The organism is Agromyces capsici (assembly GCF_058349965.1).
This window is the reverse complement of sequence record NZ_JBYRET010000002.1, coordinates 282,610-397,444: the sequence shown is the minus strand read 5'-3', so window position 1 is coordinate 397,444 and position 114,835 is coordinate 282,610. Positions and strand designations below refer to the sequence as shown.

Genomic DNA, 114,835 nt, shown 5'->3' with positions numbered 1-114,835 from the left:
GTAGAGCAGGAAGACGCCGAAGATGTAGAAGATCCAGCTGAAGTTCGCGATGAGCTGCGCGCCGAGCAGGATGAAGATCCCGCGCAGGACGAGCGCGAGGATGATGCCCACCATGAGCACCTCCTGCTGGTACTTCCTCGGCACCGCGAACCTGGCCATGATGATGACGAACACGAACAGGTTGTCGATCGACAAGCTGTACTCGGTGAGCCATCCGGCGAGGAACTGCGCACCGTGCTCGGCGTCGCCGATCACGAACATCAGGCCCGCGAAGATGAGCGCGAGCACGATGTAGAAGACCACCCAGAGGGTGGATTCGCGGAACGAGGGCACGTGCGGTCGCTTGATCACGAGGAGCAGGTCGGCGACGAGGATGAGCGTCAGCACGACGAGCGAGCCGACCTCGAACCAGACGGGGAGTGCGGTCACAGGGTGCCTTTCGGACGGTGGGCAGGGATGACGGAGTCCGAAAGTCTCTCCCGGCTGCACGTGCGTGCGCCGCCACGACCGGAGCGGCATCGACGGCGCTCGTACTGACGATCGTGGCCCGAGGCGCGAACCCCGGCGGGATACTCCCCTTCGCTCGGACGAGTCTAGCGGGCGATCCGCGTCGCGGGGAAAACGACGAACGCCCCCGGCACACAGGTGCCGAGGGCGTTTCAGTCGGTTGGTGACCCCAGCGGGATTTGAACCCGCGCTACCGCCGTGAGAGGGCGGCGTCCTAGGCCGCTAAACGATGGGGCCTCGTTGCAACGTGTTCGAGTATGGCATAGGGATCCGGCGCATTCCAAATCGAGCCGAACCGGGCGCGCGTTCGCACGTCGCGCCGCGTCACGCGAACACGGCGAGCGCTCCCGGCACCACCTCGACCTCGACGGGAAGCGCCCCGATCCGCTCGCCGTCGGCATACGCGACGATGTCGTCGGCCTCGATGCGGACGCGGCGCGCCTGCGCGAACTCGACCGCGGGGTGGTCGACGTGCTCGCCCGCGAACACGCGCGGGAACACCGCGAGCAGCCCGATCCGGGAGAGCGGGTGCACGATGAACACGTCGAGCACGCCGTCGGACAGGTCGGCGTGCGGCACGATGCGCATGCCGCCGCCGAGCGAGGGCGTGTTCGCGATGGAGACGAGCATGGCCGACTGCTCGCGCCGCGACCCGTCGAGCGTGATCGCGTACCGGCGCGGTCGGAACGTGGCGAGCTCGCGGATGAGGGCGAGCGTGTACCGGCTCGGACCGCGCGGTCGCACCATCCGGTTCGCCCGCTCGTTGACCACTGCGTCGAACCCGGCCGACAGCACGCACGCGAACCACGTGTCGAGCTCGCCGTGGTGCGCGAGCCCGAGGTCGATGACCTGCGGCGGGCGGCGGAGGGCCTCGACGAGCGCGTCGATCGCGGCCTGCGGATTCTCGTGCGGCAGGCCGAGGGCGCGCGCGAGGTCGTTGCCCGTCCCGGCGGCGACGACCCCGAGCGGGATCCCCGTGCGCGCGAGGATGTTCACCCCGAGCGAGACCATGCCATCGCCGCCGACGACCACGAGCCCGTCGGTGCCCTGCTCGAAGGCCGATTGGGTCTCGCGTCGGAGCAGCTCGAAGTTCGCCTCGCGCACCAGCGCGACCTCGTACCCCTCGGTGACGAGCCGCTCGGCGACCGCCGGCCCGACCCAGCGGTTGCGCCCGAACGAGGCGTACGGGTTCACCGCGAGGAGGAGTCGGCGGGGGCCACGCGTCATGCTGCGATTGTGGCAGGCAACCCCGTTGCGCAGCCCGCGGACACGGTGTTGGCTCTGAGCATGCGCGTCACGAAGCTCGAGCACGCCGCCCTCGTCGTAGAGCACTCCGGCGACCGGCTGTTCATCGATCCCGGCAAGTTCACGACCCCGATCACCGAGGCCGCGGGCGCGCTCGCGGTGGTCGTGACGCACCAGCACGACGACCACTGGACGCCGGAGCAGCTGGGCCGGATCCGCGACCGCAGTCCCGGGGTGCGCTTCTTCGGCCCCGAGGGCATGGCCGCCGCGGCCGCCGAGGCCGGCATCGACGTCGAGCGCGTGGCGCCGGGCGACGAGCTCGAGATCGGCCCCTTCCGGCTGCGGTTCTTCGGCGGTCGGCACGCGGTGATCCACTCCTCGATCCCCGTGATCGACAATGTCGGCGTGCTCGTCAACGACGCCCTGTACTACGCCGGCGACTCGTTCGCCCTGCCCGAGGGCGTCGCGGTCGACGTGCTCGCGGCGCCGGCGGGCGCGCCGTGGATGAAGATCGCCGAGTCGATGGACTACGTCATGGCCGTCAAGCCGAAGCGGGCCTTCCCGACGCACGAGATGGTACTCTCGCGCGCCGGCAAGGACCTGTCGAACGCGCGCCTGGGCTGGGCGACCGAGCAGGGCGGCGGCGAGTACCTGCCGCTTGAACCGGGCGACTCGTTCGACGTGTAGGTCCGACGGATGTCGCTCGACGACGCGCCGCGCATCCGGCCCGCGAATGCCGCCGAGTGGCGCGCGTGGCTCGAGGCGAACCACGACGCGGCGAGCGGCGTCTGGGTCGTCACGCGTCGCTCCCCCGAGCCTGGCGGGCGGCCGTTCGCGTACGAGGACCAGGTGCTCGAGGCGCTCGCCTTCGGCTGGATCGACGCGACCACGCGCCGGCTCGACGACGACCACCGCATGCAGTACTTCGCGCCGAGGAAGCGCGGGAGCGGGTGGGCTCGCTCGAACAAGGCGCGCGTCGAGCGGCTCCGGGCCGAGGGCCGGATGGCTCCGGCCGGCGAGGCCGCGATCGCGCGTGCGATCGCGGACGGCAGCTGGAGCCTCCTCGACGACGTCGAGGCGCTCGTGGTGCCCGACGACCTCGGCGCGGCGTTCGATCGCCACCCGGGTTCGCGCGCGACGTGGGAGGCGTTCCCGCCGTCCTCCCGGCAGATGAGCCTCTGGTGGATCCGGCAGGCCAAGCGCCCCGAGACCCGTGCCAGGCGCATCGAGGAGACCGCGCGTCTCGCCGCCGAGGGCATCCGTGCGAACGAGCCGAGGCCGCGCCCCGGCGAGGGCTGATCCGATCGAGCGGATGCCGCGGCATCCGCTGTCGATGAACCACAAGGCGCCACCGACCCATCCTCACGACGCTTGGTGGAATCCGCCGAACTTCTCCCCCATCCGTTGACGAGTCCACAGGCGCTCCGTCAGATTCATGCCACTTTCCGGCGCGACGGGGCGCCGAGGGCCGGATGTCTCGGCCATCCGCCCCGGCTTGCCTCGAGTGGCGGCGCCTCCCGCACCCGTCGGCGCCGTCGTCCTGCACCCCCCGACCCGGGTTCCTTCGGCGTGCCCGGACCACAGGAGACTCAATGACGAGCATCGACCCCAGCACGCACCGGCACGGCGTCGGCGTGCGGATCACCGCCATCGCCGTCACGATCGGGCTCATCGCCCTCGCGGCGTTCTTCCTCCTCACGACCAGCACGATCTCGGCCGGGGCGAAGAGCCTCTCGGACGGCGCCGGACTCGCCGGCGCCGGCTCCGCCGAGCTCGCCGACGGCGCCGAGACCCTCGCCGGCGGTGCCGGCGACCTCAGCGACGGAGCCGCGACCGCGGCCGAGGGTGCGGACGACGTCGCCGCAGGTGCCGCCTCGGCGGCCGCCGGTGCGGCCCGGGTCGAGGCGGGTGCGGCGAAGGCCCAGGACGGCGCGGCGAAGGCTGCCGCCGGCGCGAGCGACCTGGCCGACGGAGCCGGCCGCAGCGCCACGGGCGCGAGCGACGTCTCCGCGGGGGCGAGCCGCGCCGCGAACGGCTCGGCGGCGCTCGCCGACGGCATCAGCCGGGCCGACGACGGCGCGGCGCGGCTCGCCGACGGCGCGGCGCGCACGTCGGCGGGGGCCGGCACGGTCGCCGGTGGCGCCGGGGCCGCGAGCGAGGCGGCCGGCACGGTCGCGGGCGGCGCGGCATCCCTCGATGCGGGCGTGCGCACGCTCGCCGACGGCGCGGCGACGCTCGAGGCCGGCGCGGCCGCGCTCGCCGGCGGCCTCGTGCAGGCCGACGCGGGCGCCGCGGCGCTCGCCGCCGGTGCGGGTCCGCTCGCCGCGGGCGCCGTCGGCGTGCGCGACGGCGCATCGAGCGTCGCCGCGGGGAGCACGAAGCTCGCCGACGGGCTCGGCGCGTTCCACGCCGCCCTGGTGGCGTCGGGTGCGAACGCCGAGCTGGTCGCCCAGGCCGCGGCGCTCCGCGATTCCGCGACCGGGCTCTCGACCGCCGCCGGGGCGGTCTCCGCCGGGTCGACCACGGTCGCCGCGGGCGCGGAGGCCACGCGGGCCGGCCTCGCCGTGCTGGCTCCGGGCGTCCGCGCCGCCCGCGAGGGCGCCGCGATCGTGCACGGGGGCGCCGGGACGCTCTCGGCGGGTGCGGCCGACGCCGCCGCCGGTTCGGGGCGGCTCGCCTCGGGCACGGCCGAGCTCGCGGCCGGCACGAAGCGCGTCGCGGACGGCGCGGCATCCGTCGCCGCGGGAGCGGCGGAGGTCAGCAGCGGCGCCGCGAACCTGCGCGGCGGGACGTCCACGCTCGACGTGAAGGTCGACGAGCTCGTCGCCGGCACGCAGAAGCTCGCGAGCGGCTCGGCCGAGCTGGCGGCCGGCGCCGAGCGGCTCTCGTCCGGCGCGGAGCGGCTCTCGTCCGGGGCCGACGAGCTCGCGATCGGCACCGGGACGCTCTCCGCCGGTGCTCGCGGCCTCTCCGACGGGCTCGACGAGCTCGCCGCGGGATCCTCCGACCTGGCGGTGGGCACGCAGACGCTGGCCGACGGCAGCATCGTCCTGGCCTCCGGCGCGACCGAGCTCTCGGACGGCGCCGCCGACCTCAGCGACGGCAACGGGCAGCTCGCCGCAGGCTCCGCGGAACTGGCTGCGGGAGCGCAGGGCGTCTCCCCCGGCGCACTGCTGCCGTGGATGCTCGTCTTCGGCGCGCTCGTCCTCGCTGCGCTGGCCGCGTGGGCGGCGCACCGCGTCCGGCACAGCCGGGTCGCGACGGCGACCGCCTGAGCGCCGCCGCTCGACGCCGACGACGCGATGGCGCGTCGCTCACCAGAGCGGCGCGCCATCCGAGTCGGTCATCGAACCGGGTCAGCCGCCGGGTCCGCCGTTCCCGTTCCCGTTCCCGTTGCCGTTGCCCGGTCCGCCGCCGTCGGTCGCCCCGCCATCGGTGCCGGTGCCCGCATCCTGCGGAGGCTCGGCCGGGCCGACGTCGGCCGGCGGCGACTGGTCGACGCCCTGATCGCCGTCGTCAGCCCCGCTGCCGTCGGGCGTGGCGCCCGGCCCGCTCACCGGCCCCATGCCGGCCTGGGTGAAGGCGGCCCCGCCGTACTTGGCCGCGGCGACCGACATCACCTCGGGCCACATCCGGTGACGTGCTGTCGCCGCTTGGCCCGTCTGGAAGCGCAGCCCGCGCTGATTGGCCTCGCCGTTCACGCTGACGACCGCGACCGCTGTCGCGACCCTGGAGCTCGCGCCGACCATCCAGGTGTCCTTGGCGCCGTCGGTGGTGCCGGTCTTGCCGATGAGCGGCACGCGCGGCACGGTGGCGGCGTTGGACGCCTGTGCGGTTCCGCTGGTCATGACCGCGCCGAGCGCCGTGTGCATCGCCGCGGCGACCTCGGGGCTCACCGCCTGCGTACAGGTCGTCTTCGGCGGCGTGACGTCCTCGCCGTCGCGGCCCACGATCCGGTCGATCGCGACCGGAGTGCAGGCCAGCCCGTTGTTGGCGATGCCGGCGAACGCGACCGCCATGCTGAGCGGCGCGACCTCGTTCGTGCCGATCACCGACGAGGGCCCCTGCACGAGCGGGTTCCCGTCGGCGCGGTGCACGCCGAACGCCTCGGCGCGCTTGCGGATGTTGCAGAGGTCGAGCTGCTTGGCCATGCCGATGAAGCCGGTGTTGATCGAGCCGATCGTGGACTCCATCGCACTGTAGTTGCCGCCCGACTCGTTCGCGTCGTTCCGCGGATTCCAGTTGCCGGCGAAGTGCGGTCCGAGGCAGCTGTCCTGGAAGACGCCCCAGTTGCTCTTCGGGCTGGAGTCCGCGCGGTCGCCGAGTCCGCGCCCCGAGCTCAGCCATTCGGCAAGGGTGAAGACCTTGTACGACGATCCGGGCTGGAATCCGCGGGAGCCGCCGTAGTCGAAGTCGGTGTTGTAGTTGATGCTCGTGAACTGCGGACCCTGCGCGAGCACGGCCGGGTCCTGGCTGTAGGTGCGGTTCTGCGCCATCGCGAGCACGCGCCCCGTGCCGACCTCGACGCTCGAGATCACGCCGCCCACGTCCCATCCGGGGAAGGTCTGCGGCACGTGCCGGGCGATCGCGTTCTCCGCGGTGTTCTGCAGGTCGAGATCGAGCGTCGTGTACACGTCGTACCCGCCCCGGCGGAAGTTCAGCAGCCGGGTCGCCTCGTCCTCGCCGAAGATCGGGTCGTTCTGCAGGATGTTCTTGACGTAGTCGCAGAAGTACGCGCTGCCGGCCGCGGTCTGGCATCCGGTGCTGGGTTCGGTGATCACCGGCTGCACGGGCGTGGCGATCGCCGCATCGAACTCCTCCTGCGTGATCTTCCGCTCCTCGAGCATGCTGCGCAGGATGTAGTCGCGCCGGCCGGTGTTCGCGGCATAGCCGTTCGCCGCGCCGTTCGACTCGCTGTTCGGCTGGTCGAGCCGGAACTTGCCCGGGTTGTTGACGATCGCCATGAGCGAGGCCGCCTGCGGCAGCGTCAGGTTCGCCGCCGACGTGTTGTAGTAGTAGTTCGCCGCCGCCTCGATGCCGTACACGGTTCCGCCGAAGCCGGCGATGTTGAGGTAGCCGAGCAGGATCTCGCTCTTCGTGTAGCGCTTCTCGATGCCGATCGCGAGCCGCATCTCCTTCAGCTTGCGGTCGATGGTGGTCTCGGTCACCGCGTCGTAGCAGCCGTCGCGCTCCTCGATGCTCGTCGCGTCGCGCTCGCACTCCTGCACCCGAACGTTCTTCACGTACTGCTGGGCGATCGACGAACCGCCCTGCGTCTCACGGCCGGTCGCCGTGGTCGCCGCGGCGCGGACGGTGCCCTGCAGGTCGACCCCGCTGTGCTCGTAGAACCGCGGATCCTCGCCGGCGATGGCCGCGTCCTTGACGTACTGGTTGATCTGGTCCCAGCCGACCTCGACGCGGTTCTGGTCGTAGAACGACGCCAGCAGCACGACCGAGCCGTCGGAACGCGTCGCGTAGATGTTGCTCTTCTCGGAGAGCTCGCCGATCTCGAGGTAGCTGGGCAGGTTCTCGAACATCGAGATCGTGCTGGAGGTCGCGACGCCGACGGCGGCGATCGCCGGGGTGATCGCGACGGTCAACAGGGTGGCCGCCGCCGCGCTCGCGGCGACGAGGCCGACGAGCCCGCCGACGACGCCCACGGGCGTCCGCGTCTCCTGGAAGTCGCGACTGCGCTTGTTCCGGAACTGGGGCTCCATCGACCACCTCCGACCAACCTGCGATCCGCCCCCTCGGCACCTGATCGGAGGGGTTCGGCCCGTGTCCCTCGCACTCCATGCAACATCAGCGACGGGCCGTTGTCCAGCCGGTCCCCGGCCCGCCGCGGGAACGGCGCGCAGCGCGTGGAAGTCCCCACGGCGACCTCCGACCGCGTCGTCGGCGACGAGACCCCGGGCCCTCGTGGCCGGACTCGGCGATTGAGGTTTGATCCCTGCGCTGCCAGTGATTGGATGAACCTCATGGATGCCAGTCGTGCCGCGCAGCCGGATCTCCACGCGCGCAATGACCACGGTGCGGCGGGGCGGGTGACGCCGTGAACACCGCCGCACTGAAGGAGACGTGGGCGCTCGCACAGAGCCTCGGCGACGAGGTGCCCCTGTTCTTCTATTCGCACCTGTTCCTGTCCCACCCGGAGTTGCGGAGCATGTTCCCGGTGTCGATGGCGACGCAGCGCGATCGGCTCGTCGGTGCGCTCGGCCGGATCGTGTCGAGCGTCGACGAGCTCGACGAGGTGGTCGACTTCATCCAGCAGCTCGGTCGCGATCACCGGCGCTTCGAGGTCGTGGCGGCGCACTACAACGCGGTCGGCGCGTCCCTGCTCGCGACGCTGAAGCACTTCCTGGGCGAGCGTTGGACGGACGAGGTCGCGGCGGACTGGGCCGAGGCCTACGGCATCATCGCCACGGTCATGGTCCAGGCGGCTGAGGCATCCGAGGAGACCAGTCCGGCATCGTGGGCCGGCGAGGTGATCGCCGTGGAGCGGCGAGGGATGGAGATCGCCGTCCTCCAGGTACGCCCGCAGCCCGAGCTGCCCTTCCTTCCGGGCCAGTCCATTGCCGTGGAAGTGCCGGCCCGGCCGCGGCTGTGGCGCTACCTCAGCCCGGCCAACGCGCCGCGGGCCGATGGCACGATCGAGTTCCACGTCCAGATGGTCGCCGGCGGTCAGGTCAGCAGCACGATCGTCCGCTCCCTCCAGGTCGGCGAGACGATCCGGCTCGGTGCCCCCGTGGGTCAGGAGCTGACCTTGAACGAGGAGGAGCGGCATCGCGACCTGATCATGGTCGCCGGCGGCACCGGCCTGGCTCCGCTTCGATCCCATTTGGAGCGGATCGACCAGGAGTGGCAGTCGACCGGCCGGGCTCCCCGGGTCCGGCTGTTCCACGGGGCGCGGTTGCCGTGGAACCTGTACGAGCATCGGCTGCTCCAGAACCTCTCGGGCCGGCCGTGGTTCACCTACACTCCGGTGGTCTCCGACGACCCCAGCTACCCCGGCCGGAAGGGCCTGGTCGGCGATGCCGCCGCCGAGGGCGGGCCGTTGCACGGGCTGCTCGCGCTCGTCTGCGGTTCACCCGAGATGGTGCGGCACACGGTCTCCCGTCTCCGGGCCGGCGGGATCGCGCACACGGACGTCCGCTTCGAGCAGTTCGCGACCCTCGACGAGGACAGTCACGACCTGCACCACCACACCCATGAATCGCAGCAGTCTGGGCTGCCGCAGAGCGAATAGGGGACCACGCATGGAGCAGAACGGGACCGCCCCCGACCACGTTGCCGACACGCCCGGCGGCACCGCACCTGAGGATGCGCTGGCCGACGCGGTGAGCCGCCTGCCCGACCCCCGCACGGTGGACTTCACGATGAAGATGCGGGGCGGCGCATACGACCGACTCGAGATCGACACGTTCATGGGTCGGCTCTCGCAGGCCATCGGCGAGATCCAGACCGCCGCGTCGCGGGTCCGAGACGAGCTCTCCGCACTCCGGGCCGAGAACGCCAAGGTCGGCACATCGGGCCCCGAGTCCGAGGACGAGATCACGGCAGGTGCGGTCGGCCTGCTCACGCAGGCCCAGCTGATCGCCGACAAGGCGGTCGCCGACGCCGAGCAGTACGCCCGTGACCTGGTGCTGACCGCTCGCAACCAGTATCGCGAGATCCTGGAGCGCGCCGAGAGCAGTGCCAGCCAGGCGACCGCGACGATGCCGGCGCAGCCTGGTCCGCCCGTGCCCGAGATCGAGTACGTGCGAACCTACGCCCAGGTCGCGCAGATCCAGTTGCGATCGGTGCTGGACGCCCTCACCGAGCAGGTCGACCGCCTCGGCAACCTCCCCCAGCCCACAGGCGAACCCGCGCCGCAGGCCGGCGCGCAAGCGGACTCCGACGAGGGCCCCACCGGCGAACCGGACTGGACGCCCTCGACGGCGAGCTCCGACGGCGATCAGTCGGACCGGACGCCCTCGACATCGACCCCGCCCGGCGGGCAGTCGGGCTGATCGGCGCTTCCGGCCGGGATGGCGTCGAGCTCCGCCTCGCGGTGCTCGACGCCATCCCGGCCCGGATTCACGCGGCGACGGTGGGCGGGTTCTGCGCCCAGAGATCCGGGCCGAACACCTCGTAGTTGATCCGCTCGCTCGGGATGCCGCGATGGATGAGGGTCTCGCGCATGCTCCGCATGAACGGCAGCGGGCCGCACATGAAGACGGTCGCGTTGCTGGGCAACTCGACGGCGCTCAGATCCATGAAGCCCGAGTGCGCGGGGTGCAGTGTCGGTGCCTCCGACGCAGCCTCCTCGTACCAGTTCTGCGCCTTGGCATCGCTCATCGCGAGCACCTGGCGACGGAGTGACGAGTAGAGCGCGTGCGTGTCGTGGCTGCGGTCGGCGTGGAACAGGCGCACCGTCCGCTGCGGCTGGCGACGCGAGAGGTCCTCGAGGATCGCGGCGACCGGGGTGATGCCGATGCCGGCCGAGACGAGCACGAGCGGGGCATCGGATTCGTCGAGCAGGACGTCGCCCGCCGGCTGCGAGACGTCCAGGATGGCTCCGGGCTGCGCGTTCTCGTAGAGCCAGTTCGACACCTGGCCGTCGGGGGCCCCGTCCACGCCGCGCACCCGCTTGATCGTCACGCGCAGCGAGTCACCGCGCGGGCCCGACGAGATCGTGTACTGGCGCGGCTGGCGGGATCCATCGGGAAGGTCGACCGCGATCGCGACGTACTGCCCCGTGTGGTGCGAGGGCACCACGCCGTCGACGGGAACCATGAGCAGCGAGAAGACGTCGTCGGCCTCCTCGAACCGTTCGACGACCCGATACCGCCGCCACGGCTGCTCGGGATCCGTGCCACCGAGTGCGTAGAGCTTGGCCTCCTCGGCGACGAGTGAGACGCCGAACAGCCAGTACACCTCATCCCAGGCGTTGTGCACCTCCGGGGTGACCGCGTCGCCGAGGACGGTGCCGACGGCCTCCAGCAGGTACTTTCCGACGATCGTGTAGTCCCGCGCCTTGATGCCGAGCGACACGTGCTTGTGCGCGATGCGCTGCATCACCGGGGTGAAGTCGGGTGCGTCGGGATCGATCAGGTGCACCGCGAACGCGACGACGGAGGCCGCAAGCGCCTTCGGCTGCTCGCCGATCGCCTGGTTCGCTCGGTTGAAGACCCGCAGGAGTTCCGGGTGCGCGGCGAACATCGCCGGGTAGAACTCACGGGTGATCGCCTCGGCGTGCTCGGCGACGACCCCGGCGGTGGCGCGGACGATCGCTTCAGACTCCTCTGAGAGCTGCATGGTGTTCCTTTCCGTTCGCGGACGCGTCGCTTCGAGTCTGGCGCCGCGGTCACCCGACGCGCCAGTCCGTTGCACCGGAGAAAATCGCCGCGGTCGACCTCGGGTCGGGCAGGCGCCTGTGCTGGATCGACCCCTCGGCACCTGCCGGTCGTCCTCGCCTAGGATCGCCATGTGCCTCGTCGTGTCGGAGATTTCCGCGGCCTCTCGCAGCCGAGTCGCATGCGGCTCCTTCGCGCCATCCAGCGTGAGCCGGGCCGCCGCGCGAACGAGCTGGCAGACGAATGCGCGATGCCGGTGAACACCGCCCGCGATCACCTGCGCGTGCTCGAAGTCGAGGGCCTCATCCGCGGCGAGCCTCGGCCGACCGGCGGGCGCGGGCGTCCGCCACTGGTCTTCCATCCGGTGCGAGACGCGGCGTCGAACAGCGCCGCGCGCGAACGCGTCGCTGCCGCACGACGTCGCGGCACGCTCCTGCGCTCGGCGACCGGAGTCCCCGACGCCGACGACGACGCCGACGCACAGCTCGACGTGCTCTACGAACACCTCGATGACGTCGGCCTCGAACCCGTCATCGACGAAGAAGCCCTGACGATCGACCTGACGCCATGCCGTTTCCACGACCTCATCGACGCCGATCGAACGAACGTGTGCGCCATGCACGCCGGTCTCGTTCGCGATGTGCTGCGCCAGGTCGACGGGCCGCTCGCGCTTCATCGACTCGATCCATTCGTCTCCCCGCACCGGTGCCGGATCGCGCTGGAACGACGGGAACCGGGCGTCGATTCCGGCGCACCTGCTCCCACCGGCTCCACGCTCGCCATCACCGCCCGAGGGTCGGGGTGACGTCGCCCGAGCCCTCCTCCATGGTGTGGCGCAGTTCCACCGGTCACCCGTCGGTATCGAACACGATCGAATCGAAGACCGCTCGCGCCTCAGCGGTCAGGTCGGGATCGACCGGCCTGAATTCGCCCACCGCGATCAGTGCGAGCTCTCCGTTCACGTCGAGGACGCGCTCAGTCTCCCGCTCGGTCTCGTGCTCGTACACTCGGCCGCATTGGGGAATGTCCGAGTGGAGGCAGAGGCGCTCATGATCGCACTCGGTGAAGTCCACGCCGCTCTCGACGGCGTAGTCGAACTCGAGCCCGGAGAAGTCGCCCATCGTGACCTCGACGGCGGGCGTGGTCACCGTCGAAGTCTGCGCCGCCATCGCCTCGACGAAGGCTCCAGGGGTCGGTTCGATCTCGACGAGCGTGCCCTCCCACGTGCAGCCGTCCGGTGGCACGTAGAGCGGCCTGAGAAAATTGACGAAAACGGCCCATTCACCCGCTTCCTCCTTCAGGACTCCCCAGCCGAACGACTGCCAGCCATCCGGGACGGTGATCTCGAAGGGCACCGTGAACCCGGTGACGAGGTAGGTGCCGGCGTCGAGCTCGCCGCTGTCGGGCAGCGGTGCGACCACCGGAGCCGCAGCGCTCGATACGGGGGGCGGCGCCGAGGCGGCGGTACAGGCCGACAGGCCCATGCACGCCAGCACGACGACGACGAGACCCGCCCGACGCGCGTGCGCGGCGGAGCTGCGGTGGGAACCGCGAGTAGAGGTCCACATGTCACGTCCTTTCGTTCGATACCTGCAGCGGATGACTGCTCGCTCAGTGAAGGACGCACTGGTATCAACAGGGTACCGACGCGGGTCGAATCGGTATCAGTGCGGTACCAGGCGTCTTGACGGATCTCCGCGTCGGGGTGACAGTGGCGTCATGGAGGTGCGCGTTCTCGGAACGCTGACACTCGACGACGGTCGGATTTCGCTGGCTCCGCGTGATCGTGCGGTGATGGGTGCGCTCACGGTCCGACTGGGTGAACCACTGCCGGCCGAGTCCATCGCGGCAGCGCTCTGGGGTGACGAACTGCCGGCTTCGTGGCCGAAGGTCGTTCAGGGATGCATCATGCGATTGCGTCGGCTCGTCGCCCCCGTTCAGATCGAGACGACTCCCCTCGGCTACCGATTGGACGAGAAGTCCGTGGAGGTCGATGCCGAGCGGTTCGAGGAGCTCGTCAGGCGCGGAACGCAGCAGCTCGAGCTCGGTGAGCCCGAGCGCGCGGCACACACGTTCTCGGAAGCGCTCGCCCTGTGGCGAGGCGAGGCCTTCGTCGACCTGCTCGATTGGCACCCTGCGCGGATCGCGTCGGGTCGTCTCGCGGAGATGCGTCTCGGGGTCGAGGACCAGATCCTGGACGCGCGGCTCCAGTCGGGCGAGGTTCGCGAGGTTGCCGCAATGGCGCGCGCCCGCGTTGCTGAGGCGCCGTTGCGGGAGCGGCGCTGGGTGGTCCTGAGCTTGGCGCAGTATCGCCAAGGTCGACAAGCCGAGGCGATCGAGACCGTGCGCACGGCGCGGGGCCTCCTCGCTTCCGAGCTCGGACTGGACCCGTGCGTGGAACTTGCCGAACTGGAGCAGGCGATCCTGCGACAAGATCCCGCCCTCCTGTCCGATCGGACATTCCGCGCCGCGAGCCGTGAGTGCCCGTACTTCGGCCTGCCGCCCGCGGGCGTCGGGGATGCCGAACGGTACTTCGGCCGCGAGAGGGAAACGTCCGAGGCGCTGGCGGCGCTCGAGGAGCACGGCGTGCTGCTCGTCGCGGGCTCCTCCGGAGTCGGCAAGTCCTCGTTCGTGAGTGCCGGCATCGGTGCCCACTTCATCGCGCAGGGCAGGAAGGTCACGATCGTGACACCGGGCGAGCATCCCATCGACGCGCTTCGGGATCTCGATCTCGTGGCCGGGGAGTCGCTCCTCATCGTCGACCAATGCGAGCAGGCGCTCGCCGCCGGAGATCCCGTCGAAACCCGGGAATTCTTCTCCGTCCTCTCGCAGGCGGTCTCGCGCTGCACGATCATCATCGCGATCCGCGCCGACCGTCTCGGAGACCTCGCAGAGCATGAAGGCTTCCCAGGACTCATCCAATCGCACCTGCTCATGCTCACCGCGCTCGGGCAAGACGGACTCCGCGCCGTGATCGAGAAGCCCGCGGAGCAGGCGGGGCTCATTCTGGAACCGGGCCTCGTCGAGATCCTCGTGCGCGACGCCGACGGCCGAACGCTCCCATTGCTCTCTCACGCCCTGCGTCAGGTGTGGTCGCGTCGTGAGGGGCGCGTCATGACCGTCGACGGCTACCGGGAATCCGGTGAGATCGACGGTGCCGTCGCGAAGACCGCGGAAGAGGTGTTCGCCACCCTCCCGGCCGACGGCGCCCGCCGACTGCGCGACATCCTCCTTCGGCTCGTGGAAGCCTCCGCCGACGGCGCCGTCGTCGCTCGCCGCGTGGAACGCTCCCGCGTCGCGATCGACGATGCCCATGCGGAGATCATCGATCGGCTGGTCGATGCACGCCTCCTCACGACCGATGCGGACTCGGTGCAGCTCTCCCACGAGGCGCTCGCGCGAGAGTGGCCACGGCTCAAGGAATGGCTCGCCGACGACGTGGAGGGCCAGCGCATCATGCGGCACCTGGCGGCTTCGGCCAGCGCTTGGGATGCGATGGGACGACCGGAGAGTGAGCTCTATCGCGGTGCCCGACTGACCGCGTCCCAGCACTGGCGGGACGCGGTGGGGCCGGCACTCACGGCGATCGAGCGGGACTTCCTCGAGGCCTCCGCCGCGCATGAGACAGCAGGGCTCGCGGCCGCCCAGGATCAGCTGCACAAGGAGCGACGCATGGTGCGCCGACTCACTTGGGTGTCCGCCGGCGCTGTCGGTCTGGCGATCGTCGCGGTCGCATCCGGTCTCGTCGCGGGCTTCCAGGCGAACCTCGCAGACGAGCGCGCGACGGTTGCGGAGGCTCGCCGGGTCGCAGCGCTCGCGCTCGAGGAGCCGGACCTCGATCGAGCGCTGCTGCTGGCCGTCGAGGCCATCCAGCTCTGGGACAGTTCCGAAACGCGGGTGAACCTCGTGCGCGTCTACTCGCGCGCCCCCCGCGCCACGAGCGTCGTTCGCATCCCGGACGCTGGAGTGGGAGTCGTGAGCATGTCGCTCGGGGAGGACGGGACGCTGGCCTCGGTGATCGACGGCGACGAGGATCTGCGGCTGTTCGATCTCGGCCGGCGATCACAGGTCGGTGAGTACTCGCCGTTCGCCGCGACGGTGCTGACCGCGGCGGTCGAACCGCTCTCGGGCGCCGTCGCATTCAGCGAGATCGCCTGCGCCGGTACCCAATGCGGTCGCCCGCGATTGGGAATGCTCGACATCGCGAACTCGGGTCGGTCCGGGTTGACGACGTATGAGGGCATGGTCGGATCGGCGATCGACGTCGAGTACTCGGTCGACGGATCCCTGTTCGCGGCGGTCGCGACGACACCGTGGTCCGATTCGTCGCCGGACGTCGCCATCTGGCGTGTCGGCGCTCAGGACCTGACCGCCCCGATACTCCTCGATCTGGACGTGAGGAGTTCCGATCCGAGCACCCCGTCCGTGCTCGGCGAGCGTCTCGGTGCGGTGAAGTTCTCTCCGGATGGATCGCGGCTCTACGTCAGCGGCTTCGGACCGACCGTCGTGTTCGAGACTTCCTCGGGCAGGGAGCTCGGTCGATTCGGCGGCGACGGGCTTCTCGCCGCCAGCCCGGACGGCCGACGGATCGCGGTCCGAGATGGCCTGCTCGCGGTGCGGATCATCGACACGTCCACCTCGACATCCGTCCCCGTCCCGCTGGCGTTCCTTCCCACCGCAGCCGACTTCAGTCCGGACGGTGTCCAGCTCGCCATCGCCGCCGGCACTGCCATCGTGGTGGCTGAGACCGACACGGGCGACATCGTGGAGATGCTCCGCGAACATGACGGTGCGGTCACCGCAGTCGAGTTCGGGCCCACCGGCGAGCTGGTGACTGCCGGAGCGGATGGCGCGATCATCACCTGGGACCTGGGCGACTGGTCGGCGGATTTCCGCATCGAACGGCTCGTACGGCTGGGCGCGTTCAATGAGTTCACCGAACGCACCGTCGCGGTCGAACGCTTCGACGGCAGCACGCAGGTGGTCGTCGCCGAACCCGCGGTCTGGGAGGAACGAGCGTGCCGGGTAGCGGGGCGAGTACTCACCGTGCAGGAGTGGGCGGAACTGTTGGGCGCCCGGCCGTACGCTCCGGCATGCAGAGAGTGAGCTCGGCCGCGCATGACCGTCGGCCGGGCGCGAGGAGCCGACCACGCCGGCGAGGAACGCCGGTATCACGCACAGAGCGCCCGACCAGCGGTGTACCGGGACCCCGTGGCGAGCGGGTCCCGGTGATCCGGTCGTCGACCTGACCGCGGGCCGCCGATCGCTTCTCACCCTCGGCGCCGCCACCACCGGGAGCGGGACGTCTGCGCATCCGGACGCTCTCGCGCTTCCTCGGCCCCGCGCCGTCGATCGTCGCGGCGCTCACGCCATGCACGGACCTCGCCGTCGACATCCCGGGTCGGTGTCACGACGGGCGGCCCGCCCAGCAGCTGTCGGCGCGCCTCGATCACGCGCCGGTTGAAGTCCTCGACCGCCTCGCGGACCTCGGATTCGCGCTGCATCCGGTCCAGTCGCGCCTCGAACTCGGCGTGCTCGACGCGCAGGGTGAGCGCTGGCGGCCCCAGTCCGGTCAGCTGCTCGCGCTCGATCTTGCGACGGATCCACCAATCCGCGTCGTACCGACCCGTCAGCCCCTCGAGCGGCTTTCCCGCGCCGGGGAGGTCGTCGAACTCGCCGCGCCGGATGGCCTGCTGGATCACGTTCTCGACGTACGCCGCCCGCTCGGCCGCCGTGGACCAGCGGGCTGCATCGGGCGGGATCTCGGCTGCGTCGGGTTCCTCGCCGCGGGCGAGCGCCTCCTCACGGGCGAGACGGTCGTGCCGATACTGCCACGCCGCGCGCTGGGGATCCTCGCTCATCCTCGACCTCCTCGCGGCGACGGGCATCCGTCTTCCACGATACGTCGCCGGGCATCGGCGGGCGGGCTCCGGAACGAGTGGGCTCGGCGACGTGAGTGGACCCGCCGCGGCGCTCCTCTTCGCGTTTCGAGAATGCCGCGGCGCGGATCGCTTCGTCCGACCTCAGGCCCGTGCCGAGTGCACCGCCGTGTGACGCGGATGGACCCCGCTAGGACCCGTAGGCCCGCGCCAGTCGGTCCAATCGTTCCGCGCGCCGCCGACGCGGCAGGTCTCGTCGATCACGACGTTCAGCTTCCTGAGCCGGTCCGGCGTGCTCTCCCTCGCACGCTGTTTCAACGACGCGGCGCGAGCCGCGTCCGGTACGAAGAAGGCGCGGACGGCGCAAGGGGTTGAGTTCGGCCTACGACCCATGGGTATGTTCGGGCCATGTCATCGCCGACGGAGCAGCTGGCGCCCGCACTCGCGATCGACGCCCGGCTCACCGAGATCGAGCGCCGCGTGAACCTGCTCGTCAACGTCACGCCACTCAACGCGGCGGAGGCGTGGGCGGACTTCGAACGCGGTGACTTCGGCACGACTCCCACATTGCGGTTGCGGCCGTTGGACTTCGACCCGGACCTGGCCCAGCGTGACCTGTACGACCTCGAGATCGAGAACGTGGACGACCCGGCGCTGCACACGCTCTTCCGGGCGAAGCGGGACGAGATCGCCCGGCAGATCACCGCGTTGGAGGACCGCGATACTTCACGGTTCCTGTACGGGTCACTCCAGCTCTACGGAACGGTGGCCGCTCCGCTGGCGGCGGCCGCGGAGGAGCTGCTCGAGACGATCCCTTGGCAGGCGCCCAGCACTCAGACCGTCACGGCCGGGGCGTTCGCCGACGCGGCCCGTGCGGAGTTCGAGCGCTACCGCGCCGTGTACCCGGACTTCCCGGTCCGCGTCGAGGTACGGGACGACATCTCCGAGCTGATGGTCTCCTTCGGCCGCCTGCTCATCCCGGAGTCTGCCGCCTTCCGTGCCGACCGGGTCGAGCCGTTGCTGCACCACGAGGTCGGCACCCACGTGGTCACGTACCAGAACGGCGCCCGGCAACCACTGACGTTGCTGACCATCGGCCTGCCCGGCTACGACGAGACCCAGGAGGGCCTCGCCGTGCTCGCCGAGTACCTGACGGGCGGGTTGGACCCGCGGCGGTTGCGCGTGCTCGCGGCGCGAGTGGTCGCGGTCGGCAAGATGCTCGACGGCGCCGGCTTCCGGGACATCTTCGAGTCGCTGCGGGCCGACCACCGCATACCGGCACGGACTGCGTGGTCGATCGCCATCCGGGTCGTCGTCGGGGGCGGTTCGGTGAAGGACGCGATCTACTTGCGTGGAATCACGCGGATCCTCGACGCCCTCGCCGAGGGCAGCCGCCTCGACGTCCTGCTCGTCGGCAAGCTGGCGTTGGACCACATCCCCCTGGTGCAGGACCTGCTCGACCGCGAGGTGCTCCATCCGCCATGGGTTCGGCCACGCTGGCTGGACGTGCCCGGCGCACAGGAGCGCCTGGCGCGGCTGCGCGAGGGCGCGACGGTCACCGATCTCTACGAGGGAGGAGTGGCGGCATAAGGCTCGCATTCCTGGTCAACGACGTCGAGACCGAGATCGACGAATACGCGACCACCCGACTCGCCAGGGCCGCGGCCAGGCGCGGGCACCAGACCTGGTATGTCGGCGTCGGGGACCTCGAGTTCGGCAGCAGCGACGGCCTGTTCGCGGCCAGGGCTCGCGCCGCGAGGTGGAAGAGCGACGACACCCTCGCGAGCTTCATGGAGCGCATCAAGGCGCGCGACGCCGAACGGATCGTCATGGACGACCTCGATGCGCTCGTCCTGCGCAACGAGTCGATCGACGACCTGCAGGAGCGCCCGTGGGCCAGCCCGATGGGCATCGTCTTCGGACGCATGCTCGCGGACCGAGGCGTGACGGTGGTCAACGACCCGAACACCCTTCATCGGGCGACCAGCAAGCTCTACCTCGAGGAGTTCCCCGAGAAGGTCCGACCTCGGTCGCTGGTGACACGGCATCCGGAGGCGATCGAGCGGTTCGTCGATGAGGTCGGCCACTGCGTCCTCAAGCCGCTGTACGGGGCCAAGGGCCGCAACGTCTTCATGATCGAGGGCCCGGAAGAGACCAACCTCGCCCAGATGACTGAGGCGGTCCTGCAGGACGGCTACGCGATCATCCAGGAGTTCATCGACGGAGCCAGGGACGGCGACGCCCGGATCTTCCTGCTGGAGGGGCGCCTCCTCGAGCGCGACGGCAGAGTGGCCGCCTTCCGACGCGTGCCCACCGGCAACGACCCGCGCGCCAACATCAGCGCCGGCGGTCGGTCCGTGCCCCTCGAGGTCGGTGAGGCCGAGCTCGGCATCATCGAGGCGATCGGCGACAAGCTCGTCGCCGACGGCATGTTCCTCGTGGGCATCGACGTGATCGGCAGCAAGGTGGTGGAGATCAACGCGGAGAGCCCCGGCGGGTTCCAGAGCGTCGAGCGGCTCTACGACATCGACATCGCCGAGACCGTCATCGAAGCCCTCGAGCGCCGCGCGAACCCGGGATCCTGAGCCGTCCCGACCGCCGGCCCAGAAACACCGTTCATCGGGCAGACCCATTCCCGGTGTTGAGGAAATGGGTGAGTTGATCGCGGGTGGCGTCGAGGCGGCGGGCCTTGGTATCCATCTCGTCCCGTATCTCGGCGACCCGCTGCATCAGTGCGCCGCATTCGTCAGCGATGGGGCCTGCTTCTCCGGTGCAGGGAAGCACGCGGGCGACGAGTTCGGAGGGGAAGCCGAGGTCGAACAGGGTGCGGATCGTGGTGACCGTCTGGATGGCGGAATCGTCGAACTCGCGGTACCCGTTCGCCTGTCGCTGGGACGTCAGGAGGCCGGTCTGTTCGTAGTAGCGGATGGCGCGCGCACTCGCACCGGTCTGGTTGCTCAACTCGCCGATCCTCATGGTGTCCTCGATCTCGGGTTGACCTTGACGTTGGCGTGAGAGTTTACCGTCGATCCTGCGCGGGCACGGTGCCCGCGTAGATGGGATGGAAATGAGGATCTTCCTCACGGGTGGTACAGGCTATGTGGGCTCGGTACTCCTTGAGCGGCTTCTCGCCGAAGGGCACGCGGTCGAAGCGCTGTCCAGGACAGCGGCCGGTGCGGAGCAGCTTGCTCACGCCGGCGCGACCGCTGTGACCGGTTCGCTGACGGACACCGATGGGCTGCGAGCAGCGGCGGAGAGGGTGGATGCCGTGGTGCATGCGGCGTTCGACGGCACAACGTCCGACCAGGCCGCGGAGGCGGAGCTCGCTGGATGGACGTTCGATTGGGCACCGTCCCGCGGTTCGCTCCTCGACGACGTTCGACACGGCAGCTACCGGCGGGATGCCGTGTCGCTTGAGGGGGTCGGCGCATGATGACCAAGCCGGAACCGTTCCACCCTGACTTGCGCGCGGCACGTTGGATTCCTCGCGGCGGTGTCTCTCGTCGCACTCTGCGCCTGTTCCGCAGGCCGCCGCGCGCCATGACCCCACCGCCGGATGTCGACGTCTCGACAGTGCTCGTGCAGACAGCGGCGGGCGAACTTCCATACCGCGTCTACAGGCCGGACGCTGCACCCGGATCGGCGCCTGCCTTCTTCTGGATTCACGGCGGTGGGCTCGTGATGGGTACTCCGCAACAGGACGACGCGTTCAGCGCCGGCCTTGCCAGCCGTCTCGGCATCGTCGTCATCGCCGCCTCCTACCGGCTCGCGCCAGAGCATCCCGCCCCCGCCGCACTCGACGACCTCTACAGCGGCTGGCACGAGATTCACAGGCGAGCCGGCGAGTTCGGCATCGATGCGCACCGGGTCGCCATCGGTGGCGCAAGCGCCGGAGGCGGTCTGGCCGCAGCGCTCACCCAGCGACTCCACGACGCTCACGCACCCGAACCCGTGTTCCAGGTGCTCGAATATCCGATGCTCGACGACCGGACGGCGCTGCGCACCGACATCGACACCCGGCACCTGCGCATCTGGCCCCCTTCCAGCAACCGTTTCGGCTGGGAGTCCTATCTCCGCGCACCCGCGGGCAGTGCCACCGTCGCGCCCTACTTGGTTCCCGCACGCCGCACCGACCTCACCGGGCTGCCACCGGCGTGGATCGGAGTCGGAACCCTCGACCTGTTCCACGACGAAGACCTCGCCTATGCCGCCCGCCTCCGCGACGCGGGCGTGGCCGTCGACGTCCTCGAAGTGCCCGGCGCGTTCCACGCCTTCGACGCCATCTTCCGCCGCGCCGGAATCACCCGGCAATTCCACCAGGCGATCGCAGATGCGCTTCGCCCCGCACTCTGGCCGCACGGGCGGCCGGCCCGAGTGCGGTCAGCGCATGCCCCGACGTGGGACGGGTGAACTCGACGCCCGCATCGCGAAAGGATGGACGACGACAGCAGTGTTCCGTGCCCTGAAACGGGCCGTAGCAAGCGAGATCTTCCATGCACTCGCCGGGCACTGCGCTGTTCCCGACTACAGCGACCTCCGCCCCGCGCGCCGATCCAGACGCAGGCGCCTGCTGCGGTACCGGCGACACCACACGGGCGGGCGCGGACTCCGTGGTGACTTTCTTAGTCAAGTGTCGAAACTGCGGCGGTTCATCCCAGTCGCGTGACAACTAACCTGGCAGGGGCAGACTAATGCTCATCACTGTGCTGTGGCGACTGGCGGGCGATCGGAAGGTCGACATGGATTGTGGGCTTGGCTCTTACGCTGGCAACCTCGAGCACCGGGACGTTAGACGAACTACAGCGGGAGAGTTGAGCGCACGATCCGCGCATATTGGAAGCCCTACGACCGTTCCTCACTGGTGACGGCGGTCTGCGAGGCAACAGAGTCCGGCGGCGAGATCAATGCGGTCGGGCGGGGCTGGGCGTACGAAGATCTCGCTGTCTCCTGGGACAACGTCATCTCGCTGGTATCCCGCCGGCAGCGGCCGCGGTCTGTCCCGTCTTCGCGTATCCCTCGTGGCCCGGTGCCTGGCTGAGTGGGCTCCGTCGCACTTCAGACTTTGTGGAAGGGCTGTTTGTTGAGTCCAGATCAGAGAATTGAACATAGGTAGACTTCCATCGATCCCGGCGGAGAAGAATCTGCGGATCGTGCTCTCGGTGCTCGCCGGCAACTGTCGATCGCTGAGGCGGCGCACCGGGAGAAGGATTCCGAGCAGTCGATGAGGGTCGTCCGCCTCACTTTTCCAATCGTCTTGCGTTTCATTCGCGAGCGTCGTCGACAACTGCGGACTCAACTGCCGACACCGGATCTTCAATTGAAACTGAAATGTCATTCCCCGGTATGGCCGCTGCTGTAAGCGCACGCTGATCGCCGTTCTGGCGTTCCGCCCCTGCGACGCGCCGTGGTGCTCGACTTAGCCGCATCGAGTTCAGCCTGGCTTACGGACGCGCTCCGCCGCGCGCGCTCCAGCGGTCGATATCGCGCGTCCATGCGGGATCCTGCGCCATCGTCGGTCTCCGTCCACGCTATGGCGGAGCGTATTCGGCAGGTGGCCCCCTGCGGGCGGTTCTTCTCCGAGCAGGTTCCTGTTAGCGAGCATCCACGGTCGGCCGACTGAAACCGGAACCGACTCTGGGTCAGTCCGTCAAAGAGCGGACTGCGCGCGAACCAGATTGCGAGTAGACCCGGGGTAGCGACTGCCGTGAAGAGTGGCGATCTAGCCTGGACACTGGGGACGTAGTGGCTAACGGGTCAGCGCCCGGCTTGAGAATGCCTGGCCGTAGCGTTGCCAGCGTCCATCGCTGCTTCCATCACTGCTCAGGGGAAGCAGGTATGAGCCATGGACATCCATCACCAACCAGAGCTGCACGCGCAGGTGGCGATTGATGACGAGGGCAAGGTCCGTCATGTCCTTCACATCGATGAGCACTGGCACCCGACCGAGGGAAGTCCACGTAACGCGGCCATCGAATACCTCCGCGCACGGATAGGCGGCCTGGAGACGGCCGACGCCTCGCTGGACCACCTAGAAGAACCGGTGTCGTACACCGAACCGCATGAGGAGGGAAGCTCCTACCGGTTGGTCGAGGAGAAGCGGCAGTTCGACAGCTCCACCATCGCGTTCGCACAGACGCACCTGGGCGTGCCGGTCTGGCGGACCGGCATCACCGTCACCGTGAAAGGCGACCGCCCTGCCCAAGTGGTCGAGAGCACGAGCACGAGCATCGCCGATATCAGCGCGGAGCTGCCCTCGGCAGAGGCGGTCGACCGCCACCGTGAGCTGTCCGAGGTGGCTCAGCGGCGCAGCGATGATGCCGATGCCGAGGCGGCGCCGACTTCGTCCGACGACCTGGTCCGTGCCGCGCTCGGGCTCACGGATGAGCAGGCGGGAGAGGACGACAGTTCGACCCCAGATGCGTCTCGCCTCCGGGTGAATCAGAGCCGGTTCTACGTCTACCGGTATGACCCGGCGGCGCGGCAGCCGAAGGCCCCTTCGGACTACGAGGGCACGCAGGTCGACCTCGAGACCGACGACGTCGAACTCACCATCCCATTGCCGCCGGTGCCGGACACGATCCAACCCGGAGGCGACTACCTCGTCAGCGAGGTCGTGTTCACGCTCCCCTACGGCGGCCTCGACATGCTGAACTGGCGCGCGCTCATCGAGGTGGAGACGAACACGGTGCTCTGGCTCCGGGCCCTGATTGCCGGGATCAATGGGCTGGTGTTCACCCTCGATCCCATTACGTCGACCGGCGACCTCACGAACACTGCCGATCAGCCGAATGGCACGTTGGATGCGCTCCGCGACGACGTGCCCCTCGATCACCTTGGTGGGCCAGTTGCGGGGGTTCAGTCACTCGTGGGTGCCCACGTGATGGTGTCAGACGACGACGCGCCAGCGATCGCTCCGCCGACCGAGGCGACGGGCACTGATTTCGACTACCACGCCCGGACCGACGATTTCGCGGCGGTGAGCGCTTACTATCACGCGAGCGGTTTCTTCGCGACGGTGGTGAGCCTTGGCTTCGACCGGAACAGCTATTTCAACGGGACGACGTTCCCCGTTCACGTTGATCACCGGGCCAGCGCCGGCGACCCCAACGGGATCGAGATCAACGCCTTCTGCGCCGGCGACGCGCAGGGAGACGGGATCGGACTTGTGGGCTATTGCCTTGCCAGCTTGGGTGACCTGGCGAACCCGCTAGGCCGGGCAGTCGACAAGTATGTCCACTGGCACGAGATCGGCGGCCACGGGATCCTCTGGGATCACGTCGACTCGCCCAACTTCGGCTTCTCCCACAGCGCGGGCGACGGGTTGGCGGGGGTGCAGAGCGACCCGGAATCGCTGCTGCGCGAGCTCGGCATGGTGGAGCGCTTCCGCTACAAACCGTTCCGCCCGATTCGATGGATGAACCGCGCCGTCGCTGACGACTGGGGCTGGGGTGGCCCGAACGACAACGGTGGCTACGACAGTGAGCAGATTCTCGCCACGTGCCACTTCCGGATCTACCGCTCCATCGGGGGCGACTCGGCCGACCTCGATCGGCGCCGTCTCGCCTCTCGGGTGGTCACCTATCTTGTCTTGCGTGCCGTCGGTGACCTCACGCCGATGACCAATCCCGCGTCGCCGGACGACTGGTGTGACCGGCTGATGGCGACGGACGCGTTCGACTGGACGACAGAGGGCCTGCACGGCGGCGCGTATCACAAGGTGATCCGGTGGTCGTTCGAGCAGCAGGGACTGTTCCGGCCCGTCGGCGCGTCGACAACCGACCCGGGCGCCCCGCCTGCCGTGGATGTCTATATCGACGACGGCCGCGCCGGCACGTACCTGCCACACCTGTCCGACGCCAAGTTCGCCGCGACCGCGGACATCTGGAACCGTCACTTCCCCGACAGCGGCACCAGCCACGAGGACCCGCTCGCCGGCTTCCCGTCCTATTGCTACGTCCGTGTCCACAACCGTGGCACTAGCACGGCAGTCGACCCCACTGTCAAGCTGTTCACCGCCCAAACGGCGGGCGGCCTCGAATGGCCGACCGACTGGATGCCCGCGACGACGGCTCAGCTGGCAGCCAGCGGACCGATCGCGTCGGGCGGCGACACCGTGATCGGGCCGTTCTCATGGTCGCCTGCGGCAGCCGGCCAGGTCTCGCTCCTGGCGAGTGCAGCGGCCACCGGCGACTCCAGCAACGCCGACACCATCACCGGGTCGATCGCGCACTGGCGCCTCGTCCCGAACGACAATAACATCGCGCAGCGGGACGTCACCGCGCTGCAGGCCGATGCCTGCGAGCATCTCGGCGCGCTCGCGGATTACGTCACCACGCTCAACCTCCAGCAGGGACTCGAGAACAGCCTCACCACCAAGCTCAGAGGTGCCGAACGCGATTGCAGGCGCGGCCACACCCAGGCTGCGTGCGGCAAGCTCGGTGCGTTCGACAACGAAGTCCGCGCAAAGACCGGCCAAGGCATCACCGCGGCCCAGGCCGCTGTGATGAACGCCCACAGCAACGCCATCCAAGGCGTGCTCGGCTGCAACTGAACACGGGCTCACCCAACGGGGACTTACGTGTCCGGCCGGCGCGTCGCCGAGGCAACCTAAGGGAGGCAACGTCGAAGGCGGCATCAGCCGATGTTCCGATCCTGCGCACATCGCCGCGAATGCACCTTCACGGTCGAACGGAGAATGATGGGCCGTCCTTCGCTCAACCTCGTGCCAGTCGTCCGCGCGGCGGTGACCGTCTTCGTCGCACTGGTGATCTTCATACTCATGCTCGCGGTCGAAGCGGGCGCGAGCGACCGAGAGTCGACCGGCGGAGCCTTCGCAGTCTGGGCAACGTCAGCGACGATCGGACTGCTGGCCTGGGCGTTCGTATTCATCGACGGCGTCGGCCGACTGAAGCGCCTTGACGTGCCTTGGCGACCCGGCGTGTGGTGGGTCATCGGTGCAGTGATCCTTCTCCTTTCACTCGCGGCCGCCGCGACGACCTTCCTGCTTCTCCTCACCGCAGAGATGGGCAGGAACGTCGGAAATCCGGCTGTGATCACGATCGTGCGCATTCTCACCGTCCTCGGCTGGATCGCCGCGGCACCCTGGCTGCTCTTGCTATGGATCACCGATGAGCGGGTGCGATCGCTGCGGTCCGACCTCCTCTCGAGCGAGGGCACGGACAGTGTTCTCGCGCCGATCCGCGAACTCGATGCCGTGTGGCAGGCGACAGAACGCGCGAGTCTCGCCCTCGGGCTGATCCTCTCGACACTGGTCATCAACACGGCCTTCATGCGAAACGTCTCGATCGAGGCGGGAGTTCCCCCGGAATCCTTCACCCAATGGGAGGTGGTCGGCTATGGGGTGTTCTTCATGGTCATCCTCGCCGCGATCTTGATCCCCGTGCTGGTCGGATGGCGTGACGCGGGATTCGAACTCGTGAGCCGCGCGGTACCGGACACCGCCTCAGGTATTCCTGATGAGCCGGGCGCGGCCGCACGAGAGCGGCTCATCGTGCGCGTCGGTATAGACCGCTCATACGTCAGACGCCCGATCGCCATTCTCGGGGTACTCTCCCCGTTGCTGACCTCATTCTTGACAGCCCTCGTTCCGACAGCGTCGTGAGGCGCCGCCGAGACGCCCCGAGGTCAATGCTGGTGCTGGCGCGCGACGCACGTGGTGGTCACCCAGCGCGAACTCGTCTCGAAGGTCCACCCGACACATCCGTCGCGCACGCTACGAAATGAAGTTCCCGCCGTTCGACATGGAGGACTACCTGCGGGGTTTCTAGTCGAACCAGGAACAATCCGTCCTGAATCATGTCCTCCCAGACTTCGCGACCGCGATCGTGCTGAGAACCCTGGAATTCCGGGCGAGAGTCCTCACCACCGATATCGAAAGCCGGGACTAGCGGGAATCAGACACGCGCATCCCAAACCGCGAAAACACGAAAACCCCCGGCTGACCGGGGGTTTCTCACTGCTGGGGTACCTGGACTCGAACCAAGAACAACTGAACCAGAATCAGCCGTGTTGCCAATTACACCATACCCCAATGGCCCTGAACCGAGGTTCCCGGGCCGACATGTAACTCTAGCCTACGGGCCGACGCTCGCCAAAACGGCGTGGGGGCCCGGGCGCGCCGTCGCCGGCGCGCCCGCAGGCGGTCACCCGAGGAGCCCCGCGAGGCGGTCGATGCGGTCGAGCGAGTCGACGCGGCCGAGGATCTGCATGGACTCGAACAGCGGCGGCGAGACGCGCCGCCCCGAGATCGCGACGCGCACCGGACCGAAGGCGACGCGCGGCTTGAGCCCGAGCCCGTCGACGATCGCGTCGCGCAGCGCCTCCTCGATCTCGGTGTGCGTCCACGACTCGCCGGGGATTCGCTCGAGCGCCTCGCGCGCCGCCGCGAGCACGGCGGGCGCGTCGGCGGGCAGGGATCCGACCGCGGCTTCGTCGAACTCGAGGCCCGCGGCATCCGTGAACAGGAAGCCCAGCATGCCGGGCGCCTCGCCGAGCAGGCCGATGCGCTCCTGTACGAGCGGTGCGGCCTCGGCGAGCACGGCCTCCTGCGCGGGCGAGATGGGCGTGTCTACGATACCGGCCGCCTGGAGGTACGGCACCGTGCGGTGCGCGAAGTCGGCGACGCCGAGCTGGCGCAGGTGGTCGCCGTTGATCGCTTCGGCCTTCTTGAGGTCGAAGCGGGCGGGGTTCGGGTTGACGTTCTCGACGTCGAACGCGGCGACGAACTCGTCGCGGCTGAAGACGTCGCGGTCGGCCGAGAAGCCCCAGCCGAGCAGCGCCAGGTAGTTCACGAGGCCCTCGGGGATGAACCCGCGGTCGCGGTGGTGGAACAGGTTCGACTCGGGGTCGCGCTTGGAGAGCTTCTTGTTGCCCTCGCCCATGACGTACGGCAGGTGCCCGAAGCGCGGCACGAACGTGGTGAGCCCGATGTCGATGAGCGCGTGGTAGAGCGCGATCTGGCGGGGCGTCGAGCTCAGCAGGTCTTCGCCGCGGAGCACATGCGTGATGCCCATGAGCGCGTCGTCGACCGGGTTCACGAGCGTATAGAGCGGGGCACCGTTCGGCCGCACGACGACGAAGTCGGTCGTCGAGCCCGCCGGGAAGTCGATGCGGCCGCGCACGAGGTCGTCGAAGCCGAAGTCGACGTCGTCGGGCACGCGCAGGCGCAGCGCCGGCTGGCGGCCCTCGGCCCGGAACGCCGCCCGCTGCTCGTCGGTGAGGTCGCGGTCGAAGTTGTCGTAGCCGAACTGCTTCGGACGGCCCGCCGCCTCGTTGCGCGCGTCGATCTCCTCGGCGGTCGAGAAGCTCTCGTACACGTGACCGGAGGCCTTCAGGCGCTCGACGACGGTGGTGTAGATCTCGCCGCGGAGCGACTGGCGGTACGGAGTGTGCGGCCCGCCGACGTCGATGCCCTCGTCCCAGTCGAGGCCGAGCCAGGTGAGCGCGTCGATGATCAGCTCGTAGCTCTCCTCGCTGTCGCGAGCCGCGTCGGTATCCTCGATGCGGAAGACGAACGTGCCGCCGGTGTGGCGTGCGTACGCCCAGTTGAACAGGGCGGTGCGCACGAGGCCGACGTGCGGGGTGCCGGTGGGCGACGGGCAGAAGCGCACGCGGACGTCGCTGCCGGTGGCGGTGGTCGTGGGGTGGGTCGTGTCAGGCATCGCTGTCAATGTTAAGGCCCGTCGATCGGGGCCGCCGATCGCGCTTCGCGCCGGGCGACCAGGCGTGCGAGCAGGTCGGCAGCGACGGCCACGGCCGGAACGCCGGTGCCGCCCCTCGCCGTGACGAGGTGCAGGGTGCGACGGTCGGCGTTCGCGGTCGCCCGCACGGCCACTCCGGGCCGCGCCCCGGCGGACTGCACCGCGAGCGACGGGAGCACCGCGACGCCGAGTCCACTCGCGACGAGCTCCTCGACGGCGACGAAGTTGTCGGTCTCGACGGCGATCCGCGGCGTGAAGCCGGCGACGTCGCAGAGCTCGAGCAGGTGCCCGCGGCAGCGCGGGCACCCCGCGATCCACCGCTCCCCCGCCAGGTCGGCGAGGTCGACCGTCTCGCGTGAGGCGAGCGGATGGCGCGCCGGCAGCACCACGTGCATCGCATCGGTGCCGATCGTGGTGACCTCGAGGCCCCGTGCACTCTCGCGGTGTGGATCGCCGCGGTCGCCCGGGTAGCTGAAGGTCAGGGCGAGGTCGGCGCGATCCTCGCGGACTGCGGCCACCGCCTCGGGCGGCTCGGCCTCGATGAAGCTCACGTGCACTCCCGGATGCCGCGCCGACATCTCCGCCATGAGCTCGGGCACGATCGTCGGCGACGCCGACGGGAACGCCATGAGCCGCACGCGCCCGGAGCGGAGCCCACGCAGCGCGGCGAGCTCGCCGCGCGCGGCTTCGAGCATCGTGGCGATCGCGGTGCCGTGGCGCGCGAGCATGCGGCCCGCCGCGGTGAGCCGGATGCCGCGCCCGGTCCGCTCCACGAGGGCCATGCCGGCGCGCGCCTCGGCACGCCGTACCTGCTGGCTGAGCGCCGGTTGGCTGAAGCCGAGCGCGGCGGCCGCCGCCGTGATCGTGCCGTGGTCGGAGACCGCCCGCAGCACGAGCAGGCTGGTCGCATCGAGGTCGGCGACGCCGGGCGGGTCGAGGTCGGTCATGCTCGAATGATAAGCCCTGCTTATGCTCGCGATCCAACACTGGTTCTCGACGAATTGGATCAGGCAGCGCAGGCTGTCGGCATGCACACCGAGAGCCTCGCCGCCCCGACGGCCGCGCCGACCGCGCTGCCCGACGCCCGCTTCCCCGCCGGCCGCGGGTACCTCGCGGCCTGCACCCTCGGCATCCCCGCCACGTCGACCATCACCGCGCTCGAACGAGACCTCGGGCGATGGCGCGACGGGCGCGCCTCCGCGGCCGACTACACCGCGGTCGTCGAGCGCGCTCGCGGGCACGCCGCGACGCTGCTCGGTGCCAGCCCGGAACGGATCGCCGTGGGCTCGCAGGTCTCGCCGTTCGTCGCGCTCGCCGCGGCATCCGCCCCCGCCGGGGCCGAGGTCGTCTGCGTCGAGGGCGACTTCAGCTCGGTCATCGCCCCGTTCCTCGCCCGCGGCGACCTGCACGTGCGCCACGCGCCGCTCGATCGGCTCGCCGACGCGATCAGCCCGCGCACCTGGCTCGTGGCGTTCTCGCTCGTGCAGTCCGCGACGGGCGAGGTCGCCGACGCGGCATCCGTCACCACCGCCGCCCGCGCGGCCGGCGCGCTCGTGCTCGTCGACACGACGCAGGCGACCGGATGGCTGCCCACCGACGACCTCGACGCCGACCTGGTCGTCTGCCACGCCTACAAGTGGCTGTCGGCGCCGCGCGGCGCGGCGTTCATGGCCGTGAGCGACCGCGCGCTCGAGGAGCTCGTGCCGCTCATGGCCGGGTGGTACTCGGGCGAGGATCCGTGGGCCTCGTGCTACGGGCCCGACCTGCACCTCGCGGCGGGCGCACGGCGCTTCGACGTCTCCCCCGCGTGGCACGCCTGGGCGGGCGCCGAAGCCGCCCTCGAACTCGCCGCCGGCCTCGACCTCGACGCGGTGCACCGCCACGACCTCGCACTCGCCGACGCGTTCCGCACACGTCTCGGCCTGGCACCCGCACCGAGCGCGATCGTGAGCTGGCCGGATCCCGAGGGAGCCGATCTCGCGGCCCTCACCGCGGCCGGCCTCACGGCGTCGGGTCGAGCCGGCCGCGCCCGCGTGGCGTTCCACCTCTGGAACGACGAGGACGACGTGGAACTCGCCGCGCGCGCGCTCGGTCGCTGACGTCTGACGAGCGAGCCGATCGTCCACCCACCGGTTGACCGTACGGTCAGTCGGGAATACCGTCGAATCGACCCCCGATCGGGAGCCATCCGTCACAGGAGGGGAGAGAGTCGATGAAGAAGTGGACACGCTGGGAGGACTGGGTCGCCATCGCGGTCGGCGTCGTCGCCGCCGGGTCGACGTTCTTCATGGAGCAGTCCGGCGCTTCGATGGTCTGGATGCTCGTGCTCGGTGTCGCACTGATCGCCTCCGGTCTCGTGAACCTCGCGATGCCCGGACTGGTCGCGACCGAATACGTGCAGCTCGGCCTCGGCGCGCTGTTGTTCATCGCTCCGTGGATCGGCGGCTACGCGAGCGCCACCGAGTTCGGGCCCGCCTGGATCTCCTGGATCTGCGGAGCGGTCGCGGTGATCGTCGCGGCCCTCGCCATCCGGCCGGCCATGCAGACGCACGACCGGGCCATCCCGCACTGACGTGCGGCTTCAGACGGGGGCGACGGATGCGACCGGCGCCCCCGCTCCTCGCCCGGAGACGCGGAAGACGCGGGACACGGCCATGACACGAGACACCCAGACCCGCACGCTCATCCTCGATGCCGCGGAGCGCCTCTTCGCCGAACGCGGCTACGACGCGACGCCCACGGCCGCGATCGCCCGCGCCGCCGGGGTGCCGAAGGGGCTCCTCTTCTACTACTTCCCCACGAAGGCCGACCTGCTCCGCGCCCTCATCGGCGAGCGGCTCGACCTCGACCCCGTCGACACGACGGCGCTCGTCGCAGTCGGCGACCCCGCGCGCACGCTGCTCAACGTCACGCGCCGGCTCCACGAGCTGCAGGACGAGTCGCAGGTGCGTCGCGTGATCGTCTGGCGCGAGCAGCGCACGCACCCCGAGGTGCGCGAGCGGCTCCGCGACTACCGTCGGCAGCTGCAGGGCCTCGTCGAGCACGTGCTCGGCGCGAGCATCCTGCACCCGATCGCCGCGCGCCGGGTCCGCACCGCTGCCGCGGCCTGGGTCGCGATCATCACCACCCCGTCGCCGTTCGACGCCGGCGCACCCGAACCGCTTGATGAGGGCACCCAGTCGGATGCCGCCTCGTGCCCGGCAGGCGGCAACGCCGACCTGCCCGAGCTCGCCGAGCTCATCTGCGCTGGGCTGAACGCCCCCGCCGGGTGACCGCTCAGGCCGCCACCCGCACCGGGTTCGCGAGCGTGCCGAGCCCCGAGACCGTCACCTCGACGCGGTCGCCGTCGACGATCGGGCCGACGCCCGCGGGCGTGCCCGTGAGGATCACGTCGCCGGGCAGCAGGGTGAACACGTTCGAGGCGTACGCCACGATCGCGGGCACCGAGTGCACCATGTCGGCGAAGCGACCGTGCTGGCGCCGCTCGCCGTTGACGCTCGTCTCGATGACGCCGCGCTCGAGGTCGAGCTCGGTCGCGATCACGGGGCCGAGCGGGCAGAACGTGTCGAATCCCTTCGCACGCGTCCACTGGCCGTCGCGCCGCTGCAGGTCGCGGGCGGTCACGTCGTTCGCGATCGTGTAGCCGAAGATCACGGATGCCGCGTCGGCCTCGCTCACTCGGCGGGCCACCCGGCCGATCACGACCGCGAGCTCGCCCTCGTGCTCGACCTGCGCGCTCTCGGGCGGCAGCACGATCGCGTCGCCCGGGCCGATCACCGACGTGTTGGGCTTGAGGAACAGCAGCGGCTCGGCCGGGGCCTCGCCGCCCATCTCCTCCGCGTGCTCGCGGTAGTTCTTGCCGACCGCGACGACCTTCGACCGCGGGATGACGGGCGCGAGCAGCCGCGCCTCGCCGAGGGTCACTCGCTCCCCCGTCGTGTCGAAGCCCGCGAACAGCGGGTCGGACTTCAGGACGACGAGCTCGTGCTCCTCCTCGTCGACGATCCCGAACGAGATGGACTCACCGTGGGCGAAGCGCGCGACCTTCATGCCGCCCAGCCTACGGGGAGGCCGGGCGGCATGGCGGGCGTGGGTCAGGCGTCGAGCCGCACCATCCAGCCGTGCCGGTCCTCGACGCGGCCGTACTGGATGCCCGTGAGCTCCTCGCGCAGCGACAGTGCGAGCTCCTCGGCCTGCGGACCGTGGTGCACGATCTCGAAGTCCTCGGCGAGCAGGCGGCCGATCGGCACGACGACGGCCGCCGTGCCGCAGGCGAACGCGCCGACGATCTCGCCGGATGCCGCGCCCTCGCGCCACTCGGCGAGCGTCACGCGGCGCTGCTCGACCTGGTGGCCCCGGTCGGCTGCGAGGCGCAGGATCGAGTCGCGCGTGATGCCCTCGAGGATCGAGTCGGACTCGGGCGTGACGAGCGTGCCGTCCTTGCGGACGAGCACGACGTTCATGCCGCCGAGCTCCTCGAGGTACTCGCCCTCGTCGAGGAACAGCACCTGCTGGCAGCCCTTCTCGTAGGCCTCGGCCTGCGGCAGCAGGCTCGACGCGTAGTTGCCGCCGGTCTTCGCGGCACCCGTGCCGCCCTTGCCGGCGCGCGCGTAGTGCGTGGACAGCCAGATGTTCACGGGCTGCACGCCGCCGGGGAAGTACGCGGCGGCCGGGCTCGCGATGAGGTAGTACGCGACCTTCTTCGCCGGGCGCACGCCGAGGAACGCCTCCTTGGCGAACATGAACGGGCGCAGGTACAGGCTCGTCTCGGGCGCGCTCGGCACCCAGTCGGCGTCGACCGCGATCAGCTGCTTCAGCGAATCGATGAAGTACTCGACGGGCAGCTCGGGCAGCGCCATCCGCCGCGCCGAACGCTGCATGCGCGCCGCGTTCTCGTACGGGCGGAACGTGCGGATCGAGCCGTCGGCGTGCCGGTACGCCTTCAGCCCCTCGAAGATCTCCTGCGCGTAGTGCAGCACCGCGGCGGCCGGGTCGAGCTGGATCGGCCCGTAGGGCGAGACGCGGGGCCGGTGCCATCCGCCCTTCTCGGACCAGCAGATGTCGGCCATGTGGTCGGTGAAGTGGTTGCCGAAGCCCGGGTCGGCGAGGATCGCCTCGCGCTCGGCGTCGGACTTGGCGGCCTCGTTGCCGGTGACCTGCCAGACGAGACCGGCGGGCGAGGGCGTCTTGAGGGTGAGGTTCGAGGTGGTCAAGGTGTTCCTCCTTCGGGAGCGAGTTCAGTGGGCGCCGACGGTGGCGCCGATGCGGGCGGCGATCGCGTCGCCGATCTCGGAGGTCGAGCGCCGGATGTCGCCGCGTTCGGCGACGTCGGCGGCGACCGCCTGTCGGACCCGCTCGGCGGGCCCGCCGTGACCGAGGTGGTCGAGCAGCAGGGCGACCGAGAGGATCGCGGCGGTCGGGTCGGCGATGCCCTTCCCGGCGATGTCGGGCGCGGAACCGTGCACCGGCTCGAACATGCTCGGGAACCGGCCGTCGGGGTTGATGTTGCCCGAGGCCGCGAGGCCGATGCCGCCGCTGATCGCGCCGGCCAGGTCCGTGAGGATGTCGCCGAAGAGGTTGTCCGTGACGATGACGTCGAATCTAGCAGGATCCGTGACGAGGAAGATGGTCGCGGCATCGACGTGCAGGTAGTCGACCGCGACCTCCGGGAACTCGGCGGCGATCGCGTCGACCTGGCGCTTCCAGAGCGAGCCCGCGAAGACGAGCACGTTGGTCTTGTGCACCAGCGTGAGCTTCTTCTTCGGCCGTGCGGATGCCGCGGCGAACGCGTAGCGCACGACCCGCTCGACGCCGTACGCCGTGTTCACCGAGACCTCGTTCGCGACCTCGGCGGGCGTGCCGACGCGGATGGCGCCGCCGTTGCCGACGTACGGCCCCTCGGTGCCCTCGCGGACGACGACGAAGTCGACCTCGCCCGGGTCGGCGAGCGGGCTCGCGACGCCCGGGTAGAGCACGCTCGGCCGCAGGTTGACGTAGTGGTCGAGTTCGAACCGCAGCTTCAGCAGCAGCCCGCGCTCGATGTTCGCGCCCGCGAGGCGCGGGTCGCCGGGCACGCCGCCGACCGCGCCGAGCAGGATCGCGTCGTGGCCCTTGATCGCCTCGAGGTCGTCGTCGGTCAGCACGTCGCCGGTCTCGAGGTAGCGGGCGGCGCCGAGCGAGAAGTGCGAGCGCTCGAACGCGACGTCGGTTCCTGCGGTCGCGGCCTCGAGCGCCTTGAGCGCCTCGCCCACCACCTCGGGTCCGATACCGTCCCCGGGAATGACCGCGAGCCTGACCGTCTGTACCATGAACACTCCTTCGTCCGCCAGCCCTCCCAGCGTACTGTCCACCGAAGGGGCCGCTCACTACACTCGGCCGCAGGGGGCGGGACACCCCGGCCCCCGCACTGCGGCGCTCCCCTGCCGCCCGAGTGAAAGGCACTACCTGATGAGTCTCGGTCTCGGAATCGTCCTCTTCGCCATCGGCGCCGTGCTCGCGTTCGCGCTCAACGTGGCGGTGGACTGGATCAACCTGCAGATGGTCGGCTACATCCTGATGGCCGCCGGTGCCGTGGTGATCATCCTCGGCATCATCCTGCTCGCGCGCCGCCGGAGCGCGGTCTCGACCTCGCGCACGATGGTCGACCCGGCCACGGGCGACCGCGTCACGCGCAACGAGACGTCGCGCCCCGACGACTCGACCACGCTCTGAACGGGGGGCCCGCGCCGACCCGCCCCGAAGGGCGCCGCCTCACTCCGAGGCGGCGCCCTTCGGCTCGTTCAGGGTGATCGCCGCGACGACGCCCGCGGCGAGCATCAGCGCGACGCCGATGAGCGCGGTGACCACGACGCCGCCGTCGAACGCGTGCGCGGCGGAGGCCAGGAGCTGTTCGGCGGCGGCCGGCGGGAGCACCTCGGCCACCGTCACGGCGCCCGCGAGCGTCTCGCGCGCGGCATCCGCCTGCTCGGCCGTGAGCGACGCCGGCAGCTCGATCGCCGTCCGGTACCAGGCGGCGAGGATGCTGCCGAGCAGCGCCGTGCCCAGCACGGCGCCGAGTTCGTAGGCCGTCTCGGAGACCGCCGACGCCGCACCGGCCTTGGCCGGGGGCGCGCTCGAGAGGATGAGCTCGTTCGACACCGTCTCGGCGACGCCGATACCGAGGCCGAGCAGCACGAACGCGACCACGAGGCCGGCGATGCCGGCGTCGGTGAACAGCGCCACGACGAGGTAGCCCGCGGCCGAGATCGCGAGGGCGGATGGCACGAGCACGCGCGGGCGGATTCGGCGTGCGAGCGGCACGACCGCGAGTCCGGCGGCGATCATCGTGATGAGCCCGGGGGTGAGTGCGAGCCCCGCCTCGACCGGGGAGAGCCCGGCGATCAGCTGCAGGTGCTGCGAGACGAAGAAGAGGAACCCGACGAGCGCGGTGACGCTGAGCAGGTTCACCAGCACGCCGCCGCCGAACGAGCCGGTGCGGAACAGGCGCATGTCGAGCATGGGCGTCTCTGCGCGCAGCTGCCGGCGCACGAACCACGCGCCGAGCGCGGGGCCGACGAGGATGGCGACGAGGCCGACGGTGTCGACGCCCTCGGTCGCGAGGTGCTTGATGCCGTAGACCGTGCCGCCCATCGCGCCGAGCGAGAGCAGGATGCTCACGACGTCGATGCGGCCGGGCGCGTGGTCGCGGCTCTCGGGGACGAGCAGCGGAAGCAGGATCACGAGCGGCACCAGCACGGGCACCGCGAGCAGGAACACCGAGCCCCACGCGAAGTACTCGAGCAGCACGCCGCCGACGATCGGCCCCAGGGCGGCGCCCGCCGCGAAGCCCGACGCCCAGATGGCGATCGCGACGCGGCGCTGCTCGCGGTCGACGAAGACCGAGCGCAGCAGCGAGAGCGTCGACGGCATGAGCATGGCGCCGAAGAAGCCGAGCGCGGCGCGCGCGAGGATCAGGGCCTCGGCGCTCGTGGCGAACGCCGCGGCGATCGAGACGAGTGCGAACCCGATCGAACCGATGAGCAGCATGCGCCGCCGGCCGAAGCGGTCGCCCGCGGCGCCCATCGAGACGAGCAACGCTGCGAGCACGAGCGGGTAGGCGTCGATGATCCACAGCTGCTGCGCGGCGGTGGGGCCTAGGTCGCGCGCAATCTCGGGCAGCGCGAAGCTCAGCACGGTGTTGTCGACCGAGACGAGCAGCACCGGCAGCATGAGCACCGCGAGCGCGACCCACTGCCTGCGCGGCGCGCGACCCCGGCCGGGGTCGGCATGGGTCGGGGCGGATGCCGGGGCATCCGTTCGCATCGGCAGCGTGGCGGTGGTCGTGGTTTCGTGGTTCATCTCGGGTTCCTATTACTGTACCGTCTGGACGGTAGAGTATCAGATGCCCGCGACCGCCGCCTCGCTACGATCGGACCCATGAGCCGCCCACCCGCCGCCCGCGACGCCGTGCTCGACGCGTTCGAGCGCATCCTCATCGACGCCGGCGAGCGCGCGGCGACGCTCGACGCGACCGCGAAGGCGGCGGGCGTCTCCAAGGGCGGCCTGCTGTACCACTTCGCCAATCGTGAGGCGCTCGTCGACGGCGTGCTCGAGCGGTTCGCGGCGCTCGTCGACGAGGACATCGCCGTGCTGGAGCGCGCGCCCGAGGGCGCCGTCGCGTACTACGTGCGGTCGTCGGTGGCCGTCGGTTCACCGCTGGATCGCGCGGCCGTGGCGGCGACCCGCCTCGCGCAGGCCGGCCACGACGCCGCCGCGCGCACCATCCGCTCCGTCCGCCAGCGATGGCTCGCGGCCGTGCGGCGGCACGTGCCCGATCCGACGGTCGCACTGGCGATCACGCTCATCGGCGACGGGCTGTACTACGACTCCGCCCTGCACGGGCAGGACCCCGAGCTCGGGGTCGACGCACCGCCGCCCGCCGAGCTCGACGCGCTCGTCGCGTTGCTCGAACGGCTCGCCGCGGGGTGAGCCGCGGCATCCGCTCGACTACGACTCGGTGATGTCGACCTCGACGAAGACGTCGGCGTCGATGGCCTCGCGCACGCGGTCGAGCACCTCGGTCGGAACCGGCGAGTCGACCGTGAGCACCGAGAGCGCCTGGCCGCCCGCCTCGCGGCGCGCGATCTGCATGCCCGCGATGTTGATGCCGGCCTGGCCGAACTCGCCGCCGTACACCGCGACGATGCCGGGACGGTCGGTGTAGATCATCACGATGTGGTGATCGGCGATCGGCACCTCGATCTCGTACCCGTTGATGCCGACGAGCTTCTCGATCTGCTTCGGGCCGGTGAGCGTGCCCGAGACCGACACCTGCGTGCCGTCGGCGAGCGCGCCGCGCAGCGTGATCACGTTGCGGTACTCGGGGCTGTCGGCGTCGGAGATCAGGCGCACGGCGACGCCGCGCTGCTCGGCGAGCAGCGGCGCGTTGACGTACGAGACGGTCTCGCTGACGACGTTCGTGAAGACGCCCTTGAGCGCGGCGAGCTTCAGCACGCTCACGTCGTAGTCGACGAGCTCGCCGTGCACCTCGACGTCGAGGCTCTCGAGCGGGCCCTGCGCGAGCCCGGCGAAGAGCTGCCCGAGCTTCTCGACGAGCGGGATGCCGGGACGCACGTACTGGTCGATGACGCCGCCGGCGACGTTCACGGCGTCGGGCACGAGCTCGCCCGCGAGCGCGAGGCGCACCGACTTGGCGACCGAGATGCCCGCCTTCTCCTGGGCCTCGTCGGTCGACGCGCCGAGGTGCGGGGTGACCACGACGTTCGGCAGCGCGAGCAGCGGCGACTCCTTCGGCGGCTCCTGCACGAACACGTCGAGGCCGGCGCCCGCGATGGTCTTCGCGACGAGCGCGTCGTGAAGCGCGTCCTCGTCGATGAGGCCGCCGCGCGCGACGTTCACGACGTAGGCGGTCGGCTTCATCTTCGCGAGCTGCTCGGCGCCGATCATGCCGGTGGTTTCGGGCGTCTTCGGCATGTGGATGGTGATGAAGTCGCTCTGCTCGAGCAGTTCGTCGAGCGTGACGGTCTGCACGCCGAGCTGCTGGGCGCGCGCGGCCGTGATGTACGGGTCATAGGCGATGACCTCGACGCCGAACGCCTGGAGCCGGGCGGCGATGAGCGCGCCGATGCGGCCGAGGCCGATGATGCCGACGGTCTTCTCGTAGAGCTCTGTGCCGGTGTACGCCGAGCGCTTCCACTCCCCCTGCGCGAGCGCGGAGTGCGCGGCCGGGATGTGGCGGGCGAGGCTCAGGATGTGGCCGACCGTGAGCTCGGCCGCCGAGATGATGTTCGACGTCGGCGCGTTCACCACCATGACGCCCGCGGTGGTCGCGGTCTTGATGTCGACGTTGTCGAGGCCGACGCCCGCTCGCGCGATGACCTTGAGGTTCGGCGCGGCGGCGATCGCCTCGGCGTCGACCTTGGTCGCCGACCGGACGAGGATCGCGTTCGCGTCGGCGAGCGCCGAGAGCAGCGCCGGGCGGTCGGTCCCGTCGACGTTGCGGACCTCGAAGTCGGGGCCGAGCGCATCGACGGTGGCGGGCGAGAGTTCTTCGGCGATCAGCACGACCGGCTTGGTCACGGACGGTTCCTCACTGCGGTTGGGAGATGCGGTGCGACTGCACCGCGGAACGTCGCGCCGACGTCGTCGGGGGCGCGGATGACGCGGCCAGCCTACTTCAGGGCGCGGTCGCCGCCCGAATCGTGTGACGTGCGCAGGCGCGCAGGCGCACCCGGGATGCGTGCTCAGGTGAGCAGCGCGCCCAACCCGAACATGAGCAGGATGTCGAGGTAGAGCACCGCCGACACCGCGAGTCCGGTCAGGTACAGCGCGGCCTGCACGACCGCCGTGCGTCGCCGCCCGAGCAGGAACGCCGCCGCGAACAGCAGCACGGGTAGCAGGATCGCGGCGATGAGCACGACCCATCCGAGCCCGGTGATCGACGTCTCGAGCGCCGTCGCGATCCCGGCCATGCCGATCAGGTTGCCGACCGCCTCCCACGCGTCGTACGCGAAGAACAGGCCGAACCCGATCGCGAGGGTCATCTCGAGCCAGAACGGCACTCGGCGCACGGGAGCCTCGGCCTCGGCGGTCATACCGTCACCCCCGCCACGAACGCGACGGGCAGGAGCACGACCGCACCGACCAGGAGCCAGACGAGACGCGCCCTGGTGCGACCGCGCGTCAGCGCGAACGTCACGCCGAACCACAGCGCGGGCGCGAGCACCGCGAGCCACATGCCGAGCGCGAACATGAACTGCCCGAGCGGCTCGGCGGCCGTGTTCTGCACGCGCAGCACGCTGAGGATCCAGCCCAGCGTGTAGAGGAGGTACACCCCGCCGAACACGCCGAGCAGCACGAGCTCGGCCGAGCCGGGCTGGGTCGCGGCCGCCTGGTCGGCTTCGCCCGCCTCGTCGGCTTCATCGACCGTCGAAGCGGATGTCGCGGCATCCGTCGTCTCATGCTCGACCGCGGATGTCGCCGCGGCGTCACCCGTCGAGGCGAGCGGAGCCGGCGTGCCGACGCGCTTCCACCCCGGCGCGAGCGCCGCGTCGTCGCCCTCCCAGCGGAGTGCGTCGTCCTCGTCGGGGTCCGGGCTCATGCGACCAGACTAGCGATCCGGACGACGCACCCGGCGCCGGGCGTGAGGGTGTCAGTGGCCGGCCGGGCCCAGTCGCCGCTCGACCAGGTCGCGGTACTCGGTACCGAACGCCGGACCGCCGACGTCGAGGCGACGCTCTGCCTGGTCGCGGTAGACGTCGCCGGCGACCGGCGGGCTGACGTCGAGGCGGCGCTCAGCCTGGTCGCGATAGACGTCGCCGGCCACCGGCGGGCCGACGTCGACACGTCGCTCCGCCTGATCACGGTAGAGCTCGCCTCGTGCAGGTCCGAGTTCGCGTGAGAGCTCCGACCGCCGCTCGGCGAGGTCGCGGTACGCGCTTCGCTGTTCGGCGACCTGGGCGGCGGACATCCCGTCGGCGACCGCTTCGACGGACTGACCCGCGCAGGATGAGACGGCGAGGCCGGCCGAGGCCGCGAGCAGGCCGGCGGCGATGGTGCGCTGGATGTTCTGCGTGGTGTTCATGACGGCAGGTTCACTCGCGCCGGTATGGTCCCGCGGCGGGATCGGTATGGAACGGGTATGGATGGGGCCACCCGTTCGTTGACAACCTGTCGCACCGCGCCCACACTGCAGTTGTGGAGATCCGAGTCCTCGGTGACCTCACGATCGACGGCGGACGACTCAGCCCGAAGGAGCGTTCCCTGCTCGCCGCCCTCGTCCTTCGATCCGGCAATGTCGTCTCACCGTCCGAGTTGGCGGACGCGGTGTGGGGCGATGACCTGCCGTCCACCTGGCGGAAGCAGCTGCAGGCCTTCGTGGTCCAGATCCGGCGGGCGCTCGGAACCACCGCAGTCGCGACGCTCCGCACCGGGTACCGACTCCGCGTCGACCCCGAATCGATCGACGCCGCACGATTCGAGCGATACCTCGACGACGCCGGCAGGCATCGCGCGAGCGGCGACCCGGCTCGCGCGGTGGACCTGATCGAGCGCGCCCTCTCGCTCTGGACGGGTACCCCGTACGCCGACCTGGCGGACTGGCCGGCCGCCGTCGCCGAGGCGGAGCGGCTGCATGAGATCAGGGCCGAGGGCGAGGAGGACCTGCTGTCGGCGCGGCTCGAGTGCGGCGAACACCGCACGGTGGTTCCCGACGCGGAGCGACTGGTGCGCGGCGACCCGCTTCGAGAACGACGATGGGCGATCCTCGCGACCGCGCTGTACCGGAGCGGCCGCCAAGCCGACGCGCTCGCGGCGCTCCGAACCGCTCGCGATCGACTCGCCGACGACCTCGGCATCTCCCCCGGCGATGAACTTGTCTCACTCGAATCGGCGATCCTCAATCAGGACCCCGCTCTCTCAGCGCCCGACGCGCCCTTGCCGGGAAACGCCGATTGCCCATATCGCGGACTGCAGCCGTTCGGAACCGAGGACGGGGAGGCGTTCTTCGGGCGCGACGCCGACGTCCGCGCGGCGTTGAACCGGCTCGAGGGCGCCCCGTTCCTCGCCATCTCGGGCGCGTCCGGGAGCGGCAAGTCCTCGCTCCTGCTCGCCGGCATCGTGCCCGCACTCCGCGCGCGCGGCGAGCACGTGGTCGTGATCGGGTCGGGTGCGGCACCGCTCCCCCGCTTGCGCGCCGCACTCGTCGAGCAACGCGACGGCGTCGCGGTCGTCGACCAGTTCGAGGAGCTCTTCCACTCCGGGCTCTCCGACACGCACATCCGCGAGGCGAGTGCGCTGATCGCGGGGGCCGTGGCGATCGGAAGACGCGTCATCGTCGCGGTGCGCGCCGACTTCCTCAGCGTGTGCGCCGCCGAGCCCGGGATCGGACCGCTCTTCGCCGAGTCGGTGCACCTGGTGGGACCGCTCACTCCCGAGGGCCTGCGCAGCGCGATCGAGGGGCCGGCAGCGCTCGCCGGGCTCCGGCTCGAACCGGGGCTGGTCGAACTGATCCTGCGGGATGCCGCGGGCGCTCCCGGAGTGCTTCCGCACGTCTCGCATGCCCTCGTCGAGACCTGGGCTCGTCGCGAGGGTTCGACGCTGACCGTGGCGGGATACGAGGCGTCCGGTGGAATCTCGGGCGCCATCGCGCAGTCGGCCGACCGGCTCTACCTCTCCCTCGATCCCGAGGCCCGAGCGACGTGTCGGTCGACCTTCCTCAGACTCGTCGAGATCGGGGCGGATGGCGCGCCCGTTCGCCGGCGCATCCCGATCCGGCCGATGCGGCAGGATGCCGCGCACGATCGCCTCCTCTCAAGCCTCGCCACCGCGCGATTGGTCAGCGCCGAGGAGGACTCGCTCGTCGTCGCCCACGAATCGCTCGCCACGGCCTGGCCAAGGCTCCGCGACTGGCTCGAGGCCGACGCCGACGGCCTCCGTACCATGCGCGCGCTCGCCGGTGCTGCTGACGCGTGGCAGGCGGGCGGGCGATCGGAGGAGGACCTGTACCGGGGCGCACGCCTCAATTCCGTCCTCGCCTGGCGCGATGGCGCAGATCCCGACCTCACCGAGACCGAGATCGCATTCCTCGACGCGTCCGAGCGCCAGGAGCGCGCCGCCGTCGAGGAGATCGAGCAGCGCGCACGGCACGACCGCACGCAGAACCGTCGACTGCGCGTCCTGCTCGCATCGGCGGTCACCCTGTTCGCCGTCGCCGTCACGGCCGGCGGCTTCGTGGCAGCGGGATCCAACGAGACGTCGCAGCAACGCCGGACGGCCCAGATCGAGGCGCTCTCGAACGCGGCGCTCTCGTTGGGGGCGATCGAGCGCGATGTCGCCGCGCTGCTCGCGGTCGAGGCGTACCGCCGCTGGCCGGACGATGCCCGGACCCGCTCCGCCCTGATGGACGTGATGACGCGCTCGCACGGCCTCCTCGCGACGACGTACCTCGAGGATGTCGCGAACATGTCCGGCATGCTCATCCCGGGGACCCGGCGCGCGGTCGCCGTCACCTCGGACAAGGTTGCCGTCTACGACATCGAATCGGGCCGTGTGCTGTATCCCCTCGACCTGCCCATCGAACGGCCCTGGGTGGACAGCCGATACGGACCGGCGATCAGCGGGAACGGAGAACGGGTCGCGAATGCTCGCCCACTGGTCGACGATACGGGTATTCAGGTCGGGACGGAGCTCGCGGTGGCCGACGTCGCGAGTGGTGACCTGGTCGCTCCGCCGATCGAGTTCGACGTGCTGCTCAGCTCCATCACGATGGATCACGATGGACTTCTGATCGCGGCGATCGATCAGGTCGGTTCGCTCCGCCTGATCGATGCGGACAGCGGCGCGGTGAGGCAGGTCACCGGCACCGCGGTCCATGAACCGGAATGGAACACGGATCGCGCCGGCACCATCCGATTCACGCCCGGGGGAAGCCTGGTGTACGGCACCGCGGAAGGGCCGCTGCTCGTCGTGGACCCGTCGACGACCGCCGTGGTGGCCACGGTATCGATGCCCGAGCAATCGGCCAACGTCTCCATGACAGTGGTCTCCGACTCGCAGGTCGTCATCACCGGTGATCGTCGGATCTCGTCCGTCGACCTCGCCGCGGGCCGGGTCGTGTGGTCGCAGCCCTTCGCCTCCACCGCGAATGAGCCGTGCCCATGGGTGACGGCGTCCGTTGCGCTCCGGACCGTGTACTGCGGTACCCATTACGGGCAGATCGAGGAACGCAGCCTCGACACCGGCGCACCGACGAGCCGCTCGTTCGGGTCGCACCTCGGCTTCGTCGGGCCTATGACAGTAGTGGAAGACCGCCGGGAGCTCGTGGTCGCCGGTCGCGGTAGAGCGGTCACCCGCTGGATGCTCGATGGATCCGGCGCGGTCACACGGCTGCTCGCACCGGGGTGGGTGATCCGCGACGAGTACTCGCCGACGGATTCGAGCCTCATCGTCGCTCGCCGAATGGCCGACGCGGAGTGGTGGGGCGACTACCGGGAGTTCGCGGTGCTCGACACGCATTCCGGGGAGCTCACGCTCCGCCTTCCCACCCCTTCGTTCGGTGTCAGGTGGGCGGGAGCGTCGACTCTCGTCGGCGACTTCGGTGGCGAAGGCCCGGAACGCACCGGCTATCTCGACCTCCGAACCGCCGAGACCTTCTCGGGAGACGCACTGCCCGACGACACCGAGAACGTCTGGACGAACGCGACGGGCGACCTGATGTATGTCGGCCGGGTCGGCGGCGAGATCTGGACCGTCGACCCGGAGACCGGCCGCCGTATCGAACCCACGCTGCATACCGACGGTGGCGATCCGGCGTTCGTCTCGACGAGTCCCGAGGGGGACCGCGTGCTCGTCACCAGCTGGAACTCGGAGTACACACCCGATTCGATCCTGTTCGATGCGGAGACCGGGAAGCGGATACAAGTCGGGCTCGTGGGTCTCGGCATCACCTCGCTGACTTCGCGGGACGAGGTGGTCAGCGTGTTCCGCAACCGGTCGATTTTCCGCTACGACGCCGAGACCTTCGAGCGCATCGGCTCCCTGCCGAGCGGGACTGGCGGACTCGATCGCGTGAGCGTCAGCGACGATGGCCGGACGATGGCGGCGTACGACCTGAACGAGACGGTGTCCGTCTACGACCTCGTCGAAGGGCTCAGGCTCGGCAGTCCCATTCCTGTGGCGGGCGAATGGAACTTCCCCGGACAGGGGACGTTCTCTGGCGTGATCCGCGGCGATGGACAGGAACTCGCGGTCAACGTCACGTCGGGCATCGCCGTGTGGGATCTTCGAACGTCCTCGCATGCAGACGCCGCGTGCCGGATGGCCGGGCGCGACCTCACTCGCGTCGAGTGGAACGCCTACCTGTCCGAGTTCGGCCCGTATCGATCGACGTGCGGGTTCGGGGGCACTCCGCCGGGGAGCGAACCGGACGGCTGATTCCGGGCCGGCCGTGCGCCCCGTCGTGACCGCCGCGCTCACCCCAGCGCGAGGATTCGCAGGTGGATGTAGACGTCCGGCGCTGCCGAGGTTCCGCGCACCTGACGGTGCTCACGCGGGTCGGTATCGTCCAGCGGGACACGCGGCGGTGGGACGGGCTCGATCGATCGGTCGTCCTCGATCGGCCGCCGCGGGGAGGGCTGGACCTCGGAGGTCGGCCCACGGTCCACGTCCATCTGCTGACGCAGGTTGGGCTGGACCTCCCGGACGCTCTGCCCACCATCCGCCTCCATCATCTGACGCAGGTTGGCCTTGACGGAGGCATCGGCCTCGACCGCGTCGACGGTGATCGGCGTGGTCGCGAGGGCGCATCCGAGGACGATCGCGGTCGCCGCCCGGAGTGGTCGGGTGCTGGTCGTCGTGTTCATGTCTTCGACGATCCGCCGCCGCGGTATGGGCCTGGCCCCCGGACGGTATGGGTCCGGTATGCCGAACGGCCCGCCCGAGCATCTGGGGCGGGCCGCTCGACGGGTCGAGGCCGTCACTCCGCAGTGGTCGGATCCGGAACGGCGGACTCCGCCGCCATGCGGGCGCGGACGAGGAGCTCGTTCACGTAGCGATCAGCGGCTTCGTGGGGCGACCGGGTGGCGAGTTCGTGGCGCACCGTGAGCTCGCTCAGGTAGCGGTCGGCCGCCGAACGGACGAGGGACTGGTGGAGAGCTGCCGAGATGGGAGCCCGGTTGGCGGCGGGCGCCGCCGCTCGGTCGGACAGCGACGCGTTCTCAGCGGTCGCGCATCCGGCGAACGTGGCCGCCAATGCCACGAAGGCGGCGGTGGCGGTGAGGCGAAGGGTGGTGGATGTGGTGTTCATGCCATCCACGCTGCGCCGACCGGGTATGCATCCGGGCGCGACCGGTATGCACACGGTATGCGCCGTATGCGCGCATCGTTGACGCCGGACCCGCGACGGCGAAGAATGCGGAGCATGAGCGTCGGCGTCTTCGGCCCGCTCAGCCTCGAGGGGGTCTCGCTGCGACCGCGGGAGCGCGCAGTGCTCTCGGCCCTCGTCCTCCGCGCCGGTCGGCCGATCACGACCGACGAGCTCGCCGAGGCGCTCTGGCGCGACGACCTCCCCGGGACCTGGCCGAAGCAGCTTCAGGCGTCGATCGGCCGGCTGCGAACCGCCATCGGACGCAACGCGATCGAGACGACTCCGGGCGCGTACACCCTGCGAGTCGACCCCGACACGGTCGACGCCGAGCGATTCGACCGGCTCGCGGCATCCGCCCGCCGGTATCTCGACGAGGATCCCGCCCGCGCCCTCGACGCGGCGGAGCGGGCGCTCGAGCTCTGGCGCGGCACGCCGTACGCCGACCTCGCGTCATGGCCGCCGGCCGTCGTCGAGGCGGGACGCCTCGACGAGGTGCGGATGGAGTTGGAGGAAGTGCGGGTCGATGCGCAGCTCAGGCTCGGCGAGGCTGCAGCCGCCGTGCCTGACGCGGAGCGACTCGTGAAGGCAGCACCATTACGCGAGCGACGCTGGGTGCTGCTCGCGACGGCGCTGTATCGCAGCGGCCGACAGGCCGACGCGCTCGCGGCCATCCGCGCGGCGCGCACGCGACTCGCCGACGAGGTCGGCGCCGAGCCGGGCGCAGAGCTCTCGGCGCTCGAGCTGGGTATCCTGCGCCACGACGAGGCCCTCGACGTGGTCGACGCTCCCGCGAGTCCGAGCACCACCTGCCCGTATCGCGGGCTGCAGCCGTTCGGCGTCGACGATGAGGAGGACTTCTTCGGACGTGATGCCGACATCCAGTCGGCGCTGGCCCGCCTCGGCCGGTCCCGCTTCCTCGCCGTCTCCGGTGCCTCGGGCAGCGGCAAGTCCTCGCTCGTCCGGGCCGGCGTGGTTCCGACGCTGCAGCGGCGCGGCGACCGCGTCGTGATCCTCACTCCCGAGCACGACCTCGACGTGCGGATCCGCGAGGCGGTGTGGTCCGGGCGCACCGACGTCGTGGTCGTCGATCAGTTCGAGGAGGTGTTCCACGCGGGCGAGGCCGACCTGGATGCGGCCGCCCGTGCGATCGGCGAGGCCGCGGTGACGGGTACCACGGTCATCCTCGTCGTGCGCTCCGACTTCCTCGACGAGTGCGCGAGCCACCCCGACCTGGCACCGCTCGTCGCCGAGGGCGTGCACCTGGTCGGCCCGATGGCGCCGACGGCCCTGCGCGAGGCCGTCGAGGAACCCGCGCGGCGGGCCGGTTTGCGCCTGGAGCCGGGGCTCGTCGAGCTGATCCTGCGGGATGCCGCCGGCGAGGCCGGCGCGCTTCCCCACTTGTCGCACGCGCTCGTCGAGACGTGGCTCCGCCGCGAGGGCGCGACGCTGACGGTTGCCGGCTACGAGGCATCGGGCGGCATCTCGGGCGCCATCGCGCAGTCGGCCGACCGCCTCTACCAGTCCATGGACGCCGATCAACGCGTGACGTGCCGCTGGCTCCTCCTGCGCTTGGTGGCGCTCGCCCCCGACGGCAGCGCCGTCCGCCGCAGGGTGCCTTCGAAGCCGTTGCGAGCGGATGCTGCGCGGGAACAGGTGCTCTCGATGCTCGCCCGATCGAGGCTCGTCCTCGCGGAGGCCGACTCCTTCGAGGTGGCGCATGAGTCGCTCGCGACCGCGTGGCCCCGGCTCCGGTCGTGGCTCGAGGAGGACGCCGAGGGAGCGCGCATCCTCACCGCGGTGTCCGCCGCGGCAGAGGCCTGGAACGCCGCGGGCCGGCCCGAGGACGACCTCCTCCGAGGCGCACGGCTGCAGGCCGCCGTGGAATGGCGTGACGAGGCGCCGCGTGACCTGACCGACGTGGAGCGGGCCTTTCTCGACGCATCCGCTGCTCGCGCCACTGCGGAGCAGCAGCAGCTCCGGGAGCGGACGGAGCGGGACCGGCGCCAGAACCGGCGACTGCGCACGCTGCTCGGGGTCGCCGCGGGCCTGATCGTGCTGCTGGTCGGCGCGGGGTCGGTCGCGGTCGTCTCGTCCAATGACGCCAACGCGCAACGCGACAGCGCCACGATCGAGGCACTCGTCGCGACGTCGCGCGCGCTGCAGACTTCGGACCGCGATGTCTCCGCGCTGCTCGCCGCTGAAGCCTATCGACGGTGGCCGGATGACCCCCGCGCACGCTCGAGTCTCATGAACGTGCTCCAACGCGCGGGCGGGTTCCTCGGCACTGCCGTCCTGGCTCGGAACGGCAACCTGTACGGAGACCTCATCCCGGGCACGGAGGACGTGCTCGTGGTCACGGCCGCCGGCGATGCCGGCATTCGCGACGCCCGGACCGGTGACACGCTCCGAGAACTCGACCTCGGGTTCGATCCAGGTCCGGACGTTCCGAGTCCGCTCGTCGAGGTGAGCAGCGATGGCCGGGTCGGTGCCGTGTTGTGGTCCGCTCACACGCAGATCGGTCGCCAGCCGGGGGCCGAGACATCCACGCGGTCGAATCTCGTCGTGTTCGATCTCGAGCGCGCTGAGCGAATCGCCGGTCCGACCACAATCGACGCCGGAACGGGCGCGCTCGCCGTGAACTCCGACGGCTCGATCATCGCGGTCGCAGATTCCCGCGACGGCGGCGTGACGCTCTTCTCGACGCCCGACGGGCGGATTCGCGGCATCACCGATGAGACGGTCACGACGATCAGCGACGCCGTATCCCCTCATGCCGCCGCGCTCGCATTCGACAGCGTGGGTCGACTCCTCGTCGGCCGCCTCGACGATCGCGTGGACCTGATCGATCCTGCGTCCGCGACGATCTCTGCGCGAATGCCGGTGCCCGGTCTCTCCGCACACGCCGCCATGACCGTCGCCGCTTCCGGACTCGCGATCGCGTCGGGAGACCGCGGGCTGATCGCCTTCGAACCCGATACGCAGCAGGTGCGCTGGTCGACCGGCTTCAGCGAGGTTTCGAAGGAACAGTGCAATCGGCTCGCCGTGTCGGAGTCGAGGCAGCGCGTCTATTGCGGGAGCCGGTTCGGGAAGATCGACGTCTTCGACCTCGCGCAGGGCACGCCGGTTCCGGCCGAAGAGATGGGGCCCGTCTACGGAGATATCGGGACGATCGACGTGAGCGCCGACGGGGCGATCCTGACCGCCATCAGCGCCGGTCAGCCGATCATCACGCGGTGGCAGGTCGACGGGATGGGCCTCGGCCGTCGGCTCGTCGCGCCAGGCCACTTCCTGGCGGGAGGCTATTCCTTCGAGGGCTCGTCGGTCCTGACGGCGCCCCGGCTGACCGACGATCTGTTCGCCCAGACCAACGACGTCGGCGGGGGCAAGCGTGGGCTGACCCGACCGATCATGGACGGCGTCGACGTGCTGGACACCGCGAACGGCGAGGTCACGTACCGGGACGACGGTCCGGTGAGTGACGTCGGCTGGGCTCGAGACGGGCTGCTGTATGTGCGATCGGCTGCGGACAGGCTGTACCGGATCGTGGACACGGAGACCGGCGATCAGGTCGGGGCGCCCATCTGGGGTGTCCGTACTGTCTGGCCCTCGCTCGGCGGTTCGAGACTCCACGCGGTGGGGGACGACGGTCGGATCCAGGACATCGATCCCCGTACGGGTGAGAAGGAAGGCGACTCGTGGCGAGTCGATGGACTCCCCGACTGGATCTCGGTCGCACCCGAAGGAGACCTGATCGCCGTGACCCACTGGAGCGACGGGACGGTGGGGAAGACCGATGACACATCGACGAGCACCCGACGAGGAATGTGGTTGGCCATCGTCTCCGCCGACGATCATCGCCTCCTCTTCGATCAGCCCGCGGAGATCGAGGCCCACGTCATGCTGGAGAATCGCGGACTCCTCGGCATGGAGGGCACCCGAATGGGTCGATACGAGGTCGATCCGCTCGCGCGGACCGGGACGATCCACGGCGCGACCGGCGCCCTCGGCCACCCGTCGCTGAGTCGCGACGGCCGGACCCTGCTCGTTTCGGCTGACGGATCCGCCTTGCTCTACGACGCGATGACGGGAATCCGACTGGGAGAACCGTTCGAGACCCACGAGCAGCCCCGTGATCTGCAGGAGTTGGCCACGTACGGCATCGTGGTCTCACTGCCAGACGGAGCCATCCGCCCCGACGGCACCGAGATGGCGCTGTCGATGCCCGAGGGCGTCGTCGCATGGGACATCGATCCCGACCACCAGTTCGAGTTCGCCTGCCGGATCGCCGGCCGGGATCTCACCGAGAACGAGTGGCGCACCTACCTCGGCGAGTTCAGGGAACCGCAGAGCACGTGCGGCTACAGTGCCGTCGACTGACGTGACGGCGGGGCCGGCCACGCCGACCCCGCCGCGGGTCACCCACCCCGGATCAGAACACGGGCGTGCCGTTCCTGACCAGCCGCCAGTTCTCGACGTGGAAGTCGGCCGGGTCGATCGTGCCCGTCGACGAGGCGTACGACACGATGGCCTCGCGGATCGCGACCTGGGCGTTGTAGACCACCGGCGCCGTCGCGATGTGCGGGAAGCCTCCGCCGCCCGACTGCCGGTAATTGTTCACGGCGACCAGGAACTGCTGGTCGGACGCGACCGGAACGCCGCCGTACGAGAGGCCGACGATGCGCGAGCCCACCGGCTGGGAGATGTCGACGCCGTAGTCGACGCCCGAGAACTGGTCGTAGTTGTAGTCGGGCGTGTTCCCCGCGTTCGTCCACGTCGCCGGTGCCACGGGCGCATCCGGAGCCACCTGCGCGAAGTACTTCGCCGAGTACTCGAGATAGTCCTTGATCTGCGCGCCGGTGAGGACGGACGCCAGCAGCGTGTTGTCGTAGATGTACAGCCCCGCGACATCCTTGATCGTCACCTGCCCGGCCGGGAAGGTCGCCGCACGGTTGAACGGCGCGGCGATCGACACGATCGGGAGCGCCGCCTCGGGCGTGCCCGCCACCGCGGCCGCGACGGTCGCGGTCTGCACGTGGTTCACGTAGTCGAGGATCGCCGTGTCCTTCCAGCACGCCTCGGCCGCCGACAGCACCTCGGTCGACACTGCCACCGGCGTGTTGACGTACGTCACGACCGCGTCGTGCTGGGCGCGGATGAGCGCGACCAGCGCCGGGTCGTCGACGACGGTGTTCGTGTTCACCGTGAGCGCCGAGCCGGAGGCGACGCTCCACTTGCCTCGGGCGAACTCGAGCTCGAGGTCGAACACGCTCACCCGCTGGCCCCAGTTCTTGGGCTCGCTGAGCACCACCTGCTTCCCGGTCTGGGCGTTCGTGACGAACCGCTGCGGCACGTCGCGATGGGCGTGACCGAACAGGATTGCGTCGATGCCGGGCACCTGCGCGGCGACGAGCGCCGCGGCGTTCTCCACCGGGAGGTCGCCGGTGTACGACGACGTGCCGCTGTCGCCGGAATGGGCACTCACGATGATCACGTCGGCGCCGGCGTCGCGCATCACCGGCACCCACCGGGTCGCGGCCTCGACGAGGTCGAGCACCTCGATCGTGCCGCTGACGTTCGCCTTGTCCCAGATCACGACGCCGGGGTTCGTGAGGCCGAGCACGCCGACCCGAATCGGCGGGCGGCCCTTCACCTTCATGGTCGTGATCGTGTACGGCGTGTAGGCGGGCACCTTCGTGCCGGCGTGCACCGCGTTCGCGGCGAGCACCTCGCAGTCCATCTGCGAGATCCAGTTGGCGAGGAAGTCGAGGCCGTAGTTGAACTCGTGGTTGCCGAGCGCGACGGCGTCGTAGCCGATCGCGTTCATCTGGGCGGCGATCGGATGGATCGCACCCGACTCGGTGACCGGGTCGACCAGCGCGTAGTAGAAGCCGAGCGGCGAGCCCTGGATGGTGTCGCCCGCGTCGAACAGGAGCGTGTGCTCGCGACCGCGATCGGCTCGGATCTGGTTGACGACGCTCGACACGCGCGCGAGGCCGATGGCGTTCCCGGCACTGTCCGAGTACGTGGCGTCCTTGTAGTAGTCCCAGTTGACGGCGTTGCTGTGGAGGTCGGACGTGCCCATGATCGTGATGGTCACGGAGCCGTCGCGGGGCGCAGCCTGCGCGGAACCGGGCCATCCGGCTGCCGCGAGCACGCTCGCAGCGGACGCGCCGACCAGCAGGTTGCGTCGGCTGAGCCCGGATGGCGCGGCGGCGACATCCTCATCCGGAACGGCGCATGAGCACCAGCGTGGCGAGGGTTCGGTGTAGGGGTGGATGTGTCGGGTCATGGGACCAGATGCGACCACACGGAGAACTCCCCTGACAAGGGGTCGAACCCGATTTGCTCATCTGCGCGTCATCGGGCGGTTTCCCGGGGGTCTGCGCAATCCGCGGCGCGCTGATCGGCGAGTTCGCCGAGCATCTCCGCTCGGCGCTCGGCGAGCTCGGAGAGGCCGTCCCTGAGCTCAGCGGCGCGCTGGTCGGCGAGCTCGCGATACATCTCGGCTCGACGCTCGGCAAGCTCGAGATGCCCCTCGGTCAGTCGCGCGACCCGTGCGCTCGAGACCTGTGCGAGGGATTCGCCCGGCGTTCCCTGGCCGCACGAGGAGAGCGCGAGTCCGGCCGTGACTGCGATGAGGGCGGTGGCGGTGATGCGCTGGATGTTCTGCGTGGTGTTCATGCCAGCAGCGTCCAGCCGGGCGGTACTCGTCGCGCGCTCGGTCGGTATTCAGCCGGTACTCGCCTCAGAGCCGGACGTTGACGCCGCCGGCACGGAGTTCGAGACTGCAGTCGTGGGCATTCGCGTGCTCGGCGCATTCGAGATCGACGAAGGACCGCTCAGCCCGCGAGAACGGGCGGTGCTGTCGGTACTGACGCTCCGTCGCGGGGATCCCGTCGCGCCCGACGTGATCGCCGACGCCGTGTGGGGCGAGCACCCACCGGGCACCTGGACCAAGCAGGTGCAGACCGCGATCGTCCGACTCCGGGCGAGGCTCGGCCATTCGGCCATCGCGACCACCTCGATCGGCTATGTGCTCGACATCGACCCCGAGCTGATCGACGCGGTGCGATTCGAGCACGCCGCCCGCCGGGCGGTCGAATCGCGAACACGCGGCGACGCCGAGCGTGCCGTCGACGAATGCCGGCGAGCGCTCTCACTCTGGCGCGGATCACCGTACAGCGCGATCGCGTCCTGGGCTCCGGCCATCATCGAATCGGCGCGTCTGGAGGAGATGCGAAGCACGACGGAGGAGGAACTCGCGGCCGCGCACCTCGATTGCGGCGAGCAGCACAGCGTGGTCGCGAGTGCGGAGGCGCTCGTCCGCGCACAGCCGCTGCGGGAACGCCGGTGGAGCCTGCTGGCAACCGCGCTCTATCGGAGCGGACGGCAGGCCGATGCCCTGGCGGCCCTGCGGGCGGCTCGCCAGCGATTCGCGGATGAACTCGGCATCGAGCCCAGCGCGGAGCTGGTCGCACTGGAACGCGCGATCCTGCAGCAGGACCCCGCGCTCCTGGCGCCGCCACGCGACCTGCAACCGAGCGCCGACTGTCCGTACAAGGGCCTGCATCCCTACGGCGTCGAGGATGACGAGGAGTTCTTCGGTCGCGACGCCGACATCGCCGCGGTACTCGCGAGGCTCGAGCGCGGCCGATTCGTCGGCGTCTCCGGACCCTCCGGGTGCGGGAAGTCATCGCTCGTACTGGCCGGGGTCGTACCGGCCCTCACTCGGCGAGGACTCGGCGTCACGGTCATGACCCCGACCCCCACCATCGCGGCGCAGCTTCGCGACGCGGTCTACAGCGCCCGGAAGGCCGACGTCATCGTCGTCGACCAGCTGGAGGAGCTCTTCCACGGCGGGTTCCCGGCCGACGAGGTGGGCACGGTCTGCGAGCTCATCGCCGTCGCCGCGGCCGATCGGATCGTCGTGGCGACCGTGCGGTCGGACTTCCTCGACCAGTGCACTGCGGAGCCGACCCTCGCACCGCTGCTCGCCGAGGGCGTGCACCTGGTCGGCGCGATGAGCGAGCATGACCTTCGTGCCGTGATCGAGGAACCGGCCGCGCGCGCCGGGCTGCGGCTCGAGCACGGCCTGACCGAACTGATCCTCCGGGATGCCGCGGGTCACAGCACCGCGCTCCCGTTGCTCTCGCACGCGCTCGTCGAGACCTGGCTCCGGCGGGAGGCGCGGGTGCTCACGGTCGCCGGCTACGAGCAGGTCGGAGGGCTGACCGGTGCGATCGCGCAGACCGCGGAGCAACTGTTCGATGAGTTCACCCCCGAGCAACGGGAGGCCTGCCGGTCGACGATGCTGCGGCTCGTCGAGCTGGGTCCAGACGGGCGTCCGATGCGCCGGCACGTCAAGGCCGGCTCGCTGACGGACGACCCAGTGCGCGCGTTCGTCGTGGCCCGACTCACGCGGGCGCGGCTGCTGAGCGCCTCCGACGACACCATCGCGGTCACGCACGAGCTGCTCGCCCTCGCCTGGCCGCGATTGCGCGACTGGCTGGAGGAGGACGCCGAAGGCAACCGCGTCCTCGGCCGGCTGACCGTCGCGGCCGACGCGTGGGAGGCGGACGGTGAGCCGGAGGATGATGTCTACCGAGGCGCCCGGCTCCAGAACGCCCTCGACTGGCGTGCGACAGCGAAGCCCGACCTGACCGCGACCGAGGCGCGATTCCTCGATACTGCCGAGCAGCGTGCCCGTCTCGAGGAGGCGGAGGCCTCCGCCCAACTCGAACGTGATCGACGGCAGAACCGCCGCCTCCGCGTGCTGCTCAGCACCACGGCCGGGCTGCTCGGCGTCTCGCTCCTCGCCACGATCCTGGTCGTGGGCTCGACGCAGGAGGCCGACCGCCAGCGCGAAGCCGCGGTCATCGAGGCGACCGTCAGCACCTCGAAGGCGCTGAGCGAGTCGGAGCCCGACGTCGCGGCGCTCATCGCAGCCGAGGCATATCGGCGCTGGCCCGACGATCCGCGAACCCGGAGCGCCCTGTTGGGACTGTTCACGAGTGCGAACGGATTCCTCGGGAACCAGTACGTGCGGGGGGTCGACTCGATCGACGGGGCGGTGGTCCCGGGCACCGAGCACGCCGTCGTCATCCGGGACGACGAGTCGGCCGTCGTCGTCGACATGGAGTCGGGGCGCACGCTGCGGGAGCTCGACGTCGGTGCGCCGACGGACGGCGAGGGGCCCCCGACACTCGTGCGGGTGAGTGCCGATGGACGCACGGCAGCGATCCAGCGTCCGATCGACTCGTCGGTGGATCCGGAGTCGCTCCCAGGGACCGATCGAGTCGGGAGCTCCGAGTTCCTGCTCGTCGACCTGCCATCGGGGCGCGCGCTGCTCGGTCCGATCCCGCTCGACCGTGCCGTCGGTGCACTCGCCCTGAGCCCGGATGGGAGCTACGCCGCCGTGGCGGATTCGCCTGCACGGTTCGTGATCCGGGTCGCGCTCATCCACCTCGAGTCGGGCGAGGTCCGTCCGGTCGAGGTTCCCCCTCCGGGTGCCGAGATCCTCGAGCCACCCGTGTCCGTCGCCTTCGCACCCGACGGGAGGCTCGTCGTCGGGACGGCTGCGCCACGGCTCTCGGTCGTCGAGCCGGCTTCGGGACGAATCACCTCGACCATTCGCGTGCCCGAGGCCTCGGCGAATGCCGCGATGACGACGACGCTCGACGGGAGGGTGATCGCGAGCGGCGGGAAGGCGATCCTCTCCGTGGATCTCACGACCGGGGAGGTGCTCTGGTCGGAACCGTTCGCGACCGCTCAGTCCGCGCCGTGCCCGTGGCTGGCGGTCGCAGAGCAGCGATCGACGGTCTTCTGCGGGAACCTCTGGGGCGGTCTGGAGGAGCGCTCGCTCGACTCCGGCATGCCGACCGGACGCCGGCTCGACCCGCAGCTCGGCAGGGTCGGTGAGCTCACGGTGTCGTCTGACGGCGACGAGCTCATCGCGATCGGCGCAGGGTCGGCGGCGATCTCGCGGTGGCGGCTCGACGGCTCGGGCCCGATCACGCGGATGATCGCCGCCGGCTCGGTGTCGATCGACGGGTACGACCCGACGGGGACCTCGATCCTCGTCGCGCCTCGGCCATCCGGTGCGAAGAGCGAGTACGACCTGTTCGAGGTCTCGGTGTGGGACCCGAAGGCGGATGTCCCGCGCCTCCGGGTCGACGGCATCAGCCAGTGGGTCCGTTGGGCGGGGGCCGACGCACTGGTCGGCCTGTTCGACGACCCCCAACGGAACGCATACGTCGATGCATCGACGGGAGCGCGGCTCGACGGCGATCCGGTGACGGGTTGGAGTGCCGGCTGGCTCGTCGCGCACGGAAGCCGCCTCTATCTCAGCGGTCTTGCGGGCTACCTCACCCCGATCGACACGGCCACCCGGCTCCACCTCGCGCCCAAGCTGGAGCTGGATGGTTTCGCCACGACGGTCAGCGCGAGTGCGGATGCCTCGATGCTCGCCGTCACCACTGGGCGGAACGGCACGTCGACCACGCGACTGGTCGACACCGCAACGAACCGGCCGATCCCGATGAGGGAGCTCATCGGACCCGACGTCACCGTGATGGCCAGGCCCGGCGAGCTCATCGGGGCCGACGACGACCAACTGGTCCGCTACAGCGTCCCCGAGCTGGAACCGATCGACGCGCTCCCGGCCGTGCACGGCAGCATATTCAGCCTGCAGGTCAGCGACGACCGCCGTACGCTCCTGGCGGGAGCCAGTGATGAGACTGCGACGCTCTACGACCTCGAGGCGGGCATCATGCTCGGCGACCCCATCCGGACCGAATCGCTGTTCGAGGTCCCGCCCTTCCTACGACCCGACGGGCTCGAGCTGCTCGTGAACATGCGGGACGGCATCGCCGTGTGGGACCTCGACCCCGAGGCCCACGTCGCCGCAGCCTGCCGCTTGGCGGGGCGCGACCTCACCCGCGAGGAGTGGGCGACCTACTTCGGCAGCATCGCGGCCTACCGCGCGACGTGCGGCTTCGGTGACGAATGACGCACACGGTGGATACCCGGAGGTATGCGGTCGGTATGCACGGTATGCACCGACGTTGACGCCGCACGTCGAACGGCGAACAATGCAGAGCATGAGCGTGGCGGTCTTCGGCCCGCTCGATCTCGAGGGGGTCTCGCTCAGCCCGAGGGAGCGCACGGTGCTCTCGGCGCTCGTCCTCCGCGCGGGTCGGCCGATCACGACCGACGAGCTCGCCGAGGCCGCCTGGGGCGAGGACCTCCCCGGCACGTGGACGAAGCAGCTGCAGGCGTCGATCGGCCGGCTGCGAGCGGCGATCGGGCGCGACGCCATCGCGACCTCACCGGGCGCGTACACGCTGCGCATCGACCCCGACGCGGTCGATGCCGAACGATTCGAGCGGCTCGCGGCATCCGCTCGAACGCACCTCGACGAGGATCCCGCGCGAGCCCTCGATGCCGCGGAACGCGCGCTCGAGCTGTGGCGCGGGACGCCGTACGCCGACCTCGCATCGTGGCCGCCCGCGATCGTCGAAGCGGAGCGGCTCGACGAGGTGCGCATGGAGCTCGAGGAGATCCGGGTCGACGGGAACCTCCGGCTCGGCGAGCACGCGGCGACCGTGGGAGACGCCGAGCGCCTGGTCCGCGAGGCGCCGTTGCGAGAACGCCGATGGGCGCTCCTCGCCACGGCGCTCTACCGGAGCGGGCGTCAGGCCGACGCGCTCGCTGCCATCCGCGCCGCCCGCGAACGACTCGCCGACGAGCTCGGGGCGGAGCCCGGCGCCGAGCTCACGGAGCTCGAACTCGGAATCCTCCGCCACGACGACGCCCTCGACCTGGGCCAGGCGCCCGCGACCCCGAGCGCCGTCTGCCCCTATCGCGGGCTGCAGCCGTTCGGCGTGGACGACGAGGAGGACTTCTTCGGCCGCGACGCCGACATCCAGGTCGCGTTGGCGCGGCTGGGCAGGTCGCGGTTCCTCGCCGTGTCCGGCGCGTCGGGCAGCGGCAAGTCCTCGCTCGTTCGCGCCGGCGTGGTTCCCGTGCTGCGGCGGCGGGGCGCCCGCGTCGTGATCCTCACGCCGGAGCACGATCTCGACGTGCGGGTCCGCGAGGCCGTCTGGTCGGGCCGGCGCGCCGACGTCGTGGTCGTGGACCAGTTCGAGGAGGTGTTCCATGCCGGCGAGGCCGACATCGATGCCGCCGCGCGGGCGATCTCCGAGGCCGCGGTGACCGGCACCACCGTGATCCTCGTCGTGCGTTCCGACTTCCTCGACGACTGCGCCGGGCATCCCGACCTCGCGCCCCTCGTCGCCGAGGGCGTCCACCTCGTCGGCCCGATGGCGCCGATCGCATTGCGCCAGGCCATCGAGGAACCCGCCCGGCGCGCCGGGCTGCGCCTCGAGCCAGGGCTGGTCGAGCTCATGCTGCGGGATGCCGCGGGCGAGGCCGGCGCGCTCCCCCACCTGTCGCACGCACTCGTCGAGACCTGGCTCCGCCGTGAGGGGGCGACGCTCACGGTCGCCGGATACGAGGCCTCCGGCGGGATTTCGGGCGCGATCGCCCAGTCGGCTGACCGGCTCTACCAGTCGATGGATGCCGAGCAGCGCGTGATGTGCCGCTGGGTCCTGCTCCGGCTCGTGGCGCTGGCACCCGACGGCAGCGCGGTGCGCCGCAGGGTGCCGTCCAAGCCGCTGCGATCGGATGCCGCGCGGGAACAGGTGCTCTCGATGCTCGCCCGCGCGAGGCTGGTGAGCGCGGAGGCCGACGCCGTCGAGGTGGCGCACGAGTCGCTCGCGACGGCGTGGCCGCGGCTCCAGGCGTGGCTCGAGGAGGATGCCGAGGGTACGCGGATCCTGACGGCGTTGGCCGCCGCCGCAGAGGCGTGGAACGCGGCGGATCGCCCCGAGGACGACCTCCTGCGCGGCGCTCGCCTCCAAGCCGCGATCGAGTGGCGCGACGCGGCGCCCCGGGACCTGACCGAGGTCGAGCGGACGTTCCTCGACGCATCCGCCGCCCGCGCCACCGCGGAACGTGCGCAACTCGAGGAACGCGCGCAGCGGGACCGACGGCAGAACCGGCGACTCCGCACGCTGCTCGGCGTCGCGGCGGGCCTGATCGTGCTGCTGGTCGGTGCCGGGTCGGTCGCGGTGGTCTCGTCGCAGGAGGCGAATTCGCAACGGGACAGTGCCACGCTCGAGGCGCTCGTCGGCACCGCGCTGGCGCTACGCGGGTCGGAGCGGGATGTCTCCGCCCTGCTCGCCGCCGAGGCGTATCGGCGGTGGCCCGACGACCCGCGAACCCGATCCGGTCTGATGAGCGTGCTGCAGAGTGCGGGCGGGTTCACCGGCAACGCGATCGTCGCCGCCGACGGCACCGCGTACGGAAGCCTCATCCCCGGCACGGAGGAGGTCCTCCTCGTGACCTCCTCCGGTGACGCCGCGATCCGGGATTCCGTGACGGGCGAGCTCCTCCGGGAACTGGACCTCGGCTTCCAGCCCGGGCAAGTCGGCCCGCGACCGCTCGTCGAGGTGAGCCGCGACGCGCGCATCGGCGCGGTGCTCTGGCCGGTCAGGACGCAACCCGGCGGCGTCACCTGGTACGGCACCTCGCCCCAGTCCGAGCTGGTGGTCTTCGATCTCGGCAGCGGCGAGCGACTCCTCGGACCTCTGCGCATGCAGGCGGGCACCGGCGCCCTCGCCGTGAATGCGGACGGCTCGGTCGTCGCCGTCGCCGACGCCCGAGACGGAGCGGTGACGCTCGTCACGACGGCCGACGAGGTGACGCGCGGCATCGTCGATGAGATGACGTGGCCGCTCGAGCACGACAGCTACGCCGCCGCACTGGCGTTCGATCGCGCGGGCCGCCTGCTCGTCGGCCGCCTGGACGACACGGTGGACGTGGTTGGCGTCGACCGGGCTGAGGTCATCGACCGCCTGGTGGTGCCGGAGCGGTCCGCACACGTCGCGATGACCGTCGCAGATTCCGGCCTGGTCGTCGCCTCCGGGGACCGAAGCGTCATCGCCCTCGAGCCCGACAGCGGACGCGTACGTTGGTCGACCGACGTCCGACAGCTGTATCCCGCGCCGTGCAACTGGATCGCCGTCTCCGAGAGCGTCCAGCGCGTGTACTGCGGTAGCCTCTTCGGGCGCATCGCCGTCTACGACCTGGCGGACGGCAGGCCCCTCCCGGAGGAGGAACTCGGTCCGCTCTACGGCGAGGTGGGCACCATCGACACCAGCGCCGACGGCAACGCCCTCACGGCCATCAGCGGCAGCCATCCGATCGTCTCCAGGTGGCGACTGGACGGGAGCGGGCCCGCGCACCGGATCGTCGCGCCGGGTCGGATGATCGTGGCCCGCTACTCGTTCGAGGGCAGCCTGCTGCCCACGGCGGAACAGCGCCTGGTCACCGAGTTCCCCCAGGTCTGGCACGACGTCACCGTGATCGACACCGCGACCGGCGAGGTCTCGTATCGGTTCGATGACCCGGTGAGCGACGTGGGATGGGCCGGCGAGCGACGGATCCACGCGAGATGGGAGGCCGACGACCTGGTCCGCATCATCGACCTCTCCACGGGACTGCAGGTCGGGGACGAGCTTTGGAACGCGGCGAGCCTGTGGCCCTCGCTCGACGGCAGCCGGCTGCACCTGGTGCGGACTGACGGGCGGATCCAGGAGGTCGACCCGCGGAGCGGGCGCCGGATCGGCGCTCCGTGGAGCGTCGAGGGCTTTCCGATCTGGTTGTCGGGCTCCCCCGACGGGTCGCGGGTCGCCGTCGCCCACTGGAGTGACGGGCTCGCGAGCGAAGCCGCCGACACCACGAGGAGCCGACAGCGGGGGACGTATCTTGCGATCCTCGATGCGGTGGACCACGAGCTGCTCTCGGACCAGGCCTTGGCGCTCAACGCGCACGTCCTCCTCGACGACGGCGATCTGATCGTGCTGGAGGACAACCGGATGGGCCGCTTCCAGACCGACCCGTTCACCCGTGTCGGCACCGTTCCCGGCGCCGCGGGCGGCTTGATGTTCCCCACCCTCAGTCGGGATGCCCGGACGCTCCTCGTGCTCGCCGCAGACGGATCGGCGCTGATCTACGACGCGCCCACCGGCACGCGCCTCGGGGAACCGCTGCGAACCGACCCTCGGACCCTCGCCATCTCCGTCGTTCGACCGGACGGCCGGGAGTTGGCCGTCTCGACTCCGCGGGGCGTGGCCGTGTGGGACCTCAGCCCCGAGCACCAATTCCAGGACGTCTGCCGGCTGGCCGGCCGCGACCTCACCGAGAGCGAGTGGCGGACGTACCTCGGCGATCTCGGGCCCCCGCAGAGCACGTGCGGCTTCGGGAAGCCGAACTGACCGGCCTTCGGCCCGCCGCGACCGACGAGTGAGACGCCGACGGCGGGGCCGGCCGGAGCCGACCCCGCCGTGCGGGTGGAGCGGATGGTGCGAAAGCGTCGCGACTAGCGAGCGACCTCGCCGTCCACGTAGTCGTCCTCGTCGACCTGGGTCCACGAGAAGAGCTTGCGGAGGTCGCGGCCGGTGGTCTCGATCGGGTGACCCTGGCCCTTCTCGCGGAGCTCGAGGAACTCCTTGGCGCCGTTGTCCTGGTCGTCGATGAAGCGCTTCGCGAACGCGCCCGACTGGATGTCGGCGAGCACGGCCTGCATGTTCTCCTTGACGTGCGGGTCGATGACGCGCGGGCCCGAGACGTAGTCGCCGTACTCGGCCGTGTCGGAGACCGACCAGCGCTGCTTGGAGATGCCGCCCTCCCACATGAGGTCGACGATGAGCTTGAGCTCGTGGAGCACCTCGAAGTAGGCGATCTCGGGCTGGTAGCCGGCCTCGGTGAGGGTCTCGAAGCCGTACTGCACGAGCTGCGAGACGCCGCCGCAGAGCACGGCCTGCTCGCCGAACAGGTCGGTCTCGGTCTCTTCGGTGAACGTCGTCTTGATGACGCCGGCGCGCGTGCCGCCGATGGCCTTGGCGTACGACTTGGCGAGGTCCCACGCGGTGCCCGAGGCGTCCTGCTCGACCGCGATGATGTCGGGGATGCCGCGGCCCGCGACGAACTCGCGGCGCACCGTGTGGCCGGGCGCCTTCGGCGCGACGAGGATCACGTCGACGCCCTCGGGTGCCTCGATGTAGCCGAAGCGCACGTTGAAGCCGTGGCCGAACACGAGGGTCTTGCCCGCGGCCAGGTTGTCCTTGACGGAGTCGGCGTAGATGTGGCGCTGGAACTGGTCGGGCGCGAGGATGACGACGACGTCGGCCCACGCCGCGGCGTCGGCGACGTTCTTGACCTCGAAGCCGGCCTCCTCGGCCTTGGGCTTGGACTTGGAGTCGTCCTTCAGGCCGATGACGACCTGGACGCCCGAGTCGCGGAGGTTCTGCGCGTGCGCGTGGCCCTGCGAGCCGTAGCCGATGACGGCGACCTTCTTGCCCTGGATGAGCGAGAGGTCGGCGTCCTTGTCGTAGTAGATCTCAGCCATGTTGCGGTTCTTTCTCCTTGTGATGGGTTCTTTGAGCCGGATGTCGCGACGCGCGCCGCGGCATCCGGAATCAGCTCTTGAAGACGCGTTCGGTGATCGACTTGCCGCCGCGGCCGATCGCGAGGAGACCCGACTGCGCGATCTCCTTGATGCCGTACGGCTCGAGGACCTTCAGCAGCGCGGTGGTCTTGCCGGAGTCGCCCGTGACCTCGATCACGAGCGCATCGGTCGAGACGTCGACGACACGGGCCCGGAAGAGGTTCACGGCCTCGAGCACCGCCGAGCGCGTCGTGTTGTCGACGCGCACCTTGATGAGCAGGTGCTCGCGCTGGACCGACTGGGTCGGGTCGAGCTCGACGATCTTGATGACGTTGACGAGCTTGTTCAGCTGCTTGGTGACCTGCTCGAGCGGGAGGTCCTCGACGTCGACGACGACGGTGATGCGGGAGAGGCCGTCGATCTCGGAGTGGCCGACCGCGAGCGACTCGATGTTGAAGCCGCGGCGCGCGAACAGGCCGGCGACGCGCGTGAGCAGGCCGGGCTTGTCCTCGACGAGGAGGGAGAGCACGTGGGTCGACATGTTCAGTCCTCCTGGCTGAAGGCCGGCGAGTGGTCGCGGGCGTACTGGATGTAGGAGTTGGAGACGCCCTGCGGCACCATCGGCCACACCATCGCGTCGGCGGAGACGACGAAGTCGATCACGACAGGACGGTCGTTGGTCTCGAGCGCGAGCTTGATGGCCGCGTCGACCTCCTCCTCCTTCGTCACCCGGATGCCGAGCGCGCCGTAGGCCTCGGCCATCTTCACGAAGTCGGGCACGCGCGCAGTGTCGTGGCCCGTGTTCAGGTCGGTGTTGGAGTAGCGGCCGTCGTAGAACAGGGTCTGCCACTGGCGCACCATGCCGAGCGAGGAGTTGTTGATGACCGCGACCTTGATCGGGATCTCGTTGAGCGTGCAGGTCGCGAGCTCCTGGTTGGTCATCTGGAAGCAGCCGTCGCCGTCGATCGCCCACACGACCCGGTTCGGCTCGGCGACCTTGGCGCCCATCGCGGCGGGGACCGCGTAGCCCATGGTGCCGGCGCCGCCGGAGTTCAGCCACGAGTTCGGGCGCTCGTACTTGATGAACTGGGCGGCCCACATCTGGTGCTGGCCGACGCCCGCGGCGTAGACGCCCTCGGGGCCGGTGAGCTCGCCGATGCGCTGGATCACGTACTGCGGCGCGAGGAGCCCGTCGGACGGCTGCGTGTAGCCGAGCGGGAACTCGGAGCGAAGCCCGTCGAGCGTGGCCCACCAGTCGGCGATGTCGGGCGCGGTCTGCTTCGTGACCTCGCGGTACGCCGCGAGCAGGTCGACGAGCACGTCCTTCGCGTCGCCCACGATCGGCACGTCGGCCGCGCGGATCTTGCCGATCTCGGCGGGGTCGATGTCGACGTGCACGACCTTCGCGTCAGGTGCGAACAGGGCCGCCTTGCCCGTGACGCGGTCGTCGAACCGGGCGCCGAGTGTGATGAGCAGGTCGGACTCCTGCAGGGCGAGCACCGCGGGGACGGTGCCGTGCATGCCCGGCATACCGAGGTGCTGCGGGTGCGAGTCGGGGAACGCGCCGCGAGCCATGAGCGTGGTCACGACGGGGGCGCCGGTCGCCTCGGCGAACGCCGCGAGCTCGTCGGACGCGCCGGCGCGGATGATGCCGCCGCCGACGTACAGCACGGGTCGCTTGGCCTCGGCGATCAGCTGGGCCGCGGCGAGCACCTGCTTGCCGTGCGCCTTGGTGATCGGACGGTAGCCGGGCAGGTCGAGCTTCGGCGGCCAGACGAACGGGGCCGTGGCCTGCTGCGCGTCCTTCGTGATGTCGACGAGCACGGGGCCCGGGCGGCCGGTCGTGGCGATGTGCACCGCCGCGGCGATCGTGGCCGGGATCTCCTCGGCCCGCTTGACGAGGAACGAGTGCTTCGTGATCGGCATCGTGATGCCGACGATGTCGGCCTCCTGGAACGCGTCGGTGCCCATGAGGTTCGAGAACACCTGGCCGGTGATCGCGAGGAAGGGCACCGAATCCATGTGCGCGTCGGCGATCGCCGTCACGAGGTTGGTGGCGCCGGGGCCGGAGGTCGCGATCGCGACCCCGAGCTTGCCCGACGACGACGCGTAGCCCTCGGCGGCATGGCCGGCGCCCTGCTCGTGGCGGACCAGGATGTGGCGGAGGCGCCGGCTGTCGAGCAGCGGGTCGTAGACGGGGAGGATCGCGCCGCCGGGCAGCCCGAAGACGTCGGTGATGCCGATGAGCTCGAGCGAGCGCACGACGGCCTCGGCTCCGGTGAGCATCTCGGGGCTGCCGTGCGCTTGCGACTGCGACAGGGTGGCGGGCGATGGCACGGGACTGGATTCCGTGGTCATTCGATTCCTGTTCATGGTGACGGTGTGTTCGGGACAGGCGAACGCCTAGCCCGTGGTCGCGCCTTCGGCTGCGGAGCGCACGAGCTTGGAGTACTTCGCGAGGACGCCTCGGGTGTAGCGCGGAGGAAGCGGAGCCCAGCCTTCGCGGCGGGCTGCCAGCTCGGCCTCGTCGACCAGTAGGTCGATGGAACGAGCCGCGATATCGACCCGAATCAGATCACCATCGCGCACCAGGGCGATCGGACCTTCGTCCACCGCCTCGGGTGCCAGATGGCCGATGCACAGGCCGGTTGTGCCGCCTGAGAATCGACCGTCCGTCAAGAGTAGTACATCTTTTCCGAGCCCAGCGCCCTTGATGGCGGCGGTGATGGCGAGCATCTCGCGCATGCCGGGACCGCCCTTCGGCCCTTCGTAGCGGATGACGACCACGTCGCCGTGCTTGATCTCGCCCGCCGTGAGCGCATCCATTGCGGCGCGCTCGCGCTCGAACACGCGCGCGGGGCCCTCGAACGTGGCGGCGTCGAATCCGGCGGTCTTGACGACCGCACCCTCGGGGGCGAGCGAGCCGTGCAGGATCGTGAGGCCGCCGGTCTCGTGGATCGGGTTGTCGAGCGTGCGGAGCACCTCGCCGTCGAGCGCGGGGATGTCCATCTCGGCGAGGTTCTCGGCGAGGGTCTTCCCCGTGACGGTGAGCGCGTCGCCGTGCATGAGCCCCGCGTCGAGCAGCGCCTTCATGAGCACGGGCAGGCCGCCACGGCGGTCGACGTCGTTCATGACGTACTTGCCGAACGGCTTGAGGTCGCCGATGTGCGGCACCTTCGAGCCGATGCGGTTGAAGTCGTCGAGGGTGAGCTCGACCTCGGCCTCGCGTGCGATCGCGAGCAGGTGCAGCACGATGTTCGTCGAGCCGCCGAGCGCCATGCCGACCGCGATGGCGTTCTCGAACGCCTTCTTGGTGAGGATCTGGCGCGCCGTGATGCCGGTCTTCAGCAGGTTCACGACCGCCTCGCCCGAGCGGTGCGCGTAGTAGTCGCGGCGACGGTCGGCCGACGCGGGCGACGCCGAGCCCGGGAGCGAGAGTCCCAGCGCCTCGGCGACCGAGGCCATGGTGTTCGCGGTGTACATGCCGCCGCAGGCGCCCTCGCCGGGCGCGAAGGCGCACTCGATGCGCTTGGCGTCGGCCTCGCTCATCTTGCCGGCCTTGACCGCGCCGACCGCCTCGAACGAGTCGATGATGGTGATGTCCTTCTCGGTGCCGTCCTCGAGGCGCACCCAGCCCGGCGCGATCGAGCCGGCGTAGAGGAACACCGAGGCGAGGTCGAGGCGGGCCGCGGCCATGAGCATGCCCGGGATGGACTTGTCGCAGCCGGCGAGCAGGACCGAGCCGTCGAGGCGCTCGGCCTGCATGACGACCTCGACGGAGTCGGCGATGACCTCGCGCGAGACGAGGGAGAAATGCATGCCCTCGTGACCCATCGAGATGCCGTCGGAGACCGAGACGGTGCCGAACTGCAGCGGGTAGCCGCCGCCGGCGTGCACGCCCTCCTTCGCCGCCTGCGCGAGGCGGGCGAGTGAGAGGTTGCACGGCGTGATCTCGTTCCACGAGCTCGCGATGCCGACCTGCGGCTTGTCCCAGTCGGTATCGCCCATGCCGACCGCGCGGAGCATGCCCCGGCTGGTGGTGGCCTCGATGCCATCCGTGACGACGCGACTGCGGGGCTTGGGATCGATCTCCGACATATCGTCGAGTCTAGGGGCCGTCAGGCACCGGTTTCGCCGTCGCCGACCGCGCTCAGCGGGCGGCGTCGCGCGCGTCGGCGAGCAGCTCGAGCAGCTCGGCGACGTCGTCGGGACCGCGCAGGCGGTACGCCGCGATCGACTTTCCCTGCCCGACCTTGACGCCGACGTCGTCGGTGTCGAGCGTGGCGAACGCGTCTTCGTCGGTCACGTCGTCGCCGACGTAGAGCACCGCATCGGCACCCGCGTGCTGACGGAGCCGCGTGAGCGCCTCGCCCTTGTCGCTCGCGCGCACCGCGAACTCGAGCACGTTCTTGCCGCTGCGAGTAGCGAGCCCGGGCAGGGCCGCCTCGACGCGCTCGCGCGCCGCGCGCTGCAGCGCGGCGCCCGCGGTCGCGCCGAGCTTGCGCGTGTGGAGGGCGATGCCGGCGGGCTTGCGCTCGACCCAGGCGCCGTCGGACGCGGAGGCCGCATCCTCGACGATCTCGATGAGCTGCTCGAGGCGCGTGAGCTCGCCCTCGCGCAGGTCGAGCGTGACGCCGGTGCCTGCCTCGAGCTGGAGCTCGACGCCGTGCGAGCCGCTCAGCAGCGCGGCGACGGGCGGCGCCGCGACATCCTTCAGGCTGTCGAGCGCCCGGCCCGAGACGAGCGCGACGCGCGTGTCCTCCGCGTCGGCGAGCCGCTCGATCGCGGCTCGGGCCCGCTCAGTCGCGCGGGCCTGCTCGGGCCGGTCGACGAGCGGGGCGAGCGTGCCGTCGAAGTCGAGCGCGACGAGCAGCCGTTCGACCTCGGCGATCCGGCCGACCGCCGCGCGCAGCGGGTCGGGCACGCCGGGCGAGATGACGCCGGTGCCGGTGAGGGTCTCGAGGAAGGTCGCCGACCAGTTCGCGACGTCGTTCTCCTTCACGCGCTTGCGGAGCAGGCGCATGCGACGCGCCCGTTCCCGCTTGGACATGCGCGAGGCCTCGACCATCGCGTCCTTCAGGCCCTCGATGTCGTGCGGGTTCACGAGGATCGCCTGACGGAGCTCGTCGGACGCGCCGGTGAACTCGCTGAGCACCAGTACGCCGTCGTCGTCGTAGCGGCTCGCGACGTACTCCTTGGCGACGAGGTTCATGCCGTCGCGCAGCGCCGTGACGAGCATCACGTCTGCCGCGAGGTAGAGCGCGGCCATCTCCTCGCGTGGGTAGCCGTGGTGCAGGTACGAGATCGCCGGATGTCCCAGGGTGGAGTGGTCGCCGTTGAGGCGGCCGACCAGCAGCTCGATCTCGTCGCGCAGCTGGCGGTACGTTGCGACGCGCTCGCGCGACGGGCTCGCGACCTGAACGAGCGTGGCCTGCTCGACGGAGAGCCGGCCGTCGCGCAGCAGTTCGCCGAACGCCTTGATTCGGTGCCGGATGCCCTTGGTGTAGTCGAGCCGGTCGACGCCGAGCATGACGACGTCGGGGTCGCCCAGGCTCGAGCGGATCTCCCGCGCGCGTTCCTGGACCTCGGGCCGGCGCGCGAGTTGCTCGAACGCGGCGGCGTCGATCGAGATCGGGAAGTGCCGAGCGACGACATGACGCACGCCGTCGCCCTCGGGGACCTCGATCACGGTGCCGCGAGTGCGGTAGCCGAACAGCCGGCGCACCGCGCGAGAGAAGTTGCCGGCGTCGGCCGCGCGCTGGAAGCCGATGACGTCGGCGCCGAGGAGGCCGTCGACGACCTGCCGCCGCCAGGGCAGCTGCGAGTAGATGCCGTAGGCGGGGAACGGGATGTGGTTGAAGAACCCGATCACGAGGTCGGGCCGGATCTCGCGGAGCATGCGCGGCACGAGCTGCAGCTGGTAGTCCTGCACCCAGACGACGCCGCCCTCGGCGGCGGCGCCCGCGGCGGCCTCGGCGAACCGCCGGTTGACGCGCACGTACGCCTCCCACCACTCGCGGTGGAACTGCGGCGGTGCGATGACGTCATGGTAGAGCGGCCAGAGGGTGTCGTTGGAGAAGCCCTCGTAGTACTCCTCGATCTCGTCTGCCGAGAGCGGGACGGGGATGATCGAGATGCCCTCGTGCTCGAACGGCGCGAACTCGTGGTCGGCGACGCCGGTCCAGCCGACCCAGGCGCCGTCGGCGGCGCGCATCACGGGTTCGAGGGCGGTGACGAGGCCGCCGGGCGAGACCCTCCAGCGCGTGTCGTCGCCCTCCCCTCCGACGTAGTCGACGGGGAGTCGGTTCGAGACGACGACCATGTCGTAGACGTGGTCGGCGTGCTGGTCGTCTGAGTCGGTGGCGGGCTTCACGTCGTCGGTCCTCCTCGCGGACGGCTCGGGATTCAGGCTAACAGTCCCCACAGGTCCCACCCGGTGCCCAGCCTTCCGGGCTAGACTTCGAAGCCTCATGATCCGCATCGGTATGAGCACCACCTGCGTGTATCCACTCGAACCCGAACACGCCTTCCGCCTGGCGAAGGAGTCCGGGTTCGATGGCGTCGAGATCATGGTGACCCAGGAGGTCACCACCCAGCTGGCCGAGGGCCTGATCGAGATGTCCGATCGGTGGGAGCTGCCGATCCTCTCGATCCACGCCCCCGTCCTGCTGCTGACGCACTTCGTCTGGGGCCGCGACCCGCGCGTGAAGCTCGCGCGGACGGCCGAGCTCGCGAAGGCGGTCGGCGCGGGGGCGGTGGTCGTCCACCCGCCGTTCCGCTGGCAGGCGAGCTATGCCCTGGAGTTCCTGCCGATCGTGCGGGAACTCTCGAACGAGCACGGCGTCGAGATCGCGGTCGAGAACATGTTCCCGTGGCGCGCCGCGGGTCGGAACATGAAGGCGTACATGCCCGGCTGGGACCCGCGCGAGATGGACTGCGACGCGGTGACGCTCGACTTCTCGCACGCGGCGCTCTCGGGCGTGAACAGCCTCGAGTACGCGAAGGACCTCGGCGACCGCCTGCGCCACGTGCATCTCTGCGACGGGTCGGGCGCGATCGGCGAGGGCCAGATCTTCGACGAGCACCTGCTGCCCGGCTACGGCCGCGAGCCCGTCGCCGAGACGCTGCGGATGCTCGCCGACACCGGCTGGGACGGCTCGATCGTCGCCGAGATCAACACGCGCAAGGCGAAGTCCGAGGCCGAGCGCCTCGACATGCTCCGCGAGACGCTCGCGTTCGCCCGCGAGCACACGTCGGTCGAGCCCGCCGCGCCCGCGCACGAATCGCCGCTGCGCCGCGCGATCGACGCGATCCTGCCCGGCCGACACCACTGAGACGGCCGGGCGAGGCCCGAGTCAGGCGGTGACCGGCGCGACCCGACCTGCGGGGCGGATGGCGCGGCGACGGCCGACCACGATCGCCGTGCCCGCCGCGCCGAGCACCCCGAACAGCGCGATCATGCCCGCCGCGGCCCAGACCGCGCCGCCGCCGGCGCCCGAGACGATGTGCTGCATGCCCGACACGGCCCACGTGAGCGGCAGGAACGGGCTCACGGCCTGGTACGGGCCGCTGACGATCTCGAGCGGGTAGAGACCGCCGGACGCCGCGAGCTGCAGCACGACGAGCACGAGCGAGACGATCGTGCCGGCCCGGCCGAGCCAGGCGCTGAGGAAGGCGTGCACCGCGGTGAACGAGACCGCGAGCAGGGCCGAGAACGCGAGCGTCTGCGGCAGCAGCGCCCAGTCCACCCCGAGGGCGGTGTGCATGAGCAGCACGACGGCGGCCGCCTGCGCGAGGCCGATGAGCGAGCCGCGGAAGAGCGTGCGCGCGACCAGCCGGCCCGTGGGCGCGGTGCTGGCGAGCGCCTCGCGCGAGAACGGGCGGAACACGAGGAACAGCGCCATCGCGCCGAGCCAGAGGCCGATCGGGCCGAGCAGCATCGCGACGACCTGGCCGAGCGTGTCGATCTCGTTGTCGCGCGCCGACTCCGAGACGACCGGGTCGGCGACGACGCCCGCGGTCTCCGCGGGGTCCATGTCGCTCAGCGACGACGTGCCCGCGGCGCCCTCGGCGAGGCCGTCGGCGAGCTCCTGCGTGCCGCCGGCGAGGTCGGATGCGCCGTCCGCCGACGCCGAGGCGCCCGCCTCGAGCTGCGTCAGGCCGCTCGCGAGCTGCGAAGTGCCCGACGCGGCCCCCGAGGCGCCGGACTGCAGCTCGGTGAGGCCGCCCGAGATGCCCAGGTAGCCCGAGGTCAGCGCGTCGGCGCCCGAACGGAGCTGGGCCGAGCCGCCCGAGAGCTGCGCGGCACCGGCCGCGGTCTGGGCGATGCCGGTCTCGAGGTCGCCGAGACCCGCCGCGCCGGCGCCGAGGGGCACTCCCCCGGCGGCGAGCTGGGACGCGCCGTCGCCGGTGTCGACGACGCCCTGGCGCAGCGCGCAGAGCTGCGCGATGGGCGGCGCCGGCTCGGGCTCGCAGGTCGGCGGCACGCCGGTCGCCGCCGCCGTGGCCGCGATGTTGCCGTCGATGAGGGCGAGCAGGCCGACCTCGAGCTGGTCGTAGCCGGCGGAGAACTCGGCGACGCCCTCGGTGTAGGCGGCGACGCCCGTGCCGAGCTCGCCGAGCTGCGAGGTCTGCGTGGCGAGCTGACCGAGCCCGCCCGCGAACGAGTCGACGCCCGCCGTGTACTGGTCGACGCCGTTCGCGTACGCGGCTGCTCCGGCCGCGGCATCCGAGGCTCCGGATGCCGCGGTGCCGACGCCGCCCGCGAGCTGGCCGAGGCCGCCCGCGAGCTCCTCGGCGCCCGCGGCCGACGAGCCGACGCCGTCGGCGAGCTGCCCGAGGCCCGACGAGAGCGAGTCGGCGCCGTCGGCGAGCTGCCCGGCGCCGTCGGCCGCGTCGCCGAGCGAGCCGCCGACCGTGATCAGGTTGCCGTAGAGGCCCTCGAGATACCGGGTCGTGAGCTCGGTGCCGAACGTCGAGGCGATCGCGTCGCCGACCGCGCTGCCGACGACCCCGGCGAGGTAGCCGTGCGCATCGTCGGTGCGGATGTCGAGCGAGGCCGCCGTCGGGGCGTCGCCCGAGAGCGAGGTGACCGACGCCGAGAAATCGGACGGGATCGTGAGGACCGCGTAGGCCTCGCCGTCGGCGAGCGCGGCGGCGGCCTCCTCGTCGTTGGAGATCGTCCAGTCGAATCCGGTCTGCCCGTCGCCGGTGAGCTCGGTCACGAGCTGCCGGCCCGCGATCACCGGCTGCTCCTCGCCGTCGGGCGTGGTCATGGTGACCATCTCGTCGTTGTTCACGACGACCGCGGGGATCGCGTCGAGTCGTTCGTCGACGCCGCCGACCGCGCCGGCGACGAGGCCGGCGACGGCGAGCGGCACGGCGATGACGACCGCGAGGAGCGCGGCGCGGCGTCCGCGCCGGCGCGCGGGGGTCGAGCCGGCCGGGGCGGTCGTGTCGGGGCGGGTCATCGGAGGGCCTCCTGCGGGCGGGTGACGAGGTCGAGCGAGCGGATGCCGCGGGCCTCGAAGGCCGCACGGACGGGGTCGAGGTCGGCGTCGGCCGTCGTGGTCGCGATGAGCACGACGTCGACGGGCACGAGGCGTGCGAGCGCCTGCCATGTGCGGGCGGCGTCGCCGGGCGCGGCGTCGAGGTCGACTACCACGGCGCGCGGGCCCTCGGCGAGCGCGGCGGCGACGGCGACGAGGAGCCGGTCGAGTGGGTCGAGCGAGCCGTACGGCGTGTCGGGGTCGAGGGCGCGCGCCCGCCCCGCGAGCGGGTCGGCCGCGGCCGTGCGCGCCTCCGCGACGCGACGCAGGGCGGCGGTGGTCGCCCCGCGCGTCGAGCCGAGGCGGTACCACGCGCGGGTCGCGTCGATGCGGGCGGCGACGAGGTCGCCCGCGGTGGCGTCGGCGGCGCCATCCGTTGCGCCATCGGCGATCGCGACGCGCTGCATGACGGCGCTCGCGTCGGTCGGAAGCGGAAGCCCGAGCACCGCGAGGCGTCCGCCCGCGGGCATCACGCGGCCGGCGAGCGTGGCCGACAGCAGCCGGCGTTCGGCCGGGCGCCCTCGGACGACCAGCGCACCGCCGCGGGGCACCGCGATCGACACCGGGCCGATCGGGTCGGCCGGGTCGCCGACGAGCAGGTCGTCGGCGAGCACGTCCGCATCGCGCGCGGCCGCCCACTCCGACTCGGCGAGGTGCGCGCGCAGGCCCTCGCCCTCGATGTCGACGTCGGGCAGGACGCGCGCCAGCCACCTCGGCAGCCACCAGGCGCCGCGCCCGGCGAGCGCCATCGCGGCCGGCACGAGCGTCATGCGCACGAGGAACGCGTCGAACGCGACGCCGATCGCGAGCGCGAACGCGATGCCCTTGATCACCCCGGTGGCCTCGGGCACGAACGCGAAGAACACGAAGAACATGATGAGCGCGGCCGCCGTGACGACGCGTGCGGCGTGCTGGAACCCGTGCACGATCGAGGAGCGCGGCTCCTTGGTCTTGACGTACTCCTCGCGCATGCCCGAGACGAGGAACACCTCGTAGTCCATGGCCAGGCCGAAGAGCACGGCCATCAGCAGGATGGGCAGGAAGCTCAGGATGGGCCCTGGCTCGATGTGCATCAGGTCGGCGAGCCATCCCCACTGGAACACCGCGACCGTGACGCCGATGGCGCCGAACGCGGAGAGCAGGAACCCGAGCGCGGCCTTGATCGGCACGAACACCGACCGGAACACGACGAGCAGCAGGATGATCGAGAGGCCGACGACGATGAGCGCGAACGGGATCAGCGCGTCGGTCAGGCGCTGCGAGATGTCGATCGAGACGGCGGTGTAGCCGGTGACCGCGATCGGCGTGCCGAACTCGTCGACGATCTCGTCCTCGAGGGCGCGGATGTCCTGCACGACCTGCTTGGTGGCGGGGTCGGTCGGGCCGCTCTCGGGGACGACCTGGATGATCGCCGTGTCCACGGTCTCGTTGGGCAGGCCCTCGCCGACGTACGCGACGCCGTCGACCTCGGCCAGGCGTGCGCCGATCGCGTCGAGGTCGTCGAAGATGTCGGTGGTCTGCGTGATGTCGACGGTCACGATGAGCGGGCCGTTGTAGCCCTCGCCGAAGCCGGCGGAGATCATGTCGTACGCCTCGCGCTGGCTGGTGCCGGCCTCGCCCCGCCCACCGGGCAGGTTGAGGTCGAGGCTCGCGGCCGGGATCGCGGCCGTGCCGAGCAGGCCGACGACGAGCAGCACGAACACGATCGGGGCCCTGAGCACCGTGTCGACCCATCGGCGGCCGAGCGTCGGCTTCCCACCCTCGTCGTGCGCGACCGCGCGACGGTGGGCGCGGCTGCCGGGCTTCGGCGCGAGGCGCCCCTTGGCCAGGCCGAGGAGCGCGGGCAGCAGCGTCGTCGCGCCGAAGACGGCGATGAGCACGGCGAAGGCGGCCGCGACGCCCATGACGCTGAGGAACGGGATTCCGACCACGAGCAGGCCGAGGAGCGCGATGATCACCGTGAGGCCGGCGAACACGACCGCGCCGCCGGCCGTCGCGACCGCCTCGGCCGCGCTCTCCTCGGGGTCCATGCCGCGTGCGAGCTGCGTGCGATGTCGAGACAGGATGAAGAGCGCGTAGTCGATGCCGACCGCGAGGCCGATCATGACCGCGAGCATGGGTGCCGTGCTCGACACGGGGGCGAACGCGGCGACGAGCGAGATGCCGCCGAACGTGGCGGCGACGCCGACGATGGCGGTGAGCAGCGGCATCCCGGCCGACAGCAGCGAGCCGAACGTGATCAGCAGCACCACGCCGGCGAACAGCACGCCGAACGCCTCGGTGATCGTCAGGCCGAACGTCGTCTCCTGGAACACCTCGCCGCCGAACGCGACCTCGAGGCCCGCGTCGCGGCCGGTCTCGCCGGTGGCGAGCACCGCGTCGATGGACTCCTCCGTGACGTCGGTCACGGGCCCGTCGAACTGCACCTGGATGTACGCGGTGCGCTCGTCGCCCGAGACCTGGTCGCCGGCGTACTCGTCGAACGGGCCGAGCACGCTCGCGACGCCGTCGACGTCCTCCAGCTCGGCCTCCGTGGCCTCGATCGCGTCGCGGTACGGGGCGTTCTCGACCGACTCGCCGTCGGGTGCCTCGACGACGGCCTTCGCCGAGGCGCCGGCGGTCTGCGGGAACACGGCGGCGAGCTGGTCGATCGCGTCCTGCGACTCGGTGCCGGGGATGGCGTAGGACTCCTGGAGCTGCCCGCCCAGGCCGATGCCGAGGCCGAGCAGGGCGGCGAGCGCGACGCCCCAGGCGATGATCACGAGCCAGGCGCGACGGAAGGCGGCGCGTCCGATGCGGTGGAGGAAGAGGGCCACGGTTCTCTCTCAGTCGGCGGTGGTCGAGCGGATGGCGGGGCGCGCGGCACCGATCGGTGTGAGGATCTCGGCGATGACCTGGTGCAGAGCGACGGCGAGCTCGTCGTCGGCCGGCCGGGAGTCCTCGTCGGCGAAGGTGCGCCCGGCCGTGAGCAGGAACGCCGCGCCGCCGAGCGCGATGCCGAAGCGAACCTGGTCGGCGACGCTCTCGCGCTCCTCGCAGATGGCTGCGGCGAGGCGCCGCACCGACGCGTTCGCGCGCTCGATGATGGGCAGCTCGGCCAGGCTGGGACCCTGGATCAGGAACACGTGCACGGCCTCGCGGTGGGCGATCAGCAGGTCGACGACCCGGTTGACGAGCTGTCGCCGGCGACCGGCCCCCCGCCCGGCGAGGAAGTCCTCGAGCACCTCCTCGAACTCGGCCACGGCGGGTTCGATGGCGGCTTCGAGCAGCGCCTCCTTCGAGGCGTAGTGGTACAGCACGCTCGACTTCGAGTAGCCGGCGTGGTCGGCGATGTGCTGCAGCGACGACGCGGCGAAGCCGACCGACGCGAACTGCTCGAGGGCGGCCTGCTTGAGCTCGTCGGCGGCGCGCGCGCGTGACGCGGGCCTGGCTTCGGTGGGCATGCGATCGAGCGTACTTGACCGATCGGTCAGATCCTGCACGATCGGTCAGCGTTCGTGGCGTTCTCCCAGCCACGAGGGGGTGTCAACCGGTCGCGACGCGCGTGCGCCGGACGATAGCGTGACCTCATGCGCAAGTACCTCTTCAGTACCGCGGTCCTGAGTTCGATCTTCAGCGCGATCGGCGTGATCCGCGCGACCATGGCCGGGCCGCGCGACTGGAGGCTCCTGCTCATGTGGGTCTCATGGGCGGCGACGCTGGCGATCGCCATCGGCACCGTGGCCGACGAGCAGAAGCGGCGCGAACTGGCCGAGTGACCGGCACCGGTCTGCACGTCCGAGCCGCGCCTCGCCCCGGGCGGCGTGTCCGCCCGGGGTTCGCGCGCGCCTGACGGAGACTGGACAGGACCATCCGCCGCCGAGTCCCTTCCCATCGCACGACCGAGAGGACACCGATGTTCCGCCGCTGGCGCCGCGCGCGGCTCGCCGCCCAGGCCGCCGCCCACACCGCTCCCGCACCCTCGCCCCGCGCGACGGCTGCGGACCTCCGCGGCGAGCACATCTTCGAGCTCGTCAACGCCCGGCTCTCGCGGTTCATCGGCCCCGACGGCCAGTGGTCCCTCGTCCGCCGCACCGACGCCGACTCCGACCGGATCTTCCAGGCGATGCTCACGCACCAGATCGCCGCCGAGGTGACGCGCGCGATCCTCGAGGAGCGCGAGCAGGTCGCCGTGGTCGTACCCGCGGACGAGGCCTCGCTCGCCCTCAGCTGGACGCCCGCGCCGCTCGTCGTGTGGGCCGACCCGGTCGACCTCGACGAGTCCGACGACCTCGCCACGACCGACGTGCCGGGCATCGCGTCATCCGTGCCCGCGCCGCTGGCCGCACAGGAGGCGCGCGCCGCCTGAACCGACCGCGGCGGCCGCACGCCACGGCGTTCCAAAATCCCGCGGTGATTCTTGTACGGCCACGCGAGCGGCGGGTCATGTGCCGTTCGTAGCGTGAAGGACATGACCGCGACCCAGTCCCCCGCTGCCGCCCCCGAGCGCAGCCGCGCCCGCATCTCCGCACGCGACCTCGCCCAGATCGCCGTGTTCGCCGCGCTCATCGCGGCGCTCGGCCTGCCCGGCGCGCTCTACCTGGGCGGCACCGCCGTGCCGATCACCTTCCAGACCCTCGGCGTCATGCTCGCCGGCGCGATCCTCGGGGCGCGCAAGGGCGCACTCTCGGTGCTGCTGCTGCTCGCGCTCGTCGCGGCCGGCCTCCCGCTGCTCTCGGGCGGTCGGGGCGGCATCGCCGTGTTCGTCGGGCCGTCGGCGGGCTATCTCATCGGGTGGGTCCTCGGCGCGTTCGTGATCGGTTGGCTCACCGCGCGCCTGCTGCCGAAGTACCGCGTGCTCCCGGCGCTCGCCGCGACCGCGTTCGGCGGCATCGTGGTCGTGTACCTCGTCGGCGTCCCGGTGTTCGCCGCGATCACGGGCACCCCGCTCGGCGTCGCGATCGCCGGCTCCGCGATCTTCCTGCCCGGCGACATCCTCAAGGTCGTCGTCACCGTGCTCGTCGCGAAGGGCGTGCACCGCGCCTGGCCGGGCCTCATCGACCCGAAGCCGTGGCCGTGGGGCCGCGGGGCGGCGACCCCCGCCGCATGAGCGACTGGCTGCGCGGCCGCGACCGGCGGGTCGCCCTGGCGTTCGGCGGCGACGCCGTGCGCTACGGCGACCTCGCCCGCGCGGTCGACGCAGCCGTGCTCCCATCGGGGTCGGGGCCGGTCGGATGCCGCGCCGGCACCGATCCCGTCGACCTCGTCGTGACCGTGCTCGCGTGCCTGTCGCGCGGCCGGCCCGTGCTCGTGGGTGCCGGGCCCGACGCGGCCGACCTCCTCCACCGTGCGCTGCCGAGCGGAACGGAGCTCGCGCTGACGACCTCCGGCTCGACGGCCGCGCCCGGCGCCGCGCCGCGCGTCGTGGCGCGCACGAGCGACTCCTGGCTCGCGTCGGCCGCGCCGCTGGCCGACCTGGCCGGGCTCGGCGACGACGATCGCGTGGCCGTCACCGGCCCGCTGCACGTCTCGATGCACCTGTACGCGGTGCTGCATGCGCTGTGGCTCGGCGCCACGGCGACCGACCGCCTCGAGGGGTCGTCCGTCGTGCACGCGACGCCCACCCGGCTCGCCCGGATCGCCGACGCAACCGAGATGCCGCCCGCCGCGATCGTCGCGGGTGCCGCCATGAGCGCGGCGCTCCGCGCACGGGTGGCGGCACGCGGCATCCGCCTGACCGAGTACTACGGTGCGGCCGAGCTGTCGTTCGTGCTCGCCGGATCGGCCGGCACGCTGGCGCCGTTCCCCGGCGTCGACGTCGAGCTGCGGCCCGGCGCGGTCGGCGACGTGCTCTGGGCGCGATCGCCGTACCTCGCGCTCGGCGTCGCCGCGGCCGACGGATTCGCGACCGTCGGCGACCTCGCCGAGCCGACAGCGGACGGCGGCATCCGAGTGCTCGGTCGCGGCGACGCGGCCATCACCACCGCGGGCGCGACCGTCCCCGCCGAGCAGGTCGAGGCGCGACTCGCCGCGGTGCCGGGAGTGCGCGCCGCAGCGGTCATCGGCGAGCCCCACGAGCTGCTCGGGCAGCGCATCGCCGCGATCCTCGAGCTCGACGACGGCGTCGCGCTCGAGACCGTGGTCGCCGCCGCGCGCGTCGGGCTCTCCCCCGTCGAGCTGCCGCGGCGCTGGTTCGTGCACGAGCTGCCGCGCACCGACGCGGGCAAGGTCGCGCGCGGCGTGCTGCGCGACGCGGTCGCCGCGGGCGCGCTCGGGGCGGGACATCCGGCACCCTTCGACGGCGGGAACGTCGCATGAGGGGCCGGGACGCCTCCGCGCCCGTGATCGTCGCGGTACGGCGCACCGCGATCGGCACCGCCGGACGCGGATTCGCCGCGCACACCGTCGATGCGCTCGCCGCACCCGTGCTCGCCGCGGCGGCCGCCGCCGTCGCGCCGTCGGGCCTGCCCGTCGACGACGTCGTGCTCGGCAACTGCATGGGTCCGGGCGGCGACCTCGCGCGTGTCGCCGCACTCCGGGCCGGCCTCGGCGTCGGCGTTCCCGGCGTCACCGTCGACCGCCAGTGCGGCTCCGGCCTCGACGCGGTGCTGCAGGCCGCATCGCGCGTGCGCGCCGGCGACGCGACGGTCGTGCTCGCGGGCGGCGCCGAGTCGGCCTCGACCGCGCCGCACCGGGCGTGGCCCGGCACGGGTGAGCGGTACACGCGCGCGCCGTTCGCACCGCAGGGCTTCCCCGATCCCGATATGGGACCGGCCGCCGAGCACCTCGCCCGCGTGCGCGGCATCACGCGCGCGCGCCAGGACGCGTGGGCCGCGCGCTCGCACGCCCGCGCCGCCGCGACACAGGCGGCGGGCGGCTTCGACGCCGAGATCGTGCCGGTCGACGGCGTCGTGCGCGATGACCGGCCGCGCGCCGCGATGGACCTCGCGCGACTCACCCGGTTCGCCCCGGCGTTCGCACCGGCCTCCGCGTCGCTCGCGCGCGACGGGGCCCGGCCAGGCGGCACCGTCACGGCCGGCAACTCCTGCGGCTTCTCCGATGGCGCGGCGGCCATGGCCGTCACGACCGCCGAGGTCGCCCGCGACCTCGGCCTGCCGGCCTTTCGGGTGCGCGCCGCGGCCGTCGCCGCAGGCGACCCGGCCCTGCCCGGCCTCGGCGCAGCCCCCGCCGCGCGCGCCGCCCTCCAGCGCGCGGGCATGACGGCCGCCGACCTCGGCTTCGTCGAGATCACGGAGGCGTTCGCCGCGCAGCTGCTCGCCGTGAGCGACGAGCTCGGCCTCGACGAGGAGACGATCTCGGCCGACGGCGGCGCGATCGCGCTCGGCCACCCGTGGGGGGCGTCCGGCGCGATCCTGCTCGTGCGGCTCGCCGCGCGCATGCTCGCGAGCGACGCGGCCGACCGCGCCGGCCTCGCGGCGTGCTCGATCGGCGGCGGACAGGGCATCGCGATGATCGTGGAGCGGGTCGCATGAGCGCCATCCGCTTCGAGGGGGTCAGCCACGACTTCGGCGACGAGCGCGTCGTCGACGGCGTCACGCTCGAGCTCGCCGAGCGACGCGTCGGCATCGTCGGCGCGAACGGCTCGGGCAAGTCGACGCTGGCACGCATGATCAACGGCCTCGTGACGCCGACGGACGGCCGCGTCGAGGTCGACGGGCTCGACGTCGCGCGCCACGGCCGCGAGGTGCGCCGCCGCGTCGGGTTCGTGTTCACGAACGCCGACACCCAGATCGTCATGCCCACCGTTCGCGAGGACGTCGCGTTCACCCTGCGCCGCCACAAGCTCGGTGCAGCGGATGCCGCGGCACGCGTCGACGCGACCCTCGACCGGTTCGGGCTCGCCGACCTGGCCGACCGGCCCGCGCACCGGCTCTCCGGAGGGCAGAAGCAGTTGCTCGCGCTCGCGTCGGTGCTCGTCGGCGAGCCCTCGATCGTCGTCGCCGACGAGCCGACGACGCTGCTCGACGCCCGCAACGCACGCCGCATCGCGGAGCACTTCGAGACGCTCGACCAGCAGCTCGTGGTCGTCAGCCACCAGCTCGAGCTGCTCGAGACGTTCGACCGCGTCATCGTCATGGAGGGCGGCCGCGTCGTCGCCGACGACGAGCCGCGGCACGCACTCGACGCCTACCGTGCGCTGATCGGATGACGCGCGGATGATCGGCGTCTACCATCCCGGCACCTCGCTCGTGCACCGCACGCCGGCGCTCGTGAAGCTCGGCCTGCTCGCGGCCGTGGTCACGGTCGTGGCGCTGCTGCACTCGCTCGCGGCGCTCGGCGTAGCATCCGTCGTCGTCGTCGGGCTGTTCGCGCTCGCCCGCATCCCGGCGCGACTGGCCTGGCGGCAGGTCGCGCCGATCCTGTGGGTGCTCGCGTTCGCCGTTCCGGTGCAGTGGATCTTCTCCGGGTGGGAGGCGGCGGCGACCATGGGGCTGCGGCTCGTGCTCGCGGTCGCGCTCGCGGCGGTCTACACGCTGACGACCCCCGTGTCGGAGACGCTCGACGCGATGCAGGTGCTGCTGCGGCCGTTCCAGCGCTGGGTCGATCCCGACCGCGTGGGCCTCGCGCTCGCGCTCGCCATCCGCTGCGTGCCGTTGCTCGCCGACCTCGTGCGCGAGGTGCTCGAGGCCCGCAAGGCGCGCGGCGCCGAGGGATCGGCCACCGCCCTCGCGGTGCCCGTGATCGTCCGTGCTCTGCGCACGGCCGACCACCTCGGCGAGGCGCTCATAGCGCGCGGCGTCGACGACTGAGACCGGTCCCGCCTCGGTTCCAGGTGTGCGCGACGCGCCGCCCGGTCGACACGCCCGGGGATGTCGCCGGCCACCGGCAGACTGGTCGATCGCCGACCCGACGGCCGACCCGAAGGAGACCCCACCCCCGATGATGGGCATCACCCACGCCACGAGCGGCGCCGCCGCGTGGATCGCGATCACCAGCACGCTGCCCCTCGTCAGCTCCGGCGCCTACCCGCTCGACCCGGTCGGGGTACTCGCGGGCACCGCGGTCTGCGCGGGGGCGGCACTGCTTCCGGATGCCGACCACCACAGCGCGACGATCGCGCACTCGGTGCCCGTGCTGGGTCGGCTCGCGACCGGCACGGTGGGCGTCCTCTCCGGCGGGCACCGGCAGGGCGCGCATTCGCCGGTCGGGCTCGCGGTCGTGGCCGCGGCCGCGTGGGCGCTCACGCTCGCGACGGTCGTCACGGAGCAGTTCGGCACGCTCGCGATCGGCGCGGGGCTCGGGGCGGCGGCGCTCACGGCGTTCGGCCTGAAGGCGCGCGACTTCGTGCGCACGTGGGCGGCCGCGTGGGCGCTCGGCGCACTGCTGGGCGCATTCATCGTGCTGTTCGCGCCCGAGCAGGTCGCATGGTTCCCGCTCGCGGTCGCGGTGGGGTTCGTCGCGCACCTCGCGGGCGACTTCCTCACGACGGGCGGGCTCCCGGGCCTGTTCTGGCCCTGGGTTCCGAGGCCGCCCGAGCCGCTGCATCCGGTGCCCGTGCTCAACCGCATCTGGATGCCGAACGGCTACGTCGCGCTGCCCCTGCTGGGCGACACTGGCTCCCTCCGCGAGACGCTGCTGGGCGCCGCACTCGGCGTCTACTGCTTCACGGGGTTCGCGCACGAGGGCCTGCTTCTGTTCGGCATCGACCTGTACGCCTTCTGGTGAGGCACGATGGTCGGGTGAGCGCGAAGGCCCGGTCCGATACTCTCCTCATCGCCATGGAGCCCGCCGGTTCGGCGCACGACGCTGCGACCGTCGACGCGATCACGACGCTCGTCAACCGCGTGTACGAGCAGGCCGAAGCGGGCCTCTGGGCGGATGGCGCGCAGCGCACGACCCCGGGCGAGATCGCGGACCTCGTGGCCGTCGGCCAGGTCGCCACCGCGCGCATGGGCGACCGTCTCGTCGGCACGGTCCGGTTCCAGTCGCTCGACCCCGAGGTCGCGGAGTTCGGCATGCTCGCCGCCGACCCCGAGCGGCGCGGGCTCGGCGTGGGCCGCGACCTCGTCGCCTTCGTCGAAGCGCGTGCCGCGGCATCCGGACACTCGTGGATGCAGCTCGAACTGCTCGTGCCCCGCGGATGGTCGCATCCGTCGAAGGAGTTCCTCCGCGCCTGGTACCGCCGTCTCGGCTACCGCGAGACCCGGACCACGCATCTCGAGGAGCTCTACCCCGACCTCGCGCCGTTGCTCGCGACGGAGTGCGACCTCATCGTCTACCGGAAGCCGCTCACTGCGGCGTCGTCACGCTCACCGATAGGACGGGCGGTCCCGGACACAGCGAAGGCCCCGGCGATCGCTCGCCAGGGCCTCGTGGTGCACCCCCAGGGACTTGAACCCTGAACCCACTGATTAAGAGTCAGTTGCTCTGCCGATTGAGCTAGAGGTGCGTTTCGGTGGGATTCTCGTCAACCCCGAACCGAGGGTCAACGGTATCAGGTGCGCGGGCCGAACGCGAAATCGAGCTCGTGTCGGGCGCGTCGCCGCATCCGGCCCGGTGACGAGTGCCGCGGCTAGGCTGGCAGGGTGACGGATGCCACGACCCCGCCGGAACCCGACAACCTCCCCGACGACGCGCTCGAGGCCGATCTCGACGACCTCGCGCTCGACAACGACCTCGCCCTGGCGCTCGAGCTGGCCGACCTCGCCGATCGGGTCGCGATGGAGCGGTTCCGCGCCGTCGACCTGCGCGTCGACACCAAACCCGACCGCACGTTCGTGACCGAGGCCGACCTTGCGGTCGAGCGCGGCGTTCGGGAGCTGATCGCGCAGCGCCGCCCGGGCGACGGCGTGCTCGGCGAGGAGTACGGCACCGAGGGCTCCGGCTCGCGACAGTGGATCGTCGATCCGATCGACGGCACGTCGAACTTCCTGCGAGGCGTGCCGGTGTGGGGCGCGCTCATCGCGTTGACGGTCGACGGCATGCCCGTCGTGGGCGTGGCGTCGATGCCGGCGCTCGGGCGTCGGTGGTGGGGCGCGCAGGGACTCGGGGCGTTCACGACCGACGGGCCGGGTGCGGAGCCCCGCGCCATCCGGGTCTCGCAGGTCGGCGACCTCGCCGACGCGTCGCTGAGCTTCCAGAGCCTCGCGCAGTGGCGTGATGCCGGGCAGCTCGACCGGCTGCTCGGGCTCGGCGAGCGCGTCTGGCGCGACCGCGCCTACGGCGACCTGTGGTCGTACTGCCTGCTCGCCGAGGGGCTCGTCGACATCGTCGCCGAGTTCGACCTGAAGCCGTGGGACATCGCGGCGGCCGTGCCGATCGTCGAAGCGGCCGGCGGCCGCGTGACCGCCACCGGCGGCGGGGCGCTCGGCGACGGCAGCGTGCTCGCGACCAACGGGCGCCTGCACGACGCGGTGCTCGACGTGCTCGGCGGCGGCGCGCCATCCGGTCGCGAGTGATCGCGCCCTCGATGGAACTCTGCATCTTCACCGAGCCCCAGCAGGGCTTCAGCTACGACGAGCAGCTCGCGCAGGCCCAGGCGACCGAGCGACTCGGATTCCACGGCTGGTTCCGCAGCGACCACTACCTGCGCATGGGCCCGGGCGATCCGCTGCCCGGTCCGACCGACGCCTGGACGACGCTCGCCGGCCTCGCCCGCGAGACGAACCGCATCCGGCTCGGCACGCTCGTGTCGTCGGTGACGTTCCGGCATCCCGGGATCCTCGCGATCCAGGTCGCGCAGGTCGACGCGATGTCGGGCGGTCGCGTCGAACTGGGGCTCGGCACCGGATGGTTCGCCGCCGAACACGCCGCGTACGGCATCCCGTTCCCCGAGCGCCGGTTCGACCTGCTCGAGGAGCAGCTGCAGGTCGTCACCGGGTCGTGGTCGGCCCCGGTGGGCGAGCACTTCGAGTTCGCCGGCCGGCACTACCGGCTCGAGCGCTCCCCCGCGCTGCCCAAGCCTGCGCAGCCGCAGGTGCCGCTCATCATCGGCGGCGGCGGGCCGACGCGCACTCCGGCACTGGCGGCACGGTACGCGACCGAGTTCAACCGCGGCTTCGTCGGCGAGGACGAGATCGCGGCCGCCTTCGCGCGGGTCCGCGCGGCGTGCGAGGAGATCGGCCGCGATCCGGACACCCTCCGCCTGAGCGTGGCATTGCCGACCGTGATCGCGACGGATGACGCGACCTACCGCCGTCGTCTCGCCGCGATCCACGCCGACCCCGAGACTTTCGCCGAGGTCAACATCGCCGGAAGCCCCGAGCAGGCGGTCGACAAGTTGCGGCGCCTGCGCGACCTCGGCGCCGACCGGGTCTACCTCCAGTGCGTCGACCTCCGCGACCTCGAGCACGTCGAGCTCATCGCCGCGGAGGTGCTGCCGCACCTGTCCTGACCGCATTGGCGTCATCGCCCGTTCCGACGGTTTACCCTTGAAGGGTGAGGGCCGGGGGGCCTCGAGGGGATGAGCACGCGATGCTGCGCAGGCGACAACGGACGGTCGAGCCGCTCCCGCAACTGGGACCGGAGGACGACCCGTACGTGGCGTACCTGCTCTGGCGCGCCGAGCGCGACGCGGCGGAGGCCGCCGAAGCGGCCGAAGCGGGCGACGCGGCCGACTCCGCAGCTCCCGGCTCGCAGGACGATCCGTCGTCCGGCGGACCGAAGTGGGTCAGCAAGCTCGCGATCTGGCATCGCAACAGCGGCCGCTACGACCGCTGACGCGGCCCGCCCGGGAGCGCCGGGTACCGTAGAGGTCGTGACGCCCGACCTCCGGAACCGCGACGACGTCGAGCGACTCGTCGTCGCGTTCTACGAGACCGCGTTCCGCGATCCGCTGATCGGGCCGATCTTCACCGAGGTCGCGCACATGGACCTCGCCGCACACTTACCGGTGATGTGCGACTTCTGGGAGACCGTCCTGTTCCGCTCCGGCGCATACCGGCGCAACGCGCTGCACGTGCACGTCGCGTTGCACGCGCGCCATCCGCTCACCGACGCGCACTTCGCACGATGGCTCCAGCTGTGGGATGCCACGATCGACGAGCTCTTCGCCGGCCCCGCGGCCGAGCGCGCGAAGCTGCAGGCGTCGCGCATCGCTGAGTCGATGCAGCGCCGCCTGGCGGGTCGCTCGGGCAGCGCGTTCGAGACGCTGGGCCGGCGCGACGAAGCCGCCGGCACCGGCGCCGGAACCGGCGCGGGCACCGGCTGAGCGCTACGGCCGGAGCGTCGGCAGCGGCCCGCCGCTGCGCGCCTCGGCCCAGAGGTCGACCCCCGAGTCGACGGCGTACCGGTCGATATCACGCAGTTCGTCGGCCGTGAAGTCGAGCCGGTCGAGCGCGGCGACGTTCTCCTCGAGCTGAGTGACGCTGCTCGCGCCGATCACGAGGCTCGTCACCCGGTCGTCGCGGAGCGCCCACGCGAGGGCGAGCTGCGCGAGCGACTGCCCGCGACCCCGCGCGATCTCGCCGAGGGCGCGGATGCGTTCGGCCGTGGCATCCGTCAGCATCGACTCGTCGAGGGACGTCTCGGCGGCCGCGCGCGAGTCGCCGGGGATGCCGCCGAGGTACTTGCCCGTGAGCATGCCCTGAGCCAGGGCGGTGAAGCCGATGATGCCGAACCCGAGCTCGCCGGCCGCGTCGACGAGCCCCTCGGCCTCGATCCAGCGGTTCAGCATCGAGTACGAGGGCTGGTGGATGGTGAGCGGCGTGCCGCGTTCGGCGAGCAGGCGCGCGATCTCGCGAGCGGCCTCGGCACCGTACGACGAGATCCCGACGTACAGCGCCTTGCCGGAGCGCACGATGTGGTCGAGCGCCGCGGCGGTCTCCTCGAGCGGCGTCTCGGGGTCGGGACGGTGCGAGTAGAAGATGTCGACGTAGTCCAGGCCGAGCCGCGACAGCGACTGGTCGAGGCTCGCGATGAGGTACTTCAGGCTGCCGCCCACGCCGTAGGGCCCGGGCCACATGTCCCAGCCGGCCTTCGTCGAGACCACGAGTTCGTCGCGGTACGCCGCGAGGTCGCTCGCGAGCAGGCGGCCGAAGTTCGACTCCGACGATCCGTAGGGCGGTCCGTAGTTGTTCGCGAGGTCGAAGTGCGTGACGCCGAGGTCGAAGGCGCGGAGGGTGATCGCCCGCTCCATCTCGAGCGGCCGATCGTCGCCGAAGTTGTGCCAGAGCCCGAGCGAGAGCAACGGCAGCTTCAGTCCCGAGGCACCCACCCGGCGGTAGGGCATGCGGTCGTAGCGGTCGGCGGCGGCGAGGTAGGACATGGGGCGATCGTATCGGCAGCATCCGCCCCGAATGGGGGTGACGACGGATCCTCGCTTCCGGCTAGGGTCTGGACCGAGTCTGGCAGTTTCCCGTGACCGACGAAGCAAACGGAGGAATCATGCTCAAGAAAGCTCTCGCAGCGGCAGGTCTGACCGCCGCATTCGTATTCATCCCGACCGCCGCGCAGGCGCTCGACTGCATCAATGTCAGCAAGCCGCCCGCGGCGTGCGGCGCCGTCTGCACCGAGGGGCCGATTCTCCACGGCAACTGGGCGTGGCTGCCGAGCGTTTTCGGACCGGATGCGCCGCAGGTCTGGGTGTTCGTCCCGCCGGGAACGGTCCCGGATCCGCTGCTGCCCGGCCACAACGGCAACTACCAGAACGGCGAGGGCTACGCGCTGCTCGTCAATGCGATCTGCGACTCGCTGGGCCAGGTGAACGAGAAGCGCCAGGCCGAGCACGGCATCCAGCTCATGGAGGGCTGTCCCTGACCCGTGCCCGACGACCGCCGGACACGACGAAGGCCGCCCCGGACAGGGCGGCCTTCGTGGGCTTCCGAGCGTGCGATGACGGCTCGTCCGCCGGAGGCGGAGCTCCGACGAACACTGGGTGGAGATGGGGGGAATTGAACCCCCGTCCATCGCTGCGGTTCCGCGCCTTCTCCGGGCGCATCCTGTGAATCGTTCTGCTCGGCCCCGACCCTTGCCACAGGCAGCCAGGTCGACAGGCCCAGCCTGAAGAAGTCCCGCACGTCGCTCCGGCGACGACGCGCAGCAAGTTCCCTAGATGACGCCAGCGACCGGGGCGGGAACAGACCCGGACTGACGGACTATCGGGCTCGCTTAGGCAGCGAGAGCGAAGTCGGACTGCTTGTTATTGGCAGTTATTGTTTCGCAGGGAGCGTTCACGAGATAACCCTGCATCCTCGGCCCGCTTCTCGCAGTCTCACAGGCGATGTCGAAACCGATCATCCCCATGTCACGCCATCCGATCGAGGTCGGATCGCGGGCCATCATACGCACGCTGTGGAATTGCCAATCCGCTTCACCCGATGGGTTCCGCGGCCTTTCAGGATACAACATGGCCGCACCCGCCGACATTCCCGGGCGGGGATGGCGCGTGCCATCCGGATGCCGATCGTTCATGCGAACGTAACCCACGGCGGTCCCGCAGCCCGTAGCGTCCCCGCATGGAGCATGCTCACGCGGGAGCCGGATGATCGGCCGCGTCGACCCGTTCATCGGGACCGAGGTCACCGACCTGCCGCCGCGGTCAGGGCTCGCCGCGACCTGGTGGTGGCCGAAGCCGCAGGTCGGCAACACGCATCCCGGCGCCACCTTCCCGCTCGGGATGGTCTCGGCGTGCGCGTACTCCGGCGCGTACCCGACCGGCTACGGGCGGTACGACCTCGCCACCGAGGGCATCCCGGCGACCGTGCACGAGCGCGTCGTGGCATCCGGCTTCACGCACTTCCAGCAGTCCGGCACCGGCGCCATCCGCAAGTACTACAACTACTTCCGCGTCACGCCCATGCTCGAGCCGCTCGACGTGCTCGGCCGCACATGGGAGCTGCGCGACGAGGCCGCGGAACCCGGGTACTACGCCGCGACGCTCGAGAGCGGCATCCGCGCCGAGCTCACGGTCGGCCCGAAGAGCGCCGTGCACCGCTACACGTTCCCGCGGCACCGCGACGCGCGGATCGTCATCGACTTCTCGCTGGGCGGGCTCGGCATCCCCTTCGGCGAGACAATCCCGCTGCGCGCGAAGCTCGAGTCGGTCGCGCCGGGCGTCGCGCAGGGCGAGATCGTCGTCGAGGGCGCGCCGCTCGCGGTCGCGATCGAGTGCGATGCCAAGGGCTGGCGGCAGATGCTCTGGTACGACCGGCGGCTCATGCCCGGCGGCACCCGACTGGCGTTCGACCACATCCGGCCGACCACCCTGCGACCGTTCGGCCTCATGTGGGCCGGGCCGAGCGAGCCAGGGCAGAGCATCGAGGTGCGCATCGGGTTCTCGCTGCGCGGCATCGAGCAGGCCCGGGCGAACCTCCGCCGCGACTGCGACGACGGCCCGGCGCGGTTCTCGTTCCGGCGCGACCGGACCCGCAAGTCGTGGCGGCGGCACCTCAGGTCGATCACGGTCGACGCGCAGTCGGCCGAGCGCGAGACGGTGTTCTCGACCGCGCTCTACCACTCGCTCATCAAGCCCTGCCTCGCACCCGAGGAGAGCCCGTTCTGGCCGACCGAGGGCCCGTTCGTCTTCGACCTGTGCACGATGTGGGACATCTCCCGCACGCAGCTCCCGCTCATCACGACGCTGCGGCCCGACCGCGCGGTCGAGCTCGCCAACGCCCTGCTGTCGATCTGCGAGGAGGAGGGCAACTTCCCGATCGGGTACCGGATGGCACGCGGCAGCGACCGCTTCTCGCGCCAGGCGAGCGCGCTCGCCCAGACCTTCCTCGCCGACCTCTGCCAGCTCGGCCTGCCCGGCATCGACTGGGACTGGGCGCTCGTGCACATGCACGCCGACCTGCGCCGCACGTACGGCGAGGAGTTCCTGCAGCTCGGGCGCACGGAACCGATCACGCACACGCTCGACCTCGCCTTCGGCTACTGGTGCACCGCGAAGGTCGCGGCGCGGGCGGGCGACCACGCCCTCGTCGAGCAGTTCACGGCGCTCGCAGCGCGGTGGCGCAACGCGTTCGAGACCGAATCGGGCCTGCTGCACCACTCGACGTTCTACGAGGGCAGCCGGTTCAACTACTCGTTCCGGCTCCTGCACGACATGCGCGCGCGCATCGCGCTCGCGGGCGGCGACGATGCGTTCACCCGCCTGCTCGACGCCTTCTTCGGGTTCGGCGCGCCGCCGGTGTCGCAGCCGGGCGTCGCGCCCGACCTGCAGGAGATCGCGGACGGCTACGCGCTCGGCCGCTTCGAGGGCCTGAACAACGAGCCCGACATGGAGGCGCCCTGGGCGTACCAGTACGCCGGACGCCCCGACCGCACGGCCGAGGTCGTGCACGCCGCCGTGCACCAGATGTTCGGCACCGGCCGGGGCGGCCTGCCCGGCAACGACGACTCCGGCGGGCTGAGCTCCTGGTACGTGTGGGCGTCGCTCGGCCTGTTCCCCGTCGCCGGCCAGAACCTGTTCCTCGTCAACACCCCCGCATTCGCGGAGTCCGAGGTCCGCGTCGGTGAGGGCTCGTTCGCCATCCGCACCGAGGGGTTCGTCGAACCGCGCCCCGACGGTCCGGCCCAGTACGTGCAGTCCGCGACGTTCAACGGCGATCCGCTCGAACGCACCTGGCTGCGCGGCGACGAGGTGCATCGCGGCGGCGACCTCGTCGTGCGGCTCGGCTCCGAGCCGGGCGACTGGGGGCGGATGTCGCGACCCCCGTCATCCTCTGAGGCCTGATCCGCGACATCCGCCGGCGCCCAGCACCCCGTCCGCCCCCTGCCACCCGCACGCCCACCCGAACCGGAAGGACGAGCCCATGACCACCAGACCCCGACGCCGACTCGTCATCGTCAACCGCGCCGACCCCGTCATCTGCGGCCACTCGGTCGAAGGCCGCAACCTCGCCGAGGCGGCCCTCGAGCGCGGGTTCGACGAGGTGCGCATCGTGACCTGGCCGATCGAGCGCCTCGAGGCCACCGGCCTGCCGCTCAAGCCCCTCGACCGCATGCTGCCGTACAGCGACGGCATCATCGTCGAACGGCCCGAGCCGGTCGGCGACTACAAGGTGCCCGACGGGCGCTACCTCGCGGGCATCACGGGCCGCCTCGTCGAGCTGTTCACCGACGGCGTGCCCACGGTGTGCCTCTCGCTCTACCTGAGCCCGCACACCGTCGCCGTGATCGACGCGGTGCGCGCTGCCTGGAGCACGGGCCTGCCCGTGAACGTCACGACGATCGCCGAGGCAGTCGGCTCCGACGTCACGAACGTGGTGCGCTCATGCGTCGAGGAGGGGCGTTTCGGCGCCGCGGCGCACATCCTCTCGAGCTACCTCGCGCAGGACCACTGCGTCGCGGTCTCGGAGTACACGCGCGACCTGATCGTCGCCGCCGCCTCCGAGATCGACGCGTTCCACGGCACGCGCTTCGCCGACCAGTGCCGCGAGCGCATCCGGATCTCGTACCCGGCGATCGACACGTCGCTCTACCTCGGCCTCGATCCGGCCCTCGTCGACGGCGTGCTCGCCGCCCGGGGTCTCGAGCGCGACGGCTACGTGTTCTTCCTCTCGCGGTTGACGAAGGCCAAAGGCGTCGACGACCTGATCGCGGGCTTCGAGCGCACGCCCGCGAACGCGCGGCTGAAGCTCGTGATCGCCGGCCGGGGCCCGGATGCCGCGGCCCTGCAGCAGCTCGCGGAGGCCTCGCCGCTCGCCGACCGGATCGTCTTCCTCGACGACGTCGACGACGCCGAGAAGCCGTACCTGATGGCCGGTTGCGCCGCGTACGTGCTGCCGAGCAAGCCGCGCCCGGAGTTCGTCGAGACCTTCGGCATCGCGCTGGCCGAGCAGATGCTCGCGGGCGGCGGCGCGGTGATCACGACCGACACCGGCGGCATCGGCGAGGCGGTGGGCGACCACGCGTTCATCGTGCCGGTGGAGGACCCCGACGCGATCGCGGCGGCGATCGACGCCGCGCTCGCGCTGCCGGCCGACGAGCGCGCGGTCCGCGCCGAGCGCGCCCGGGCGCACGCGCTGCAGTTCGACCGCCGCGTGGTGTTCGACCGGCTGTTCGACGGGGCGGGCGTGCTGCCCGCACGACTCCCCCTCTGAGTCCGCCGAGCGCCCGACGGCGCGGCCGCGCCCGGCACGTATGCTGGGCTCGGTCGCGTCCGCGCCGTCGCAGCAGCCGAGGGGGTCCGCATGCCCACGATCATCGCCGTCACCGGTCGCGCCGAGGAGCGCGTGGAGCCCGAGCTCGGTGCCGTCTCGCTCGCGGTCGGCACGACCGGCGCCGAGCGCGACGCGATCATGCGCTCGGTCGGCGAGTCGCACGAGCGCCTGCTCGAGGAGATCCGCGAGCTCGACGCGACCGGACTGCTCGAGTCGTGGTCGGCGGGCCAGCTGCGCATCTGGTCGCACCGCCCGTGGAACGCGGAGGGGCGGCAACTGCCGCTGGTGCATCAGGCGAACGCCGACGTCGAGGTCGTGTTCCGCGACCTCGAGACGCTCGGCGCCTGGCTCGGGTCGGTCTCGGCCACCCCGAACGTCTCGGTCGGCGGCGTCGAATGGCGGTTGACGGATGGCACGCGCGACCGCGTGCAGGAGGCGGCGCAGCGCGGCGCGGTCGCCGACGCGGTGCGCAAGGCCGCGGTCTACGCCGAGGCGCTCGGGCTCGGAACCCCGGTGCCGGTGGAGCTCGCCGACCACGGGATGCTCTCCGAGCAGCCCGTGCCGCGCGCGTACAAGGCGACCATGGTGCGGGCGATGGCCGCCGATGTCGGAGGCCCTCCGGCGCCCGAGTTCGCGCCCGCGAAGCTCGTGCTCGAGGCATCCGTCGACGCGCGCTTCAGCGCCGAGTGAGCGTCAGGCCGACGCCGCCGCCGGTCAGCCCCGCTCGATGAGCCACGCCTCGAGCGCGGCGATCTCGTCGCGGCCGAGGCCCGAGGCGAGGAGGAACTCGCGGGTCGACCCGTGCTGCCGCTCGACCTCGTCGAGCGCCGACTCGAGCGCCTCGCGGGGGCTGCCGCCCATGAGGGTGCGCAGCTCGGGGGTGTCGGGTACGCCGTAGCGGCCGATGAGGGCGACCATCTCCTCGAGCCACTCACCCGCGAGGTGCGATTCGGTGAGCGCGTAGTCGGCGATCACCGCCTCGCGGTCGACGCCCGCGGCCAGCAGTGCGAGCGCGATGACGATGCCGGTGCGATCCTTGCCCGCGGTGCAGTGCACGACGACGGCCCGGTCGCCCGCGACGGCGAGCTCGCGCAGCGCATCGACCACGATCGGCGAGTGCCGCGTCACGATGCGCAGGTAGAGCGCCTCGAGCGAGATGCCGCGCTCGCCCTGCGACGCGCCCGACCCCTCGAAGACCGGCAGCCGGCGCACCTCGACGTCGAGCCCGTCGAGGTCGTCGGGCATGAGTCGGGCCTCGTTCTCGTCGCGGAGGTCGATGACGATGCCCACGTCGAGCCGGCGCAGCGCGTCTCGGCCCTCGTGACCGAGCCGGTGCAGTCCGTCGGAGCGGAACAGGACGCCGCGGCGCACGACGCCGCCGCGCGCCGGCAACCCGCCGACGTCGCGGAAGTTGTACGTGCCCGGCACGGGGATGCGCGTCGAGATCTCCACGGGCGGAGCCTACCTCCCGACGCTGGGATTCAGTCTGCGGCAAGTACTTTCCACTTAGGCAACTACTTGCTACCATGTGGCCATGGATGAGATCGAGCGCCCCGATGCGACCACCGCCGCCGCACGCCTGCGTGAAGCCGAGTCGGCGAGCCGCCGGGTCGCGGTGCAGGGCTCCGCATCGGCGTCGGCCTGGCTCACCGGGCTCGCCGCCGCATCGGCGATGTACCTCTTCTCACTGGGCTGGTTCGAGCGGAGCGACGAGACGCCGATCCTCGCCCTGTCGCTCGCGTACGCCGTGATCCTCGGGGCGTTCTCGGTGGTGCACCTGAGGCGCACCCGTGCGGCGAGCCTCGGCTTCTCACGGCGATTCGCTCTCGCGGTCGGCGGCTGGGGTGCGGTGTTCGGGCTCTCGCTCGCGCTCGGGCTGCTGCTGTTCCCGGCTTCGCCCCTGTACTTCACCCTGGCCGCGGTCGCGACCGCGATCCCGCCGCTTCTCGGGTCGCTGCGCGAACTGGTGGTCGTCCGTGGCTGAGCCGTCCCGAGACGCCGATGCGGCCGATGGCGCGCACCCGCGCCACCGCCTCGACCCGCTGCTCCAGCGCCCAGTGCCGTTCTCGATCGCGGCGCTGCTCGCCGCGGCCGACGAGGCCGAGTTCGCGTTCGTGCGCGACTCGGTCGAGCTCAGCGACTCCGCGCTGAGCAAGCAGGCCGCGGCGCTCGAGGCGGCCGGATACGTCGCGATCCGCAAGGGGTTCGTCGGCAAGTTCCCGCGCACCTGGCTGTCGATGACGCCCCGGGGCCGGGCGGTCTTCGCCGCGCACCTCGCGGCGCTCCGGGATATCGCGGGCTGAGTCCGCGGGCACCTCGGTTCGGGGCCTACTCGCCCAGGTTGCGGCGCGACGCGATGGCGCGGTCGGCCTCGCGCTTGTCCTGTCGCTCGCGCAGCGCCTGGCGCTTGTCGTACTCGCGCTTGCCCTTGGCGACCGCGAGCTCGACCTTCGCCCGGCCGTCCTTGAAGTACAGCGACAGCGGGATGAGCGTGTAGCCGCCCTCCTTGGTCTTGTGGCTGATCTTCACGATCTCCTGCTTGTGCATCAGCAGCTTGCGCTTGCGCCGGGGCGAGTGGTTGTTCCAGGTGCCCTCGGTGTACTCGGGGATGTGCACCGCATCGAGCCAGATCTCGCCGCCGTCGATGAAGGCGTACCCGTCGACGAGCGACGCGCGACCCTGCCGGAGCGACTTCACCTCGGTGCCCGAGAGCACGATGCCGGCCTCGTAGGTGTCCTCGATCAGGTAGTCGTGGCGTGCCTTGCGGTTGGTCGCCACGACCTTCTCACCGCGTTCCCTGGGCACGGCTCACTCCCTCGCTTCGAATACGGATGCCTCCGGCGTGCGCCGGCAAGCCCTCCAGTCTAACGTCAGACCCGCAGGTATCGACGGATCGCGATCGCCGCGGACACCGCCGCGAGCAGCACGCCCACGCCGACGAGCAGCGGCACGACGAGCAGGGCGTCGCCGAGGTCGACGAAGGTGAACGACAGCGTGTCGGCGAGGTAGCCCTGCACGAAGAACTGCACGATCGCGACGACGGCGGCGCCCGCGAGCAGCGATCCGATGAGCCCGGCGAAGATGCCCTCGAGCACGAACGGCGTCTGGATGAAGCGGTTGGACGCGCCGACGAGTCGCATGATGCCGAGTTCCTTGCTGCGCGAGTACGCCGACAGCCGGATGGTCGTGGCGATCAGCAGCGCGGCCGCGACGAGCATGATCGCGGCGATCGCGACGGCGGTGTAGCTCGCCGTGTTGAGCACGTCGAAGATCTGGTCGAGGTAGCGACGTTGGTCCACCACCTGCTCGACGCCGGCGAGCCCGGCGAGGCTCTCGGCGATCACGTCGGACTGCCCGGGATCGACGAGGTTGACCCAGAACGTCTCGTTGAGCACGTCGGGCGTGACGTAGTCGGCGGCGGGCGTGCCGGCGAACTGCTCCTGGAAGTTCGCGTACGCCTGCTCGCGGTCCTCGAAGTAGTACTCGTCGATGAACGGCGCGAGCGTGTCGCTCTTCAGCTGCGCCTCGACCGCCTCCATCTGCTCGGGCGTCGCCTCGCCGTCGGTGCATCCCGCGGCGGTCGACACCGACGTGCAGAGGTACACGGCGACCTGCGCGCGGTCGTACCAGTACCCGCGCATCTGGGCGATCTGCAGCTGCAGGAGCGCGGCGGTGCCCACGAAGGTGAGCGAGACGAACGAGACGAGCACGACGGAGATGACCATGGTGGCGTTGCGCCGCAGGCCGTTCGCCGCCTCGGCGAGCACGAGACCGAACCTCACTTGACCGGCCCCACTTCCTGGTCGTCGTCGCCCGGGCGCGGACCTGCGGGGCTGCGCAGGCCGAGCCGCTCGGCGAGCGTGAGGTTGGCGGACTTCTTCGGACTCGCGGGCGGCGCCGGGCGTCCGGGCGGTCCGTCCTCGTCGGCGGATGCGTCGGCGTCGGCGGATGTCGCGGCTCGCGCCGCCTCGTCGGAATCGGCCGACAGCCGCTCCACCGGGGCCGTGGCGGCGGCCGTGATCGCGGCGGCCTCGTCGGTCACCGCGTCGGTGGCCTCGGGCTCGACGTAGAGCGGCGGCGCGTCGCGCATCACCTCGGGCGTGACCTTCGGCGCGGCCGCGGCGATCGTGCCGGTGGGCGACTCCCCCTCGGATGCGCCCTCGGACCCGGCGGACTCCTCGGAGCGGATCGCCGCGACCACGGCGGCGGCATCCTCGCCGGACGCGGGGACCTCTCCCGTGGTCGTGACGACCTCGGTCGCGTCGCGGGCGTCGTTCACGTGCGCGTCGTCGGCGACCGCGGCGACCACGGCAGCCGCGCCGGCCGCCGCCCCGGCCGAGGCGGCGACGCCGGGGGCCGGTGCAGCCGCGCCCTTGCGCGCCGCGGGCTTCCGCGAGGCGCCCTTGCGGGGAGCCTTCGCCGCCCCGGTCTTCGCGGCCCCGGACTGCGCTGCCCCGGACGTCGCGGCGCCGACCGCGGGCGTCGCGGCCGCGGCATCCGTCGCCTCGACCTCGCGCGCGATCGCCTCGGCCGTGATCGCGTAGCCCGCGCTGCGCTCGTCGCGCACGACCTCACCGGCCGAGAGCTCGATGACCCGGCGCTGCATCTGGTTCACGATGCCGGCCTCGTGGGTGGCCATGACGACCGTGGTGCCGCTCGAGTTGATGCGCTCGAGCAGCGTCATGATGCCCGCGCTGGTGACCGGGTCGAGGTTGCCCGTCGGCTCGTCGGCGAGCAGCACCTGCGGCTTGTTGACGATCGCGCGCGCGATGGCGACGCGCTGCTGCTCGCCGCCCGAGAGCTCGTTCGGCATCCGCTTGCCCTTGCCGTCGAGGCCGACGAGTCGCAGCGTCTCGGGAACCGCCTGGTGGATGTAGCCGCGCGACTTGCCGATCACGCGGAGCGCGAAGGCGACGTTGTCGAAGACGTTCTTGTTGGGCAGCAGCCGGAAGTCCTGGAAGACCACGCCGAGGTTGCGCCGGAAGTACGGGACCTTGCGCGTCGAGATGCGTCGCAGGTCCTGGCCGAGCACGTGGATCTGGCCCGACGACGGCTTCTCCTCCTTCAGGATCAGCCTGAGGAAGCTCGACTTGCCGGAACCCGACGCACCGACGAGGAACACGAACTCGCCGCGCGGGATCTCGACCGTGACGTCGTCGAGCGCGGGCCGGCTCTGCCCGTGGTAGGTCATGGTGACGGAGTCGAAGCGGATCATCGCGTTCGAGCCTAGGCAGCATCGACCCGAAATGGGGCAGCGACACCGGAAATCGAGCGGCCGGCGCCGCGATCACCGGATCCGCTCAGGCGTTCGCCGTCGCGAGTTCCGCGGCCACCTTGTCGCCCCAGGCGTCGATGGCATCCCAGTCGCGGAAGTCGCCCTCCGGCAGCGCGTCGTTCGCCGGCATCCAACTGACGATGCGGTCGGTGCCGCGGAGCTCGTCGACGTGGAGCGCACCGAAGAACACCATGGTGCCTCGCGGGTGGATCTCCTCCTCGTACTCGGCGAACTGCTTCGGCGCGGCGCCGGCGAGCACGTCGTTGCCGTCCTTGTCGACGCGCGACGTGCCGAGCGGACCGCTGCTGAACAGCCAGGTCGGACGGCTCGACAGCAGCGCGTGGTTGTGCCGGACGAACCGCCGGGCCTCCTTGCGCCAGTTGCCCATGTAGGCGGCGCTGCCGATGACGAACGCCTCGAATCCCTCGGGGTACTCGACGTTGTCGCAGCGCTCCGCGTCGACCTCGTGCCCCGCGACCCGCAGTCGCTCGGCGATCCGGTCGGCGATCTCCCTCGTCGAGCCGTACTTGCTCGAGTACGCGACCAGCACGCGCATGACGTCCACCTCCGCTGTCCGCCGACCCCGCTGTCGGCCTCTCGCGGGCGACGCTACGCGCGCGATCCCCTACGCCGAGAGCCGAAGGTCCCCTGTCGTCGGGCGCCGGACGGGCGTAGGTTGGATGGCGAGACCGACCGGGACTGGGAGGCTCGATGACCGTTCCCCTCATCGGCGTCGTCGCCGATCGCAAGGCCGCGAGTTCGGGCGCGTGGGTCGACATCCCCACCGACGCCCTCGCGCACGCGTACATCTCCGCACTGCAGGAGGCGGGTGGCGCGCCCATCCTCTTCCCGAGCATCGACGTGCACCTCGCCGACCCGGGGCGCCTGCTCGACCTCGTCGACGGGCTGTTCCTCCCGGGCGGCCGCGACATCGACGCCGAGCTGTACGCCAACGAGGCGCACCCCTCGAACGACCCGCCCCTGCGCGTGCGGGACGAGCTCGAGATCGCGCTGGTCAAGCTCGCCCGGGAGCGCGCGATGCCGATCCTCGGCGCGTGCCGCGGCATGCAGGTGCTGAACGTGGCGATGGGCGGCACGCTCGAGCAGCACCTCGGCGACCGCCTCGACCTCACGCCGCACCGCGACGTGGTCGGCGAGAAGACCGAGCACCCCGTCGCGATCCACCCGGGCACGTTGCTGCGGAGCATCACGCACGACGAGGAGTTCGACATCGCGTCCCACCACCATCAGGGGGTCGACACGCTCGGTGAGGGCCTGCTCGTCTCGGCGAGCGCGCCCGACGGCGTGATCGAGGCGATCGAGGCGACCGACGGCTCGTTCTGCCTGGGCGTGCAGTGGCATCCAGAGGAGCGACTGGACCCCGAGGGGCTCACGTTGATCCGGGCGTTCATCGCGGCCGCCCGCGACCGGTCGAAGGCCCAGGTCGCCGTGGTGGCGTAGTCGCCCTGTCGCTCAGTCCTGCTTCTGCTTACGCCACTTGATGCCGGCGGCGATGAACCCGTCGAGGTCGCCGTCGAACACCTTCGACGGGTTGCCCTCCTCGTACTCGGTGCGGAGGTCCTTCACCATCTGGTACGGCGCGAGCACGTACGAGCGCATCTGGTCGCCCCAGCTCGCCGTGATGTTGCCCGCGAGCTCCTTCTTCTGTGCGGCCTCCTGCTCCTTCTGCAGCAGGAGCAGACGCGACTGGAGCACGCGCATGGCCGCGGCGCGGTTCTGGATCTGGGACTTCTCGTTCTGCATCGACACGACGATGCCGGTCGGAAGGTGAGTGAGGCGCACGGCCGAGTCGGTCGTGTTGACCGACTGGCCACCCGGGCCCGACGAGCGGAAGACGTCGACGCGGATGTCGTTGTCGGGGATATCGACCTCCTGCGCCTCCTCCATCAGGGGGATGACCTCGACCGCGGCGAAGCTGGTCTGCCGCTTGCCGGCGGCGCCGAACGGGCTCATGCGCACCAGTCGGTGCGTGCCGGCCTCGACCGAGAGCGTGCCGAATGCGTACGGCGCGTCGATCTCGAAGGTCGCGGACTTGATGCCCGCCTCCTCCGCATAGCTCGTGTCCATGACGGTCGCCGAGTAGCCGTGCTTCTCGGCCCAGCGCAGGTACATGCGCATGAGCATCTCGGCGAAGTCCGCGGCATCCACCCCGCCCGCGCCGGAGCGGATGGTGATGACCGCCGGGCGCTCGTCCCACTCGCCGTCGAGGAGGGTCTGCACCTCGAGGTCGCCGACCGTCTTCTGCAGCGCGGCGAGCTCGGAGCGCGCCTCGGCGGCGGACTCCTCGTCGTCGGCCTCCTGCGCGAGCTCGACGAGCACCTCGAGGTCGTCGAGGCGCGACTCGATGCCCGTGATCCGGTTCAGCTCGGACTGGCGGTGGCTGAGCGCGCTGGTGACCTTCTGCGCGCTCTCGGGGTCGTCCCACAGGTCGGGGGCGCCGGCCTGTTCGCTGAGCTTCGCGATGTCGGCCCGGAGGGCGTCGACGTCGACGACGGCACTGATGTCGCGGAAGGTGGTGCGCAGGGAGGCGATCTCCTGCGAGAGGTCAAGATCCAACATGGCGGGTCAAGCCTAGTGGGCGGCGCTGGGCGACCCCTGCGCGAGGCCGCGCCCTTCCGTCCCGTCCGCCGCTGCGGCAGACTCGTGCCGTTCGAAGGCAGGTGCGAATGGATGTCACGGAGTGGCTGCTCGACGCCGATCCGTCGATCCGCTGGCAGGTCATGCGCGACCTCACCGACGAGCCGGCCGACGTCGTCGCGGCCGAGCGGGCCAGGGTCGCCACCGACGGCTGGGGCGCCCGCCTCCTCGAGCTGCAGGCACCCGACGGCCAGTGGGGCGGCGGCGTCTACTCGCCCAAGTGGATCTCGACGACGTACACGATGCTGCTGCTGCGCCTGCTCGGGCTCGATCCCGCCTCGCCTGAGGCGCGCGCCGCCGTCGACCGAGTCCGGGAGGGCGTGAGCTGGGGTCGCCGGGGCGGGCGGCCGTTCTTCGGCGGCGAGTCGGAGACGTGTGTGAACAGCATGGTGCTCGTTCTCGCGGCCTACTTCGGCGAGCGCGACGAACAGGTCGACCGCCTGCTGGAGCGGGTGCTCGGCGAGCAGCTCGACGACGGCGGATGGAACTGCGAGGCGCCGCGCCGCTCGCACGTGGCGTCGTTCCACACGACGATCCTGGCGCTCGAGGCGCTTGACGAGGTCGAACGCTCGGTCGGCGCCGACGCGGCGATCGCCGAGGCACGCGCCCGCGGTGAGGAGTACCTCCTCGATCGGCGCCTGTTCCGCTCACGGTCCACCGGCGAGGTCGTCAACCCGACCTGGACGCGGTTCTCGTTTCCCCCGCAGTGGCACTACGACGTCCTGCGCGGACTCGAGTACTTCCGCTCGACGGGTCGGCCTCCGGACGAGCGGTGCGCCGAGGCGATCGAGCTCGTGCACCACCGCCGTCGCGCCGACGGACGCTGGCCGCTCCAGCACACGCACCGGGCGCGGACCCACTTCGAGATGGAGGACGGCGACGGCGAGCCGAGCCGCTGGAACACGCTGCGGGCGCTGCGCGTGCTGCGCTGGTACGACGCCGAGTGATGCTCCTCGCGCCGAGTGTTCCCGTTCGCGCCGAGTGTTCCCGCTGGAACGGGAACACTCGGCGCGAACGGCAACACTGGAGGGTTCACGGGCGGGCATAGCATCGGAGGGATGACCTCCGACGCCGCGCACCCCTTCTCGTGGCGGTCGATCGTCCTCCCGGCGTACCTCCCGACGCTGTTGTTCTCGCTCGGCGAGGGCGCGATGATCCCGGTCATCCCCGTCGTGGCGACCGAGCGCGGCGCATCGCTCGCGCTCGCAGGCCTCATCGCGGCGATGCTCATGGTCGGCGAGCTCCTCGGCGACCTGCCCGCCGGATGGCTCGTGGCGAGGATCGGCGAGCGCGCGGCGATGATCGGCGCCTCGGCGCTCGCGTCGGCGGGCACCCTGCTCGCCCTGCTCGTGCCGACGACGTGGGCGCTCGGCATCGGCGTGTTCCTGCTCGGCCTCGCGACCGCGGTCTTCGGGCTCGCGCGGCACGCGTTCCTCACGAGCTACGTGCCGGCGCGCGTGCGGGCGCGGGCGCTGTCGACGCTCGCGGGCGTGTTCCGGGCGGGCTGGGCGGTGGGCCCGTTCACGGCGGCGGCGATCATCGCGTGGACGGGGTCGTCCGCGGCGGTGTTCTGGGTGCTCGTCGCCTCGTGCGCGGCGGTGGTGGTGGTGCTGCTCGTGCTGCCCGACCCCGAGAAGGTGTTCGGGGCCGCGCTGCGGGCGCGCGCGACATCCGTCACCCCTGCAGGCGGCGAGGCCGGGCGAGCGGATGCCGCGCACGGCGTGTGGCACGCCATCGTCACGTACCGCGGGGTGCTGGCCCGCATCGGCACCGGCGTCGGCGTGCTCGCGGCGCTGCGTGCGAGCCGCACGGTGATCCTGCCGCTGTGGGCGGTCTCGATCGGCATGCGACCGGATGCCACGGCGCTCGTGATCGGCATCGCCGCGACGATCGACTTCGCGCTCTTCTATGTCAGCGGCCAGGTCATGGACCGGCACGGCCGGCTGTGGAGCGCCATCCCGGGGCTCGTGGGGCTCTCGGTGGGCCACCTCGTGCTCGCGTTCACGCACGACCTGCCCGCCGCGGTCGCCTGGTTCACGGGCGTGGCGATCCTGCTCGGCCTCGCGAACGGGCTCTCGAGCGGGGTCATCCTCACCGTCGGCGCCGATCTCGCCCCGGCGGCGAACCCGGCGCCGTTCCTCGGCGCGTACCGCACGATCGCCGACGCCGGCGCTGCGGCCGCGCCGCTGGCCGTGTCGGCGATCACGTCGGCAGTGTCGATCATGGCCGCGAGCGCCGCGATGGGCGTGATCGGCCTCGTCGGCGCGGCCATGCTCTGGCGCTGGATCCCGCGCTACGTGCCGCGCGCGCCGCGGCATCCGTCGCCCGATGAGACCGAGCCCGATGAGGGCTGGACGCCCGCCGCCGACACCTGACGCCCGTGGGCCATCCGTTTCAGTCGAGCACGCACGGCGTCAGGTCAGTCGCGGGTGCACGGCGTCATCGTGGGCGACGCCGTGATCGGCTCAGGTGGGACGCCCGCGATCGACAGCCGCACATCGGACTCGCCGACCTCGAAGGCGGTCTCGCAGAGGAACATTCCTCGCTCTCCTTCCCGCGGCACTGCCGGCGCCCAGCGCGAGTACGGCAGCAAGGGCACGTCGTCCGCCCAGAGGATCAGGGTGTACTGGCCTTGATGAAGCAGGAGGGGCTCGTCGGAGACGTACGGGAACGGCCCGCGGTAATCCGGGCCGGGCGCCATGATCGGCGTGGTGATGCTGAACGGATCGGAACCGACCTCTGCCCCGAAACCGCCGATGGCCTGAGCGGGAATCGCGACGGGACCTGGATTGACGGTGCCGGCCAGGCCACCGCCCTCGATGCCGACCACGTCGTGGACCGTGACCACGACCCTCGCCCGGGCAACCGCGGGGAGGGTCGGCGACGAGGTCGGCCCGGGCGTCGGCGTCGAGTCACCGGGCGGCGCGCACCCCGAGATTCCCGATGCGAGGACGGCCACGACGCCCGCACGGACGATTCGACCGGCAACGCCGAACGGATTCATCGAACACTCACCCGCTGCTCACCGTACGAGCGAGCGAGCGGTGGCCTGGCGACGAAGGTCCCCCGAGGACGAAGGCCCCTCAATGGAGGAACCCCCGAGGGCGAGCCCGACGAGGGGTTGGACCCCGCCGCCGAGACGTGACCCGTCGGGGCGCCGCGACCCTTCCACAGGCCGGTCCTCGCCGCAAGCCCGTGAGCCGACCGGCCCGAGGTCGCTAGCGTCGAAGCCGACCCCGGAGGATTCCCACCGATGAGCACGACCGACACGCCCGACGTCCTCGTCGCCGACCGGTACCGGCTGGTGACGCAGCTCGGCGCGGGCGGAATGGGCGTCGTCTGGGAGGCGTGGGACACCCGACTGCACCGGCGGGTCGCCCTCAAGATGCTGCGGCCCCGCCCCGAACTCGACGACGAGGAGCGCGCAGCCACGACGCGGCGGGCCATGCGCGAGGCGCGCATCAGCGCGGGCCTGCACCATCCGCATGCCGTCCCCGTCTTCGACGTCGTCGAGCACGAGGGCCAGCCCTGCATGGTGATGCAGCTCATCGACTCGACCCCGCTCTCCTCCCTGCTGCTCACGCGCGGATCCTTCAGCCCGTCGGAGACCGCGCGGGTCGGCACGCAGGTCGCCTCCGCGCTCGCCGCCGCCCATCGGCGTCGGATCGTGCACCGCGACGTGAAGCCGGGCAATATCCTCATCCGCGACGACGGCTGGGCGATGATCAGCGACTTCGGCATCTCGCACGCCCTCGGCGAGGGGACGGTCACGGCGTCGGGTCCGCTGTACGGCACACCCGCCTACCTCGCCCCCGAGGTCGCGCGCGGCGAGCCGTCGAGCTTCGCCTCCGACGTGTTCTCGCTGGGCGCCACGCTGTACGCCATGCTCGACGGCGAGCCACCGTTCGGGACCGACGCCAACGCGATCGCGTTGCTGCATCGGGTCGCTACGGGCGCTCCCCCGCCTCCCGCGCACGCTGGGCCGCTCGGACCGCTGCTGCTCGACCTGCTCTCCGCCGAGCCGGAGCAGCGCCCCGACATGGCGCGCGTCGTTCGCGAGCTCACCGCGCTCGAGGCCGAGCTGCCGGCGCCGGCGGATGACTCGGCCTCGACGCTCGTGCTCGGCGCCACGGTTCCCGCCACGACCGCAGAACCAGAACCAGAACCAGAACCAGAGCCCGAGCCGGAGCCCGAGCCGGAGCCGGAGCCGCGCACCGTGCCCGCTCCGACCCGCCGGGTCGCCGAGCCCGACACCGACGCCGACGCCGACGGGACGACCGCCCGGCCGGCGCCGCCACCGCTCTTCCCGTGGATGTCGGAGTCGCAGTCCGATGTCGAGCCGGCTCGACGCGAGCCGGCGACGGTTCCGGATCGGAAGCCGGAGCCGCAGCGACGCTCGTGGCGGCGCTGGGTCCTCGTCGGCGCGCTCGTCGCCGTCGCCGTGCTGGTCATCGGCGGTGCCCTGCTGCTCGGCTCGCTCGGACTCGGCGGCGAGCCGTCCGGCCCCGTCGCCGAGCCGCGGCCGAGCCCGTCGGACTCGCCGGCACCCGCGGCGAGCGGGTCGGCGGGCCCGTCGGACGAGACATCCGGAACCACCGAGGCCGGCCCCTCGCCCGAGCCGCCCGCCGAGACGCCGGCGCCCCCGAGCGGCGAGGAGCGGGCCGTCCAGACGATCGGCGACTACTACGCCCTGATGCCGGGTGACCTCGACGCCGCATGGCCCCTGATGACGGAGGACTACCAGGTCGGCCACGTCGGTGGTCGCGACGCGTACCAGGCGTTCTGGAGCGAGGTCGCCCAGGTCGAGGTGTCGGATGTCACCGCGTCGTCCCCGACCGACGCGCGGGCGACGCTGATCTACACCTTCACCGACGGCCGGGTGGTCCGCGAGGTCACGGCGTATCGACTCGTCGACGAGGGTGGGACGCTCAAGATCGCAGCGACCACCGTGCTGAGCAGCACGCCGATCTGACCTGGCGCGGTCGCCGCGGCGCGTGCCGCTCATTTCCTCCTTGACAACTCGCGCCGGATCGCAGGAGGCTGTGCCCTAGGGTCCGCGGAGCGCCAAAAGCGTGGCGAACATGAGGTCGCACGATGACGTCGTCACCATTTTCCCTTTGGCCGGAGACGGACCGGTGGGAGTCGTGATGACTGGAATCCGCTTCACCCGTAGTCGCCTCGTCGTGGGCGCCGCCGCGCTCGCGCTGGGAGTCTCGCTGCTGAGTCCGATCGGCGCGAACGCCGCTGAGGATGTCGGCGCGCTCGACATGTACACAGCCGAAGTGAGCGCCGCCGAGGCGGCCGAGATCGACGCGAACTACGACGTCGCCGCCACGCGGGTCACCGACGACGGCGTGAGCGTCGACCTCATCCTCACCGAGGCCGAAGCGAAATCGCTCAAGGGACGGGGCGTGGACGTCGAGGTCAAGAAGAACAAGAACGGCAAGTCGGCTCGGCAGCTGGCGGCCGAGCAGGCCGACTCGGGCTACGAGGTGTTCCGGTCGTGGGATGAGCCCGGCGGCATCCGCGACGAGATGTACCGTCTCGCGCGTGAGAACCCGCAGCTCGTGAAGCTCGTCGTGCTCGGCCACACCTACCAGGGGCGCGAGATCATCGGGATGAAGCTCACGCAGGGTGCGCGGGGCATCGCCGACGGGGCCCGTCCCGCCGTGCTGCACAGCTCGACCCAGCATGCGCGCGAGTGGATCTCGACCGAGGTCAACCGGCGGCTGATGAACTGGTACATCGACGAGTGGCGCGCGAACGACAAGGAGGTCAAGGACCTCCTGAAGGCGAACGAACTGTGGTTCGTCGTCGTGGCCAACCCCGACGGTTACCAGTACACGTTCGACAACGAGCGCCTGTGGCGCAAGAACCTGCGCGACAACGACGGCGACGGGCAGATCACCCGGGCCGACGGAGTCGACCCGAACCGCAACTTCCCCGAGCACTTCGGGTACGACGAGGAGGGCTCGTCGTCGCAGATCAGCAGTGACACGTACCGCGGCCCGTCGGCCGGATCCGAGCCCGAGACGCAGGCGATGATGTCGCTGTTCGATCGTGCCGACTTCTCGTTCCAGATCAACTGGCACTCCTTCGGGCAGTGGCTGCTGTACGCCGAGGGATGGCAGACCGGCACGCCGACCGCCGACGACCCGATCTACTACGCCCTTTCGGGCAACCGTGACGAACCGGCCATCCCCGACTTCGAGCCGGGCCTGTCCTCCGACGTGCTTTACGTGACGAACGGCGAGACGACCGACTACGCCCACGCGGAGCGCGAGACGCTCGCCTGGACGCCGGAGCTCAGCGAGGGCGCCGACGGCGGCGGGTTCGTGTTCCCCGATGACGAGGCGCAGGTGCAGGCGGAGTTCGAGCGGGTGCTGCCGTACGCGCTCGATGTCGCGAAGTCGGCGGCCGACCCGGCGAACCCGGTGTCGCACCTCGGCCTCGAGACCAAGCCGTTCTACCTGAAGAGCGACGACACGTACAAGGTCGGCCTGCCGCTGGCGAACTTCACGTTCGACTACTCCTACGGCGACCCGCAGGAGGTGCGGGTCATCGCGCAGCGCAGCCTGGGCGACGTGACGCTGAAGTACTCGATCAATGAGGGCGACCCGGTCAGCGCGACGACCGAGGAGTGGGCCGGCGGCGACCGCTACGGCGGCCAGACCGGCGTGCACTACGCCATCATGAGCGGGTTCGTGACCGGCACCGAGCCGGGCGACACCGTCGAGGTCTGGTTCGAGGGTGGTGGCGAGGTGAGCGACTCGTTCACGTACGAGGCCGTCGAGGAGTCGACCGACGACGTGCTGATCGTCGCCGCCGAGGACTACACGGGCGCCTCGCCCGGACAGGCCGGCGGGCCGAACTACCTCGAGTACTACACCGACGCACTCGATGCGAACGGCACCGGTTACGACGTCTACGATGTCGACGCCCGCGACCGCATCGCGTCGGATGCCCTGGGCGTGCTCTCGCACTACGACGCGGTCATCTGGTACACCGGCGACGACATCGTGACGCGCGAGCTCGGATGGGCCGGCGGCAACGCCTCACGCCTGGCGATGGACCAGATCCTCGAGGTCCGCGACTTCCTCAACGAAGGCGGGCAGGTGCTGTACACCGGCCAGTACGCGGGCAGCCAGTACACCCCGACCGTCGGGACCCAGTTCTACGACCCGACGGAGGCGAACGAGGAGTGTCGCGCCGATCCCGCGGTCCTGGTGCGGTGTCGCGCGCTCGGCGGATCGGGCGACTTCACGAACGACACGCTCCAGTACTGGCTCGGTGCGTACCTCGCCATCAGCGATGGCGGCACCGGCGATGAGGGCCTGCTCGACGTGCTCGGCGTCGACGAGCCGCTCACCGGGCTCGCGTGGGGCTTCGGCGGTGCCGAGAGCGCCGACAACCAGGGCCACAGCAACTCGTTCATCACGACGAGCGGCATCCTCGACCCGCAGCAGTACCCGCAGTTCGAGAGCTGGGTCGCGGGCCGGTGGGACCGCGAGGGCGGACCGTTCGAGCCGCACAGCGGCGACAACTACGCGTACTCGCAGCTGGCCGATGTGTCGTACAAGCGACTGACGCGCACGATCGACGTGCCGGCCGGCGGTGCGGACCTGTCGTTCTGGACGTCGTACGACACCGAGGCCGAGTGGGACTTCCTCGCGGTCGAGGCGCGCACGCCGAACCAGGCGGACTGGACGACGCTGCCCGACGTCAACGCGCACACCTCGCAGGACACCGGTGAGAGCTGCCCGGCCGGGTGGAACGAACTGCACCCGCAGCTCGACTACTACCAGACGTTCGTCGACGAGACGACGTGCAACCCCACCGGCAGCGCCGACGGCGAGTGGCACGCCGCGTCGGGCAACTCCGGCGGCTGGCAGCAGTGGAGCGTCGACCTGTCGGCGTACGCCGGCGGCCAGGTCGAGGTGTCGATCGCCTATATCAGCGACTGGGCCACGCAGGGCCTGGGCGTGTTCGTCGACGACATCGAGGTCTCGACCGGGGTCGGCTCGACCTCGTTCGAGAACGGCGACACGGGTGGCTGGGAGATCACCGGGCCGCCCGACGGCAGTGCCCCGAACCCGAACAACTTCATCATCACGACGGCGGCGGGATTCCCCGAGGCGGCCGTGGTGGCGACGCCGGGTTCGCTGCTCACCGGGTTCGGCTTCGAGGGCATCACCGGTGCCGACGTTCGGGCCGAGTGGATGGGACGCGCACTGGACCACCTGCTCGACTGACCACAGGACGGGGGAACACGGGGCGACCGACGGCGTGCAGCCGTCGGCCGCCCCGGTGCCATCCGTCGTCCGTCAGACGCCGCAGGCGCTTCAGTCGAGCGTGCACGGCGTGAGCGTCGGCGATGCACTGAGGGGCTCGGCCGGGATGCCTGCGACCGAGAGCCGCACATCGGACCCGCCCACTTCGAACATGGTCTGGCAGGAGAACATTCCGGGCTCTCCGGAATGAGGGACCGCGTTCTCCTCGAGCATCTCGGGTCCTGCGTACAGCACGCCGGCGATCGCACCGCCTTCGACGTCGACGACGTCGTGCACCGTGACCGTGAGCCGCACCCCCTCGCTCGGCGACAAGGTGGGCGAGGTCGAGACCGGCGGTGTCGGCGGCGTTGTCGTCACGTCGGGCGCGGCGCATCCCGAAGCGAGCGAGAGGGCACCTGCGATCAGAATGATGCCGGCTACGCGAACGGCGTCGACGCGTTCCATGGTGTCTCCCGTCGCCCACGGTATGGGCAGCTCGTCGTGCTGATGGCGACGAAGGTCCCCTGACCGTCGGTCGGTTCAGTGGAACACCGAGCGCGCGTCGGCGCTGACCTCGATGGGCACCGTGACGGGCAGGAACGCGGAGCTGATCGGCGCGTGCCAGATCGCGCGCAGGGTGACGGTTGCGCTTCGCCCGTCGGCCGAGTCGGCCCGCACGAGGTCGAGCCCGCGGAGCGAGTGCGGCGCGTCGCCGAGGTACTCGGATGCCGCCGCCCGCACCGACGCGGCATCGAGGTCGAACGCGAGCTCGCCGCCCTCGACGCGCACGTCGTCGAGTCGCCACGATTCGGCCGCCGCGAGGGCAGCACCGTCGGCGAGGGTGAAGAGCCGCTTGCGCTCGAGATAGAGGGATGTCGCGGACACCACCACGAGCACCAGCGCGAGGCCGAGAACCCCGTAGAAGATCGTGAGCAGCAACGTCGAACCGTCCTCGTCGGCGACGGACGTCGGCGCCTTCCTCACGACGCCCCCGCGAACCGTGACACCGAGTGCGTCGCACTCGACTCGAGCCGCACCGTTCCGATCGAGCTCGACGCGAGCACCTGCGGCACGAGCGGGAGCGCGACGGCCGTGCGCACGCTGACCGTGATCCTCGACCCGGGCTCGTCGCACGCCGACGAACACGCCACGTCGACGGAGGTCGCGCCGGCGTCGACGCCGTAGTCGTCGAGCACCACGCGCACCGCGCGGTCGACCACGTCGGCCGGCCCAGCGCCATCCGCTCGGAGCACCGCCACGCGCGCCGCCTGCCTGGCGGCGCCCTCGACGCCGAGTGCGGCCGCCTGGATCGAGGCGACCGCGAGCACGAGGTACACGAGTGGGACGAGCAGGATCATGCCCACGGTGAGGAACTCGAGCGACGCCGAGCCGCGCTCCGCGGCCAGCCGTGAACGGTCCGCGTCAGTCGATCGTCTCGAGCGTCGCATGCCCGGTCACCTCCAGCGCGCGCTCGGGACCGAGCAGCCCGACGACCGGGAGCGCCGCCTGCACGGTGATCGCGATCACCGGTACGCCGCCGACCGACGTGGTCGACGCGCGCACGTCGCCCGCGTAGTCCACCGCGATGGCGGCGTCGATGAGCGCGCGGGTGCGCTGCACCCCTGCGTCGGCGGACGACCCCGCGAGCGCCGCGTACCGAGCACCCTCGGCGGCCGCGTCGAGGACGGTGTTGCGCACGTGCAGGGCGAGCGCCAGCTGTACCACGGCGAGCAGGAGGGCGGTGAGGAGCACGCCCACGAGCGAGAACTCCGCGACCGCCGAGCCGGTCTCGTCGCGGAGCCGGACGCCGAGGCGGCTCAGCCTCAGAAGCCGGTGACCCGGCTGATGGCCTGGTCGAACACGCCCGAGAGCGCGGGTCCGGCGAGCCCCCAGATCACGATGACGAGCCCGGCGGTCATCAGCGTGATCAGCACCCAGCCGGGCACGTCGCCCCGCTCGTCGGCCAGTCGTCGGGCGATCCACTGCGGCATGAGGGGTCCTCTCGGGGTCGGTTCGGGTTCGCTCGCGCATCAGAAGCCCGCCTGCAGCACGAGGTAGCCGGGGAACAGCGCGAACGCGATGGTGACGGGCAGGATGAGGAAGACCAGGGGCACGAGCATCGCGATCTCCTTGCGACCGGCAAGCTCGATGAGGGTGCGCTTGGCCTCGGCTCGAGCGTCGCCGGCCTGCGAGCGCAGGACCGCAGCGAGGGGTGCGCCTCGATCGAGTGCGCCGAGCACCTGGTCGAGCGCGCGCGTGAGGGCGGGATGGTCGAGGCCGTCGCGGAGCTCGGCGAGCGCCGTCTGCAGCGGCACGCCGGCACCGACCGCGGCGACGACGCGCGCGAACTCGGTGGGCAGCTCCCCCGATCCGGCACGGGCGACCCGTCGGAGCGCGTCGAGCATGCCCTCGCCGGCGGTCAGGCTCAGCGTGAGGAACTCGAGCATCGTCGGGAGTTCGGAGGAGATCCGGGCGAGACGGCGTCTGGCGGCGCGCTGCAGCACCCAATCGCGGGCCACCGCACCGGCGACGCCCGCGAACGCCGGCACGACGGTCCGCACGATCGGCGGCATCGTCGCGAAGGCCGGCGCGAACAGCGCGAGGCCGGCGCCCAACGCGAACGCCAGCCCGGCCCACGCGAGCTGCTCGCCGCGGAAGCGCTCGACCGAGGCATCCGCCCCCGCCTGTCGGAGCCGCCGGGCGATGGTGTCGTTGCCGCCGAGCCCGACGCTCAGGAGCGTGCGGAGTCGCCGCAGGGCAGGCAGGACCAGGATGCCGAGTACGGACCCCGGATCGGCGTCGGGACGTGAGCGCATGGCCCGTGCCTCGGCCGAGAAGTCCGTGATGTACGGGGCGACCCGCTCGACGAGCCGAGCCCGCCCGAGTCGCGGCGTCGAGGCGGCGACGAGCCACAGGCCGAGGCCGAGCACGGCGCCGAGCGCGACGGCGACCGCGGGGATCGCGCTCAGGTGAACCATCGACGCTCCTCGGGAAGCCGGCCGAGGCCGAGCATGAGACGGTAGGCGACGATCGTCACGCCCACGCCGACGAGGATCAGGGCCGTTCCTGCCGCCGAGTCGTACGCCTGGAGCGTCTCGGGCCGACTCGCGAGGACGAGCAGCAGCAGCCACGGCGCGGCGACGCCGAGCCGTGCGGCATTGCGGATCCAGGACTGGCGGGCGACGACCTCGGCGCGGAGTGCAGCGTCCTCGCGGAGGTAGGCGGACAGGCCGCGGAGCACCGCGGTCACGTCGGTGCCGCCGACCTCGCGCGCCATCCGCAGTGTCTCGAGGATGCGGTCGGACACGGGGTCGGCGAGTCGTGCCTTGAGGGAGTCGACCGCCGACCCGAAGTCGCCCGTGCGACGGAACTCGTCGTCGAACACGGCGAACGCCGGGCGGGTGGCGGCGGCACCGAGTTCGGCCAGCGCGCCGATGCTGTCGGGCAGCGACATGCCGGCCCGGACGGATGCCACGAGGTGGTCGACCACGTCGGGCCAGATCGTGCGATTGAGCGCGCGACGCCGGTTCGCGCGCGCCCGGATCACGAACGCCACGAGGAGCGCGCCGAGCACGCCCGCGACCGCCGTGAGAACCGGCACCGCGAAGATCGCCTGCGCGAGCGCCGCCGCGACGATGCCGAGCACGGCCGCGACCACGATGACGGCCGCGACCGGCACGCCCGGGATCCCCGCGAGGGCGAGCTCATCGGCGACGGTCGATCGCCGGCGCGGCCGCGGCGCGTCATCGGCTCGTCTCGGCCAGAGCCAGGTCGACGCGACGAGCAGCAGCCCGACCCCGAGGGTCGCGCCGAGCAGCACGCTCATGCGGCGGCTCCCAGCACGATCGCCGGGTCGAGGCCGGCCGCGACGAACTTCTCGAGTCGCGCGGGACGGGCGCCCGTCGCGATGAGATCGCCGTCGCCGAGTTCGAAGATCGTCTCGGCGACCACCGTCGCGCCGACGGTCTCACCAGTCGGGGCGACGATCGCGACAACGCGGCGTCGCCCGTGCCGGTCGATCGTGAGGTGCACGACGACGTCGATGCAGCTCGCCACGGTCGGCACCACGAACGCCGAGTCGATGTTGCGCCCGGCGAGCAGGGGCAGCGTGCACAGCTTCGCGAGCGCGTCGCGCGCCGAGTTCGCGTGGATGGTGCACATGCCCGGCAAGCCCGAGTTCAGCGCGATGAGCAGGTCGAGGCTCTCGGCCTCGCGGACCTCGCCGACGATGAGCCGGTCGGGTCGCATGCGCAGCGCCTCCTTGATGAGGCGGCGCAGCGTGATCTCGCCCGACCCCTCGAGGTTCGGCTGCCGGCACTGCATCGACACGAGGTCGCGCACGTCGAGGTCGAGCTCGAACGTCTCCTCGACGGTCACCACCCGGTCGGAGGTGCGCGCGCTCGACATGAGCGCGTTGAGCATGGTCGTCTTGCCGGTGTGCGTCGCCCCGGAGACGAGGATGTTCGCGCCGGCGAGCACGCTCATGCGAAGGAACTCCGCGGCCTGCCGGGTGAGCGAGTCGAGCTCGATGAGCTGCGACAGCGACCGGATGCGCTGCTGGAACTTGCGCACGTTGACGGACCAATGGGCGCGCGTGACATCGGGAATGGCGACGTGCAGCCGCGACCCGTCGGGCAGCGACGCGTCGACGAATGGAGAGGACAAGTCGACCCGACGGCCGGAGTGCTGCAGCATCCGCTCGACCAGGTCGCGCACCTCGCGGTCGGAGAGCACCAGCGTGGTCAGCTCGGGCACGCCGGCGCGCGCCACGAAGACGCGCGTGGGCGAGTTGATCCAGATCTCCTCGACCGCCGGGTCGTCGAAGAACGGCTGCAGCGGGCCGTACCCGGTGATGGATGCCACCACCTCGCGGGCCGTCCCCGGCTCGTCGCCGAGCGGGGCGTGCGCCCCGGCCAGCGCCCGCTCGGAGTACCGGCGCACCTCCTCGTGCGCGTACCGGGCCGCGAGCGCCTCGTCGCGCGCGAGGTCGACGCCCTCGCGGAGCACCCGTCCGCGCACCCGCTCGGCGATGGTGCGCACGGGATCGGTCATGCGCTCCATCATGGAGAAGCCGCGCGATCGGTCCGCGAACTTATCCACATGCCGCGGCGACGACGCATCAGGAACCGCGTGTGACCTCCCGCCCATGCGCCGATCCGCCCGGGGCGCATGATGGAGGCATGCACGGGCTCCTGCTCGACCTCGACGGCGTCGTGTACGTCGGCGAGACGGGCGTGCCCGGGGCCGCCGAGGCGCTGGCGTGGGTCGCGCGCGAGGGCGTGCCGTACCGGTACGTGACGAACACGAGTTCGCGGCCGCGCACGGCGATCGTCGAGAAGCTCGCACGGTTCGGGATCACCGCGGGCTCCGACGACATCCTCACCCCGGCGGTCGTCGCCGCGGCCTGGCTTCGAGTCGAGCGGATGTCACGACCCGCCCTGTTCGTGCCCGACGCGACCGCGGCGGAGTTCGCGGGATTCGATGCGCTCCCGGCCGCCGACGAGCAGGGCGCCGATGCCGTGGTCATCGGCGACCTCGGCGACGGATGGGACTTCCGCACGCTCAACCGCGCGTTCCGCCTGCTCATGGCCGACCCGACCATACCGCTGCTGGCGCTCGGCACCACGCGGTACTGGCGCGCCGAGGACGGCCTCCGCCTCGACGCCGGGCCGTTCGTGCGCGCGCTCGAGTTCGCGACCGGGCGCACGGCGATCGTGCTCGGCAAGCCCGACCCCGCGTTCTACCGCACCGCGACCGCGGAGCTCGGCCTCGAGCCGGGCGCGGTCGTGATGGTCGGCGACGACCTGCGCACCGACGTCGAGGGCGCGCAGCGCGCGGGCCTGGCCGGCGTGCTGGTGCGGACCGGGAAGTTCGCGCCATCCGACCTCGAGACGGATGTCACTCCCGACGCCGTGCTCGACTCGATCTCCGACCTGCCTCGGTGGTGGCAGGGGCATCGGCCGCCGGGCCCGTCGGGCTGACCACGACGCGCAACTCGGGCGCGCGTGAGACGAGCAGCCAGGCGGGCAGGATGATCACGCACAGCCACGGCAGGAGCCCGATGTCGCCCGAGACGCCGGCGGCCATGAAGAGCGACAGCCAGCCGTCGCGCGTCGAGACGAGCAGCATCCCGATGAGTCCGCACGCGACCGCGAGTCCGAGCGGCAGCCCCGGGATGAGTGCGGCGGCGAGCATGCCGATCGCGACGCCGATGAACGTCGCCGGGAACACGCGGCCACCGCGGAACGCGGCGCTCGCGGCGACGACGAGCGCGACGATCTTGACCGCGACGATGAGCGCGAGGTCGCCCGCGGAGTACGCGTCGGGGTCGGAGAGCAGCTCGCCCATCTGGTCGAGCCCCTTGAACAGCGTGATCGGACCGCCGAGGAGGCCGAGCAGGCCGAGCACGAATCCGCCCAGCGTCGCGATCAGGATCGGGCTCCGAAGCGCGTGGAACGCGCGGTGCACGACCGGCAGCGCGAACACCGCGAGCAGGCCGATGAGCACCGCGACGCACGCCACGCCCACGCCGACGAGCACGTCGAGCGGGTCGACCGTGCTCGGCGGCACGGTGAACGAGAGCGGCGGCACGCCGAGCGCGTGCATGGTCGCGGAGCCCGCCGCGGCCGACGCGAGCGGCAGGAACAGCTTGTCCCACAGCGCGCCGCCGCCGCGCACCGCGGCGAGCGCGCCCGTGAACAGCAGCGCGGCGCCGACGGGCGTGCCGAACAGCGCGCCGATCGTGCCGGCGGCGGCCATGAGCATCGCCAGGCGCGGCGGCACCATCGGCATGAACCGCCCGAGCAGCGCGACGGCGAGCGCGACGTTGATCGCGATGATCGGGTTCTCCGGGCCGAGGCTGACCCCGCCCGCGAGGCCGAGCACGGTTACGATCGCGATGCTCGGCAGCGTCCGCAGCTTCACGGGCGGCTCGAACAGCTCGGTCGTGGCCGAGTCGGGTCCGCCGTGCCCGGGTATGAACTGGAGGCACAGTCCGACGAGCAACCCGGTGGTGGTGAGCACCGCGACGATCCACCATCCGCTCGGATCGATGCCGATGGCGTCGGGCAGCGTCGTCCAGACGTAGTCCTCGATCACGCCGGCGACCGCCTCGAGCGCCCAGAGCATGAGCGCGGTGACGATCCCGATCACGAGCGCCGGGATCGAGAGCAGCGCGAGCTGCTTCGGCGTGGGCGCCGGGAGCTCCTGCTGCGGTCCCTGCGGTCCCTGTGCTTCCTGTGTCGTCATCATGCCCCCACCAGATCGCGTCGTTCGAATGCCAGGATGCCGCCGAGTGCGAGCACCACTCCGATCGCCGTCATCACCATCGCGCCCACCGGATCGATCGGGTCGACCGGCACCTGCTCGAGGTGGTGGAACGGCGAGAGGTCCAGGACCCACCCGGGCCACTCGAGCAGGTTGCCCACCAGCTCGATCACGTAGGCGACGACGGCGACGCCCGCGGCGACGGGGACGGTGA

The 114,835-nt window shown here is 71.3% G+C and carries 95 protein-coding genes, 3 tRNA genes and 1 other RNA gene (2 of these 99 running past the window's edge); 48 read left to right on the top strand and 51 right to left on the bottom strand.

Annotated features, from left to right (window positions below):
• The 3 genes from AC3RKB_RS15650 to AC3RKB_RS15640 all read right to left on the bottom strand — a co-directional run.
• On the bottom strand, positions 1–429 hold the beginning of the coding sequence (locus AC3RKB_RS15650) for a TerC family protein (RefSeq protein WP_491437178.1). Its footprint begins 636 nt before the window's first position; only the first 429 of its 1,065 coding nucleotides appear in the window; its start codon is at positions 427–429; the stop codon falls past the left edge of the window.
• A gap of 239 nt (positions 430–668) precedes the next feature.
• A tRNA-Glu gene (locus tag AC3RKB_RS15645) sits at positions 669–744 on the bottom strand.
• Positions 745–831: 87 nt separating this feature from the next.
• The gene (locus tag AC3RKB_RS15640) at positions 832–1,734 is read right to left on the bottom strand and encodes a diacylglycerol/lipid kinase family protein (protein WP_491437177.1); all 903 of its coding nucleotides are present in this window, start codon (positions 1,732–1,734) and stop codon (positions 832–834) included.
• A gap of 60 nt (positions 1,735–1,794) precedes the next feature.
• Here AC3RKB_RS15640 and AC3RKB_RS15635 point away from each other — a divergent pair, with 60 nt between their 5' ends.
• From AC3RKB_RS15635 to AC3RKB_RS15625, 3 genes are all read left to right on the top strand, one after another.
• Positions 1,795–2,439: an MBL fold metallo-hydrolase gene (locus AC3RKB_RS15635; protein WP_491437176.1), complete on the top strand. Its 645-nt coding sequence runs from the start codon at positions 1,795–1,797 to the stop codon at positions 2,437–2,439.
• A gap of 9 nt (positions 2,440–2,448) precedes the next feature.
• Positions 2,449–3,051, top strand: coding sequence for a YdeI/OmpD-associated family protein (locus AC3RKB_RS15630; protein WP_491437175.1), 603 nt, complete (start codon positions 2,449–2,451; stop codon positions 3,049–3,051).
• A 293-nt stretch (positions 3,052–3,344) separates the two neighbouring features.
• Positions 3,345–5,027: a hypothetical protein gene (locus AC3RKB_RS15625; RefSeq protein WP_491437174.1), complete on the top strand. Its 1,683-nt coding sequence runs from the start codon at positions 3,345–3,347 to the stop codon at positions 5,025–5,027.
• A gap of 81 nt (positions 5,028–5,108) precedes the next feature.
• Here the strand turns inward: AC3RKB_RS15625 and AC3RKB_RS15620 are convergent, their stop codons facing one another.
• Positions 5,109–7,469 carry a transglycosylase domain-containing protein gene (locus tag AC3RKB_RS15620; RefSeq protein WP_491437173.1) on the bottom strand — a complete coding sequence of 787 codons (2,361 nt, stop codon included), beginning with the start codon at positions 7,467–7,469 and terminating at the stop codon, positions 5,109–5,111.
• Positions 7,470–7,804: 335 nt separating this feature from the next.
• On the opposite strand from AC3RKB_RS15620, the gene AC3RKB_RS15615 reads away from it, so the two are divergent.
• The gene (locus AC3RKB_RS15615) at positions 7,805–8,998 is read left to right on the top strand and encodes a globin domain-containing protein (RefSeq protein ID WP_491437172.1); all 1,194 of its coding nucleotides are present in this window, start codon (positions 7,805–7,807) and stop codon (positions 8,996–8,998) included.
• 10 nt (positions 8,999–9,008) lie between these two features.
• Positions 9,009–9,761, top strand: a complete 753-nt coding sequence (locus tag AC3RKB_RS15610; protein ID WP_491437171.1) for a DivIVA domain-containing protein — start codon at positions 9,009–9,011, stop codon at positions 9,759–9,761.
• Positions 9,762–9,828: 67 nt separating this feature from the next.
• On the opposite strand, the gene AC3RKB_RS15605 is transcribed toward AC3RKB_RS15610, so the two are convergent.
• Positions 9,829–11,049: a globin domain-containing protein gene (locus AC3RKB_RS15605; RefSeq protein ID WP_491437170.1), complete on the bottom strand. Its 1,221-nt coding sequence runs from the start codon at positions 11,047–11,049 to the stop codon at positions 9,829–9,831.
• 171 nt (positions 11,050–11,220) lie between these two features.
• On the opposite strand from AC3RKB_RS15605, the gene AC3RKB_RS15600 reads away from it, so the two are divergent.
• Positions 11,221–11,892 carry a helix-turn-helix domain-containing protein gene (locus AC3RKB_RS15600; RefSeq protein WP_491437169.1) on the top strand — a complete coding sequence of 224 codons (672 nt, stop codon included), beginning with the start codon at positions 11,221–11,223 and terminating at the stop codon, positions 11,890–11,892.
• A 43-nt stretch (positions 11,893–11,935) separates the two neighbouring features.
• Here AC3RKB_RS15600 and AC3RKB_RS15595 read toward each other — a convergent pair whose 3' ends face one another.
• Entirely contained in the window at positions 11,936–12,571 is a 636-nt protein-coding gene (locus AC3RKB_RS15595; RefSeq protein ID WP_491437168.1) for a hypothetical protein, read from the bottom strand.
• Between the two features lie 235 nt (positions 12,572–12,806).
• On the opposite strand from AC3RKB_RS15595, the gene AC3RKB_RS15590 reads away from it, so the two are divergent.
• Complete coding sequence (locus AC3RKB_RS15590; protein WP_491437167.1) at positions 12,807–16,193, top strand: nSTAND1 domain-containing NTPase; 3,387 nt, start codon at positions 12,807–12,809, stop codon at positions 16,191–16,193.
• A 164-nt stretch (positions 16,194–16,357) separates the two neighbouring features.
• On the opposite strand, the gene AC3RKB_RS15585 is transcribed toward AC3RKB_RS15590, so the two are convergent.
• Complete coding sequence (locus AC3RKB_RS15585) at positions 16,358–16,948, bottom strand: DnaJ family domain-containing protein (RefSeq protein WP_491437166.1); 591 nt, start codon at positions 16,946–16,948, stop codon at positions 16,358–16,360.
• Positions 16,949–17,374: 426 nt separating this feature from the next.
• On the opposite strand from AC3RKB_RS15585, the gene AC3RKB_RS15580 reads away from it, so the two are divergent.
• Both AC3RKB_RS15580 and AC3RKB_RS15575 read left to right on the top strand, forming a co-directional pair.
• Positions 17,375–18,556, top strand: a complete 1,182-nt coding sequence (locus AC3RKB_RS15580; RefSeq protein WP_491437165.1) for a peptidase MATCAP family protein — start codon at positions 17,375–17,377, stop codon at positions 18,554–18,556.
• Positions 18,448–19,551: an ATP-grasp domain-containing protein gene (locus AC3RKB_RS15575; protein WP_491437164.1), complete on the top strand. Its 1,104-nt coding sequence runs from the start codon at positions 18,448–18,450 to the stop codon at positions 19,549–19,551. The genes AC3RKB_RS15580 and AC3RKB_RS15575 overlap by 109 nt, the downstream gene beginning before the upstream one ends.
• Before the next feature lie 31 nt (positions 19,552–19,582).
• On the opposite strand, the gene AC3RKB_RS15570 is transcribed toward AC3RKB_RS15575, so the two are convergent.
• Positions 19,583–19,942, bottom strand: coding sequence for a MerR family transcriptional regulator (locus AC3RKB_RS15570; protein WP_491437163.1), 360 nt, complete (start codon positions 19,940–19,942; stop codon positions 19,583–19,585).
• A gap of 91 nt (positions 19,943–20,033) precedes the next feature.
• On the opposite strand from AC3RKB_RS15570, the gene AC3RKB_RS15565 reads away from it, so the two are divergent.
• The 4 genes from AC3RKB_RS15565 (at position 20,034) to AC3RKB_RS15550 (ending at position 26,588) form a co-directional block, all read left to right on the top strand.
• On the top strand, positions 20,034–20,399 hold the full coding sequence (locus tag AC3RKB_RS15565; RefSeq protein ID WP_491437162.1) for an NAD(P)H-binding protein: 366 nt from the start codon (positions 20,034–20,036) through the stop codon (positions 20,397–20,399).
• Complete coding sequence (locus AC3RKB_RS15560; RefSeq protein ID WP_491437161.1) at positions 20,396–21,376, top strand: alpha/beta hydrolase; 981 nt, start codon at positions 20,396–20,398, stop codon at positions 21,374–21,376. The genes AC3RKB_RS15565 and AC3RKB_RS15560 overlap by 4 nt, the downstream gene beginning before the upstream one ends.
• A gap of 1,432 nt (positions 21,377–22,808) precedes the next feature.
• Positions 22,809–25,517, top strand: a complete 2,709-nt coding sequence (locus AC3RKB_RS15555; protein ID WP_491437160.1) for an FIMAH domain-containing protein — start codon at positions 22,809–22,811, stop codon at positions 25,515–25,517.
• Between the two features lie 90 nt (positions 25,518–25,607).
• A complete protein-coding gene (locus AC3RKB_RS15550; protein ID WP_491437159.1) occupies positions 25,608–26,588 on the top strand; it encodes a hypothetical protein in 981 nt (326 codons plus the stop codon).
• 357 nt (positions 26,589–26,945) lie between these two features.
• Here the strand turns inward: AC3RKB_RS15550 and AC3RKB_RS15545 are convergent.
• The 3 genes from AC3RKB_RS15545 to AC3RKB_RS15535 form a co-directional block, all read right to left on the bottom strand.
• A tRNA-Gln gene (locus AC3RKB_RS15545) sits at positions 26,946–27,017 on the bottom strand.
• Positions 27,018–27,129: 112 nt separating this feature from the next.
• Entirely contained in the window at positions 27,130–28,647 is a 1,518-nt protein-coding gene (gene gltX, locus AC3RKB_RS15540; protein ID WP_491437158.1) for a glutamate--tRNA ligase, read from the bottom strand.
• A gap of 11 nt (positions 28,648–28,658) precedes the next feature.
• Positions 28,659–29,633: a LysR family transcriptional regulator gene (locus AC3RKB_RS15535; RefSeq protein WP_491437157.1), complete on the bottom strand. Its 975-nt coding sequence runs from the start codon at positions 29,631–29,633 to the stop codon at positions 28,659–28,661.
• An 81-nt stretch (positions 29,634–29,714) separates the two neighbouring features.
• On the opposite strand from AC3RKB_RS15535, the gene AC3RKB_RS15530 reads away from it, so the two are divergent.
• The 3 genes from AC3RKB_RS15530 to AC3RKB_RS15520 all read left to right on the top strand — a co-directional run bounded on the left by AC3RKB_RS15530 (position 29,715) and on the right by AC3RKB_RS15520 (position 31,958).
• Positions 29,715–30,785, top strand: a complete 1,071-nt coding sequence (locus AC3RKB_RS15530; protein ID WP_491437156.1) for an aminotransferase class V-fold PLP-dependent enzyme — start codon at positions 29,715–29,717, stop codon at positions 30,783–30,785.
• A 113-nt stretch (positions 30,786–30,898) separates the two neighbouring features.
• On the top strand, positions 30,899–31,258 hold the full coding sequence (locus AC3RKB_RS15525; RefSeq protein WP_491437155.1) for an SPW repeat domain-containing protein: 360 nt from the start codon (positions 30,899–30,901) through the stop codon (positions 31,256–31,258).
• A gap of 82 nt (positions 31,259–31,340) precedes the next feature.
• Positions 31,341–31,958 (top strand): TetR/AcrR family transcriptional regulator, encoded by a 618-nt coding sequence (locus tag AC3RKB_RS15520; protein ID WP_491437154.1) that lies wholly within the window; start codon positions 31,341–31,343, stop codon positions 31,956–31,958.
• Positions 31,959–31,962: 4 nt separating this feature from the next.
• Here AC3RKB_RS15520 and AC3RKB_RS15515 read toward each other — a convergent pair whose 3' ends face one another.
• From AC3RKB_RS15515 to AC3RKB_RS15505, 3 genes are read right to left on the bottom strand one after another with little or no spacing between them, the layout of a single operon-like run.
• A complete protein-coding gene (locus AC3RKB_RS15515) occupies positions 31,963–32,736 on the bottom strand; it encodes a fumarylacetoacetate hydrolase family protein (RefSeq protein ID WP_491437153.1) in 774 nt (257 codons plus the stop codon).
• A 44-nt stretch (positions 32,737–32,780) separates the two neighbouring features.
• Positions 32,781–33,899: a branched-chain amino acid aminotransferase gene (locus AC3RKB_RS15510; RefSeq protein ID WP_491437152.1), complete on the bottom strand. Its 1,119-nt coding sequence runs from the start codon at positions 33,897–33,899 to the stop codon at positions 32,781–32,783.
• A 24-nt stretch (positions 33,900–33,923) separates the two neighbouring features.
• Positions 33,924–34,994 carry a 3-isopropylmalate dehydrogenase gene (locus tag AC3RKB_RS15505; RefSeq protein WP_491437151.1) on the bottom strand — a complete coding sequence of 357 codons (1,071 nt, stop codon included), beginning with the start codon at positions 34,992–34,994 and terminating at the stop codon, positions 33,924–33,926.
• Between the two features lie 139 nt (positions 34,995–35,133).
• Here AC3RKB_RS15505 and AC3RKB_RS15500 point away from each other — a divergent pair, with 139 nt between their 5' ends.
• Positions 35,134–35,397, top strand: a complete 264-nt coding sequence (locus AC3RKB_RS15500) for a DUF6458 family protein (RefSeq protein WP_491437150.1) — start codon at positions 35,134–35,136, stop codon at positions 35,395–35,397.
• A 39-nt stretch (positions 35,398–35,436) separates the two neighbouring features.
• Here AC3RKB_RS15500 and AC3RKB_RS15495 read toward each other — a convergent pair whose 3' ends face one another.
• Positions 35,437–36,987 carry an MFS transporter gene (locus AC3RKB_RS15495; RefSeq protein WP_491437861.1) on the bottom strand — a complete coding sequence of 517 codons (1,551 nt, stop codon included), beginning with the start codon at positions 36,985–36,987 and terminating at the stop codon, positions 35,437–35,439.
• A gap of 114 nt (positions 36,988–37,101) precedes the next feature.
• Here AC3RKB_RS15495 and AC3RKB_RS15490 point away from each other — a divergent pair, with 114 nt between their 5' ends.
• Positions 37,102–37,653, top strand: a complete 552-nt coding sequence (locus tag AC3RKB_RS15490; protein ID WP_491437149.1) for a TetR/AcrR family transcriptional regulator — start codon at positions 37,102–37,104, stop codon at positions 37,651–37,653.
• An 18-nt stretch (positions 37,654–37,671) separates the two neighbouring features.
• Here AC3RKB_RS15490 and serA read toward each other — a convergent pair whose 3' ends face one another.
• The 4 genes from serA to AC3RKB_RS15470 all read right to left on the bottom strand — a co-directional run bounded on the left by serA (position 37,672) and on the right by AC3RKB_RS15470 (position 40,768).
• Positions 37,672–39,264, bottom strand: a complete 1,593-nt coding sequence (serA, locus tag AC3RKB_RS15485) for a phosphoglycerate dehydrogenase (RefSeq protein ID WP_491437148.1) — start codon at positions 39,262–39,264, stop codon at positions 37,672–37,674.
• Positions 39,265–39,428: 164 nt separating this feature from the next.
• A complete protein-coding gene (locus tag AC3RKB_RS15480; protein WP_491437147.1) occupies positions 39,429–39,779 on the bottom strand; it encodes a hypothetical protein in 351 nt (116 codons plus the stop codon).
• Positions 39,776–40,285, bottom strand: coding sequence for an Asp23/Gls24 family envelope stress response protein (locus AC3RKB_RS15475; RefSeq protein ID WP_491437146.1), 510 nt, complete (start codon positions 40,283–40,285; stop codon positions 39,776–39,778). The genes AC3RKB_RS15480 and AC3RKB_RS15475 overlap by 4 nt, the downstream gene beginning before the upstream one ends.
• Positions 40,286–40,336: 51 nt before the next feature.
• On the bottom strand, positions 40,337–40,768 hold the full coding sequence (locus AC3RKB_RS15470; RefSeq protein WP_491437145.1) for a hypothetical protein: 432 nt from the start codon (positions 40,766–40,768) through the stop codon (positions 40,337–40,339).
• Positions 40,769–40,881: 113 nt separating this feature from the next.
• Between AC3RKB_RS15470 and AC3RKB_RS15465 the strand changes: the two genes are divergently transcribed.
• Positions 40,882–45,117, top strand: a complete 4,236-nt coding sequence (locus tag AC3RKB_RS15465) for an nSTAND1 domain-containing NTPase (RefSeq protein WP_491437144.1) — start codon at positions 40,882–40,884, stop codon at positions 45,115–45,117.
• Between the two features lie 38 nt (positions 45,118–45,155).
• Here AC3RKB_RS15465 and AC3RKB_RS15460 read toward each other — a convergent pair whose 3' ends face one another.
• Complete coding sequence (locus AC3RKB_RS15460) at positions 45,156–45,545, bottom strand: hypothetical protein (protein WP_491437143.1); 390 nt, start codon at positions 45,543–45,545, stop codon at positions 45,156–45,158.
• Positions 45,546–45,658: 113 nt separating this feature from the next.
• Positions 45,659–45,988 carry a hypothetical protein gene (locus tag AC3RKB_RS15455; protein WP_491437142.1) on the bottom strand — a complete coding sequence of 110 codons (330 nt, stop codon included), beginning with the start codon at positions 45,986–45,988 and terminating at the stop codon, positions 45,659–45,661.
• A gap of 114 nt (positions 45,989–46,102) precedes the next feature.
• Between AC3RKB_RS15455 and AC3RKB_RS15450 the strand changes: the two genes are divergently transcribed.
• Positions 46,103–50,425 carry an nSTAND1 domain-containing NTPase gene (locus AC3RKB_RS15450; protein ID WP_491437141.1) on the top strand — a complete coding sequence of 1,441 codons (4,323 nt, stop codon included), beginning with the start codon at positions 46,103–46,105 and terminating at the stop codon, positions 50,423–50,425.
• Positions 50,426–50,477: 52 nt separating this feature from the next.
• Here AC3RKB_RS15450 and AC3RKB_RS15445 read toward each other — a convergent pair whose 3' ends face one another.
• Both AC3RKB_RS15445 and AC3RKB_RS15440 read right to left on the bottom strand, forming a co-directional pair.
• Positions 50,478–52,337: a bifunctional metallophosphatase/5'-nucleotidase gene (locus tag AC3RKB_RS15445; protein WP_491437140.1), complete on the bottom strand. Its 1,860-nt coding sequence runs from the start codon at positions 52,335–52,337 to the stop codon at positions 50,478–50,480.
• A gap of 68 nt (positions 52,338–52,405) precedes the next feature.
• Positions 52,406–52,729, bottom strand: a complete 324-nt coding sequence (locus tag AC3RKB_RS15440) for a hypothetical protein (protein WP_491437139.1) — start codon at positions 52,727–52,729, stop codon at positions 52,406–52,408.
• A 112-nt stretch (positions 52,730–52,841) separates the two neighbouring features.
• On the opposite strand from AC3RKB_RS15440, the gene AC3RKB_RS15435 reads away from it, so the two are divergent.
• Positions 52,842–57,056: an nSTAND1 domain-containing NTPase gene (locus tag AC3RKB_RS15435; protein ID WP_491437138.1), complete on the top strand. Its 4,215-nt coding sequence runs from the start codon at positions 52,842–52,844 to the stop codon at positions 57,054–57,056.
• Positions 57,057–57,147: 91 nt separating this feature from the next.
• On the top strand, positions 57,148–61,386 hold the full coding sequence (locus AC3RKB_RS15430; protein WP_491437137.1) for an nSTAND1 domain-containing NTPase: 4,239 nt from the start codon (positions 57,148–57,150) through the stop codon (positions 61,384–61,386).
• 104 nt (positions 61,387–61,490) lie between these two features.
• Here the strand turns inward: AC3RKB_RS15430 and ilvC are convergent, their stop codons facing one another.
• The 5 genes from ilvC to AC3RKB_RS15405 all read right to left on the bottom strand — a co-directional run bounded on the left by ilvC (position 61,491) and on the right by AC3RKB_RS15405 (position 68,967).
• Entirely contained in the window at positions 61,491–62,519 is a 1,029-nt protein-coding gene (gene ilvC / locus AC3RKB_RS15425) for a ketol-acid reductoisomerase (RefSeq protein ID WP_491437136.1), read from the bottom strand.
• Positions 62,520–62,589: 70 nt separating this feature from the next.
• Positions 62,590–63,099, bottom strand: a complete 510-nt coding sequence (ilvN, locus tag AC3RKB_RS15420) for an acetolactate synthase small subunit (protein ID WP_465543369.1) — start codon at positions 63,097–63,099, stop codon at positions 62,590–62,592.
• A 2-nt stretch (positions 63,100–63,101) separates the two neighbouring features.
• Positions 63,102–64,916: an acetolactate synthase large subunit gene (locus AC3RKB_RS15415; RefSeq protein ID WP_491437135.1), complete on the bottom strand. Its 1,815-nt coding sequence runs from the start codon at positions 64,914–64,916 to the stop codon at positions 63,102–63,104.
• Between the two features lie 45 nt (positions 64,917–64,961).
• Positions 64,962–66,656, bottom strand: coding sequence for a dihydroxy-acid dehydratase (ilvD, locus tag AC3RKB_RS15410; protein WP_491437134.1), 1,695 nt, complete (start codon positions 66,654–66,656; stop codon positions 64,962–64,964).
• Between the two features lie 52 nt (positions 66,657–66,708).
• Positions 66,709–68,967: a bifunctional alpha,alpha-trehalose-phosphate synthase (UDP-forming)/trehalose-phosphatase gene (locus tag AC3RKB_RS15405; protein WP_491437860.1), complete on the bottom strand. Its 2,259-nt coding sequence runs from the start codon at positions 68,965–68,967 to the stop codon at positions 66,709–66,711.
• A gap of 61 nt (positions 68,968–69,028) precedes the next feature.
• Here AC3RKB_RS15405 and AC3RKB_RS15400 point away from each other — a divergent pair, with 61 nt between their 5' ends.
• On the top strand, positions 69,029–69,892 hold the full coding sequence (locus tag AC3RKB_RS15400) for a sugar phosphate isomerase/epimerase family protein (RefSeq protein WP_491437133.1): 864 nt from the start codon (positions 69,029–69,031) through the stop codon (positions 69,890–69,892).
• Between the two features lie 21 nt (positions 69,893–69,913).
• Here AC3RKB_RS15400 and AC3RKB_RS15395 read toward each other — a convergent pair whose 3' ends face one another.
• Genes AC3RKB_RS15395 through AC3RKB_RS15385 form a run of 3 tightly spaced genes read right to left on the bottom strand, consistent with a single transcriptional unit; the run spans position 69,914 to position 75,549 of the window.
• Positions 69,914–72,028 carry a YhgE/Pip family protein gene (locus AC3RKB_RS15395; protein ID WP_491437132.1) on the bottom strand — a complete coding sequence of 705 codons (2,115 nt, stop codon included), beginning with the start codon at positions 72,026–72,028 and terminating at the stop codon, positions 69,914–69,916.
• Positions 72,025–74,922 carry an MMPL family transporter gene (locus tag AC3RKB_RS15390; protein ID WP_491437131.1) on the bottom strand — a complete coding sequence of 966 codons (2,898 nt, stop codon included), beginning with the start codon at positions 74,920–74,922 and terminating at the stop codon, positions 72,025–72,027. Before AC3RKB_RS15390 ends, AC3RKB_RS15395 begins: the two co-directional genes overlap by 4 nt.
• 9 nt (positions 74,923–74,931) lie before the next feature.
• Positions 74,932–75,549, bottom strand: a complete 618-nt coding sequence (locus AC3RKB_RS15385) for a TetR/AcrR family transcriptional regulator (protein WP_491437130.1) — start codon at positions 75,547–75,549, stop codon at positions 74,932–74,934.
• 126 nt (positions 75,550–75,675) lie between these two features.
• Between AC3RKB_RS15385 and AC3RKB_RS15380 the strand changes: the two genes are divergently transcribed.
• The 9 genes from AC3RKB_RS15380 to AC3RKB_RS15340 all read left to right on the top strand — a co-directional run bounded on the left by AC3RKB_RS15380 (position 75,676) and on the right by AC3RKB_RS15340 (position 82,449).
• Positions 75,676–75,864, top strand: coding sequence for a hypothetical protein (locus tag AC3RKB_RS15380; protein ID WP_491437129.1), 189 nt, complete (start codon positions 75,676–75,678; stop codon positions 75,862–75,864).
• Between the two features lie 137 nt (positions 75,865–76,001).
• Positions 76,002–76,454, top strand: a complete 453-nt coding sequence (locus tag AC3RKB_RS15375) for a hypothetical protein (protein WP_491437128.1) — start codon at positions 76,002–76,004, stop codon at positions 76,452–76,454.
• A gap of 102 nt (positions 76,455–76,556) precedes the next feature.
• Entirely contained in the window at positions 76,557–77,195 is a 639-nt protein-coding gene (locus AC3RKB_RS15370) for a biotin transporter BioY (protein WP_491437127.1), read from the top strand.
• Positions 77,192–78,403 (top strand): class I adenylate-forming enzyme family protein, encoded by a 1,212-nt coding sequence (locus tag AC3RKB_RS15365; protein WP_491437126.1) that lies wholly within the window; start codon positions 77,192–77,194, stop codon positions 78,401–78,403. The genes AC3RKB_RS15370 and AC3RKB_RS15365 overlap by 4 nt, the downstream gene beginning before the upstream one ends.
• Positions 78,400–79,578: a thiolase family protein gene (locus AC3RKB_RS15360; protein ID WP_491437125.1), complete on the top strand. Its 1,179-nt coding sequence runs from the start codon at positions 78,400–78,402 to the stop codon at positions 79,576–79,578. The genes AC3RKB_RS15365 and AC3RKB_RS15360 overlap by 4 nt, the downstream gene beginning before the upstream one ends.
• A complete protein-coding gene (locus AC3RKB_RS15355) occupies positions 79,575–80,255 on the top strand; it encodes an energy-coupling factor ABC transporter ATP-binding protein (protein ID WP_491437124.1) in 681 nt (226 codons plus the stop codon). Before AC3RKB_RS15360 ends, AC3RKB_RS15355 begins: the two co-directional genes overlap by 4 nt.
• A 7-nt stretch (positions 80,256–80,262) precedes the next feature.
• Positions 80,263–80,856, top strand: a complete 594-nt coding sequence (locus AC3RKB_RS15350; protein WP_491437123.1) for an energy-coupling factor transporter transmembrane component T family protein — start codon at positions 80,263–80,265, stop codon at positions 80,854–80,856.
• Positions 80,857–80,986: 130 nt separating this feature from the next.
• The gene (locus AC3RKB_RS15345) at positions 80,987–81,772 is read left to right on the top strand and encodes a metal-dependent hydrolase (RefSeq protein ID WP_491437122.1); all 786 of its coding nucleotides are present in this window, start codon (positions 80,987–80,989) and stop codon (positions 81,770–81,772) included.
• Between the two features lie 14 nt (positions 81,773–81,786).
• A complete protein-coding gene (locus AC3RKB_RS15340) occupies positions 81,787–82,449 on the top strand; it encodes a GNAT family N-acetyltransferase (RefSeq protein WP_491437121.1) in 663 nt (220 codons plus the stop codon).
• Here the strand turns inward: AC3RKB_RS15340 and AC3RKB_RS15335 are convergent.
• Positions 82,421–82,496 (bottom strand) — tRNA-Lys (locus tag AC3RKB_RS15335). The genes AC3RKB_RS15340 and AC3RKB_RS15335 overlap by 29 nt on opposite strands.
• A gap of 232 nt (positions 82,497–82,728) precedes the next feature.
• Between AC3RKB_RS15335 and AC3RKB_RS15330 the strand changes: the two genes are divergently transcribed.
• From AC3RKB_RS15330 to AC3RKB_RS15315, 4 genes are all read left to right on the top strand, one after another.
• Positions 82,729–83,505 carry an inositol monophosphatase family protein gene (locus AC3RKB_RS15330; protein WP_491437859.1) on the top strand — a complete coding sequence of 259 codons (777 nt, stop codon included), beginning with the start codon at positions 82,729–82,731 and terminating at the stop codon, positions 83,503–83,505.
• Between the two features lie 11 nt (positions 83,506–83,516).
• Complete coding sequence (locus tag AC3RKB_RS15325) at positions 83,517–84,440, top strand: LLM class F420-dependent oxidoreductase (RefSeq protein WP_491437120.1); 924 nt, start codon at positions 83,517–83,519, stop codon at positions 84,438–84,440.
• A gap of 80 nt (positions 84,441–84,520) precedes the next feature.
• Complete coding sequence (locus tag AC3RKB_RS15320; RefSeq protein ID WP_491437119.1) at positions 84,521–84,766, top strand: hypothetical protein; 246 nt, start codon at positions 84,521–84,523, stop codon at positions 84,764–84,766.
• A gap of 37 nt (positions 84,767–84,803) precedes the next feature.
• Complete coding sequence (locus AC3RKB_RS15315; protein WP_491437118.1) at positions 84,804–85,256, top strand: group III truncated hemoglobin; 453 nt, start codon at positions 84,804–84,806, stop codon at positions 85,254–85,256.
• A 3-nt stretch (positions 85,257–85,259) separates the two neighbouring features.
• Here the strand turns inward: AC3RKB_RS15315 and mgrA are convergent, their stop codons facing one another.
• Entirely contained in the window at positions 85,260–86,312 is a 1,053-nt protein-coding gene (gene mgrA / locus AC3RKB_RS15310) for an L-glyceraldehyde 3-phosphate reductase (protein WP_491437117.1), read from the bottom strand.
• Positions 86,313–86,404: 92 nt separating this feature from the next.
• Between mgrA and AC3RKB_RS15305 the strand changes: the two genes are divergently transcribed.
• Positions 86,405–86,803 (top strand): hypothetical protein, encoded by a 399-nt coding sequence (locus tag AC3RKB_RS15305; RefSeq protein ID WP_491437116.1) that lies wholly within the window; start codon positions 86,405–86,407, stop codon positions 86,801–86,803.
• A 116-nt stretch (positions 86,804–86,919) separates the two neighbouring features.
• Here AC3RKB_RS15305 and ssrA read toward each other — a convergent pair.
• Positions 86,920–87,287: a transfer-messenger RNA gene (ssrA, locus tag AC3RKB_RS15300) on the bottom strand.
• 240 nt (positions 87,288–87,527) lie between these two features.
• On the opposite strand from ssrA, the gene AC3RKB_RS15295 reads away from it, so the two are divergent.
• From AC3RKB_RS15295 to AC3RKB_RS15285, 3 genes are all read left to right on the top strand, one after another.
• On the top strand, positions 87,528–89,723 hold the full coding sequence (locus AC3RKB_RS15295) for a glycoside hydrolase domain-containing protein (protein ID WP_491437115.1): 2,196 nt from the start codon (positions 87,528–87,530) through the stop codon (positions 89,721–89,723).
• Between the two features lie 79 nt (positions 89,724–89,802).
• The gene (locus AC3RKB_RS15290) at positions 89,803–91,092 is read left to right on the top strand and encodes a glycosyltransferase (RefSeq protein ID WP_491437114.1); all 1,290 of its coding nucleotides are present in this window, start codon (positions 89,803–89,805) and stop codon (positions 91,090–91,092) included.
• 90 nt (positions 91,093–91,182) lie between these two features.
• A complete protein-coding gene (locus AC3RKB_RS15285) occupies positions 91,183–91,842 on the top strand; it encodes an SIMPL domain-containing protein (RefSeq protein ID WP_491437113.1) in 660 nt (219 codons plus the stop codon).
• Positions 91,843–91,866: 24 nt separating this feature from the next.
• Here the strand turns inward: AC3RKB_RS15285 and AC3RKB_RS15280 are convergent, their stop codons facing one another.
• Complete coding sequence (locus AC3RKB_RS15280) at positions 91,867–92,604, bottom strand: tyrosine-protein phosphatase (protein ID WP_491437112.1); 738 nt, start codon at positions 92,602–92,604, stop codon at positions 91,867–91,869.
• A gap of 82 nt (positions 92,605–92,686) precedes the next feature.
• Between AC3RKB_RS15280 and AC3RKB_RS15275 the strand changes: the two genes are divergently transcribed.
• Positions 92,687–93,136 carry a hypothetical protein gene (locus AC3RKB_RS15275; protein WP_491437111.1) on the top strand — a complete coding sequence of 150 codons (450 nt, stop codon included), beginning with the start codon at positions 92,687–92,689 and terminating at the stop codon, positions 93,134–93,136.
• Positions 93,129–93,455: a transcriptional regulator gene (locus AC3RKB_RS15270; protein WP_491437110.1), complete on the top strand. Its 327-nt coding sequence runs from the start codon at positions 93,129–93,131 to the stop codon at positions 93,453–93,455. The genes AC3RKB_RS15275 and AC3RKB_RS15270 overlap by 8 nt, the downstream gene beginning before the upstream one ends.
• Before the next feature lie 25 nt (positions 93,456–93,480).
• On the opposite strand, the gene smpB is transcribed toward AC3RKB_RS15270, so the two are convergent.
• The 4 genes from smpB to AC3RKB_RS15250 all read right to left on the bottom strand — a co-directional run bounded on the left by smpB (position 93,481) and on the right by AC3RKB_RS15250 (position 96,983).
• Positions 93,481–93,957, bottom strand: a complete 477-nt coding sequence (gene smpB, locus AC3RKB_RS15265) for an SsrA-binding protein SmpB (RefSeq protein ID WP_491437109.1) — start codon at positions 93,955–93,957, stop codon at positions 93,481–93,483.
• A 65-nt stretch (positions 93,958–94,022) separates the two neighbouring features.
• The gene (gene ftsX / locus AC3RKB_RS15260; protein ID WP_491437108.1) at positions 94,023–94,934 is read right to left on the bottom strand and encodes a permease-like cell division protein FtsX; all 912 of its coding nucleotides are present in this window, start codon (positions 94,932–94,934) and stop codon (positions 94,023–94,025) included.
• Positions 94,931–96,367: a cell division ATP-binding protein FtsE gene (gene ftsE / locus AC3RKB_RS15255; RefSeq protein WP_491437107.1), complete on the bottom strand. Its 1,437-nt coding sequence runs from the start codon at positions 96,365–96,367 to the stop codon at positions 94,931–94,933. Before ftsE ends, ftsX begins: the two co-directional genes overlap by 4 nt.
• A gap of 85 nt (positions 96,368–96,452) precedes the next feature.
• On the bottom strand, positions 96,453–96,983 hold the full coding sequence (locus AC3RKB_RS15250) for a flavodoxin domain-containing protein (protein ID WP_491437106.1): 531 nt from the start codon (positions 96,981–96,983) through the stop codon (positions 96,453–96,455).
• Between the two features lie 155 nt (positions 96,984–97,138).
• On the opposite strand from AC3RKB_RS15250, the gene AC3RKB_RS15245 reads away from it, so the two are divergent.
• Positions 97,139–97,888 carry a gamma-glutamyl-gamma-aminobutyrate hydrolase family protein gene (locus AC3RKB_RS15245; protein WP_491437105.1) on the top strand — a complete coding sequence of 250 codons (750 nt, stop codon included), beginning with the start codon at positions 97,139–97,141 and terminating at the stop codon, positions 97,886–97,888.
• A gap of 12 nt (positions 97,889–97,900) precedes the next feature.
• Here the strand turns inward: AC3RKB_RS15245 and prfB are convergent, their stop codons facing one another.
• Positions 97,901–99,007 carry a peptide chain release factor 2 gene (prfB, locus tag AC3RKB_RS15240; protein ID WP_491437104.1) on the bottom strand — a complete coding sequence of 369 codons (1,107 nt, stop codon included), beginning with the start codon at positions 99,005–99,007 and terminating at the stop codon, positions 97,901–97,903.
• A 107-nt stretch (positions 99,008–99,114) separates the two neighbouring features.
• Here prfB and AC3RKB_RS15235 point away from each other — a divergent pair, with 107 nt between their 5' ends.
• Positions 99,115–100,032: a hypothetical protein gene (locus tag AC3RKB_RS15235; protein WP_491437103.1), complete on the top strand. Its 918-nt coding sequence runs from the start codon at positions 99,115–99,117 to the stop codon at positions 100,030–100,032.
• Positions 100,033–100,143: 111 nt separating this feature from the next.
• Positions 100,144–101,460: an MFS transporter gene (locus tag AC3RKB_RS15230; RefSeq protein ID WP_491437102.1), complete on the top strand. Its 1,317-nt coding sequence runs from the start codon at positions 100,144–100,146 to the stop codon at positions 101,458–101,460.
• 44 nt (positions 101,461–101,504) lie between these two features.
• Here the strand turns inward: AC3RKB_RS15230 and AC3RKB_RS15225 are convergent, their stop codons facing one another.
• Positions 101,505–101,915 carry a hypothetical protein gene (locus AC3RKB_RS15225; protein WP_491437101.1) on the bottom strand — a complete coding sequence of 137 codons (411 nt, stop codon included), beginning with the start codon at positions 101,913–101,915 and terminating at the stop codon, positions 101,505–101,507.
• A 423-nt stretch (positions 101,916–102,338) separates the two neighbouring features.
• On the opposite strand from AC3RKB_RS15225, the gene AC3RKB_RS15220 reads away from it, so the two are divergent.
• A complete protein-coding gene (locus AC3RKB_RS15220; protein ID WP_491437100.1) occupies positions 102,339–104,057 on the top strand; it encodes a protein kinase domain-containing protein in 1,719 nt (572 codons plus the stop codon).
• A gap of 175 nt (positions 104,058–104,232) precedes the next feature.
• Positions 104,233–107,337 (top strand): M14 family metallopeptidase, encoded by a 3,105-nt coding sequence (locus AC3RKB_RS15215; protein WP_491437099.1) that lies wholly within the window; start codon positions 104,233–104,235, stop codon positions 107,335–107,337.
• 90 nt (positions 107,338–107,427) lie between these two features.
• On the opposite strand, the gene AC3RKB_RS15210 is transcribed toward AC3RKB_RS15215, so the two are convergent.
• The 8 genes from AC3RKB_RS15210 to AC3RKB_RS15175 all read right to left on the bottom strand — a co-directional run bounded on the left by AC3RKB_RS15210 (position 107,428) and on the right by AC3RKB_RS15175 (position 112,407).
• Positions 107,428–107,820: a hypothetical protein gene (locus tag AC3RKB_RS15210; protein WP_491437098.1), complete on the bottom strand. Its 393-nt coding sequence runs from the start codon at positions 107,818–107,820 to the stop codon at positions 107,428–107,430.
• A 75-nt stretch (positions 107,821–107,895) separates the two neighbouring features.
• Complete coding sequence (locus AC3RKB_RS15205) at positions 107,896–108,339, bottom strand: pilus assembly protein TadG-related protein (protein ID WP_491437097.1); 444 nt, start codon at positions 108,337–108,339, stop codon at positions 107,896–107,898.
• On the bottom strand, positions 108,336–108,803 hold the full coding sequence (locus tag AC3RKB_RS15200) for a TadE family protein (protein ID WP_491437096.1): 468 nt from the start codon (positions 108,801–108,803) through the stop codon (positions 108,336–108,338). Before AC3RKB_RS15200 ends, AC3RKB_RS15205 begins: the two co-directional genes overlap by 4 nt.
• Positions 108,778–109,176, bottom strand: a complete 399-nt coding sequence (locus AC3RKB_RS15195) for a TadE/TadG family type IV pilus assembly protein (protein WP_491437858.1) — start codon at positions 109,174–109,176, stop codon at positions 108,778–108,780. Before AC3RKB_RS15195 ends, AC3RKB_RS15200 begins: the two co-directional genes overlap by 26 nt.
• Positions 109,177–109,178: 2 nt before the next feature.
• The gene (locus AC3RKB_RS15190; RefSeq protein WP_491437095.1) at positions 109,179–109,346 is read right to left on the bottom strand and encodes a hypothetical protein; all 168 of its coding nucleotides are present in this window, start codon (positions 109,344–109,346) and stop codon (positions 109,179–109,181) included.
• Between the two features lie 39 nt (positions 109,347–109,385).
• Positions 109,386–110,333, bottom strand: a complete 948-nt coding sequence (locus AC3RKB_RS15185; RefSeq protein WP_491437094.1) for a type II secretion system F family protein — start codon at positions 110,331–110,333, stop codon at positions 109,386–109,388.
• Positions 110,321–111,181, bottom strand: coding sequence for a type II secretion system F family protein (locus tag AC3RKB_RS15180; RefSeq protein ID WP_491437093.1), 861 nt, complete (start codon positions 111,179–111,181; stop codon positions 110,321–110,323). Before AC3RKB_RS15180 ends, AC3RKB_RS15185 begins: the two co-directional genes overlap by 13 nt.
• Entirely contained in the window at positions 111,178–112,407 is a 1,230-nt protein-coding gene (locus AC3RKB_RS15175; RefSeq protein WP_491437092.1) for a TadA family conjugal transfer-associated ATPase, read from the bottom strand. Before AC3RKB_RS15175 ends, AC3RKB_RS15180 begins: the two co-directional genes overlap by 4 nt.
• Positions 112,408–112,535: 128 nt before the next feature.
• Here AC3RKB_RS15175 and AC3RKB_RS15170 point away from each other — a divergent pair, with 128 nt between their 5' ends.
• Positions 112,536–113,336: a TIGR01458 family HAD-type hydrolase gene (locus tag AC3RKB_RS15170; protein ID WP_491437091.1), complete on the top strand. Its 801-nt coding sequence runs from the start codon at positions 112,536–112,538 to the stop codon at positions 113,334–113,336.
• Here the strand turns inward: AC3RKB_RS15170 and AC3RKB_RS15165 are convergent.
• Entirely contained in the window at positions 113,254–114,606 is a 1,353-nt protein-coding gene (locus tag AC3RKB_RS15165; RefSeq protein WP_491437090.1) for an ion channel protein, read from the bottom strand. The genes AC3RKB_RS15170 and AC3RKB_RS15165 overlap by 83 nt on opposite strands.
• Positions 114,603–114,835 carry the final stretch of an efflux permease Rv1217c-related protein gene (locus AC3RKB_RS15160; protein ID WP_491437089.1) on the bottom strand. 1,414 nt of this gene lie beyond the right edge of the window, so the window shows 233 of its 1,647 coding nt (coding positions 1,415–1,647); its start codon lies off the right edge, out of view; the stop codon is at positions 114,603–114,605. The genes AC3RKB_RS15165 and AC3RKB_RS15160 overlap by 4 nt, the downstream gene beginning before the upstream one ends.

Bases quoted from the DNA above. Each gene is read 5' to 3' on its own strand.
- AC3RKB_RS15640 (WP_491437177.1), bottom strand. From the start codon at position 1,734: ATGACGCGTGGCCCCCGCCGACTCCTCCTCGCGGTGAACCCGTACGCC.
- AC3RKB_RS15635 (WP_491437176.1), top strand. From the start codon at position 1,795: ATGCGCGTCACGAAGCTCGAGCACGCCGCCCTCGTCGTAGAGCACTCC.
- AC3RKB_RS15630 (WP_491437175.1), top strand. From the start codon at position 2,449: ATGTCGCTCGACGACGCGCCGCGCATCCGGCCCGCGAATGCCGCCGAG.
- AC3RKB_RS15625 (WP_491437174.1), top strand. From the start codon at position 3,345: ATGACGAGCATCGACCCCAGCACGCACCGGCACGGCGTCGGCGTGCGG.
- AC3RKB_RS15620 (WP_491437173.1), bottom strand. From the start codon at position 7,469: ATGGAGCCCCAGTTCCGGAACAAGCGCAGTCGCGACTTCCAGGAGACG.
- AC3RKB_RS15610 (WP_491437171.1), top strand. From the start codon at position 9,009: ATGGAGCAGAACGGGACCGCCCCCGACCACGTTGCCGACACGCCCGGC.
- AC3RKB_RS15605 (WP_491437170.1), bottom strand. From the start codon at position 11,049: ATGCAGCTCTCAGAGGAGTCTGAAGCGATCGTCCGCGCCACCGCCGGG.
- AC3RKB_RS15595 (WP_491437168.1), bottom strand. From the start codon at position 12,571: ATGGGCCTGTCGGCCTGTACCGCCGCCTCGGCGCCGCCCCCCGTATCG.
- AC3RKB_RS15590 (WP_491437167.1), top strand. From the start codon at position 12,807: ATGGAGGTGCGCGTTCTCGGAACGCTGACACTCGACGACGGTCGGATT.
- AC3RKB_RS15585 (WP_491437166.1), bottom strand. From the start codon at position 16,948: ATGAGCGAGGATCCCCAGCGCGCGGCGTGGCAGTATCGGCACGACCGT.
- AC3RKB_RS15580 (WP_491437165.1), top strand. From the start codon at position 17,375: ATGTCATCGCCGACGGAGCAGCTGGCGCCCGCACTCGCGATCGACGCC.
- AC3RKB_RS15575 (WP_491437164.1), top strand. From the start codon at position 18,448: ATGGGTTCGGCCACGCTGGCTGGACGTGCCCGGCGCACAGGAGCGCCT.
- AC3RKB_RS15570 (WP_491437163.1), bottom strand. From the start codon at position 19,942: ATGAGGATCGGCGAGTTGAGCAACCAGACCGGTGCGAGTGCGCGCGCC.
- AC3RKB_RS15565 (WP_491437162.1), top strand. From the start codon at position 20,034: ATGAGGATCTTCCTCACGGGTGGTACAGGCTATGTGGGCTCGGTACTC.
- AC3RKB_RS15560 (WP_491437161.1), top strand. From the start codon at position 20,396: ATGATGACCAAGCCGGAACCGTTCCACCCTGACTTGCGCGCGGCACGT.
- AC3RKB_RS15555 (WP_491437160.1), top strand. From the start codon at position 22,809: ATGGACATCCATCACCAACCAGAGCTGCACGCGCAGGTGGCGATTGAT.
- AC3RKB_RS15550 (WP_491437159.1), top strand. From the start codon at position 25,608: ATGTTCCGATCCTGCGCACATCGCCGCGAATGCACCTTCACGGTCGAA.
- gltX (WP_491437158.1), bottom strand. From the start codon at position 28,647: ATGCCTGACACGACCCACCCCACGACCACCGCCACCGGCAGCGACGTC.
- AC3RKB_RS15535 (WP_491437157.1), bottom strand. From the start codon at position 29,633: ATGACCGACCTCGACCCGCCCGGCGTCGCCGACCTCGATGCGACCAGC.
- AC3RKB_RS15530 (WP_491437156.1), top strand. From the start codon at position 29,715: ATGCACACCGAGAGCCTCGCCGCCCCGACGGCCGCGCCGACCGCGCTG.
- AC3RKB_RS15525 (WP_491437155.1), top strand. From the start codon at position 30,899: ATGAAGAAGTGGACACGCTGGGAGGACTGGGTCGCCATCGCGGTCGGC.
- AC3RKB_RS15520 (WP_491437154.1), top strand. From the start codon at position 31,341: ATGACACGAGACACCCAGACCCGCACGCTCATCCTCGATGCCGCGGAG.
- AC3RKB_RS15515 (WP_491437153.1), bottom strand. From the start codon at position 32,736: ATGAAGGTCGCGCGCTTCGCCCACGGTGAGTCCATCTCGTTCGGGATC.
- AC3RKB_RS15505 (WP_491437151.1), bottom strand. From the start codon at position 34,994: ATGGTACAGACGGTCAGGCTCGCGGTCATTCCCGGGGACGGTATCGGA.
- AC3RKB_RS15500 (WP_491437150.1), top strand. From the start codon at position 35,134: ATGAGTCTCGGTCTCGGAATCGTCCTCTTCGCCATCGGCGCCGTGCTC.
- AC3RKB_RS15495 (WP_491437861.1), bottom strand. From the start codon at position 36,987: ATGCGAACGGATGCCCCGGCATCCGCCCCGACCCATGCCGACCCCGGC.
- AC3RKB_RS15490 (WP_491437149.1), top strand. From the start codon at position 37,102: ATGAGCCGCCCACCCGCCGCCCGCGACGCCGTGCTCGACGCGTTCGAG.
- AC3RKB_RS15480 (WP_491437147.1), bottom strand. From the start codon at position 39,779: ATGACCGCCGAGGCCGAGGCTCCCGTGCGCCGAGTGCCGTTCTGGCTC.
- AC3RKB_RS15475 (WP_491437146.1), bottom strand. From the start codon at position 40,285: ATGAGCCCGGACCCCGACGAGGACGACGCACTCCGCTGGGAGGGCGAC.
- AC3RKB_RS15470 (WP_491437145.1), bottom strand. From the start codon at position 40,768: ATGAACACCACGCAGAACATCCAGCGCACCATCGCCGCCGGCCTGCTC.
- AC3RKB_RS15460 (WP_491437143.1), bottom strand. From the start codon at position 45,545: ATGAACACGACGACCAGCACCCGACCACTCCGGGCGGCGACCGCGATC.
- AC3RKB_RS15455 (WP_491437142.1), bottom strand. From the start codon at position 45,988: ATGAACACCACATCCACCACCCTTCGCCTCACCGCCACCGCCGCCTTC.
- AC3RKB_RS15450 (WP_491437141.1), top strand. From the start codon at position 46,103: ATGAGCGTCGGCGTCTTCGGCCCGCTCAGCCTCGAGGGGGTCTCGCTG.
- AC3RKB_RS15445 (WP_491437140.1), bottom strand. From the start codon at position 52,337: ATGACCCGACACATCCACCCCTACACCGAACCCTCGCCACGCTGGTGC.
- AC3RKB_RS15440 (WP_491437139.1), bottom strand. From the start codon at position 52,729: ATGAACACCACGCAGAACATCCAGCGCATCACCGCCACCGCCCTCATC.
- AC3RKB_RS15430 (WP_491437137.1), top strand. From the start codon at position 57,148: ATGAGCGTGGCGGTCTTCGGCCCGCTCGATCTCGAGGGGGTCTCGCTC.
- ilvC (WP_491437136.1), bottom strand. From the start codon at position 62,519: ATGGCTGAGATCTACTACGACAAGGACGCCGACCTCTCGCTCATCCAG.
- ilvN (WP_465543369.1), bottom strand. From the start codon at position 63,099: ATGTCGACCCACGTGCTCTCCCTCCTCGTCGAGGACAAGCCCGGCCTG.
- AC3RKB_RS15415 (WP_491437135.1), bottom strand. From the start codon at position 64,916: ATGACCACGGAATCCAGTCCCGTGCCATCGCCCGCCACCCTGTCGCAG.
- ilvD (WP_491437134.1), bottom strand. From the start codon at position 66,656: ATGTCGGAGATCGATCCCAAGCCCCGCAGTCGCGTCGTCACGGATGGC.
- AC3RKB_RS15400 (WP_491437133.1), top strand. From the start codon at position 69,029: ATGATCCGCATCGGTATGAGCACCACCTGCGTGTATCCACTCGAACCC.
- AC3RKB_RS15395 (WP_491437132.1), bottom strand. From the start codon at position 72,028: ATGACCCGCCCCGACACGACCGCCCCGGCCGGCTCGACCCCCGCGCGC.
- AC3RKB_RS15385 (WP_491437130.1), bottom strand. From the start codon at position 75,549: ATGCCCACCGAAGCCAGGCCCGCGTCACGCGCGCGCGCCGCCGACGAG.
- AC3RKB_RS15380 (WP_491437129.1), top strand. From the start codon at position 75,676: ATGCGCAAGTACCTCTTCAGTACCGCGGTCCTGAGTTCGATCTTCAGC.
- AC3RKB_RS15375 (WP_491437128.1), top strand. From the start codon at position 76,002: ATGTTCCGCCGCTGGCGCCGCGCGCGGCTCGCCGCCCAGGCCGCCGCC.
- AC3RKB_RS15370 (WP_491437127.1), top strand. From the start codon at position 76,557: ATGACCGCGACCCAGTCCCCCGCTGCCGCCCCCGAGCGCAGCCGCGCC.
- AC3RKB_RS15365 (WP_491437126.1), top strand. From the start codon at position 77,192: ATGAGCGACTGGCTGCGCGGCCGCGACCGGCGGGTCGCCCTGGCGTTC.
- AC3RKB_RS15360 (WP_491437125.1), top strand. From the start codon at position 78,400: ATGAGGGGCCGGGACGCCTCCGCGCCCGTGATCGTCGCGGTACGGCGC.
- AC3RKB_RS15355 (WP_491437124.1), top strand. From the start codon at position 79,575: ATGAGCGCCATCCGCTTCGAGGGGGTCAGCCACGACTTCGGCGACGAG.
- AC3RKB_RS15350 (WP_491437123.1), top strand. From the start codon at position 80,263: ATGATCGGCGTCTACCATCCCGGCACCTCGCTCGTGCACCGCACGCCG.
- AC3RKB_RS15345 (WP_491437122.1), top strand. From the start codon at position 80,987: ATGATGGGCATCACCCACGCCACGAGCGGCGCCGCCGCGTGGATCGCG.
- AC3RKB_RS15325 (WP_491437120.1), top strand. From the start codon at position 83,517: ATGGAACTCTGCATCTTCACCGAGCCCCAGCAGGGCTTCAGCTACGAC.
- AC3RKB_RS15320 (WP_491437119.1), top strand. From the start codon at position 84,521: ATGCTGCGCAGGCGACAACGGACGGTCGAGCCGCTCCCGCAACTGGGA.
- mgrA (WP_491437117.1), bottom strand. From the start codon at position 86,312: ATGTCCTACCTCGCCGCCGCCGACCGCTACGACCGCATGCCCTACCGC.
- AC3RKB_RS15295 (WP_491437115.1), top strand. From the start codon at position 87,528: ATGATCGGCCGCGTCGACCCGTTCATCGGGACCGAGGTCACCGACCTG.
- AC3RKB_RS15290 (WP_491437114.1), top strand. From the start codon at position 89,803: ATGACCACCAGACCCCGACGCCGACTCGTCATCGTCAACCGCGCCGAC.
- AC3RKB_RS15285 (WP_491437113.1), top strand. From the start codon at position 91,183: ATGCCCACGATCATCGCCGTCACCGGTCGCGCCGAGGAGCGCGTGGAG.
- AC3RKB_RS15275 (WP_491437111.1), top strand. From the start codon at position 92,687: ATGGATGAGATCGAGCGCCCCGATGCGACCACCGCCGCCGCACGCCTG.
- ftsE (WP_491437107.1), bottom strand. From the start codon at position 96,367: ATGATCCGCTTCGACTCCGTCACCATGACCTACCACGGGCAGAGCCGG.
- AC3RKB_RS15250 (WP_491437106.1), bottom strand. From the start codon at position 96,983: ATGCGCGTGCTGGTCGCGTACTCGAGCAAGTACGGCTCGACGAGGGAG.
- AC3RKB_RS15245 (WP_491437105.1), top strand. From the start codon at position 97,139: ATGACCGTTCCCCTCATCGGCGTCGTCGCCGATCGCAAGGCCGCGAGT.
- prfB (WP_491437104.1), bottom strand. From the start codon at position 99,007: ATGTTGGATCTTGACCTCTCGCAGGAGATCGCCTCCCTGCGCACCACC.
- AC3RKB_RS15235 (WP_491437103.1), top strand. From the start codon at position 99,115: ATGGATGTCACGGAGTGGCTGCTCGACGCCGATCCGTCGATCCGCTGG.
- AC3RKB_RS15230 (WP_491437102.1), top strand. From the start codon at position 100,144: ATGACCTCCGACGCCGCGCACCCCTTCTCGTGGCGGTCGATCGTCCTC.
- AC3RKB_RS15220 (WP_491437100.1), top strand. From the start codon at position 102,339: ATGAGCACGACCGACACGCCCGACGTCCTCGTCGCCGACCGGTACCGG.
- AC3RKB_RS15215 (WP_491437099.1), top strand. From the start codon at position 104,233: ATGACTGGAATCCGCTTCACCCGTAGTCGCCTCGTCGTGGGCGCCGCC.
- AC3RKB_RS15210 (WP_491437098.1), bottom strand. From the start codon at position 107,820: ATGGAACGCGTCGACGCCGTTCGCGTAGCCGGCATCATTCTGATCGCA.
- AC3RKB_RS15200 (WP_491437096.1), bottom strand. From the start codon at position 108,803: ATGCGACGCTCGAGACGATCGACTGACGCGGACCGTTCACGGCTGGCC.
- AC3RKB_RS15190 (WP_491437095.1), bottom strand. From the start codon at position 109,346: ATGCCGCAGTGGATCGCCCGACGACTGGCCGACGAGCGGGGCGACGTG.
- AC3RKB_RS15185 (WP_491437094.1), bottom strand. From the start codon at position 110,333: ATGGTTCACCTGAGCGCGATCCCCGCGGTCGCCGTCGCGCTCGGCGCC.
- AC3RKB_RS15180 (WP_491437093.1), bottom strand. From the start codon at position 111,181: ATGAGCGTGCTGCTCGGCGCGACCCTCGGGGTCGGGCTGCTGCTCGTC.
- AC3RKB_RS15175 (WP_491437092.1), bottom strand. From the start codon at position 112,407: ATGACCGATCCCGTGCGCACCATCGCCGAGCGGGTGCGCGGACGGGTG.
- AC3RKB_RS15170 (WP_491437091.1), top strand. From the start codon at position 112,536: ATGCACGGGCTCCTGCTCGACCTCGACGGCGTCGTGTACGTCGGCGAG.
- AC3RKB_RS15165 (WP_491437090.1), bottom strand. From the start codon at position 114,606: ATGATGACGACACAGGAAGCACAGGGACCGCAGGGACCGCAGCAGGAG.